The following is a 115,343-nucleotide window of genomic DNA, read 5'->3' as shown; positions in this document are numbered from 1 at the left end:
AAAGTGGTCGTCGTGGAAGACTTAATTTCAAAAGGCGGATCGGTGCTGCAAGCGGCAGTGGCGCTTCAAGAAGCCGGATTTGACGTACTGGGCATTGCGGCCATTTTTACCTACGATTTGCCGCAGTCGATTGATGCCATCACAGGCGCTGGCTTTACGTTCCACACGCTGACGGACTTCCCATCGCTTGTCGAAGAAGCGATTCAAACGAACGCGATCCGGCAAGAAGATTTGCCGATGCTCGCCGACTGGCATGAAAACTTGAAAGCTGGCACATTAAAAAGCTGACCTGCGGGTTGGCTTTTTCTTTTGATCGAAATATGAAAATTAACTACAGAAGCAGCAATAAAACCAGCAAGAGCACTCGTCACTAAAGACGGGTGCTCTCCTTGTTAGTCAACCATATTCACTTTCAACCAGCCTCTAACGCTGTTGATGAACCAAATGGCGTCTGCAGTTTTCAAATCAATTTTGCTCAAAACCTTTTCTTCGATTTTCTTTTCATCGAGAAGAACTTGCCGGTACGTTCCGGGCAATAAACCGCAAGTGATGGGCGGAGTGAAAAACTTGCCGTCCGTTTCCAATACCAAGTTGCCGAAGGTGAATTCGGTCAATTGTTCTTTTTCATTCCAGAGCAAAACCGAAAAAGCATCAGGGAAGTTTGATTGGTGTTCTTCGTACACGCGCCGATTGGTCGTTTTATGGAATAAAAACGGATCGCGGCTATTGACGAGTGAAGCGGCAAGAACACATGTTACGGGTTCTGCGATTTTTGAAACGGCTTGTGCGTCAATCGCCACAGCTCCAGTTTTACTGAGCAATACCCGCACTTTAAAGCTTCCTTCTGAATTCGTTATTGCAGTGTTCGAAAGCTGCTGTTCCAGCGCTTGCTGATCCAACGAAAAGTTGAAATAATGTGCGGAATCGGCAATGCGAGCCAAATGATAGCGAAGCAAGGGATAGGTTCCGTTCTCCAGCTTCAGAGATTCCAGTAGTTCAAACTCCGGCCGCCGTTCGGACAAGACACGGGCTTTCGTCAGCAGTTCCTGGTACTCGCCTTCAGAAGTGGAATCCCACGTAACCCCTCCGCCGACGCCGTATAAAGCCGTTTCTTTTTCCTTATCGATGATGACGGTCCGGATCGGCACGTTAAAGACGGCATTTTTTTGCGGTGTGATATAGCCGATGGCGCCGCAATATACTTCGCGGGGAGTTTGTTCCAAGTCAGCAATGTACTTCATGGTGCTGATTTTTGGGGCGCCGGTAATGGAGCCGCACGGAAACAGCGCTTGAAACCAATTAAAGACCGTTGCCAATTTTTCGATTCGGGCTTCGATGGTCGACGTCAATTGATGGACAGTCGGATAGGCTTCAGCTTCAAATAGGCGAGGCACGGTGACGGTTCCGGATTTGGCGAGCCGCCCGATGTCATTTCGCAGCAAGTCAACAATCATCAAGTTTTCCGCCCGTTCTTTTTCGGATGCCAGCAATCTCTCTAAATTGGCCTGGTCTTCATCTAAGAACCTGCCGCGGGGCGCTGTGCCTTTCATGGGTTTAGCGGTGATTTTCCCGCCATCGACCCGGAAAAACAATTCAGGGCTAGCGGAAAGAATTCGGGTATTTCCCAAGTTCATATAAGCGCTATAGCCGGCTTGCTGATTCCTCGTCAGCTGGCGATAGAACGCCCGGTCATCTCCTTGGAAGCGGGCATGGAGGCGCTCGGTGTAATTGATCTGGTATGTATCGCCTTCTTCGATGGCTTGCTTGATTTGTTTGATGCCTGATTTATAGTGGCTGGTAGACGAGGCCATTTGCCAATCGGACACCGCATACTCGCCGCTTGATTCAAATTCTTCAGCAAGAGGAGCAGGTTCTTTGAAGATGCCGAACCAAACAAGCGGCAGTTTGGGATTTTGTTGGACAGCCATATTTGAGTTGAAAGCAGGAGCCGCTTCGTAAGACACATAGCCCGCGGCGTAGAATCCGGCTTGAAGCGCTTTTTCCACATCCGCCATCAGCCTTGGAATCGCTTCTAGCCGGTCGGTTTGCAAGATGTTGACCGGATTGGCAAATACGAGCGGCTGGATCACTCCGTCTTCGTCCGGGAATTCAACTAGCAGGTAAGGGTTTTCCATTTGTTTTGCCTCCAAGAGAATTCTTTTTCCATTCAACTGCCTGAACATACGCATTTTGCAGCATGGCAAAACCGTCTGCCGTCAAAATCGATTCCGGATGGAATTGGATGCCGGCGACGGGCAGTGTTTTATGGCGCACGGCCATAATGGCACCGTCTTCAGAACGGGCAGTGACCGTTAAAACAGATGGTATGCTTTCTTCATCAGCGACAAGCGAATGATAGCGGACAACCGAAGTCGGATTTGGGATTCCGTTAAATAGGCCCGACTGGTCGTGGCTCACCAACGAAAGCTTGCCATGGACGGGCTGGAGGCCTTTGATGACGCTGCCGCCAAAATGTTCGATGATGGTCTGGTGGCCAAGACAAACGCCCAATACAGGAATGCGGTCGCTCAACTCCTGCAAGATTTCCGAAGGGCGGGGTTTGCCAGGGCCTGGGGACAAAACCACTAAGTCGGGTAATAAGTTTTCCAGTTCGGCTATAGAAATGTCGCCGTCTTGAAAAACCGAAACGGCAGGATCGATTTGCAGGAAATATTGAACCAAATTGTATGTAAACGAATCGTGGTTATCGATTAAGATAATCATGTGTAACTCCTCTTCAAAAGGCATATTTGCTAGCATCATTATACTATAGAAGCTGCATTTATTTTCGAAGAAATCATTTCCGCTTTAGTTTTCACGGGTTCTTCGTATTTGTTTTTATAACTCTTCAAATTTTGCGCTGGAAATCAAACAAGGAACTTTTCATTTTGCGGCGAATTTAGTTAATAAGAGCAGTTGGGTGTACGGCAAAAAGGAAAGGATGAGTGCAATGGCTTTCAGCCAACAGGAATTGGATAGCTGGGTGCAGGAATATCCGCTATTAAAAAAAGTGGTCGATTTAGAGCCGGTGGTCTGGCTGAATCTGAAGCTTAAAAAAAGCGGAGACTTCCCAGCTCTGCCGGTTTCCATAAAAGACATGGAACAAGCGGAACGGTTGTGGCAGCGGTTCGCCCCTTATTTGGCAAAGGAATTTCCGGATGCTGCCCTAACAAAAGGGGTTGTTGAATCGCCGCTGCGTCCCATACCAGCTATGAAATCAATGCTGAATGAACTGTATCAAAAAGAAATTTCAGGAGAGCTGTATTTGAAATGCGACAACGATTTGCCGATAGCTGGATCGGTCAAGGCGCGAGGCGGGGTATATGAAGTGTTGGCACACGCTGAGCAAATGGCAATAAAGGCGGGGTTAATCTCAAAAGAAGATAATTACGAAGTTTTCGCAAGCGATAAAATGAAGCGGTTTTTCAGCGATTATTCCATCGGCGTCGGTTCTACTGGAAACTTGGGTCTCAGCATCGGCATCATCGGGGCGAAGTTAGGGTTCAATGTATCGGTGTACATGTCAGCAGATGCTAAACCGTGGAAAAAAGAGTTGCTGCGGGCAAAAGGCGCCATCGTTCATGAATTTGCCGGTGATTTTGGCGAAGCGATTACTAATGGCCGTGAACAAACGAAGCAAAACCCCAACGCTTATTTTATTGACGACGAAAAGTCTCGGCATTTATTCCTTGGCTATAGCGTCGCTGCCTTCCGTCTGAAAAAGCAGCTCCAAGAACAAAACGTTGTGGTCGATCGAGACCATCCGCTTTTTGTTTATTTGCCTTGCGGGGTTGGGGGGGCGCCAGGCGGAATTGCGTTCGGCTTGAAACAACTGTATGGGGACTATGTCCATTGCTTTTTTGCAGAACCGACGCATTCACCGGCTGTATTGGTCGGCTTAATGACAGGCGAAAAAGATAAAGTTGCTGTCCAGGATTTTGGCATTGATAATTGCACAGAAGGCGACGGGCTGGCGGTCGGGCGTCCATCAAGCTTTGCATCGGGCATCAGCGAACAGCTTGTCAGCGGCATCTATACGCTAGAAGATGAGGAGCTGTTCCAGCTGCTCATGCTTTTAGCAGACAGCGAAGGCATATACGTGGAGCCATCCGCTACTGCAGGATTGGCTGGACCGCATAAAGTTGGATCTTCATCGTATGCCCCTGCATCAGTTCACGCGACGCACATCGTCTGGGCAACCGGCGGGGCATTGGTTCCGAAAGAAGATATGGAAGGCTTTTATCAAAAAGGAATGCGTCTTTTAGAAAAAGAAAGTCGTCAAACATAGGAGGCAACGAAATGGATGTATCGTGGGGATTGATCATCGGCGGGGGACTGCTGGTGATGGCTTCGCTTGTTTATTCCTCATTAAACGAGCGGCTGCGGGCAATGGAAGCGCGGATCCAAACCTTAAATGAAAAAATCAATCGGTTGTCGGTCCCGGACAATGAGCGAGACCGGGAAATCATTGAGGAATTGCGCCGGCTGAAAAACGGTGGCCAAGCGATCAAAGCGGTCAAAGAAGCCCGAAAAGCGTTCGGTTTTACGCTGCTGGAAGCCAAACAGTATGTCGATAATTTATAGGTGAAGACGTCCGAATTTCTTTTAATTCAAGCAGGACTCTGTGTGTGTTGAACGAATACCAATAGAGCAAGAAATAAAAGAATAGAAAGGAAGGATAAGATGGCTTTGCAAGCGAAAGAAATCTACGTCAATTTGCCCGTTAAAGACTTGAACAAATCAGTGGAGTTTTTTACGAAATTGGGGTTTGATTTTCATCCAGACATGACCGATGAAAATGCCACGTGCATGATTGTCGGGGAGAATATGTTCGTCATGCTTCTCACTGAAACCTTCTTTCAAACATTCACTAAAAAACAATTGACGGACGCAACAAAAAACACAGAAACGATTATTGCCCTTTCAGCAGACAGTCGCCAAGGCGTCAACGATATCGTCAACAAAGCTTTTGAAGCAGGAGGAAAAGCTTCTAATGATCCGATGGACGATGAATACATGTATGCGTGGAGTTTCCAAGACCTCGATGGGCACCTTTGGGAAGTCGTAGCCATGCCGGAACAAAGCGATTTGGATAAGAGCAGCGCGGAATAAGAAAACGCATCCGGAAAAACCGGATGCGTTTTCTTTTGGGAGTAAAAAGTAAGAAGAATTCAATTTTTGGGAACTTTTCACAGTTTGGTCCGTATACAATAAGGATACTTAATCTGGAGGTGCTCGATTTGGAAAAAGCGGCAATGCAGCTGATCGATTTGAAAAAGTCGATCGGCAATAAACAGCTGATCAAAGGGCTGAATTTTGAAATCAATAAAGGCGAAGTTTTCGGTTTTCTTGGCCCGAACGGAGCGGGGAAAACAACGACGATTCGCATGATGGTCGGTTTGATGGATATCACTGCGGGTGATGTGCTGATCGAAGGGAAAAGCATTAAAACCGATTTCAAAGAAGCGATTCGGCATGTCGGAGCCATCGTAGAAAACCCTGAAATGTATCCGTTCTTAAGCGGGTGGAAAAACTTGGAGCATTACGCCCGAATGAATCACGGCATCACCAAAGAACGCATCAACGAAGTGGTGGCGCTCGTCGGCTTGGAAAAAGCCATTCATGAAAAAGCCGGCAAGTATTCATTAGGAATGCGCCAGCGCCTTGGAATCGCCCAAGCATTATTGCACAAACCGTCCATCTTGATTTTGGATGAACCGACAAACGGCCTGGACCCATCCGGCATCCGGGAAATGCGTACATACATAAGAAGATTGGCAGAACAAGACAACGTGGCGGTTATTGTTTCAAGCCATTTATTAAGCGAAATTGAATTGATGTGCGACCGCATCGGCATTATCAAAAACGGTGAATTGATTGCCATCGAATCCGTCAAAGAAGTGAAAAAAGACAATGCGCTGAGCGAATTGTATATTGAAGCAGAACCGTTGGAAACGGCTCGCCTGATTTTGGAAACCCAGCAGGAACGGCCGGTCGCCATCGAGAAAAAAGAACTGTTTCTTGCGGCGACGCGGGAAGAAATTCCAAGAATCTTGAAAAGCTTGATGGAAAGCGACATTCAAATTTACGGTGTCCGTGTGCAGCAATCAACACTGGAAGACAAATTCTTTGATTTGATTGGAGAGAACACAATTGAATAATTTTCTGAACTTGCTTAAAAACGAGCAAATCAAATTATACGCCAAAAAATCAACGTGGATCATGATCGCTTTTCTTGCCGTAATCGCTTTAGGTGGAGGATTGATCAATAAATTCATGGACACCGGCATCAGCATGAACGACTATGGTGAAAACTGGAAGACCGAGCTGCAAGAAGAAAACGTCAGCTTGACCAAAGAAATGGAAAAAGACGAATTCGCCGAATTCACGAATTTGTCGCTGATTGAGAAAAACAATTATTACTTGGAAAATAACATCAAACCCAAGCCTTATGACGGCTGGCAATATGTGTTGGAAAATGCCGCTTTTACGTCCGTCATTTCATTGTTTACAATCATCGTAGCAGCGGGCATCGTATCGAATGAATTTAAATGGGGGACCATCAAACTGTTGTTGATCCGCCCGATTTCACGCTCGGTCATTTTATTGTCCAAGTTTGTGTCGGTGTTACTATTTGCTTTGACGCTTTTGGCATCGCTGCTGATCTTTTCGTGGATTGTCGGAGCGTTGTTCTTCGGCTTGAACGGCTTGTCGCCGACGTTTGTCATGGAACAGTTAAACGGCGGATTTGTGGAAACAGGCGTTATCGGAGAAATTGTCCAAGACTACGGCTTGAGCATGGTGACACTTTTGATGATGGCTTCATTTGCGTTTATGATATCAACGATTTTCAGAAGCAGCGGCATGGCCATCGGGCTAGCCATCTTCCTGATGATGGCCGGCAACACATTGGTCGCATTTGTTTCCCAGTACGAGTGGGCGAAATTCATCTTGTTTGCCAACACCAACCTTGTCCAATATGCTGAGGGCAACACGCCGGTCGTCGAAGGCATGACCTTGACGTTTTCGATTATCGTATTAATTGTCTATTTGGCGATTTTTGTCGCAGCTTCCTGGACCGCTTTCACCAAACGGGACGTTGCGGGGCATTAAGATAGCTTGAAGAGATTTTTAAGGGAAATAAAGCAGCCTAGCTCATTATGAGTTAGGCTGTTTCTTATTTTTGGAGGAACTCGAAAGTAAGGGAAACAAAACTGCAATTCGAAATAAATGAACGTAATATAGAATTGTTTTGATTTAACTGAATTGATGAAGAAAATATCCAAAAGCGTTAAAGAATCAATCGGAATTTAAGCAAATTCTTTTTAGGCAGAGATGTTTTTTATTATTTTCTATGGCTTTGAATTTTTTCTCTTTTAAGTTTCGTTTTTACAATAGTAAACGTAATTTCCTCACATTTATTTTGTTTGCACATGACTTATTTCAGTAGTTGTTTATTAATGGGATTTGACCATGGTTAGTGAAAGAAAGCGGTTCTAGATCATTCACCAAGCAGAAAAACTGTATGGAATTTTCTGAAAAAAGGAGTAAAATAAAGTAATCGGAACAGAGGCAGTTAAGATATATCTCGAAGGCAACTAGTAAGACAAGGATAGAGGAAGCCCAGGCGAGACAGCCAGAAGCCGGGCAGGTAACAGGTTTGGTGTCAATTTAATTATATTTTCAAACGTTCAGCGGATGTTCTTTCTTTTTCAGAAAGGAGATTATCTCATGAGAAATGGCCGATCAAGCCGGACCAAAATTGAGCAGCACATTTCGTCCATTCTTAGTGAACATTTCAATAATACCTCTGCTTTTGTAAAAGTTGCAGTTGAGCCGCCTTTCATCCTCGTCCACCTATCCAATTTTCTCTTGCCGACAGAAGAAATCCTCCTAAAGCGCAATGAAATGAAACGTCTGTTGGAGACGAGGGATTTGCTAATGGAAGGACTGAAAACCGACTTGAAAACCGATTTGGGGGAGATCACCGGTCACGCCATCCTTGAAATCTATGCCGATTGGAACCTAAAGAAGGAAACCGGGATGCTCATTGCCGTGATGGATGGACATGAGGCGAGTGCAACCTACAAATGGCCAGAGGATAAAAGCAAACAGGCACTGCGGAAGCAAGTCATCCAGCTCAGCAAAAAGACAGAAAAAGAACCGGATGAGATGGAAATTTACCGCGTGGATGACAATGCGATTTTAATTGAACGCACCGGCACCATGGTTGAGATTGAAACACAATTGATCAAAAATGGAGCCACCAAAGAATTGCGGCTGGCAAAGCGCCCGCTCGATCACCAATTGCTGGCCTCCCTCAATGCAGAAGCTGTTTTGGACCAGGAAATCAGTGAATTGTTCGTCGACTGGGATTTCAAGAGAGACAAATCCTATATCGTTTTAGTGTTGAAAGCCTGGATGGAATAGTCCATCTTCAGGCTTGCTTGTATATGAAAAAAGGGCTTAAACCAGGTTCTTTCTTCGAATGAAGGAGGTTTATGCATGACAAACGAACAAACTAAGCAAGCGGAAATCGGCGGCTATGTGTCCATGCTCCTGCGTAACCATTTTGGTAAAGGCCCGACTTCGGTATATGTAATAATCCGGCCGCCTTTCCTGGCTGTCCATCTTCGCGGATTCCTGGCTCCAATAGAAAAAATGCTGCTGAAGCGCAATGAACGAAACCGTATCTTAAAGACGAGGGATTTGTTGATGCTGGATCTGCGGGAGGAAATTATGGAGGAATTAAAAAAAATAGCGGGCTTAGATATAAAAGAGCTCTATGCCGATTGGGACCTGGAAAAAGAGACAGGTTTGCTTATCGGAGGCTTGAACGCTATAGGTCAAGAAGAGACGAATGAGTGGCCAGAAGGAGTGGATAAAGAAGAATTTACAGCACGTATAAAAACAGCAAGTGGGAATGTACAGAAAATTCCGGAGTGCATCGAAACTTATTGGCTAAACGACCGAACGGTTCTGGTCAGGCGCTCGGGAATTCTGGTGGCACTCGAAAAGGAATTGATCAAAAATGGCTTGGAAGAAGAACTGCGGCTGGCCAAGCGGCCGCTGGAAAATAAAAGCCTGCAGGCAGTCCAACTTGAAGCAGTATTAAAAAGAAGAACGGCAGAAACCTTCTTGGCCTGGAATTTTGAAACGGATTTAGGCTACACGGTTTTCATTCTTGAACCTCATAAATAAGCCGCCAGGAATTAGAAGAACCGACGAAGAATGCTGGGAATTCCCTCTATTTGCTGTTATGAAGAACTTGATCAATCGACGTGCAATATTCAACCTGCAGCTTTTCATTGGAGGTCGCTTCTAATATGTAGGTATCTTTTAGGCACTTCTCAGCCTTCGGAGAATTCCAGGACGAGCTCAAGGATTTTTACCCGGTTCTCAAGGATAAAATCCAAAAAAACTCCTGAGTAATCAGGAGTTAATGGATAAATTGTGGGAAGTTATAAACGCCACAATGTAGTGGGCTGTTTCCTCAATGGAATCGTTTTGAATAATTTCTTGTGTCTGTGAATTGGTTATTTCAAATGTCTGTGTACCGGGAAGACACCGAATAGATAAGCTGTAGCCTTCTTCAGTCGTGAAGACCTGATCGATCTTCGTTGTATTGTATTCGCACATCGTTTTAAGAAAAACCTTGACGTTATTAAAGTTCATAGGAAAATCCCCTTTCCAACTTTGTAAAGTAGCTATGAAACATCTGGAAGGATTGGAAGTTGGGGCATTCACGATTAAAATCCTTCTCTTCTAACTGAAGAATAGACGCAGGAGAATCCGTAAATTCTCTTTTCTTAATAAGTATAGATGAAAATCCGCCGGCATCCCCTGCAAACACTCGGCGATGAACCCGGTTTTTCAACTGGTCAACAAAATAAATCATTCATTTTCACTCCTTTTCTTAATTTAAGATAAAAACGAAAAAAAGCCGAAAAACATCCATAAGGATGCTTTTCGGCTTTGTTAGCAGCGCTACTGTCTGAAACAGATTACCAGGAATCAAATTTTATTGTAGTTCCTATAGTCTTCTTAGTAAAAGTGCTTTTTTGTAAGTTCTCATTCTAAAATGGAAACGCTACTGTTTTCCAACTAAACTTATTATAAATGATTTCCTGGTTAGAGAAAAGAAAAGAAGTTGGTTTTTTTGAAGGAAAATAGATAAAAAGGGAAAATATACTCATTTTTTAGGCAATATGCTCTTAGCTGATTTACACTAGAGCCCACCAGTAAATGGTAATCAAAAATTGAAAAAAGAGGAAATAGGCAAAGGAAGGCTAAAATAATACCTTGGCACTTCATCGGAATTTTGCTCCTTTAGAAACGCTAATTGAATGTCATTTTCATTTCCTTCGGCATTCACGTTTATATTCAATTTATGAACCAGAGCAATAATCGTTGTGGAAAATGCCTTGCCGTTTAAAGCTTATCTACTCTCCCTTTTAATCTATATTAAGTGGACTTATACGAACGCTTTGCATAGGAACAGTCAGAAAAATGAGCTTAGTGTTGTAGTCCCGCATTTAGCTGAAGGTACCGCCGCTGATGCTATTTATACTTTCATGAACTATGACAAGGTGTTTTTGGCAGGAAGTAATTTGCCGAGCTTCCATTGAATAATTCTGAAGCTGATCAGCTGATAAATTTTGCACTCAAGGAGGTAAGGCTATGGAAAAGAACAAATTACTAAGAATGGATAATGTGAGCATCGTGGTAGAATCCCTTGATGACGCAATTTCTTTCTTCGAGGAGATTGGCTTGAATCTTGAAGGGAGGGCGACTGTCGAAGGGGAATGGGCGGGCCGCGTAACCGGATTGGATTCTCAGTCCGTAGAGATTGCTATGATGGTTACCCCAGATGGCCACAGCCGAATAGAACTTTCTCGCTTCCTCACCCCGCCTGTTATATCAGATCACCGGGCTGCTCCAGTCAATGCCCTCGGTTATCTGCGCGTCATGTTCACCGTTGAAGACATTGATGAAGTGGTAGCCCGGCTCATAAAGCATGGTGCTCAGCTCGTTGGCGAAGTGGTTCAGTACGAGGACTCGTATCGTCTTTGCTACATCCGCGGAACCGAAGGGCTTCTCATCGGTTTGGCAGAACAACTCGACAGCCATTAAGCAAGCGGCATTTTATTTTGATCCTCCTATAAAGCAATCGCTTCCTTGATCTTTACCGCTACCAGTTTCCAAGCTTTTTCGGCCATATTATTTGGGCCGTTATGTGTAAAAGCATGAGAAACGCCTTCGAACAGCTCAACATGGACTTTGATGCCAGCAGCTTTTAGTTTTTCGGCATAGACTTCGCCTTCCGGTCTGAATGCGTCATGTTCGGCCAAGAGAATAAGGGCAGGGGCGAAGCCCTTTTTAATATCCGCACAGACAGGGGAAGCGAGCGGGTTGGAAGCTTGCGTTAGGTCGGGCAAATAACACATATTCAAAAAGTGCGCAGCTTGAGGAAATTTAGCACGCAGCCATTTCGGTTCGGGTTTATCCGCGTGCGGCGTGACAAAATCCAGCATCGGGCAAGACAATACTTGGAGCAGGGGCTGATCGTCCCGTTTTTCGTCAAGGTAAAGACAGAGCGCCGCTGCGAGATTCGCGCCTGAACTTTGACCGCCCACCATGATCCGGTTTGGGTCGATTTTCAACTCAAGGGCTCGGTTCTTCATCCATTGAAGAATTTCGTAACTTTGTTCAATCGGTTTCGGAAACGGAAATTCCGGAGCTTTTGCATAACCGACATTCAACACCACGCAGCCTGTCTCATTCGCCAGGAAACGGCAGTACGGATCATCCAGCTCTTTGTCATTCATAATGAATGCGCCTCCGTGGAAATTGACGTACACAGGAAGGCTTTCCTCTTCGGCACCTATTGGGTAGTAGAAAGACAGGTAAGTGGGCTGGACACTTGTGTCTACCAGAAAATCTTGTTTCATTTTTACAGGCTGAGGAGAAATTGTCGGCGATTTAATTGACGGATCAGGAAGGAGACGCAGCAGCTTTGCGCCGATAAGAGTTAGCATAAGGACCTCGCTTTTTTAAACCCATTTTATCCCCAGGGGAGTGCAATAGTCAATCGCAGCAGCTCTAAACTGGGCATGTGTGGAAACGGAATGATGAGGGTATTAGTGAAAAAGATGCGAATCGACACTGCTACTGAAAATTGCTCTTAAAAAACGGGAAGGTGCTGGTAAAATTGGCTGAAGCTAAAAAAGTGTTAATCATCGGGGGAGGGCTCGGCGGCATATCCGCTGCCATTTCCCTTGCGCAACGCGGCTATAAAGTTTCCTTATTCGAAAAAAACAAGCACATCGGCGGGAAATTGAACCGGCTTGATCAGGACGGATTTGGTTTTGACCTCGGCCCGTCCATTTTGACGATGCCGAAAATTTTCGAGAAATTGTTTGCGGACAGTGGAAAGCGGATGGCGGATTACGTTCCGATCATCCGGCTGGACCATCAATGGCGGTCCTTTTTTCCGGATGGCAACAGGATTGACTTGTATGAAAACTTGACTGAAATGGAAGCGAAGAATCCGACGTTGAGCAAGCGGGATATGCGCGAGTATGAAAACCTCCTGAAGTACTCCAAAAAGCTGTACAATATCACCGAGAAAGGCTACTTTAACGAGGGGCTGGACAGCGCAGAAGAAATCGCAAAATTCCACGGAGCGATTGAGTCATTCAAAAACTTCGATCTTTTTTCGACCGTACATAGTGCCATCGACAAACGGATCAGCAACAAGCAATTCAAGGATATGCTTTCCTACTTTATTAAATATGTCGGTTCGTCCCCTTACGACGCACCGGCCGTTTTGAATATGATGATCTACATGCAGCATGACCAAGGCGCATGGTATGTGCCGGGCGGCATGAACCGGCTCGCGGATGCGCTGGTGCAGCTAGCTCAAGAAGTCGGCGCCCATATTTATACGGGAGTGGGGGTAGAGCGCCTTTACAAAGAAAAAGGCAAGATCACCGGGGCGTTATTAGAAGACGGGGCAAAAGTGGCCGCGGATTATTACATTTCCAATATGGAAGTCATTCCGTTTTATGAGGAGCTGCTGGATGAAAAGCCGCATTACGTGAAAAAGTTGAAGAAGAAATTTGAACCCGCCAGTTCGGGGCTGGTGATGCATCTGGGCGTTAAAAAAACTTATCCGCAGCTCAGCCACCATAATTTTTTCTTTGCAGAAAATCCAAAAAAACAGATGAACGCAATTTTCCATGAGCACAAGCTGCCGGATGATCCGGTCATTTATTTGGTGAATGTCAATAAAACCGATCCAACGCAAGCGCCGCCGGGGCACGAAAACATCAAAGTACTTCCGCACATCCCGTACATCCAGGACAAGCCATTCACGGAGCAGGAATATGAGCGCTTTGCGGAGAAAGTGTTGATCAAATTGGAACGGATGGGCCTTGAAGGCTTGCGGGAAAACATCGTAACGCAGGATATTTGGACGCCTGAAGATATTCGGCGGGTCTACGGATCAGACCGCGGCGCGATTTATGGAACGCTGTCGGACCGCAGCGTAAATAAAGGATTCAAGCACCCGAAACAAAGCGACCGCTACGACAATTTGTATTTTGTCGGAGGAACGGTGAACCCGGGCGGCGGGATGCCGATGGTCACGTTGAGCGGCCAGCAGGTAGGAAAGAAAATCGTAGAACGGGATATGGGCAACTGATGGGAAAGTTCCGTCGAAAATGCCGTAATAGCTTCATGCAGAATTTTTAATGAAAGATGGATAAGGAATGAGAGTTTCCATACCCCTCGTATCACTCTGTTTGTTGGATCATCATCCTCGATGCGGGGGCATGGACTTTTTTTCATCTGTCTTTTTCCGCTGCCTGCCTTAAGATTCCTCTGGCGTTTTTCCTGGAAGACAGGGCTTGGTTCCGCTTGTTCTCATTGGGAAAGTCGGGGGAGATTTGACAGTGGGTGTTCCGCATAAAACAATGGAAAGGCTTGCTGCTCGACGGGACGATGATTTTAAAATATTCAACGTGCCGCTTATTATTGTCCAGCATTGTAATCGCGGGCGCATCAACGCCATTATTCAACTGAAAGGAGGAGACAGGCGTGAAAAAGAAAGTGGTTGTAATCGGTGCAGGGGTGGCGGGGCTGGCAAGCGCAATCAGGCTTCAAAACGCCGGATACCAAGTCGCACTATACGAAAAACTAGCAACTCCCGGCGGGAAAATGAACCGCATCGAAATCGGCGGCTTTAAATTTGATTTGGGGCCGAGCATTGTCATGATGCCGGACGTGTACCAGGAAATCTTCGAGCTGTGCGGCCGCAATCCCGATGACTATATCCCGATGGAAAAACTCGATCCGATGTACCGTGCTTATTTCAGCGACAAGCCCGAAGCGCCTATGGATATGTCTTCCGACCTTCTGAAGCTAACCAAAACGATTGAAGCGATCAGCCCTACGGATACCGGTGGATTTTTTCGTTATCTTCATGAGGCCCATAAAATCTATGCGTTCGCACGGCATGATATTTTGCAGAAGCCGTTCCGCAGGCACCGGGATTTCTACAGCAGTTCTATGATGAATAAAGGCAGGGGTTCGAAAATAAAAGTGCTGGACACCGCTGACCAGTTTATCGGCCGCTATATCAAAAACGAACGTTTAAAGCAGATTATCAGTTTTCAAACGCTGTACATAGGCATTTCCCCGTATAAGAGCCCCTCGTTTTATACGATGATCCCGATGCTCCAGTTTCTCTATGGCGTCTGGTTTATCAAAGGCGGGATGTATACGATGGCGTCCTCAATGGAAAAGCTCTTCAAGGAGCTTGGAGGCGAAGTCTACTATAATAAAGATGTAGAGGAAATTTGCATTGAAGAGGGGAAAGCCACCGGCATCCGTGTCGGCGGCGAGAAGATTTCGGCAGAGTTCGTGATGTGCAATGCGGATTTTCCGTATGCCATGAAAAATCTGGTAAAAGAACCGGCCGCCAAAGGCAAATTTACCGATAAAAAAATCGACAAAATGAAATATACCTGTTCTTGTTTTTTATTGTATTTGGGAATGGACCGAAAATATACAGAAGTCGAACATGTCCATAACTTCATTTTCAATGAAAAACTCGATAAAAACCTGGCTGATATTTTCTCGGGGAAAAAACTGACGGAGGCTTCGTTCTATGTTTACCTCGCTTCGAAAATGGATCCGACGCTGGCGCCCGAAGGAAAAGACGGCTTGTATATTTTGATGCCCGTTTCAAATGCTGCGGAAGCGGATTACGAATGGAACGACGAAACCATCGCGTATTACCGAAACTACATTTTGAACGCCTTGAAAAAGATTCCGGGGTTTGAGCGGGTGGAAAATGAAATCGTTGCCGAAACGTGCATAACGCCGCTGGATTTCGAGACGAAGTTCAATGCTTATAAAGGAGCTGCATTCGGTCTGCAGCCGACTTTGTTTCAAAGCAATCACCTGCGGCCGCAAAGCAAAGCCACGCATTGTGCGAATTTGTATTTTACCGGAAGCAGCACACATCCGGGAGCAGGGGTCCCAATCGTCTTATTATCCGCAAAAATTGCCGCGCAGGAACTGATCGATGACGATCAAGGAGCCATTGCGGCGCAGGATCATTAAATGGAAAGCTGCCAAATCCAGTTAAGGAGGTATGTTAATGCCCGCTTCAAACATTATTAATCTCGCAATCGGTGCGCTTGCTGTCGGGGTCGGCTTTCTCATGTTCACGTCGCTGCCAAGGCCAGAGCCGCGTGAACGGTCAAAGCCAAAGCCAGAGCCGCGAGAGGAGCCTGCTGAGGAGCTGCCGTTTCTGTCCGTCATCATTCCTGCCAGAAATGAAAGTGCCCGGATTGCGCCGTTACTGAAATCGTTAAACGAACAAAATTACCGGTCCTTTGAAGTGTTGGTTGTTGACGACGACTCGTCCGACAACACCGTTGCAATCGCGAAAGGTTTGGGCGCAACGGTTCTTCAGAAAAAAGAGGAACGGCAAGGCGCCGGAAAGTCGGCGGCCTGCTGGTACGGCGCCAATCAGGCAAAAGGGGAGTGGCTTTTGTTCTTGGATGCGGATACTTCTTTCACGGACGCGGATGGCCTCCAGAATCTGCTCCTGTCTTATAAAGACAAAGGCGCAAAGGGAATTCTCGCTTTGCAGCCGTTCCATACGGTCCGAAGGCTCTATGAAAACTTGTCGGCCATATTCAACGTCATCGTAGTTGTCGGAATGAACAACTTCACCGTTTGGGGCGACCGTTTCCAAACGGCCGGCTCGTTCGGCCCGTGCATCCTTAGCAATAAAGACGATTATTTTTTAACCGGCGGGCATAAAAAAATCGAAGGCGCCTTGATGGATGACCTTGCGTTAGGCGAGGCATTTCTCGACCAAAATCTTCCTGTCCACTGCCTCGGCGGAAAAGAAATCATTTCGTTCCGGATGTATCCGGAAGGCCTCCAAAGCTTGATTGAAGGCTGGTGCAAAAGCTTTGCTATCGGTTCAAAATCCACCCATCCGCTCGTCATGCTGATGACAATCGTATGGATTTCCGGCAGCCTCACCAGTGCGGTTGCCTTGATTTCCGCCATTGCCTCAGCAGACACGGCTGCGATTTTCATAAGCGGCCTCTTGTATGCGGTTTTTGCGGTTCAGACCGGATTGTTCGCTCGAAGAACGGGGGATTTCCCAAGGATCATTTTCTTGTTTTATCCTGTTCTGTTTTTATTCTTTACCGGAATCTTTTTATATTCCTTGTTCCGGGTGAATATCCTGCACACGGTAACTTGGAAAGGGCGGAAAATCGACGTCTAGACAATAGAAAATGAATGTTTTTTGCAGCCTGGAGGCGTTCTTCTGGGCTGTTTTTATGGTCTAATAAAAGGGCTGAACGGCAAGCACAGGTTCTGTTTTCTTCCCATGTATGCTTCCATTTAGATTTTTTTCGAAAAGTAACTTTCAAGAAAAGGTAGTTATAAAGATAAAAGACTTTCTTCTATAAGTTATACTAGTAGAAAATAGTGTTAATATATGAGAATATACGATACATGTCCTAATTGAAAAGCGATTGCGTATCGAAAATGCGAACGAGGAAATTAAAGCTGGCATGACCAATTTTTCACTTTAAGGGAGATTAAAAAATGACATTGAAACACTACAGCAAACGATATGACGTAATCATGAACGGGAATCTTCCTTCAAGGCGAAAAGAGTTAATGTTAGCCGGCCTGAAAGCTGATATGGAATCAAATCTTAATATCCCGATGTTCAGTAATCCTGAATGGGAACAGGAAAATAGCGAAGTTATGGCACTTTACCGGAAAGTTACAGCGAATAAAAACATTTAACATAGCGAAGAGACAGCGATGCTTTAAATCCATTTTCTTTTCCGTTAATTTCTGCTTAAAATGTAAGAAACCCAGCAGCCCGTGTTCTAAGGCTGCTGGGTTTCTTTAAATCCCATGAAAAATGGACTTGAAATTGTTCACTTATTCCTGGAAGCGGCAAACGATTACAAATAATCCGCGTACCGCTTTTCCAAATAATTTTGCAGTATGGTCATCACGGAACAAATGGCCCAGTAAATAAGCGCGACCAAAATGAGCAAGGTCAACAAATCATATTCACGCGCGCCGACAATGCGTGCTTTCTGGAACACTTCCGGCACCGTGATCATCGCGGCCAGCGAAGACGCTTTGATTAAATCAAGGAAAACGTTCGACAAAGGCGGCACAGCGATTCGGACAGACTGCGGCAAAATGATGCGCATCATTGTCTGCCAATACGTCATGCCGAGCGCGCGCGACGTTTCCCATTGCCCTTTATCGACAGAGGCAAGGGAAGAGCGGAAAACTTCCGCAATATAGGCGGCGCAATTGATCGTAAATCCGATAAGCGCCGCTTGCAGCGCTGTAAATTCGATGCCGATGACCGGCAGCGCAAAATACAGCAAAAACAAAATCACCAAGATCGGCACACCGCGCATAAACGAAATATACAAACGCGCCGGCCATTCGAGCAAAAGGAATGGCGATGTGCGGGCAAGCGAGATGAAAAAACCGATGACCAGCGCAAGCGCCATACTGACAATCGAAATGAGCAGCGTGTACCAAATGCCTTCAAGCACATAAGGAAGGGATTCTATAGCGAGTTCAGGGTCGAAAAGCAAACCCCATTCAATGTCATTCATCCAATACCCTCCAGTTTTTCTTAATCAATGTCCGACTTTTTGGAAACGTCCGCTCCGCCGAAAAATTCGGCGGAAATTTCCGTAATGGTTCCATCCTCAAGCATTTCTTCGATGACCCGGTTCACATTGTCAGCCAATTCTTTATTGTCTTTGTTCATCACCAAGCCGACTTCCGATGGACTGTATTTAATATCGGGGTGGATCGTGATGTTCATTTCAGGAAACGCAGCGACGCCGAACGTAGACAAATAATAATCGTTCAAAATTACATCGGTCCGGCCGATGGACACATCCCGCAAATATTCTTCGTTCGTTGCGTTGTCATACGTCACTTCTTCCGCACCGTACTCTCGAGCGATTTCCATGTAAATCGACGTGGAAGCCCCGGCAGCTTTTTTGCCTTTCAAGTCTTCCAGCGTTTTAATGCCGGACAAATCGTCTTTTCGGACAACCGCTGTCCCGTACGAATATTTAATCGGCGTGGAAAAAATGAAATTGTCCAAGCGGTCTTCAGTAATTTCAATGTCGTTGGCTGCAATATCAATTTGTCCCGTGTTGACGCTTGTCAGCATTTCGTCAAAACCCAGTTCCTTGAATTCGATGTCGAGGTCCAAACGTTTGCCAAGTTCGCGCACGACTTCCACTTCAAAACCGGTTAGTTCATCCGTTTTGGCATCATGGAACGAAGTGGCGAGCAGCGTGCCGGAGGTGGCTACTGTCATGGATCCTTGTTCTTGAATTTCATCCCATGCCGTTTTTTGTTCTTCAGCTGTTTCCGTTGAACCGCCATTTCCGCAAGCGCTCAACAGCAGCAGGGAGAAGGCGCCGGCAGCGATATGCGACTTTCGTGATGTGAAATAATTCTTCATTAAATAAACCTCCTATTAGTAAGTCCTCTAAAAAGATAGCATGTCCAGCACGCAAGGGCAATTGTACTATGCACAAAAATAAAATCTGCGAATGTGTTAAAATAAGACAATAGAAAATGAGCGGAGGGATTTCTGATGATAAAGGAAAACTCGGTCATTTATCAGTATCGCTACACAAACCGCCAATCGGCAAACGTCCAAATTTGGCTGGCCGTTCCGCCTTCTACAAAAGGGCAAAAAGTAAAGCAAATAAAGACATTGACGGCTCCTTTGAACAAGTCAAAACTCTACAGGCAAGAGCTGTGGTTTTATGACTTGGAGCCTGGCGAATCCGGGGGCTTCGAAGCATCGCTCGATTTAGCTGCTTCCAAATTGCCGGAACAGAAACCTGTCCATGAACTAGAAGAAAGTGAACGCCAATTTTACTTGCGCTCGGCCATCATGAGCCCGGCAACTGAAGAATTGGCAGCTGAAGCAAGAACGATTATCGGGGAAGCGCATGAGGATTTGGATATCGCAAAGCGCTTGTTTGAATATTTCCTTCAAACGTTTTCCTATAAATACCCGCCGAAAAAAAGAGGCGCTCTCTTTTTCCGCGAAGCTAAAAAAGGGGATTGCGGTGAATTTTCTTTTCTTTATACCTCCTATATGCGGTCTCTCGGCATTCCTTGCCGCACCGTTGTAGGGGCATTTGCGAAGAAGTTTCGGCCGCATGCCTGGAATGAAGTGTGGATCGAAGGGAGAGGGTGGATTCAAGTAGACACCAGCATGCCAGCGTCTTTGAAAAAACCGATATCCTACTTAACGTTGCCGCTGCAGCTCGGGGAAAGTACAAACAAAGGCGACTATTTTGGAAACTTTGACGGCAACCGGGTTATTTTTTGCTTGGATGCCGATTGGCCGCTTTTTCCTGACTATCACGATGTATTGCGGGAGCAGCCAAAAGAGCTGTTCGTCTTTGGCAAAGAAATCGAATACGGTTTTCAAAGCTTGGAGGGAACTGCACCTTATATGCAGCCGATCTACAGCCGGTTCACAAAAGACATCGAGCCGGGTGGAATGACGGATTTGCTCGGCAGGTGGAACATTAAAGAAACAGACAAAACCAGAAAATTCTTATCAGGGATTAAACAATATATGTATTATGTCTTCTTTGTTGCCATGTTTGCTTCCGCAATTGGCGCGCTGACAAATGCAGGATTTTTGGAACGATTGCCCTTAATAGAAATTGGCTACGGAGCAGCGATGCTCGGTTTGCTGGCGGCCATTTTGCGGAAAGAAGCGAACTGGGCCGTTTACTTGGTCACGGCCGCCACAGTCGCAATCGTCATCCAGCTGTTTTTGAATTGAAAACAGCATCTACAAAGAAAAGCCGGAAAGCATACCCGCTTCCCGGCTTTTTTGAGTTTATTTTTTTAATTTAATGACCAAATCTTCATCCGGTGTCACATAGACGGTTTTTTGCTCGAAATAAATGACAAATCCGGGCTTCGCGCCGTTTGGTTTTTTTACTTGGCGTGCTTCGGTGTAATCAACCGGCACGGAAGAAGATTCGCGCGCTTTGCTAAAGTATGCCGCAATGGTTGCTGCTTCAAGCAAAGTTGTTTCATCCGGATTGGTGTCATGGATGATGACGTGGGATCCCGGAATGTCTTTCGTGTGCAGCCATGTGTCCGATTTAGCGGCCACTTTGAAAGTGACGTAATCATTTTGCTTGTTGTTTTTGCCGACCGATATCGGCGTCCCCGTGGAAGAAACGTACGCTTCGACCGACGGTTTGGTCGGCTTTTTCTTTTTCTTCGATTTTTGCGCTTTCATGAAGCCTTGTTCGGCCAGCTCTTCGCGGATTTCTTCGATATCGGAAATTCCCGCTTGCTGGACTTGCTGCATGAGCGTTTCGAAATAATCGATGTCCTCGATTGTTTTTTCGATTTGCTCTTGCGTTTTCACAAGCGCTGTTTTCGCTTTCTGGTAACGGGAATAGTATTTTTGAGAGTTGTCAATCGGCGTTTTCCGCGGATCGAGCGTGATGGTGACTTTTTCATCGTTATAGTAATTGTCCACTTCGATTTCCTTCATGCCTTTGGTGATGCGGTGAAGGTTGGCCATGATCAATTCGCCGTTCAATTGCAGCTGGTCGCGTTTTTCGGCTTGGTCTTGCTCTTTTTGTAACTTTTTCTGCTTGGTTTTCAGTTTCGAAATTTCATTTTGTAGCCAGCGTTCCAAATCGCCTGCTTGCTGCTTGACGCGGTCGCGTTCCGCTTTGGCATAGTACATGCGGTCGAGCAGCTCGCCGAGTGACGGGAATTTCAAAGGCTCGCTGGCGATATGGTTCAAAGGCGTCGCAGAAAAATAGCTTTTCCCTTCGTGTTCCACGTAATAGCCAACAGGCTGTGGAGACAGGAAGTCATCTAAAAAGTCTTGCGCCGCTGTTTTGCCATCCGTCGCTGCATGAAGGCGGTACTGAATTTCACGCGCGTTGAGCGGCGAGAAGCCAGCAAATGTGCCGACGATTTCTTTTTCGTCTTTGCCAATCAGTTCGCCAGCCGCAGCGAAAGGATCTTTTTTCTCTTGAGAAGGCGGGAACACATAAGGCTGCCCGGGCAAGATCGTCCGGAACGAATTGACGCTTGGGGGCAAATGCTTCAAGCTGTCGAGAATCATGACGCGTTCAGCATCGACCAAGATGACGTTCGAGTGGCGGCCCATCATTTCCACGTGAAGCTCGCGTTCGATGTCGTCGCCGATTTCGTTTTTTGATTTTATTTTTAAAATGATCAAGCGGTCCATTTCGTGCTGGACAATCTCGGTGATGACGCCGCCTTCGATGTGTTTGCGGAGCAGCATGCAAAACATTGGAGGCTCGGACGGGTTGACATTGGCCATCCCGGTTATGTGGATGCGCGAGTAGGAAGGGTGGATCGAAATCAATAATTTATGGTTGTGCCCTTGTGCGCGGATATGCAGGAGCAGTTCAAGCTGATTAGGCTGATGAACTTTTGAAATTCTGCCTGACACGAGCGTTTGGAGCTCACGCGTCATCGCTTTTGTAAATAATCCATCAAATGCCATGAAAAATCCCTCTTTCAAATCGTTTTGTTCCATCTTATCATTTTCGCGGTGTATTATGATATAATAAGACAGTTAGTTAGAAAACGAAGAACAACGATCAGTTGTAAATGGCGGTGGTCTATGTGAAAAAAACGGTGAAATTCATTTCAATCGGCAATGGCAGCGCTGTTTCCGCAAATCGAATTATTTCGATCGTGACTCCAGATTCCGCGCCGGCCAAACGGCTGATCCAAGAAGCCCGCAACAAAGGATTGCTGGTCGATGCCACTGGCGGAAAAAAGACCAAGTCCATTTTTATCATGGACAGTGATCATGTGGTAATTTCTGCGGTGTCGGCTGAGACTGCGATTGCACGCGGCGAAGAAAATGACGACGAGATGAATGAGGGATAAAATGAGAAAGCAACGTGGACTGCTGATAGTTTTATCAGGGCCTTCGGGTGTTGGAAAAGGAACAGTAAGAAAAGAGCTGTTTTCGCAGCCGGATACAAATTATGAATATTCCATTTCGATGACGACGAGATCGCCGCGTGAAGGCGAAGTGGACGAAGTCGATTATTTCTTTAAGACGCGCAGCGAATTCGAGTCGTTGATTGAACAAGATCAATTGCTTGAGTGGGCAGAGTTTGTCGGAAATTATTACGGCACGCCGCTCGAATACGTCAACAAAATGCGCGATGCAGGGCGTGACGTATTTTTGGAAATCGAAGTGCAAGGGGCGGCGCAAGTCCGTTCGAAAGTTCCGGATGGCTTGTTTATCTTTTTAGCGCCTCCGAGTTTGTCCGAATTGGAAGAACGCCTGGTCGGCCGCGGTACGGAGACGGATGAAGTGATTGCTTCCCGCCTGCAAGCTGCTCGGCAAGAGCTGGAAATGATGAATTTGTATGATTATGTAGTGGAAAACGATTTGGTCGAACATGCGTGCGAACGCATCAACGCCATCATTATCGCGGAACATTGCAAACGAGAACGCGTTGAAAAACGATATTTTGATATGCTAAAGGAGAATGCCTAATGTTGTACCCATCCGTTGATAAATTAAAAAGCCAAATCGATTCAAAATATTCACTTGTAGCGCTTGCTTCAAAACGTGCTCGCCAATTGCACGAACATGGCGACGAAAAACTGGACAAATACGTGTCTGCCAAATCGGTAGGTAAAGCGCTTGAAGAAGTGGCTGCCGGCGTATTGCAAAAAGAAGACCAAGATGCATCCGCTATTTACGAAGACGAAATTTAACCATTAATCGCAACAAACGACTCCCAGAGCAAACTTGTTCTTTGGGAGTTTGTTGTTTAGAAAGGGTGTTTGAGTTGTTGGCGAATCGTAAAATTTTATTGTGTGTAAGCGGAGGCATTGCCGTTTACAAAGCGGTTGCGCTTGTTAGTAAACTGTCTCAGGCAGGGGCTTCCGTCAAAGTAATTATGACTCAATCAGCGACAAATTTTGTTCAGCCGCTGACGTTTCAAGTGATGTCGAGAAACGATGTTTTCTTTGATACGTTCGACGAAAAAGATTCAACCGTCATTGCCCATATCGACTTAGCGGACTGGGCTGATTTGGTCATCGTGGCGCCGGCTACTGCCAACGTCATCGGCAAGTTGGCGAACGGCATTGGCGACGACATGGTAACGACCACTCTGCTTGCTGCAACAGCGCCGATTTGGATAGCGCCGGCGATGAACGTTCATATGTACGACCATCCTGCAGTCAAACGGAATATCCAGCGGCTTCACGAAGACGGCGTGCGGTTTATCGAACCGTCCGAAGGCTTTTTGGCGTGTGGCTATGTTGGCAAAGGCCGGTTGGAAGAACCAGAAAAAATCGTTGAACTCGTTGAAGGGCATTTCATGCGCGCACAAAAACTGATTGGCAAAAAAGTCGTTGTGACTGCCGGTCCGACACGTGAACGGATTGATCCCGTGCGGTTTTTGACGAATTTTTCAAGCGGTAAAATGGGCTATGCCATGGCACAAGCGGCTGCCGAACTGGGAGCGGAAACGATTTTGATCAGCGGCCCGGTTTCGTTGCCGGCGCCAAGCGGCGTAACCCGCGTACTCGTAGAAAGCGCTGAAGAAATGCTGAATGCAGTAGCTGCCGAATATGATGATGCGAACATTGTCATTAAAACCGCGGCGGTTGCCGATTACCGGCCAAAACAGGTTTACGGCCAGAAAATGAAAAAACAGCAAGGCGATTCCACGATTGAATTGGAACGCACAACCGATATTTTACAAACCCTTGGCAGCAGCAAACAAGGCCAAATCTTGGTTGGTTTTGCAGCAGAAACGAATAACGTCAGCCAGTACGCCAAAGATAAATTAGAACGGAAAAACGCAGATTTTATTATTGCTAATGACGTGACAGAAGCGCAAGCCGGATTTGAGTCGGATACCAACCGGGTGACGGTTTACGGCAAAGGCGGTTTTGAACAATCGTTTGACATGCTGCCAAAACAAGAGTTGGCGCGGCAATTGCTTCAGTTGATCATCGAACAGGAAGATTCCCATGATCGCTGAAGTCATTGTCGATGTTGCCGCCCATCCGATTGACCGGCCCTTTGATTATGCGATTCCGAAACAATTTGAAGTATTGGTGGAGCCAGGCATGCGCGTTAAAGTACCGTTTGGCCCCCGCAAAGTGCTTGGCTTTGTAACAGGGATCAAAGATTCCTCGGAATTCGATCCGGCTCGCTTAAAGTCGATTCATGAGCTGATGGACGTTGTGCCCGTCTTGAACAAAGAAATGCTGGAGATGGCAAATTGGATGAAAAAGCAGACGGTCTGTTTTGAAATAGACGCGCTGAAAGTGATGATTCCTGCGGCTCTCCGCGCGAAATACGAAAAACGCTTTGTCTTGAATGGACCGCTGGAACAGCTGGCTGAACCGCTGCGCCCCTATTTCAAAGAAAAGCCGTTTTTGCGTTCTCAAGATGCAGTGGAAGTATACGGCTTATTGAAAAAAGAATTGGCAAATGGAACAATTGTGGCCGATACCGATATTTCGCAGCAAACCGCCGTCAAAAAAGTACGGATGATCCATATAACGGATTCGCCTGAGCAGTTAGATGAGATTGACATTCGCCCGAATGCCAAACAGCAAATCAAACTGATGGACTATTTGAAAAAGAATATCGGGCGGGCGGTTGAGTCATCGCAACTGCAAAAAGAAGCAGGCGTCTCGCTGCCGACGGTTTATGGCTTAGTGGAAAAAGGGGCAGCGACGATGTCCCTGATGGAGTCGTATCGCGATCCAAGCATGCTGACAGAAATCGAGAAAAAAGAGTCGCTGCAGTTGACCGCAGCGCAGCAACTTGCGTTTGATGCCATCGATTCTTCATTAAATCAATCGAAGACCTTTTTGCTCCATGGCATAACGGGAAGTGGGAAAACGGAAATCTATCTGCAAACGATCGATCAAGTACTAAAAGAAGGAAAAGAAGCGATTATGCTCGTTCCGGAAATTTCGTTGACACCGCAAATGACAATCCGTTTTAAAGAGCGTTTTGGCGATATGGTCGCAGTGCTTCACAGCGGCTTATCGGCCGGGGAAAAATACGACGAATGGCGAAAAATTCAGCGCAATGAAGTGAAAGTGGTCGTTGGCGCCCGTTCGGCTATTTTTGCGCCGTTTGAAAATCTCGGCTTGATTATTTTGGATGAAGAACACGAATCCAGTTACAAGCAAGATGATTCGCCTCGCTATCATGCGCGCGACATGGCCATCTGGCGCAGTGAATACCACAATTGCCCAGTCATTTTGGGCAGCGCAACGCCATCGCTTGAATCGTATGCCCGTGCACAAAAAGGGGTTTACGAGCTGCTAGTTCTGGAGCAGCGGGCAAAAAATCAGCCGCTGCCGAACGTGGAAATCGTCGATATGCGTGAAGAATTGCGAAAAGGAAACCGTTCCATGTTTTCGGTGCAATTGGCCGATGCCATCCGGGAACGCCTGGAGAAAAAAGAGCAAGTCGTCTTGTTCCTGAACAAACGCGGCTATTCGTCATTTGTGTTATGCCGCGATTGCGGGACGGTCATGCAATGCCCGAATTGTGATATTTCCCTGACTTACCATCGGTCTAGTGAATTGATGAAATGCCATTATTGCGGCTATGATGAACGGGTGCCGCACACGTGCCCGGAATGCCAAAGCGAACACATCCGCTTTTTTGGAACCGGCACGCAAAAAGTGGAAGAAGAGCTTGCGAAATTGGTTCCGGATGCCCGCGTCCTGCGAATGGACGTAGACACCACGCGGAATAAAGGGTCTCACGAAAAGATCCTCAACACGTTCGGCGAAGGAAAAGCCGATATTTTGCTGGGTACGCAAATGATTGCAAAAGGGCTGGATTTCCCAAATATTACGTTGGTCGGAGTACTTTCAGCAGATACAACGCTGCATTTGCCGGATTTCCGGGCCGCCGAAAAAACTTATCAATTGCTGACGCAAGTCAGCGGCCGTGCAGGGCGGGATATCCTTCCCGGAAGCGTCTTTGTGCAGTCGTATACGCCGGAACATTACGCGATTACGCTTGCAAAAGACCAATTGTACGAACCGTTTTACGATCAGGAGATGGCGATGCGGCGGGCAAGCGGCTATCCGCCGTATTATTACGTCGTCAATGTCCAATTTACCCACGAAGATTTGATGACGGCTGCAGGATATGCCGAACAAACGGTGCGCTACTTGACGAGTCACTTATCGCCGAACACGCTGATCATCGGGCCATCTGCTTCGCTAATTGCCCGCGTCAACAATAGATATCGCTACCAATGTTTGATAAAATACAAAAAAGAACCGAAACTGGCTGAAGTCATGCAGCAATTGATCAAAATTTACCGTACCGACTGGATCAAAAAAGGTGCGACGTTGTCGATCGATATGAATCCGACTTCAGTGATGTAAAAGAAATGGGGAAATGAAAAATGGCGATTTTAGATATAGTAAAACACCCGAACGCAGTATTAGAACAAAACTGCGAACCGGTTACAAAATTCGATAAAAAATTAGGCGTTCTATTGGATGATATGCACGAAACAATGGTGGAGAACGATGGCGTTGGAATTGCGGCTCCTCAAATCGGAAAAGCAATACGCGTCGCAATTGTTGATTTTGGCGAAGGCCAAGAGCCGATTGAAATGGTCAATCCTGAATTGGTGTTGTTCGAAGGAGCGGATACGGATGTGGAAGGCTGCTTGAGCTTCCCGGGAATTTTCGGTGAAGTGGAGCGCTACGACCATATCAAAATCAAAGCACAAGAACGCGACGGCACGTGGTATGAACTGGAAGCGGAAGGCTATGAAGCGCGCGCCATTTTGCATGAAATGGATCACTTAGACGGGGTTTTATTCACCAGCAAAATTTCGAAATACGTCACGCAAGAAGAATTAGACGCCATGATTGCAGAAAGTGAAGCTGAAGCGGCTGCTGAGGAGGAACAAGTTTGACGAGAATCGTTTTTATGGGAACGCCAGCTTTTTCTGCGCCGATCCTTCGCATGCTTGTTGAAGAAGGCTATGACGTCGTATCCGTTGTCACACAGCCGGACCGGCCAGTTGGACGCAAAAAAGTGCTGACGCCGACGCCGGTCAAAGAAGAAGCGCTGCGCCTAGGCTTGCCGGTTTACCAGCCGGAAAAACTGAAAAATCCGGAAGAGCTTCAGCACGTCTTAGATTTGCAGCCAGATCTTGTGGTCACGGCTGCATTCGGACAAATTCTGCCGACTGCTATTTTGGAGACGCCAAAGCTTGGGGCAATCAACGTCCATGCTTCGCTGCTTCCGGCATACCGCGGCGGCGCGCCAATCCACCAAGCCATTATCGACGGCCAAACGGAAACTGGCGTGACGATCATGTATATGGTGGACCGCTTGGATGCGGGGGATATCATTTCCCAAGTAAAAGTGGACATTACTAAACACGATCATACCGGCAGCATGTTCGAGAAATTGAGCGTTGCCGGTATGGAACTTTTAAAAGAAACGCTGCCTTCGATCATTGAAGGAACTAACGAACGGATTCCACAAAACGAAGAGCATGTAACGTATGCGCGCAACATTTCGCGCGAACAAGAACGCATCGATTGGACAAAACCTGCATCCGCCATCTTTAACCAAGTGCGCGGCTTGCATCCTTGGCCAGTCGCGTACACAACCTATAATGATGCCAATATGAAAATTTGGTGGGCAGAAGAGCGTAACTCGCAAAAAAACGGGAAGCCCGGGGAAGTGCTGGAACTGGCTGACGATGCCATTTTGGTTCAAACAGGGGATGGGGCATTGGCTATCAAAGAACTGCAGCCAGCCGGCAAGAAGCGCATGGCTGCAGAAGATTATTTAAAAGGACCGAAAATCCAGGCAGGAGATTTATTCGAATGAAAAACAAAAAACTTCAAGGCAATGTGCGCGATGCGGCTTTTTCCATTCTTTGGGCAGTCGAAAACAAACAAGCCTACAGCAATTTGCTGTTGCACCAAACGATTCAAAGTTACGGCATTGCGGACAAAAACAAAGGCTTGCTGACTGAGATTACGTACGGGACGCTTCAGCACCAAATGACGCTCGATTATTATTTGGAGCCTTATCTTAAAGGGAAAATCGAACCGTGGGTAAAAATCTTGCTCCGGATGTCGCTTTACCAAATTGTTTACTTGGACCGCATTCCGTCCCATGCAGTCGTCCATGAAGCTGTAGAAATCGCCAAACGGCGAGGGCACAGCGGAGTAGGTTCAGTCGTAAACGGTGTCCTTCGTTCCATCCAGCGAAGCGGCGTCCGTTCGTTCAATACGATTAGCGATCCGATTGAGAAAATCTCAATTGAAACGAGCCATCCGGTGTGGATGATCAAACGCTGGTCCGAGCAGTTCGGCCATGAAAAAACCCGTGAACTGGCGCTGGAGAACAATAAAACCCCTGAACAAACCGTCCGCGTCAATACGGTCCGCGCCACGGTAGAAGAAGTGATCGATATGCTCGAATCAGAAGGGCTGGAAGCAACGCCGAGTAAATGGGTGCCGGAAAGTCTGATCATCACAAACGGCCAGCCCGCACGGACAGCAACTTTTGAAAAAGGGTTTATTACCATTCAAGATGAAAGTTCGATGCTGCCAGCTTATGCTTTGCAAGCAAAACCGGGCATGAACGTTTTGGATATGTGCGCGGCTCCGGGAGGGAAAACGACGCATATAGCTGAAAAAATGAACAACGAAGGAACGCTCGTGGCAATCGATTTGCATGCACATAAAGTCAAATTGATCGAAGAAACCGCGGCTCGCCTTGGCCACACGATTATTGAAACAGCAGTCGGCGACAGCAAACTGAGCGTTGAGCGGTTCGGCGAAAAACGCTTTGACCGTATTTTGGTCGATGCACCGTGCAGCGGCCTTGGCGTCATCAAGCGCAAACCCGATATTAAATACACCAAAAAACAAGAAGATTTTGAACGTTTGCAGGACATCCAAGTAGATCTTCTTGCACAAGCTGCCCAAGTGATCGCAGACGATGGCATCATCGTTTACAGCACGTGCACGATCGATTCGGTGGAAAACCGCGGCACGGCCGAACGTTTTTTGAAAGAACATCCGGAAATGGAAAAAGTCCAGGTCGTATTGCCAGAAACGCTTGGAGTGAAGAATTCCGGGTTTGTCCAAATTTTCCCGCAAGATTTTGGCGGCGATGGCTTCTTCATCGCAGCATTCCGCAAGAAAAACTAAAAGAAACTCTACTTAGCTGGGCTTCGTCCTGCCTAATGGGAACCTGCAGGGAAAGGCAGAAATGCACGATTTCCCATAAATAAATAAAATTAATTAAACCTTCACAGCTAATGAGCAGAATTGGGGTGACATCTTTTGTTTCAATACGTAATGGAATCCGATACAGGAAAAAAACGCGAAATTAACGAAGACCGGGTCGCTGTTTTAAAACGGCCGGAAGGGTTGCTGCTGGTGTTGGTTGCTGATGGAATGGGCGGCCATAACGCGGGTGATGTCGCCAGTGAAATGACGGTCACTGCGCTGAGCAATATTTTTATTGAAGAACAGCAAGCGGCTTTTTTGACGATTGACAGCAAAAAAGAATGGCTCTCGCGCCATGTCCGCAACGTCAACAAAGAAGTTTTTGAGTACGCTGAAAATACTCCAGGATGCAAAGGGATGGGCACGACGCTTATTGCAGCGCTCATCGACAACAAAGATTGCGTGATGTGCCACATCGGCGACAGCCGTGCTTATGTGATTGACGGCTCGGTTGAACAGTTGACGCGCGACCATTCCTATGTAAACGCCTTAGTCGACAGCGGTGAAATCAGCGAAGAAGAAGCGGAAGACCACCCGAAAAAAAACTGGATTGTCAAAGCGTTGGGCACAGAGTCTGATATTGAAGGCGAATTTCTTCATTTTTCGTTAAAACCTTCGTTTTATTTGTTGATCTGTTCCGATGGCTTGAGCAATAAAGTCAGCAAAACGGATATTGCATCCATTGTCACTTCGTCCATCCCTTTGTCGCAAAAAGGGGAAGAACTGGTGAAACTTGCCAATCATCTCGGAGGTGAAGACAATATTTCGTTTGTTCTTTTAACCTCGCAGGTTGAGGAGGTCTAGCTATGCTGATCGGCAAAAACATTAACGGCCGCTACAAAGTACTTGAACTAATTGGCGGCGGCGGGATGTCCAATGTCTATTTGGCACATGACATGATTCTCGACCGCGACATCGCCATTAAAGTTTTACGCTATGATTTTTCAAATGAAGAAGAACTCCGCAGACGATTCCAACGCGAGGCACTTTCAACCACAAGCTTGGCGCATCCAAACATCGTCAATATTTTCGATGTCGGCGAAGACGGGAATTTGCATTACCTGGTCATGGAGTACGTTCCAGGAAAAACCTTGAAAGAATACATAATCGAACACTCACCGGTAGCGCCTGAACGGGCAGTTGAGATTATGAAACAATTGGCTTCAGCATTGGCGCATGCTCACCACAACCAAATCATCCACCGCGATATCAAGCCACAAAACATACTGATGGATGACAATGGAAATGTGAAAATCACGGATTTCGGAATTGCGATGGCGTTAAGCGCTACGTCTTACACGCAAACCAATTCCGTGCTCGGCACCGTCCATTACCTTTCTCCGGAACAGGCGCGCGGCGGAACTGCCAATAAAAAATCAGATATTTATTCACTTGGGATTGTCATGTTTGAATTGTTGACAGGAAAATTGCCTTTTTCAGGTGAATCCGCAGTTTCGATTGCTTTGAAACACTTGCAGACCGAAACGCCTTCCCTGCGGGCCACAGTACCCACGCTTCCGCAAAGTTTGGAAAACGTCGTGTTGAAAGCGACGACGAAAAACGCGCAGCACCGTTATCAAACGGCAGAGGAAATAGAAGAAGACTTGGCAACGGTTTTATTGCCCGAACGAATTAACGAACCAAAGTTTGCCGTTCCGGTTGATCAGGACGAAACGCGTGCTATGCCCATCATTAAAGATGTGACAGCATACGGCAATGTCGAAGAAACAAAAATTATTGAACCAGAAAAAACAGCAGTGCTTAAAAAAACGGAAGCGAAAACTCCGTCTGAAAAAAATAAGAATAAGAAAAAGAAAAAAGCGCCATGGATTATTGGTATTCTTGCAGTGCTAGCGGTAGCAGGCATCATTACCGCTTTGGTATTTACAGGCATACTTGGGCCACGGCAAGTCGCTGTGCCAAATGTTTCAAATATGGAACGTGTAGAAGCGATTGAAGAATTGACGGCTGCAGGGTTTGTTGTCGGTGAAGAAACCGAGCAATTTTCAGAAGACGTGGAAGAAAATAACGTCATTCGGACCATTCCAGAAGCTGGAAAAATGCGCGACCGAGAATCCAGAATTCAACTTTTTGTCAGCAAAGGCAAAGAAACAACTGAACTTGAAGATTTTGTCGGCACCGATATTGAAGATACGCTAGAGGTGTTGGAAGAACAAAATTATCCCCCAGCTGAGAAAACCGAAGAATTCTCAGATGAGCCGCCTGGAACAATTTTGGATCAACGCCCACGTGCTGGCTCGCAAATTGTCATCAGCGAAACCAAACTTGAGTTTACCGTCAGCAAAGGCAAAGACATGCGTACGGTGGAAGACCTTACCGGATTTACCGAAGAAGATTTAAACGGATTTGCCCGTTCTTCCGGCTTTGATATCCGAATTGTTGGCGAAGCGGCATCGGATACGGTCCAAGAAGGAAATGTCTTGTCTCAAAATCCAGCTCCGAAAGAAAAGCTCGAAGCAGGCAGCACGATTGAAGTGACGCTGTCATCCGGTCCGAATGCATTGCCTCAAAAAACATACATCAAAACGATTGAAATCCCTTATGAACCGGATGAACCGGCCGAAGAAGGGGAAGACCCAGTCGCGCAAAAAGTTCAAATATACATTCAAGACCAAACGCGCACGATGGCGGAACCGGCTGAAGAATTTGACATCACAGAAGCCGAAACCCGGCAAATCGAGATGGAAATTGCCGAAGGCGAAAGCGCCGTTTACCGAGTGGTCCGCGATGCTACGGTGATTTTAGAAGAAACAATAGATTACGATAGCGTGGAATAAAAACGACTGTTTTGCAACAAAATCATAACTATATAAGTTGAACTTAATTATTAATAGAGGTGGCTGATATTCCGCTCAACAGCTACGAAGATATTGGCCGAAGCAAGTTTCATTAGTTCACCTATATAGTACAAGAAGGAGTGAAAGCATGCCGAAAGGTCAAATTAGAAAAGCGTTAAGTGGATTTTATTACGTTATGGATCAAGATGGGGAACGTTATATTCAGTGCAGAGGCCGCGGTGTGTTCCGCAACCGTCAAATTTCACCGCTCGTTGGAGATTTTGTGGATTATGAAGCAGACAACGATTTAGAAGGCACCATCACGGTGGTCCATGAACGCAAAAACGAACTCGTGCGCCCGCCAATTTCGAATATTGACCAAGCCATTCTTGTTTTCTCGGCAAAGCAGCCAGATTTTCATCCGCTATTGCTTGATCGTTTTTTGACTGCCATCGAATCCCATTTTATCAAACCGGTTATTTGTTTGACAAAGACAGATTTGTTGAGTGAAGAGGAAAAAGAACACTTGCAAGTGTATATAGCGGATTATGAAAAAATCGGCTATGAAGTGATTCCGACCTATAAAGGCGATCCCGCTTTGGCGGAACGGCTCATGCCGGTTCTTGAAGGGAAGGTCAGTGTGCTTGCAGGGCAGTCGGGGGTTGGCAAATCGACGTTGCTGAACACGATTTTGCCGTCGTTGGAACTGAAAACCGATGACATATCGCGTGCGCTAAACCGGGGGAAACATACCACGCGCCACGTGGAATTGATTGAAGTGAACAAGGGACTTTTAGCAGATACGCCTGGATTCAGTTCGTTCGACTTTGAAACAATGGAAAAAGAAGAGTTGTCGGATTGCTTCCCTGAAATGGCGGAGCGGTCTGGCAGCTGCAAGTTCCGGGAATGCCTGCATTTGAATGAGCCAAAATGCGCCATCAAAGCAGCTGTGGATGCCACTGAAATCCCGGCATACCGCTATAAGCATTACTTGAAATTTTTAGAGGAAATCATGAGCCGAAAGCCGAGGTATTCGAATGATTAAAATTGCACCTTCTATTTTAGCAGCGAACTTTGCCAAGCTTGGTGAAGAAGTATTGGAAGTGGAACGAGCTGGAGCCGATTTGATCCACATTGATGTGATGGACGGCCATTTTGTTCCGAATATTACAATGGGGCCGATCGTGGTCGAAGCGCTTCGCCCCTTGACGTCACTGCCGCTGGATGTTCATTTAATGATTGAACATCCAGACCAGTACATTGAAGATTTTGTGAAGGCTGGAGCTGATTTGATTACGGTCCATGTGGAAGCAACACCGCATCTTCACAGAACGATCCAATTGATTCGTTCACTTGGTGCCAAGCCTGGGGTTGTGCTAAATCCGCATACGCCAATCGAAGCTATTCAACATGTTTTGGAAGATGTCGACATGGTGTTGTTTATGACCGTCAATCCAGGATTTGGCGGCCAAAAGTTCATTCATTCCGTCATTCCAAAAATTGAGCAATTAAGTCGCTTGATCAAAGAAAAAGGATTATCGGTCGATATTGAAATTGATGGCGGCATCAATGAAGAAACGATTGTCCAATGTGCGAAAGCTGGGGCGAATATTTTTGTAGCTGGTTCAGCGATTTACAATAAACCGGACCGGGCATATGCTTTGCAATCGATTAAAAGAGCCGGAGAAGAGGCACTTCTTTGATAATCGTTCTTGTTGCTGGAGGGCCGTCTATTGAATTGCCGGATTTGGCGCAATGGCCGAAAGCTGCTTTTATCGGAGTGGATGCCGGAACGGTTACGTTGTTAAACAAAGGCATTACGCCAATTGCAGCTGTTGGGGATTTCGATTCAGTTTCTGCCGAAGAACTTAAGGAAATTGAAAGGCTGTTTCCGGATTTGGACCGGGCAGCTGCTGAAAAAGATGAAACCGATACTGAGCTGGCGCTTGAAAAAGCGATGGAGTTTCAGCCTGATGCGGTCATAATCACAGGGGTAACAGGCGGGAGGCTCGATCATTACATGAGCGCGCTCCATGCCATTTACTCGTTTCAGAAGAAATTTCCGGATATTCATTTTTTGCTCGTCAACCGCCAAAACCGCATCCGCTTTCTAAATGCCGGCAGCCATACAGTCGAACCTAATGAACGCTACCGCTATATTTCGTTTTATCCGTTCGCCGAAAAAGTAGAAGGCCTTCTGCTTTCCGGCTTTAAATACGAAGTGGCCGACGAATCAATTGAATTCGGTTCTACACGCTTTATCAGCAACGAATTGAAAAAGATTGGCACCGTTACTTTCTCGCAAGGCAGCTGCATCATGGTCGAAAGTTCGGATTGAGGCGAACCTGCCATAAAACAAAAAAACGCACGTTCTGAAATGGAGGATTGAACTTCCACTGGACAGAATGTGCGTTTTTTACATTAAAGATAAACAACTATATAAGTTGAACTAAAGAAACTAGCTTTTACACACCGCTTCGGACGCTTTGGGCATGGTACTACTCCCTTTATGTAGCGAGTAGTACTCCTGTCTCTGCATTGCTTCGCTAGCTTCGAGACATGAAAGAGCGTTGCTCCTGCAGCGCCATGCGCTTCGTCGCAAAGATATGGACCAAATTCTATTTGGTCCATATCTTTGCAGCTGGTCTGCGGAATATCGACACGTGGGAATCATTAATTCAACTTATATAGGCACGAAAAAATGCCAGGCTGACAAAGTCAGACCTGGCATTATTCATGAGCGTTTATACGCGCTCAACTTTACCTGATTTCATTGCTCTTGCAGAAACCCATACGCGTTTCGGTTTACCGTTTACAAGGATACGAACTTTTTGAAGGTTTGCTCCCCATGTACGTTTAGTCGAGTTCATCGCGTGTGAACGGGCGTTGCCTGCGCGGGCTTTGCGTCCAGAAATTGCACATACTTTAGGCATGTAAGTCCCTCCTCACAAGTGAAGCTGAAAATTATATAGATATTTCAGTTCGTTTTTCGTTTCACATACTTTAATAATTTAACATACACATTCAGGGTTTGCAACTAATTTTGGCAGTCTTTAAAGAAAAAAACCTTTACACTATAAACGGCAGCTTTTCTTATATAATACTTTCATGTAGAATGAAACTAGTGAAATAGGACTCAAGGGGGAATTTACAATGTCGATTGAATTAAAAAACGACTATGGTCAAATCGATATTTCCAATGACGTAATTGCTCAAATAGCGGGCGGAGCGGCAATTGAATGCTACGGAATAGTTGGAATGGCTACTCAGCATCAAATTCGCGACGGCCTCACTGATATATTGCGCAAAGAGAATTTTGCTAAAGGCGTAATCGTTCGGCAAGAAGGAACGGATCTTGTAATCGATATGTACGTAATCATAAGTTATGGAACGAAAATTTCCGAAGTGGCTTATCAAGTTCAGTCTAAAGTAAAATACACATTAACAAAAACTATTGGCATGCCCGTTAAAGCTGTCAACATCTATGTTCAAGGAGTTCGTGTGACGAACCCGTAAGAGGAGGAAGAATTGGTTATGAAGTCATTAAACGGAATTCAGTTCGCAGAAATGGTGCAGATGGGTTCTCATCATTTATTTCAAAATGCGGATTATGTCGATGCATTAAACGTTTTTCCGGTGCCGGACGGCGATACGGGAACGAATATGAACTTATCAATGACCTCCGGTGCGAAAGAAACTGAAGCAAACGCGGTCGAACATATTGGGAAAACAGCTGGCGCATTGTCAAAAGGTCTATTGATGGGCGCACGCGGCAATTCGGGTGTTATTTTGTCTCAGCTTTTCCGAGGATTCGGCAAGCACATTGCCAATGAATCAGAACTGTCGGCAGCTCAATTGGCGGCTGCTTTGCAGCACGGCGTTGAAACGGCTTATAAAGCGGTGATGAAACCGGTTGAAGGAACGATTTTAACTGTGGCAAAAGATGCAGCAGCCAAAGGAATGGAATTGGCTAAAACTGAAACCGATGTCATTGTTTTGTTTGAAGCTGTTGTAAAAGAAGCACAGGCTTCACTTGAGCGGACGCCTGATTTGCTTCCGGTTTTGAAAGAAGTAGGAGTAGTCGACAGCGGCGGCCAAGGGCTCGTTTACGTCTATGAAGGCTTTTTGGCATGCTTGAAAGGCGAAAAGCTTCCTGAAAAACACGCCCATAACACAATGACGGATTTGGTCAGCGCTGAACACCATAAAAACATAGCTGGCTTTATGGATACAGCAGATATTGAATTCGGCTACTGCACAGAATTCATGGTGAAATTCGAAGAAGGCAAGCACGAATTCAACGAAGCTTCTTTCCGCACGGATTTAAGCGCATACGGAGATTCACTGCTTGTGATTGCGGACGATGAAGTGGCGAAAATCCACATCCATTCAGAAGAGCCGGGGAAAGTTCTTACATACGGCCAACAATACGGCAGCCTGATCAGCATGAAAATCGAAAACATGCGCCAGCAGCATATTGACATCGTCGGAGAAGACTTTAAAAAAGATGCACCCAAAGCAAAAACAGCGCACCCATATGCAGTAGTGACTGTAGCAATGGGCGAAGGCATCGCTGAGCTGCTTCGGTCGATTGGCGCTTCATACGTCATTGAGGGCGGCCAGACGATGAATCCTTCTACGGAAGATATCGTAAATGCCGTAAAAGAAATCAACGCCGAGCGCGTATTGATTTTGCCGAACAATAAAAACATCATCATGGCGGCTGAACAAGCAGCTACTCTTTTGGATATTGAAGCCGCGGTCGTCCCGACGAAAGATGTGCCTGAAGGAATGTCGGCCCTGCTGGCATTTAATCCTTCCGCGTCGGTTGAAGAAAACCAAAAAACGATGGCAAGCGCCTCGAAAAACGTGAAGTCCGGTTCTGTTACGTTCGCAGTCCGCGACACGTCCATTGATGGGATTTCCATTAAAAAAGATGATTTCATGGGCATTTCCCAAGGGAAAATTGTCGTTTCAGAAGCAAGTCTGAAAAACGTAGCGGAAGAATTGGCCAAAAAATTGGTTGATGAAGAAGCCGAAATCGTAACGATTCTTTACGGAGAAGACGTAAGCGAAGGAGACGCAGAAGAATTAGGCGCCTTTATTGAATCGTTGAATGAAGAAGTGGAAGTTGAAATCCACAGCGGCAAGCAACCATTATATCCGTATATTTTAGCTGTAGAATAAAACTGAGAACCGCTTTGGCGGACAAGGCGCAGCAACAGCGCGTAATAATAAAAGCACATGCAATCTGCATGTGCTTTTAATTTTTGTGAAATGTGACAAATTCGTGTAAACTGATAGTATACGTATATTTATAGGAAGGGGTTTGAGCCATGAAGTTCAAATCTGTTTTTGATATAATCGGCCCTGTTATGATTGGGCCCTCTTCTTCGCATACTGCGGGAGCAGCACGCATCGGCAGAGTAGCACGGGATTTATTTGGACGGCAGCCAAAATGGGCAAAAATCCATTTATATGGTTCGTTTGCAGAAACGTATAAAGGGCATAGCACCGACGTGGCAATTGTCGGTGGCTTGCTTGATTACGATACATTTGATGAACGCATCAAAACTTCTTTTGAAGAAGCAGAAAAACTAGGCATGGCATTTGAATTTATTCCGGAGGCGGGACACGTCGAGCATCCGAATACAGCACGGATTGTGATCGGCGATGAACTTTCTGAAATGTCCATGATGGGCATTTCCATCGGCGGCGGGAAGATTGAAATCACCGAATTGAACGGGTTCCCGCTGCGCTTGTCGGGCGAACATCCAGCCATTCTTGTGGTCCACGATGACCGGTCAGGATGCATTGCAAATGTTGCCAATTGCTTATATAAATATGATATCAACATCGGCCATATGGAAGTATCCCGCAAAGAAAAAGGGCGTATGGCACTTATGGTGATTGAAGTGGATCAAAATGTGGATAAAGAAGTGATGGATGAATTAAGAACGCTTCCAAATATCACACAAGTTACAAGAATCGCTGATTGAAATGGGAGGTTTATAAAGTGGAATTTTTATTTCGCAATGTACGAGAACTGGTAGAACGGGCAGAGCAGGAAAACAAACTGATTTCTGAAATCATGATCGAGCAGGAAATGCTCGTTACAGACCGGTCGCGTGAAGAAGTCATGAAACAAATGGACCGAAATTTGACGGTGATGGAAGAAGCTGTGGAAAAAGGATTGAAAGGCGTGCATTCGGTTTCCGGTTTAACGGGAGGCGATGCGGTTTTGCTTCAAGCATATATGGCCAAAGGCAACGCATTGTCCGGCGATCTTCTTTTGGACGCAGTCAGCAAAGCGGTCGCTACAAATGAAGTGAATGCAGCGATGGGAACGATTTGCGCGACACCGACAGCCGGTTCGGCGGGAGTTGTGCCAGGCACGTTGTTTGCGGTGAAAAATAAATTAAATCCGACGCGCGAGCAAATGATTCGCTTTTTGTTCACCTCCGGAGCTTTTGGCTTTGTCGTAGCTAACAATGCATCAATTTCAGGTGCAGCTGGCGGCTGCCAGGCGGAAGTGGGATCTGCTGCAGCAATGGCTGCAGCTGCGATCGTGGAAATGGCTGGGGGAACCCCTCAGCAAAGTTCAGAAGCTTTCGCGATTACGATGAAAAACATGCTCGGCCTTGTCTGTGATCCAGTGGCGGGATTAGTGGAAGTGCCTTGTGTGAAACGAAATGCAATGGGTGCTGCCAATTCGGTTGTTGCAGCCGATATGGCGTTGGCTGGCGTAACGAGCCGTATCCCGTGCGACGAAGTGATTGGTGCGATGTTCGAAATCGGACAATCGATGCCAAGTACGCTTCGGGAAACAGCAAAAGGAGGGCTAGCCGCTACTCCGACAGGCAAATGGCTGGAATCGAAAATTTTCGGCGGGGCAGTTGTTGGAAGTGGACGTTAACGAGCCTGTTACTCGGTTAAAAGGGGTAGGCAAAACAGCGGCTGAATCGTTGCAGGAAATGAAAATCGAAACCATTAATGATTTGATCATGACATTTCCTTACCGCCACGAAGATTTCCAATTGAAAGATCTGGCTGATACGCCACATAATGAACGAGTTACTGTGGAGGGAAGGGTCGAAAGTGAACCTTCCGTCCTTTTTTTAGGAAAAAACAAATCGCGGACACAAGTGCAAGTTTTGGTCGGACGGCATCTGGTCAAAGCGATTTTTTTTAATCAGCCGTACGTCAAAGCGAAGCTCCATATCGGAGAAGTACTGACGCTATCAGGGAAATGGGACAGAGGGCGCCAAGTTATTACCGTCCAAAGCCATTCGATCGGACCGAAAACGAATGGGGCGGATTTTGAACCGGTTTACAGCTTGCGGGGATCGATTTACCAAAAAACGTTCCGAAAACTGATGCGCCAAGCGTTGGATTTGGCAAAAGATGAATTGGAAGATTGCCTGCCGGAGCGGTATCTTTCCGCTTATCACCTTCCTTCTGTCCAAGATGCGTTGGAATGGGTGCACTTCCCTCCGGATGGCGAAATGCTAAAGCAAGCAAGGCGCCGGTTCGTTTACGAAGAACTGCTCATGTTCCAATTAAAAATGCAGGCGCTGCGTAAAAAGAACCGTGAAGAAGAAGGCGGCTCTTTTATCAATTACGACCTCGAGGCACTGAAGAAATTTATTCAGTCGATGCCGTTTGATTTGACCGATGCGCAAAAACGGGTGGTCAACGAAATTTGCAAAGACTTGAAAGAACCATTCCGCATGAACCGCTTGCTGCAAGGCGATGTGGGTTCAGGCAAAACGGTGGTGGCTGCGATTTCGCTTTATGCTGCAGTTACTGCCGGCTTGCAAGGCGCGTTAATGGCGCCGACGGAGATTTTGGCGGAGCAGCATGCCAATACGCTCGTGCAATGGTTCGAGCCGTTCGGCGTGAACATTGCGCTATTGACCGGTTCCGTAAAAGGCAAGCGGCGCCAATTGATTTTGGATCAATTGGCTGCTGGAGAAATCCATATCCTTATCGGTACTCATGCTTTGATTCAACCGGAAGTGTTATTTAAAAAGCTTGGGCTCGTCATTACGGATGAGCAGCACCGGTTCGGCGTAGATCAGCGGCGCGTATTGAAAGACAAAGGCTATAATCCGGATGTGTTATTTATGACCGCGACGCCGATTCCACGAACGCTTGCCATTTCCGCTTTTGGCGAAATGGATGTATCTGTCATTGATGAAATGCCGGTCGGACGCAAAGAAATCCAGACATTTTGGATGAAAAAAGAAATGTTTGGCAAAATATTGGGACGAATGGAAAAAGAACTGGCCGCCGGACGGCAAGCTTATGTGATTTGTCCATTAATCGAAGAGTCGGACAAACTCGATTTCCAAAACGCCGTGGAGCTGTTTCAGCAATTGTCAAGCCATTTTCATGGCAAATACACGGTCGGATTGATGCATGGCCGTTTGCATTCGGATGAAAAAGAAGAAACAATGCGGGAATTCACCGAAGGCAAGATTGCGGTTCTGGTTTCGACGACCGTGGTGGAAGTCGGCGTGAACGTGCCGAACGCATCGTTTATGCTCATTTACGACGCCGAGCGATTCGGCTTGTCACAGCTCCACCAATTGCGCGGACGCGTCGGGCGAGGCAGCGAACAATCTTATTGTGTGCTATTGGCGGATCCAAAAACGGAAACCGGCAAAGAGCGCATGAATTCGATGACCGAAACGAACGACGGTTTTGTCTTGGCTGAAAAAGATTTGCAGCTGCGCGGGCCAGGAGATTTCTTTGGCCGCAAGCAAAGCGGTGTGCCGGAGTTTAAAATGGCGGATTTGGTGCACGATTACCGGGCGCTTGAAACCGCCAGAAAAGATGCTGAGAAACTCGTCAATGGCGAAGAGTTTTGGGTGAGCGACGAGATGAAATGCTTGCGTGAGCAACTGGAAGAATCGGGTGCCTTATCAGCGAGCCGGTTAGACTGAGAATGCGGGATTAGGATTAATCCTTGCATTCTTTTTTTGTTATTTATATACTCGTATTAGTACCAAGTGCTAATAGCGGGCGGTGACATTGTGAAAAGAACGAAAAAAGAACGGCAACTCGCGTTAAAAGAATGGATAAAAAGCAATCCATTTGTCACGGACGAAGAATTGTCTGTAAAATTTAACGTCAGCGTCCAGACGATTCGGCTCGACCGGATGGAACTGGCGATTCCCGAATTGCGGGAACGCATCAAACACGTTGCTGTAAAAACCTATGAAGATGAAGTGAAATCGCTGCCGATCGATGAAGTGTTCGGCGAAATTATCGACATTGAATTGGATGAACGGGCGATATCGATTTTTGATGTGAAACCGGAACACGTTTTTCAGCGCAACCAAATTGCCAGAGGCCATCATTTATTTGCCCAAGCCAATTCACTTGCTGTAGCGGTGATGAACGATGAATTGGCATTGACGGTAAAATCAGAACTCCAGTTTTTGCGGCCTGTGACTGCCGGCCAGCGGATTGTGGCAAAAGCGCAAGTCATTGAGCGCAATCCGAAAAAAAACCGGGCTTATGTAAAAGTGGTGTCTTCTGTAGACCAAACAACAGTCTTTACCGGAACATTTGAAATGTACCGGACGACGGAACAAAGTGAAGGTGACGAAAAGTGAAAATAGCAGTAGATGCGATGGGCGGAGACAATGCGCCAAAAGAAATCATCGAAGGAGTCTACAAGGCGCTGGCGGAATTCAGCGATTTGGAGATCCAGCTTTACGGACACGAAGAAAAAATGCGTCCTTTTTTGCGTGAGCAGGACCGGATGACCGTTGTGCATTGCGAAGAAATCATTGAAGCGGAAGACGATCCCGTCCGAGCGGTGCGCCGCAAGAAAAACGCCTCAATGGTGCAAATGGCGCAAGCGGTCAAAGACGGCCGTGCAGATGCTTGTGTATCGGCTGGAAACACCGGCGCATTGATGGCGGCTGGGCTGTTTGTGGTCGGCCGCATTGAAGGCGTCGACCGGCCGGCATTAGCGCCAACTTTGCCGACGATCGACGGCAAAGGATTTGTCATGCTGGATATGGGAGCGAACGCGGAAGCGCGCCCTGAACACTTGGTGCAATACGCAGTCATGGGCAGCATTTACGCTGAAAAAGTTCGCGGCATCCAAAATCCAACGGTCGGCCTTTTGAATATTGGCACCGAAGAGAAAAAAGGCAATGATTTAACGAAAGCTGCTTTTCCGTTGTTAAAACAAGCGCCGATCAATTTTATTGGCAACGTCGAATCACGGGATTTGTTGAACGGGGCAGCAGATGTTGTGGTAACGGACGGCTTCACAGGCAACATGGTTTTGAAAACGATTGAAGGCACCGCGATGAATGTGTTTGCAATGATCAAAGATGTGTTCATGACATCGGCAAAGACAAAAGTGGCCGCTTTCCTCGTAAAAGACAATATTAAAGGCCTTAAAGGCATGCTCGATTACAGCGAATACGGTGGAGCCGGGCTGTTCGGCTTAAAAGCGCCGGTCATCAAGGCTCATGGTTCATCAAATGCCAATGCATTATTTAATGCAATCCGCCAAACGCGGACGATGGTTGAATTCGACGTGACAGGCACCATCCACTCTACGCTTGAGAAGGAGAAAACAGAATGACGAAAATTGCTTTTATTTATCCAGGGCAAGGCTCACAAACTGTCGGCATGGGAGAAAGTTTCTTGAATGACGAAACAAGCCGCCAGATTTTTACAGGCGGCGACGAAATTCTTGGCTTTAAATTGTCCGATTTGATGCTAAACGGCCCGCAAGAAGAGTTGACGATTACATATCATGCACAACCTGCTTTGTTAACCGTAAGTTCAATGATCACGGAACGGTTGAACCGAGCCGGAATCGTGCCAGATTTTACCGCTGGACACAGTTTGGGAGAATACAGTGCGCTTGTCGCGTCGAACGTTTTGCCATTTGAAAAAGCGGTGAGCATTGTCCATAAACGTGGGCTTTATATGAACAGTGCAGTGCCGGCAGGAGAAGGAACAATGGCGGCCATTCTCGGCATGGAAAGCGAAGAACTTGAAAAAGTAACAAATGAAGTGACGGATTCAACGGGTGTGGTTCAGTTAGCCAATTTGAACTGCCCAGGTCAAATCGTCATTTCGGGAACGAAAGCAGGCGTTGAACGAGCGTGCCTCGTAGCAAAAGAACGAGGCGCGAAACGCGCGATTCCGCTGGATGTCAGCGGGCCTTTCCATTCGGAGCTGATGCACCCCGCATCGCTAGACCTTTCAAAAGTATTGAGCGAATCGTTTCTAGAGGACGCAACGGTTCCGGTCATTTCCAATGTAACCGCAAAAGGTGAAACCAACGCTGTGCAAATTCAAGACTTGCTCATCCGCCAGCTCTATTCGCCTGTTCTGTGGGAGCAATCGGTGAGAGAAATGATCAGCTTGGGCGTCACCGTATTTGTTGAAATTGGACCGGGCAAAGTGTTGAGCGGATTGGTGAAAAAAATCGACCGTTCCGTCACTGCGCTGCCCGTCTACGATTTGGAATCATTTGAAAAAGCGGTAGAGGAGCTGGCAAAATGAGCAACTTAACAGGTAAAACGGCAATCGTTACAGGCGCATCACGAGGAATCGGTGCGGAAATTGCCCGGAAATTGGCAAGCGCCGGCGCAAAAGTGGTCGTCAATTACAGTGGGAGCCAAGAAAAAGCGGAAGCTGTAGTAGCTGAAATTCAACAAAATGGCGGCGAAGCGATTGCGGTGAAAGCAAACGTCTCGGATTCGGAAGCTGTAAAAGCTATGGCTGATGAAACAATGAAAGCGTTCGGCTCGATTGATATTTTGGTGAACAATGCCGGAATTACCCGCGACAATTTGATGATGCGTATGAAAGATGACGAATGGGACGATGTCATCAATACAAATCTGAAGGGCGTTTTTGTTTGCACGAAAGCAGTTACGCGCCAAATGATGAAACAACGTGCAGGCCGCATCATTAATATTGCCTCCATCGTCGGTGTCATGGGCAATGCAGGACAAGCCAATTACGTCGCAGCCAAAGCTGGCGTTATCGGGCTGACAAAAACGACAGCACGTGAGCTGGCAAGCCGCAACATTACAGCAAATGCCATCGCTCCAGGGTTTATTACAACGGATATGACAGACAAGTTGGGCGATGATATCCAGCAAGCAATGCTTGGCCAAATTCCGCTTGGCCGTTTCGGCAAACCGGAAGAAGTGGCGAAAGTAGCGTTGTTTTTGGCATCAGACGACTCTTCGTATATGACAGGCCAAACGCTGCATCTTGACGGCGGCATGGTCATGTGACGAATTTTTTTGTATACTGATTTGAGGGGAGGTGACGACATTGGCAACAGTATTAGAGCGAGTAACAAAAGTAATCGTAGATCGTCTTGGAGTAGAAGAAAGCGAAGTAAAGCTTGAAGCTTCTTTCACAGGCGACTTGGGCGCTGACTCTTTAGACGTAGTTGAATTGGTTATGGAACTTGAAGATGAATTCGATATGGAAATTTCCGACGAAGACGCTGAAAACATGTCTACAGTAGGCGACGCGGTTAAGTACATCGAAAGCAAACAGTAATTAAACATAATGAATCAACCCAATTGACGCACAAACGCTTTTTCTATAAGCGATTGTGCGTCAATTCTCTTTTTGCACTAAGCAGGAAAACAAGGTAAAATTGAAAGAAGATCAGCAAAGAAAGGCAGATTAAAATGGCGATGAAGAAAAAAACGAACCATCAAAAAGCAGGAGTATTGAAAGAAAGCGATCGAGCTGCTTTTATCGAACTTCAAAAAGAACTGAATATCACCTTTCAGCAACCTGCATTGCTTTATCAAGCATTTACCCATTCATCCTATGTGAATGAGCATCGAAGAAGACATTACACCGATAATGAACGCCTTGAGTTTTTAGGGGATGCAGTGTTGGAATTGTCCGTGTCCCACTACTTGTTCAAGAAATTTCCGGAAATGAGCGAAGGCGAACTGACCAAATTGCGGGCGGCAATCGTTTGCGAACCATCTCTCGTCTTGTTTGCACACGAGCTTCAGTTTGGAACGTACATCCTTCTTGGAAAAGGCGAAGAACTGACTGGCGGAAGAACGCGCCCAGCGCTATTGGCGGACGTGTTTGAATCGTTTATAGGCGCGTTGTATTTAGACCAAGGTTTGGAGGCGGTCGTCTCGTTCTTGGATATTGTCTTGTTTCCGAAAGTGGAAATCGGTGCTTTTTCGCATGTGATGGATTACAAAAGCCAGTTGCAGGAACTGGTGCAGCAAAAAAACAATGGCTCGTTAACGTATGAAATCATCGATGAAAAAGGGCCAGCCCATAGCCGGGTTTTTGTGACACGCGTTTCGCTTGCTGACAAAGAACTGGGCATCGGCAATGGCCGGTCGAAAAAAGAAGCGGAACAGCAAGCTGCCCAGCTCGCAATCCGCAAATTGCAGGAGATAGCGGAGGATTGAAAAAATGTTTTTGAAACGATTAGAAGTAATGGGGTTCAAGTCATTTGCCGATCGCATCGGCATTGATTTTGTTCCTGGCGTGACAGCAGTGGTCGGCCCAAACGGAAGCGGAAAAAGCAACGTCACCGATGCCATCCGTTGGGTGCTCGGCGAACAGTCGGCGAAATCGCTTCGAGGAGCCAAAATGGAAGACGTCATTTTTGCAGGAAGCGACTCCCGTAAACCGTTGAATTTTGCGGAAGTAACATTGATATTAGACAACACTGACGGCCGCGTCCCTCTTGATTACAGCGAAATTAGCGTAACTAGGAGGGTTTTTCGCAGTGGCGAAAGCGCTTATTTGCTGAACAAGCAAAATTGCCGGCTGAAAGACATTACAGATTTGTTTATGGATTCGGGCCTCGGAAAAGAAGCTTTTTCAATTATTTCTCAAGGCCGCGTTGATGAAATTTTAAACAGCAAAGCGGAAGACCGCCGATCGATTTTTGAAGAAGCAGCTGGTGTTTTAAAATACAAGCAGCGCAAGAAAAAGGCGGAACTGAAACTTAACGAAACGGACGACAATTTGAACCGGGTGCTGGATATTTTGCATGAATTGGACGGGCGGATGGAACCGCTTCAAATTCAAGCGTCAGCAGCCCGGGACTTTTTGGACATGAATGCCCAATTAAAAGATGCAGACATTGCGCTTTTGGCTTTTGACATTAACGAGTTAGAGGAGCAATTGAGTTATTTGGCGTCTGAATCAGCCTCGCATATTGCGAAAGAAAAAGAATTGGCGGAAGAAATTGAGTTAAAAGAAAAAGCTGTCAATGCGATTCGCAGGAACTTGAGGCAGTTGGACGGCCAAATTGATGAATCCCAAAATTTGCTGGTCGAAGCGAGCAGCGAAAGCGAAAAATGGGATGGCCGCAAGCTGTTGATGTCTGAGAAAAAGAACAACGCCCACCGGCAAGCGCAGCAGCTGCAGGAAATGGTTGCTGCCGAAAAACGGGAAAATGACTTTTTGCAGAAAAAGCATGAAGAACAAACTGCGATGCTTGCCGAACACAAAACCGAGCAGCAAACGATTCGTGCGTCGATCAAACAGCTGGAAGATCAGTTGAACCGGTCACCAGCGGATATTGACAATGAAATTGAATCATTCAAATCCGTTTACATTGATTTGATGAATGAACAAGCGACTGTCAAAAATGAATTAAAAAACATCGATCTGCAAGAACGCCAGATGTCCGAGACCAGCAGCCGGATTGCGGTTCAGCAAACGGATTTTGCAGCGGAACTTGAAAAGCTCGAAAAAGAAAAAGCTGCGGCAGAAGCGAAACTTGCGGATATCCGCAAATTGCTGGAAGACAAGCGGGACAAATACCGAGCTACTGAAACGGCCTACAATAAAGTGAAAACGGCCTTTGATGAAAAACAAGCCATGTTGTTCCAGGCATACCAATCCCAAAAGCAATTGGCAGCGCGCATTGAAACGCTGCAAGAGTTGGAAGCGGACTTTTCAGGCTTTTTCCAAGGCGTCCGGGAAGTATTGGTTGCACGTGAAAAAGGCGCACTTATGGGCATTGTCGGTGCCGTTGCTGAAATGGCGCAAGTGGATCAAACTTATGCGAAAGCCATTGAAACGGCGCTCGGTGCTTCCAGCCAGCACATCATCACCGAAACAGAACAGCATGCACGAGAAGCAATTGAATTTCTTCGGAAAAAGAAAGCAGGCCGCTCAACGTTTCTGCCGATGACAGTCATGAAGTCCCGGAAAATTTCTGAACAAACACTCGCTGCCGTTAACAGCCATCCGTCATTTGTCGATATGGCCGATCATTTGGTGGCGTATGAACCGGCTTACCGCATGATTTTTGAAAACTTGCTTGGCAACGTCATTATTGCCAAAGATTTAAAAGGCGCATCCGCCATCAGCAAAATGACGATGAACCGCTACCGGGTCGTCACATTAGAAGGCGATGTTGTCAATGCCGGCGGTTCCATGACAGGCGGCGCCAATAAAACACAGGCTTCGTTTTTCTCAAGGAAAGCTGAGCTTGACCATTTGATCGTGCAATCGAAAGAACTGGCAGCGACCATTGCCCAAGCCGAAAATACGGTGAAAAAAGAGCAATCGACGGTTCACGAGACCGAACAAGCCTTGAACAACTTGCGTTCAGAAGGCGAGAAATACCGCGATCTGGAATCGGAGCGTTCGATAATTTTGCGGGAAATCGAAGCCGTATTAAAAACGACAAAAGACCGCTACAACGTCTTTTTAGCCGAACAGAAAAACAAGGAAATCGATTTGACGACCATCACGGACCGCAAAGAAACCGCAGTAGACCGACTGGAAGAAATTGGTGGAGAATTGACGGCAATTTCTTCGCAAATTGACGAATTAACGAATTTCAAGCAGAAAAACGAAACCGCACGCGATGCGATTTTAACGAAGCTATCCGAGAAAAAATCCCAATATGCGGTTATGAAAGAACGCGTTGCCCAGCTAATGCAAAGCGAAGGAGAACTGGCGGAACGGAAATCGAGAAGCGACCTTAAATTGCAAAACAGTCAAAAAGAGCTGGCCTGGATCCAATCGGAAGAAGCGAACCGGGGCTATTCAGACGAAGAAATCAGTGCGGAAATTGCCAAGTGGACCGAGAAAAAATACCACGAGCAGCAAAAAATCCAAGATATTCGCCAAACTCGTTCTGATAAGCAAAATGAACTTAATGCATTAGAAGAACAGTTAAAAGAACTTCAGCGCCTGTACAAAGGGTTTGTGGAAGCCATTCGCATATGTGAAGTGAAATCCACGCGCCTCGACGTCCAAATGCAAGGGTTCATTGCCCAATTGGAAAACGACTATCAGTTAACCGTCAAAGAAGCGAAACTTGTGGAATTGGCGGATGAAGAGGCAGTTGTCCGCAAAAAGGTGAAGCTGCTGAAGCAATCCATCGAAGAGCTCGGGCCGGTCAATATCGGAGCCATTGAAGAGTTTGAACACGTTTCGGAACGCCATAGCTTTTTAACGGAACAACGCAATGATTTAAACGAAGCGAAAGAAACGCTGCGCACGGTAATCGAAGAAATGGACGAAGAAATGACGAGCCGCTTTGAGACGACGTTTTATGCCATCCGTACTCAGTTCCAGCGTGTATTCAAAGAGCTGTTTGGCGGAGGATCGGCCGATTTGATTTTGACCGATTCAAGCAATATGCTGTCGACAGGCATTGAAATCGTTGCCCAGCCGCCCGGCAAAAAGCTGCAAAACTTGAGTTTGCTGTCCGGCGGGGAACGCGCATTGACGGCCATTGCGCTGCTGTTTGCAATTTTGAACATCCGTCCGGTTCCTTTCTGTGTACTGGACGAAGTGGAAGCGGCGCTTGATGAATCGAACGTCGTCCGCTACAGCCAGTATTTGAAAAAATTCAGCGAAGAAACCCAGTTCATCGTCATTACGCACCGTAAAGGGACGATGGAAGGCGCAGATGTGCTTTACGGCATCACCATGCAGGAGTCTGGCATTTCCAAACTGGTATCTGTTAAGCTGCAGGAAGAAATTTAAAAGAGGAGTGTTCATATGAGTTTCTTTAAAAAGTTAAAAGATAAATTCTCAGGAAACCAAGAAGCTGAACAGTCAACTGAGAAATACAAAGAAGGGTTAACTAAAACCCGGACTGGTTTTACGTCAAAGATCAATGATTTGGTCGCCCGATACCGCAAAGTGGACGAAGACTTTTTCGAAGAATTGGAAGAAATTTTGCTGCAAGCGGATGTCGGTTTTGAAACCGTCATGGAATTGATGGACCAATTGCGTTTTGAAGTTCAGCGCAAAAACGTCAAAGATACATCCAATGTCCAATCCGTCATTTCAGAAAAATTAGTTGAAATTTACGAAGCGGGCGAAGACGAAATCAACGAATTGAACTTTGCCGATGACTTGACGGTCATCTTATTCGTCGGCGTTAACGGCGTCGGAAAAACTACGTCGATCGCTAAGCTTGCACACCGTCTGAAAAATGAAGGGAAATCCGTTTTGCTTGCTGCCGGAGATACATTCCGCGCGGGCGCAATCGAACAGCTCGACATTTGGGGCCAGCGCGTCGGCGTTGACGTAATCAAGCAAAGCGAAGGGTCTGACCCGGCAGCTGTGATGTATGACGCGGTCCGGGCTGCTAAATCGCGCAACGTTGATGTCTTGATTTGCGATACCGCAGGACGGTTGCAAAACAAAGTGAATTTGATGAACGAGCTGGAAAAAGTCCATCGCGTCATCACGCGTGAAATTCCAGGAGCACCGCATGAAGTCCTATTGGCACTTGATGCGACAACGGGCCAGAATGCATTGATTCAAGCTCAAACGTTCAAAGAAGTGACCAACGTTACCGGAATCGTCTTGACCAAACTGGACGGCACGGCAAAAGGCGGAATTGTGTTGGCAATCCGCAATAAATTAAGCATTCCAGTGAAATTTGTTGGCCTTGGTGAACAAATGGACGATCTCCAGCCGTTTGATCCTCAAAAGTATGTGTATGGCTTGTTTGCCGAAGGATTGGACAAAGAAGAAGAACTGGAAAATGCTGAATCAGACAAGTAAAATTACTTGACGCCTAATGCTATATTTTGTATGGTTGTCAGTAGAATAAACGAGGTGAGCAGCTATGATGGGACTGGAAAAAACGACGCGAATGAACTATTTATTCGATTTCTATCAGGAATTGCTGACGCCTAAACAGCGCAGTTATATGATGCTTTATTATTTAGATGACCATTCTTTGGGGGAAATTGCTGAAGAATATAATATCACTCGACAAGCAGTTTATGACAACATCCGACGTACTGAAGCGATGCTGGAAGAATACGAGGAAAAATTGCAGTTGTTTGATAAATTTCAAAAACGGCAGCAATTGGTGACTTCATTTGAAAGTCAGCCGTTTACAGAAGAGCGGATCCATAAATTTCTTGGTGAACTAAAAGAATGGGATTAGGAGGCGGCAATAGTGGCATTTGAAGGATTAGCCGAACGCTTGCAAGGCACCATCCAACGGATTAAAGGCAAAGGGAAAGTGTCTGAAGCAGACGTTAAAGAAATGATGCGCGAAGTCCGTTTTGCGTTAATCGAAGCGGACGTCAATTTAAAAGTCGTTAAAGAATTTGTGAAAAAAGTAAGTGAACGCGCGATTGGCCAAGATGTAATGGAAAGTTTGACTCCTGGCCAGCAAGTCGTGAAAATCGTTAAAGACGAACTGACCAACTTAATGGGCGGCGAGCAAAGCAAAATCGAATTCTCGACGCGTCAGCCAACGGTCATTATGATGGTTGGTTTGCAAGGGGCCGGTAAAACGACCACTTCAGGGAAGTTGGCTTCATTGCTCCGCAAAAAGTACAACCGCAAACCGCTGCTTGTAGCGGCTGACGTTTATCGCCCAGCAGCCATCCAGCAGTTAGAAACAATCGGCAAGCAATTATCGTTGCCGGTATTTTCAAAAGGCACAGAGATTTCGCCGGTCGAAATCTCTCGCCAAGCGATCGAACACGCACGGGCCGAACATATGGATACGGTTATCATCGATACAGCCGGACGTTTGCATGTGGACGAAAACTTGATGCAGGAATTGAAAGACATACGCGCCCTCAAAGAGCCGGATGAGATTTTCCTTGTAGTAGACGCCATGACCGGGCAAGACGCCGTCAACGTAGCTCAGAACTTTAATGAAGCGGTCGGCATCACGGGAGTCGTCTTGACAAAATTAGACGGCGATACCCGAGGCGGGGCTGCTTTGTCCATTCGTTCCGTTACCGAAAAGCCGATAAAATTTGTCGGGATGGGCGAAAAAATGGATGCACTTGAAGCGTTCCACCCAGACCGCATGGCTTCCCGAATTCTCGGCATGGGCGACATGCTGTCGTTGATTGAAAAAGCACAAACGAATGTCGATGAAGCAAAAGCGAAAGAACTGGAAGAAAAATTCCGGACTTCTTCGTTCACTTTTGACGATTTTTTGGATCAAATGAACCAAGTGAAACAAATGGGGCCGCTGGATGAAATTTTAAAAATGCTTCCAGGCGCCAATAAAATCAAAGGCATTGAAAACGCCAAAGTGGATGAAAGCCAAATGGGGCGCGTCGAAGCGATCATTTATTCGATGACCACTCAGGAAAAAACCACTCCGGAAATCATCAACGCCAATCGCCGTAAACGTATTGCGAAAGGATCTGGAACAACGATCCAAGACGTTAACCGTTTGCTCAAGCAATTTGAAGACATGAAGAAAATGATGAAGCAAATGTCTGGCATGAACAACAAAAAAGGCAAGAAAAAAATGTCGATGCCAGGCTTGGATTCTCTTTTTAAATAAACAATCTATGCTGTATAAGCTGAACTATTAATCTTTGGCTATCGATATTCCGCAAAACAGCTGCGAAGATATTGGGCAAAGGAAGTTTGACCAACATCTTTGCGACGAGCTTGCGCAGGAGCACTATTCTTTGCCTTACCCAAAGCGATCGAAGCGGTGTATAAAAGGATAATTCTTTAGTTCAACTTATACAGTAAAATAAATTTTAAGGTGTTAAGAAAAAATACTTTACAAACTATTTAAAGCTTGCTAATATAATATCTTGTGTGAAACTATTCGGAGGTGCTTTAAGAAATGGCAGTAAAAATTCGTTTGAAACGTATGGGAGCTAAAAAATCTCCTTTTTATCGTATCGTAGTAGCTGACTCACGTGCTCCACGTGACGGCCGTCAAATCCAAACAGTAGGTACTTACAACCCGCTAACAGTTCCAGCTGAAGTTAAAATCGACGAAGAATTAGCGTTGAAATGGCTTAACGATGGCGCAAAACCATCTGACACTGTTCGCAACTTGTTTTCTCAAAACGGCATTATGGAAAAATTCCATAACAGCAAATTAAGCAAGTAAGGGAGATTTTCTTATGAAGCAGCTGATCGAGACCATTGTCAAACCGTTAGTCGATTATCCGGAAGAAGTTCGTATAGAAACTGACGAAAATGCTAGCCGTATTGTCTACAAACTTTCCGTGCATTCAGAAGATACAGGGAAAATTATCGGGAAACAAGGACGTGTGGCGAAAGCCATCAGGTCCATCGTGTATTCGGCAGCAAGCAACTATCATAAGAAAAAAACTTACCTCGATATCGTGGATTAAGAAAAAGGAAGGAGCCCAGGTTCCTTCCTTTTTTGTCAATTAAAACAGAAATGAAAGGATGTTTGCTCGTGGAATGGTTTAATGTAGGGAAAATCGTCAACACCCATGGAATCCGTGGGGAAGTGCGGGTCATGTCCCGCACTGATTTTCCGGAAGAGCGTTTTGCAATTGGCACAAAATTGGGCTTGTTCAAGCCGGATGCCAAAAAACCGATCATGGTGAAAATCGCTAGCCACCGCCAACATAAAAACTTTGAATTGGTGACATTCGAAGGATATCCCAATATCAACGATGTGGTCGAATTCAAAGAAGCCTATTTAAAAATTGCAGAGCATGATTTGACGGACCTGGAAGACCATGCCTACTATCACCATGAAATTTTAGGCTGCACCGTTTATTCGACGGAAGGCCGTGAACTTGGGACGATTACGGAAATTCTGGAAACCGGCGCGAATGACGTATGGGAAGTCAAACCGAAACAAGGGAAAATGCATTACATTCCGTATATCGAAGATGTTGTCAAAGAAGTGGATGTCGATGAAAAGAAAGTGGTCATTGAAGTCTTGGAAGGTTTGTTGTCGGAATGAAAATAAACGTCCTTTCACTATTTCCTCCTATGTTTGATGGCGTCTTTCATCACTCAATCATGAAAAAAGCTCAAGAAAAACAAGCGGTCTCGCTTAACGTTGTGGATATTCGCGAATTCGCCGACAATAAGCGGCAAGTGGACGACTATCCATTTGGCGGGGGAGCAGGAATGGTGTTAAAGCCAGAACCGATTTTTAATGCCGTGGAATCCTTGTCGACCGAAAAAAATCCGCGCATCATTTTAATGTGCCCGCAAGGCGAACGCTTTACGCAAAAAAAGGCAGAAGAGCTGGCAGGGGAAGAAGAGTTAATTTTCATTTGCGGCCATTACGAAGGCTATGATGAACGAATCCGCGAGCATTTGGTGACGGATGAAATCTCTCTTGGCGATTTTGTGTTGACTGGCGGCGAACTCGCGGCCATGGCAGTAATCGACAGTGTGGTCAGACTGCTTCCAGGCGTGCTAGGCAATGCGGACTCGCCGGTTAAGGATTCCTTTTCAACCGGCCTCCTTGAACACCCCCAGTATACCCGCCCTGCCAATTTCCGTGGATGGAAAGTTCCGGACGTCTTGACGTCCGGCAATCATGCCCGTGTGGATCAATGGCGCGAAGAGCAAACCTTAAAACGGACGCTTGAACGGCGCCCGGATTTGTTTGAGAAAATAGAATTGACAGCAGTTCAACAGAAAAAAGTAGACGAATTAAAAAAACAAAAACGATAATTGGATTTCCTCTTGCACAAGATGGTTTTCGGTGGTACTATGGAGTCTGTACTTTTATGTGAAGTACAGGATCACGATGTTCCGCTGCAACAGCTATTTAGGTGTAAGAGCATCTGTAGAAGGAGAGAAAACCATGCAAAACATTATTGAAGCAATTACTAAAGAACAACTTCGTACGGATCTTCCAACGTTCCGTCCCGGAGATACTGTCCGCGTGCATGTGAAGGTTGTCGAGGGAACTCGCGAACGGATCCAAATGTACGAAGGAATCGTAATCAGTCGCCGTGGAGGCGGAGTTAGTGAATCATTCACTGTCCGCAAAATCTCTTATGGTGTTGGTGTTGAACGTACATTCCCTGTACACACACCAAAAATTGCACAACTTGACGTTCTGCGTCGTGGTAAAGTGCGTCGTGCGAAATTGTACTACTTGCGTGAACTACGCGGTAAAGCAGCTCGCATCAAAGAAATTCGCTAAGATAAGCAATGCAGGAAGAGGGCCTTCGCGCCCTCTTCCTTTTTTTTTGAGACTTTCAAGGCCAATGCCTCGGCATACGCTTTTCTTTGCTGGCTAGGCTCCAGCGCCTAGCTCTTCGGGACATAAGCCATCTTAGCTGTGCGGCAAAGAACGCCGCTTCGCCAATCCGTCTTATGCCTTTCAGAGCTGAACAGGCGCATACGCTTTTCTTTGCTAAAAGCGGTTAATCCTTGTACAATTAAACCAGAATGTTCGAGGAGGAAAGCGCATGGAAACAGAAGGAAAGAAAAAAAACGAAGTATGGGAATGGTCAAAAGCCCTATTGATTGCATTCGGACTCGCGGCAATAATCCGTTTTTTCTTTTTCACTCCAATCGTGGTGGACGGGGAATCGATGATGCCTACTTTAGAACATGGCGACCGGATGATCGTTAACAAAATCGGCTATAACGTAGGGGAACCGGATCGGTTTGACATTATCGTATTTCATGCGCCAGAAGAAAAAGATTATATCAAGCGGGTTATCGGTTTGCCAGGCGATCATATTGCCTATGAAGATGACCAGTTGTTTATAAACGGCGAACCTGTAGAAGAACCGTATTTAGATGAATACAAAAAAGGTGTTACTGGCACTTTGACTGAAGATTTTACGTTAGAAGAAAAAATAGGCCAAAGCACGATTCCCGAGGGATATATCTTTGTCATGGGGGACAACCGCAGAGCGAGCAAAGACAGCCGCATGATCGGTGCCGTGAAAATAGATGAAGTGATTGGCAGTACGAGTTTTGTGTTTTGGCCAATGGCTGAAGCAGGGATTGTTAACTAAGGAGTGTTTTTATGACGATACAATGGTTTCCTGGACACATGGCAAAGGCTCGAAGAGAAGTTACGGAAAAACTGAAATTAGTGGACATCATTTTCGAACTTGTGGATGCCAGGTTGCCTTTATCTTCGCGCAATCCGATGATTGATCAAGTGATTCAGCAAAAACCCCGTTTAATTATTTTAAATAAAATGGACATGGCAGATGAAGTTGAAACACAAAAATGGATTCGTTATTTTGAGGATGAAGGAACGCGTGCTGTCGCCATTAATTCCCTTGAAGGAAAAGGGCTTCAGCTTGTGACAAAAGCATCCAAAGAAATACTGGCGGACAAATGGGACCGCATGATTTCAAAAGGCATTAAGCCGCGGGCCATCCGGGCCATGATTGTCGGCATTCCGAACGTGGGAAAATCGACGCTCATCAACCGATTGTCTAAAAAAAGCTTAGCCAAAACTGGGAACATGCCAGGGGTTACGAAGGCTCAGCAGTGGATTAAAGTTGGAAAAGAAATCGAACTATTGGACACGCCTGGGATTTTGTGGCCAAAATTTGAAGACCCGGAAACGGGCTTGAAATTGGCGGTAACCGGAGCGATTAAAGATTCGGTTATCCAAATGCAGGAACTTGCAATTTACGCATTGAAGTTTTTGGAAGAGCGCTATCCGGAACGCTTAAAAGAACGCTACGGTTTGGAAGAAATTGACGAAGAAATCGTCAATGTTTTTGACCATATTGCCAAAAGGCGCCATATCAGCATGGTTAATGGGGAAGTCGATTACGAAATGGTTGCGGAAATTATCATCCGTGACATTCGGAATCAGCACTTGGGCCGCGTAACGTTCGATTACAAAGATGAAATGATCGTGGAAGAAGAAGTATACTGATTCCAGCAAAAGAGGTTGGCCCCGAGCTTGGGATCAACCTCTTTTTAATTTGGCAAGGAGGCGCATAGTTGATGGAGACGGTAACGGCAATAAAAGAAAAATTAAAGGCAGCCAATCAATGGGAGCCTTGGATGGATGAGTTGGCGCAGGATTCCCGGAAAAGCATCCAGACGTTGATCGCCCAATGGCATAAGAGACAAAACTCGAACGCAAAACTTTTACATAATCACGAGAAGAAAATTCAGTTTGACCAATCGTATAAAAAACATCCCACTTCACTTGTTGCAGGAATAGACGAAGCAGGTCGCGGGCCGCTAGCCGGGCCTGTCGTTACAGCGGCGGTCATTTTGCCGGAAGATTGCACCATGTTAATCGGCCTCGATGATTCAAAGAAATTATCAAAAGCCAAACGCAATTATTTTGCGGACATGATACGTGAAGTCGCGGTCAGCTACGCCGTCCACATTCAGCCGCCGGTTGAAATCGACCGCTGCAATATTTACCAGGCGACCAGATTGTCGATGACGAAAGCCGCATTGCAGTTAAACTCGCCGCCAGCTATAGTCTTAGCGGATGCGATGATGCTGGATCTTCCGATGCCATGCGAATCGATTATCAAAGGCGACGCTAAAAGTTTGGCGATCGCAGCAGCTTCGATACTGGCGAAAACAACAAGGGATAAGCTCATGGATTCGTACGCGGACGAATTTCCGGGTTACGGCTTTGACAAACATGCCGGATACGGGACACCGGAACATTTGGAAGCGCTGCGCAATCTTGGGCCATGCCCGATCCACCGAAAAACATTTGAACCGATTAAATCTCTCTTAATGAAAACGCTTTAAATAGAATCAGAATTTTGTAAGTATTTGCAGTACAACCGACAACTGTGGACATTTCATGTCAACTTTAATACAATGATAAAGGCAATAAAATTACGAGATAGATGTTTGATTGGAGGATGACAGATGAATATCCATGAATATCAAGGGAAACAGATCCTTAAGCAATATGGAGTAGCGGTTCCAGAAGGCCACGTTGCTTTTTCTCCGGAAGAAGCGGTTAAAGCGGCTAAAGAACTAGGTACTGATGTTGTTGTGGTGAAAGCCCAAATCCATGCAGGTGGACGCGGTAAAGCGGGCGGAGTTAAACTTGCCAAGAACTTGGACGAAGTGCGTGCTTATTCGAAAGAGCTTTTGGGCAAAGTGCTTGTCACTCACCAAACGGGCCCTGAAGGAAAAGAAGTAAAACGTTTGTACATCGAAGCAGGAAGCAACATCGAAAAAGAATACTACTTAGGATTGGTTCTTGACCGTGAAACTTCTCGTGTAACTCTTATGGGTTCTGAAGAAGGCGGAATGGACATTGAAGAAGTAGCAGCTAATAACCCGGAACGCCTTTTCTACGAAGAAATTGATCCGGTTATCGGCTTGACTGGCTTCCAGGCTCGCCGTATGGCATTCAACATGAACATCCCAGCTAAATTAGTAAACAAAGCATCAAAATTAATGCTTGGTTTGTATCAAGCGTATGTTGATACTGATGCAGCAATCGTAGAAATCAACCCTCTAGTTGTTACTGGAGACGGACAAGTAGTAGCATTGGATGCGAAATTCAACTTTGATGCCAACTCACTTTACCGCCATGCAGACATCATGGAAATGCGCGACTACGACGAAGAAGATGCAAAAGAAATCGAAGCTTCCAAGTATGACTTGAGCTACGTTTCTTTGGATGGGAATATCGGCTGTATGGTTAACGGCGCCGGACTTGCTATGGCAACGATGGATACGATCAACTACTACGGCGGAACACCCGCTAACTTCCTTGACGTTGGGGGCGGTGCGACTGCTGAGAAAGTAACGGAAGCATTCAAAATCATTCTTTCTGACAAGAATGTAAAAGGGATCTTCGTTAACATTTTCGGCGGTATCATGAAGTGTGACATCATTGCAGAAGGCGTTATCCAAGCGGCTAAAGAAGTCAGCTTGAGCGTACCTTTAGTAGTGCGTCTTGAAGGAACAAACGTTGACTTAGGCAAAAAACTGCTGAACGAATCAGGTCTTGATATTATCGCAGCCGGCACCATGGCAGAAGGCGCTAAAAAGATCGTAGAACTTGTAGGCTAAGAAGGGCAGGGACAAAGATGAGTGTATACATTAATAAAGACACGAAAGTGCTTGTACAGGGGATTACAGGGTCAACTGCCCTTTTCCACACAAAGCAAATGCTTGAATACGGAACGAAAATCGTTGCTGGCGTAACACCTGGCAAAGGCGGAACTGAAGTTGAAGGCGTACCGGTCTTCAATACGGTTGAAGATGCGGTTAAAGCTACAGGTGCTAACGTATCTGTAATTTATGTACCGGCACCTTTTGCTGCTGATGCAATTCTTGAAGCTGTTGAAGCTGATCTTGACATGGCAATCTGTATCACTGAGCACATTCCAGTTTTGGATATGGTCAAAGTGAAACGTTTCATGGAAGGCAAGAAAACGCGCCTAGTAGGACCGAACTGCCCAGGCGTTATTACTCCTGACGAATGCAAAATCGGCATCATGCCTGGATACATTCACAAAAAAGGACATGTAGGCGTTGTTTCGCGTTCTGGTACATTGACGTATGAAGCGACTCACCAATTGTCTGAAGAAGGAATCGGCCAATCTACAGCTGTAGGAATCGGCGGAGACCCAGTCAACGGCACGAACTTTATCGATGTGTTGAAAGAATTCAACGAAGATGAAGATACGTATGCTGTTGTTATGATCGGTGAAATCGGCGGAACAGCTGAAGAAGAAGCTGCTGCGTGGATCAAAGCGAACATGACAAAACCGGTTGTCGGCTTTATCGGCGGACAAACGGCTCCAGAAGGAAAACGCATGGGCCATGCCGGTGCGATCATTTCTGGCGGTAAAGGAACAGCTGCAGACAAGATCAAAGCGATGAACGAAGCTGGAATCGAAGTTGCAGACACTCCATCCGTTATCGGAGAAACCTTGATCAAAGTCATCAAAGAAAAAGGCTTATATGATGCGTGCAAAACGCATTAATCTTTAAAAAAGGTTCGAAACGCTGGTATATCAGCGTTTTGAGCCTTTTCATTTTGTTGTTTATTTGCTTCTCGTATAAAAATCACCTGGAAGAGTTTACAAGAAGTGGAAGCGGGATTATGATGGAAATAAGGAGATTTTGTGAAAATTCCCTTAACAGAATGGAGGAAATCGATGACACAAACATTTTTCCAGCGCCTCTTGGCTTTGCATTACGTCTATCCGAAGCCGCTTAATAAAATCCACTTGCTCATGAAAGACGATCCGGAATTAGAACGACTTCATCACTTGCCAATCCAAGAACTGGCTATTAGGTTAAACCTTTCGATGAACGCCGCTCGCCAACTCAAATCTGCGTATATTGAAAGCCTAAAACTCCCCTTGCAAGACGTATACGAAAAACATAAGATACTCCCCATATCTTATCAACATCCCTTATACCCAAACAGCTTGAAAGACTTGATTGACCCGCCGGCTATCTTATATGCCAAAGGCCAGCCAGAATTGCTCAGCAACCCGAATAAACTTGCAGTCATCGGCTCCAGAAAAGCGTCAAGCTATTCCCGGAAAGCCATGAATTTCATCATTCCTGAACTGGTGGAAAATGAGTTTATTGTGGTGAGCGGTTTAGCTAAAGGCGCAGATGCCATGGCGCATGAAACAGTTATTCGATTGGGAGGGAAAACAATCGCCGTGACAGGGAGCGGGTTTTTGCATCCGTATCCGAAAGAAAATCTGGAGCTGCACAATATAATAGAAGAAAGTCATTTGCTCGTCACAGAATATCCGCCTTATATGTTGCCGAAAAGATGGAATTTCCCGATGAGGAACCGGATTATCAGCGGTTTATCCAGAGGGATTGTGGTGACAGAAGCGCAAATGAAAAGCGGCACATTAAGCACAATTGAACATGCTTTGGAGCATGGAAAAGATGTATTTGCGGTTCCGGGCAGTATTTTCTCACCGCTTTCGGAAGGGCCGCATAAATTGATTTCTGAAGGTGCAAAACCGGTCTGGAATGGGCATCAAATCCTTGAAGAATATGAGCAATTATTCTCAGAAAACTAATTCTTAAAACTAAAAGCCTTGCATTAAGGGAAAAACTGTTATACATTTTGCACAGGTAATTCTTATTCAATAACTTGATAAAGTGTTAAGAAACCTCTATGAGGAGGAAAAGTGTCATGGCAGATTTTTTAGTAATTGTTGAATCGCCGGCAAAGGCGAAAACAATTGAACGGTATTTGGGGAAAAAGTATAAAGTCCGGGCTTCGCTTGGGCATCTTCGCGATCTTCCCCGGAGCCAGATGGGTGTAGACGTTGAAAATAATTATGAACCCCGCTATATCACCATTCGCGGCAAAGGTCCGATATTGTCGGATTTGAAAAAAGAAGCGAAAAAAGCAAAGAAAGTCTTTCTCGCGGCTGACCCCGACAGAGAAGGAGAAGCAATTGCATGGCATTTGGCTACTGCTCTTGGCGTTGACCAAGATTCCGAATGCCGCGTAGTCTTCAATGAAATTACAAAAGATGCGATAAAAGAATCATTCAAACATCCGCGGAAAATTGACATGGACTTGGTCGATGCACAGCAAGCACGCCGGATACTCGACCGTTTAGTGGGGTATAGCATCAGTCCAATTTTGTGGAAAAAAGTGAAAAAAGGCTTATCAGCTGGACGCGTTCAGTCTGTAGCTCTTCGTTTGATCATGGACCGGGAAAATGAAATCAAAAACTTCGAACCGGAAGAATATTGGTCGATTACTGGTGAATTTGAAAAAGCGAAAAAGAATTTTGAAGCTCAATTTTACGGAAGCGCAAACGAAAAAACAAAATTGTCCAATGAAGATGATGTAAAAAACGTCTTGTCATCGATGGATGGAAAAAATTTCGCAGTAAATCGCGTGGTGAAAAAAGAACGAAAGAGAAATCCTTCCCCTTCTTTTACAACCTCATCCCTTCAACAGGAAGCCGCCCGCAAACTAAACTTCCGTGCGAAAAAGACGATGATGCTCGCGCAGCAACTCTATGAGGGAATCTCTGTCGGCAAAGAAGGCATTACCGGTTTGATTACTTACATGCGCACCGATTCTACAAGAATTTCCGATACTGCGAAAAAAGATGCGTTGGATTTTATTGTAGATCAGTATGGCGAAGACTACAGAACGAAAGCGGCACCTGCCAAGCAATCGGCAAAATCACAAGATGCGCACGAAGCTGTGCGGCCGACTAGTGTGTTCCGGACGCCGGAATCACTTAAAGCCATTTTGTCCCGCGACTTATACCGGTTGTATAAACTGATATGGGATCGTTTTGTGGCAAGCCAAATGTCTCCAGCTGTCCTTGATACCGTAATGGCCGAACTGCAAAGCGGCGAAGCGGTATTCCGGGCCAATGGATCACAAGTAAAATTTCCGGGCTTCATGAAATTGTATGTCGAAGGAACAGATGACCAAACAGAAGACAAAGACAATATTTTGCCTGATATGGCTGAAGGTGATATTGTTAAAGCGGTAGAAATCACACCGAAACAGCATTTTACGCAGCCGCCGCCGCGTTTTACGGAGGCCCGCTTAGTCCGGACACTTGAAGAATTGGGAATAGGGCGTCCGTCAACATATGCGCCGACACTCGATACCATTCAAAAACGTGGCTATGTCACCCTTGATGCGAAACGATTTATTCCGACGGAACTCGGCGAGATTGTCCATCAGCTCGTTCTCGAGTTTTTCCCGGATATTTTAAATATCGAGTTTACAGCAAAAATGGAACATGATCTTGATAGCGTGGAAGATGGCGAAATCGACTGGAGAGCGATTATTGATGTCTTCTTCCAAGAGTTCGGGAAAGACGTCGAAGTGGCTGAAACCGAAATGGAAAAAGTGCAGATTAAAGATGAACCGGCTGGAGAAGACTGCGAACTTTGCGGTTCTCCAATGGTCTTTAAATTGGGGCGCTATGGCAAGTTTATGGCGTGCAGCAATTTCCCGGATTGCCGAAACACAAAAGCAATCGTCAAACACATCGGCGTTAAGTGCCCGACATGCAAAGAAGGCGAAATTGTCGAGCGCAAGAGCAAAAAAAGACGTGTTTTCTATGGCTGTGAACGTTATCCGGAATGCGATTTTGTTTCTTGGGACAAGCCGATTGAACGGCCGTGCCCGAAATGCAGCCAGCTATTGGTTGAGAAAAAGGTCAAAAAAGGCGTTCAAATCAATTGCGTCAATTGTGATTATGTAGAAGAAGTTCAATAATTTATAGAGGTGTAGAAAATGACGAAATTTGTAAATGTAATCGGAGCAGGACTTGCCGGCAGTGAAGCGGCTTGGCAAATTGCCAAACGCGGTGTTAATGTACGCCTTTATGAAATGCGTCCAGTCAAACAAACTCCCGCTCACCATACGGATAAATTTGCGGAATTGGTATGCAGCAACTCGCTTCGTGCGAATTCGCTGACAAATGCAGTTGGCGTTATCAAAGAAGAAATGCGCCATTTGGATTCGGTGATTATTGAAGCTGCTGACAAAGCGTCTGTTCCTGCAGGGGGAGCTTTAGCGGTTGATCGCCACGAGTTTTCACAAGCGGTAACGGATAAAGTAAGAAATCATCCGCTTGTTGAAGTGATCAATGAAGAAGTGACTGAAATTCCTGAAGGCATCACGATTATCGCAACAGGCCCGTTGACTTCTCCGGCACTTGCCGAAAAAGTGCGCGAGCTGACAGGCGAAGAATATTTGTATTTCTACGATGCGGCAGCACCTATTATTGAAAAAGACAGCATCGATATGGACAAAGTTTATTTAAAGTCCCGTTACGACAAAGGGGAAGCGGCCTACTTGAACTGCCCGATGACGGAAGAAGAATTCCGCCGGTTCCATACAGCGCTTGTTGAAGCGGATGTAGTGCCGTTAAAAGAATTCGAAAAAGAAATTTACTTTGAAGGCTGTATGCCGGTTGAAGTAATGGCAGCGCGAGGCGACAAAACCTTGACATTCGGGCCGATGAAACCGGTTGGTTTGGAAGATCCGAAAACCGGGAAACGTCCTTACGCGGTTGTTCAGCTGCGCCAAGATGATGCAGCTGGCACGCTTTACAACATTGTCGGCTTCCAAACGCACTTGAAATGGGGAGCGCAAAAAGAAGTGCTGCAATTAATACCGGGGCTTGAGAATGTGGAAATCGTCCGCTATGGCGTTATGCATAGAAACACATTCATCAACTCGCCGCGTGTATTAAAACCGACGTACCAACTGAAAGCTGATTCGAATATTTTCTTCGCCGGCCAAATGACAGGCGTTGAAGGCTATGTAGAATCTGCAGGAAGCGGATTGCTCGCAGGCATCAACGCTGCGAAACTGGCGCTTGGCGAAGAACAGGTGGTCTTGCCGGCTGAAACGGCTCTAGGCAGCATGGCTCGCTATATTACAGAAGCAGACAGCAAGAACTTCCAGCCGATGAACGTCAACTTCGGTTTGTTCCCAGATCTTGGCGAACGCATCAAATCGAAACAAGAACGCGCAGAGAAACACGCGAACCGCGCCTTGGAATCAATTCGTAATTATATGAATACAGTAACTGTTTAATTGATAAAAGCCTCTAAATTTTGTTATAATTTAGAGGCTTTTGTATTTGTGGAAAGGTGGACTTGTTATGGAGAAAGAAGAAATGCTTCGATCTTTTATGACGTATATACAACTTGAGAAAAATTATTCCGAACACACCGTCCACCATTATGAACAAGATCTGATGGGGTTTTTTCATTTTCTGGATAAAGAAGGCGTAGAAGACTTGAAGGAAGTCGAATATATCCACGCAAGAAATTACGTGACGGTCCTCTATGATGCTACATTGTCCCGAACGACCATTTCCCGAAAAATTTCGGCGATCCGTTCGTTTTTTCGCTACGGCAACCGAGAATTTGGGTTGAGCGAAGCGGCATTCCGGTCGCTGTACCATCCGAAAAAAGAAGAACGGCTGCCGCAGTTTTTCTATGAAGAAGAACTAGACGTGCTTTTCAAGTCGGTCCAAGGAGAAGACAAACTGTCGATCCGCAATATGGCTCTGTTGGAATTGCTGTATGCGACCGGCATGCGCGTCAGTGAATGCGTGTCCATTCGGATGCACGATCTGGACAGGCGCCTGCAAATCGTCAAAGTCATGGGGAAGGGCCGGAAAGAGCGCTATATTCCCTATGGCCAGTTTGCCCACGATGCGCTGGAACTATATATCGAAGAAGCCCGTCCTAAGTTAATGAAGAATCAAGACCACGACAGTTTGTTCGTCAATAGCAGGGGCGAAGTGCTGACCGACCGAGGAGTCCGCCACATTTTAAACGAATGCATGAAAAAAGCTTCGAGCAATTCGTCGATCTATCCCCATATGATTCGGCACACGTTCGCCACTCATTTACTGAATAACGGAGCGGATATGCGCACCGTCCAAGAACTGTTAGGGCATTCGCATTTAAGCTCGACTCAGGTTTATACACATGTTACAAAAGAACATTTAAGAAAAACGTATTTAAATTCACATCCACGAGCTTAGAAAGGGGATTTTACGATGCACGAGTTTCATGCTACTACGATATTTGCAGTACAACATAATGGCGAATGCGCCATGTCTGGAGACGGGCAAGTAACTTTTGGCAACGCTGTCGTTATGAAGCACACAGCGAGAAAAGTCCGGAAATTATTTAACGGCCAAGTATTGACGGGATTTGCCGGATCCGTGGCTGACGCATTTACCCTTTTTGAAATGTTTGAAGGCAAACTGACCGAATACAACGGCAATCTTCAGCGTGCCGCAGTTGAACTGGCCAAACAATGGCGAGGAGACAAAATGCTTCGCCAACTTGAAGCCATGCTGATTGTGATGAACAAAGATGAATTATTGCTCGTTTCAGGAACCGGCGAAGTGATCGAACCGGATGACGGTATTTTGGCTATTGGTTCAGGCGGCAACTATGCGCTCGCTGCTGGCCGTGCATTGAAAAAATATGCGGGCGACAATATGACCGCTGCCCAAATCGCCCAGTCTGCCCTTGAAACAGCCGCAGATATTTGCGTCTACACCAATCACCAAATCATTCTGGAGGAGCTGCCAAAATGAAAAACCAGTCAGATTTAACGCCAAGACAAATAACTGAACACTTGGACCGCTATATCGTTGGCCAAAAAGATGCAAAACGCTCAATCGCGATTGCGTTGCGCAACCGGTACCGCAGAAGCCAGCTTGAAGAAGAGCTGCGGGACGAAGTAATTCCGAAAAATATATTGATGATCGGGCCGACGGGTGTCGGCAAAACTGAAATTGCCCGCCGGATTGCCCGGCTGACCGGTGCACCTTTTGTCAAAGTCGAAGCGACGAAATTTACCGAAGTGGGTTATGTGGGCCGAGACGTAGAATCCATGATCCGTGATTTGGTGGAAGCGGCCGTAAGAATGGTACGGGAAGAAAAATTCGAAGCTGTGAAAATGCAAGCGGAAATGGCAGCAAATGATCGCATCGTTAAACTCCTTGCTCCATCACTGAAGAAAAAGCAAAATAGCCAAAATCCGTTGGAAATGCTTTTTGGCCAAAAAATGGAACAAGAAGAAGACGACGCGACAGCTGAAGTGGAAGTCCGCGTAAAGCGCAGAGAAATTGCTGCTGATTTGAAAGCGGGCAAGCTGGAGGACGAATGGGTAACGGCAGAAGTTATTGAAAACGCGCCTTCCATGTTTGACGCTTTGCAAGGATCGGGAATGGAACAAATGGGCGCCAATATGCAGGATGCTTTGTCTTCCTTGATGCCGAAGAAAAAGAAAAAGCGCAAGCTGCAAGTAAAAGAAGCCCGGCGCATTTTGACTGCCGAAGAAGCAGCGAAGCTTGTAGACGATGAAGAAGTGGCAACAGAAGCGATACATCGTTCTGAACAGCACGGCATTGTCTTTATTGACGAAATGGATAAAATTGCAAGCAGAAACAATGCCTCTTCTGTAGACGTTTCACGAGAAGGCGTCCAACGGGACATTTTGCCGATAGTTGAAGGATCTACTGTTTCTACGAAATACGGGGCAGTGAAAACTGACTATATGCTATTTGTTGCGGCTGGCGCATTCCACATGTCAAAACCATCGGATTTGATCCCGGAATTGCAAGGGCGTTTCCCAATCCGCGTGGAGTTGCAGAAGCTAGAAGTTGGCGATTTTGTGAAAATTTTGACAGAACCACGGCATTCTTTGTTAAATCAGTACAAAGCGCTTCTCGAAACAGAAGGCGTTGTGGTAAACTTTAATGATGCCGCAATAACTAGACTGGCTGAAATTGCATATGAAGTAAATCAGGATACTGATAACATTGGCGCACGCCGTCTTCATACGATATTGGAACGATTGTTGGAAGATTTGTCTTTCGAAGCATCAGAGATTTCGCCGGCACAAATTGACATAACCCCTCAATATGTGAACGAAAAGCTTGAAAATGTGGCGAAAAACAAGGATTTGTCACAATTTATTTTATAATGTGAGCCAGAATAGTATCATTAAAGAGTAAAAACCTTTAGAATATTGAATAAATACGGTGTAATCATGTAGGAGGTTCATTTAAATGAATTTATTGGAAAAAACAAGACGCATTAACTCAATGCTGCAAGCTGCAGCTGGTAAACCGGTTAACTTTAAAGATATGGCAGAAACGTTGAGCGAAGTTATCGAGTGCAACGCTTTCGTCGTAAGCCGCAAAGGGAAATTGCTTGGATTCGCAATTAACCAGCAAATTGAAAACGAACGCATGAAAGGTATGCTAGAAGAGCGCCAATTCCCGCTTGAGTATACACAGAACTTATCAAATATCAACGAAACATCTGCAAACTTGGATGTTAACAGCGAACACACAATTTTCCCTGTAGAAGAGCGTGAGCTGTTTAAAGAAGCGTTGACAACAATCGTTCCGATCATCGGTGGCGGAGAACGTTTAGGAACACTTCTACTTGGCCGCATTACTGGCGAATTTCACGATGACGATTTGATTCTAGGCGAATACGGTGCAACTGTAGTCGGCATGGAAATCTTGCGCGAAAAAGGCGACCGCATCGAAGAAGAAGCCCGCAGCAAAGCTGTTGTTCAAATGGCGATTTCTTCACTTTCATACAGTGAGTTAGAAGCGATCGAACACATTTTTGAAGAGCTTGACGGCAACGAAGGTTTGCTTGTCGCTTCAAAAATCGCTGACCGCGTCGGCATTACACGTTCTGTAATCGTCAACGCACTTCGCAAACTTGAAAGTGCTGGCGTAATTGAATCACGTTCACTAGGGATGAAAGGGACATACATCAAAGTATTGAACACAAAATTCCTTGCAGAACTAGAACAATTGAAAATGAACTAATCAAAGCCAAGAGGCGCTGGATAAAATCCGGCGTCTTTTTTTTATGGGCTGAGAAAGTAATTAATAGACTCAGACTGCGTTATAAGCGGAGAGGAATAAATTCAACCGGACCGGCCACTGCGCTTTCCATGGGCACAGGCTTAGTCGTTTCACTCGCACCGATCGCTACAGGGTCTGCGGCTCGTGTCGTTTCATTGCTTCCAAAGGAGTCTCCGTGGCCGGACTGATTGGAGTGTCGCTTTCAATTTAAGGCAACATGTTTAGTAAAAGCAATCTCTTTCAGCTAAAAAGGAAAAGCTTGTCCCTTTTTACCCTTTCGACACTAGGATCTGTAGCGAAACCCCGCGGCAAGAGTCCGGATGAAGCGCAGAATCCGGGATCTGCTCACTTACCAAGTACTATTAGTACACTATCGTGCTAAACAATATTTTGTTTTCAAGCTTAAACTCCCGCTGCGTTGCCGGTGGTTATTTTTTGCGGACTATCGTTTAACTGCTGTACGCATTCTAATATTTCTAAGAGAAACTTGTTGCGGCGACAACACATACCGTGTTATAATTTCAAATGGTGTTAAATACACACGCATTTGGATTTGTTCCGCAGGTGCCTTTTGGGGTAACGGTTCAAAGATGAAGGATGCGGAGGAATAAAAAACTAACCTATCAGGAGGAAACACACATGTCAGTAATTTCAATGAAACAATTGCTTGAAGCTGGTGTACACTTTGGACATCAGACTCGCCGTTGGAACCCGAAAATGAAAAAATACATTTTCGTAGAACGTAACGGTATCTACATTATCGATCTTCAAAAAACAGTCCGTAAACTTGAGGAAGCTTATAACTTCATGAAGCAAGTGGGCGAAGAAGGCGGTAAAGTACTTTTCGTTGGTACGAAAAAACAAGCTCAGGACGCGATCAAAGAAGAAGCAGAACGTTCTGGCAACTACTACATCAACCAACGCTGGTTGGGTGGAACACTTACTAACTTCGGCACAATCCAAAAACGTGTGAACCGTTTGAAACAAATTGAGCGCATGGAAGAAGATGGAACTTTTGAAGTTCTACCGAAAAAAGAAGTAGTTCAATTGAAAAAACAACACGAACGCCTTGTTAAATTCCTTGGCGGTATCCGTGATATGAGTTCACTTCCGGACGTAATGTTCGTAGTTGACCCACGCAAAGAACGCATTGCAGTAGCAGAAGCTATGAAATTGAACATTCCGATCGTTGGTATCGTTGATACTAACTGTGATCCAGATGAAATCGATTATGTAATTCCTGCAAACGATGATGCTATCCGCGCGGTTAAACTTTTGACTGGTAAAATGGCTGATGCTTTGCTTGAGTCAAAACCTGAAGAAGACGAAGAAGTAGCAGCAGAATCTGCTGAGTAATTCACAAGTATGACAGGTGATAAGCGGCCAAACCCACTTATCACCTTTTTTTGAGAAGTTTCATACATTTTAAGGAGGAATTTAATCATGGCAGTTACAGCTCAAATGGTAAAAGAATTGCGTGAAAAAACAGGCGCAGGTATGATGGATTGCAAAAAAGCATTAGTGGAAACGAATGGCGATATCGAAGCGGCATTTGATTTCTTGCGCGAAAAAGGCCTTTCAAGCGCTTCTAAAAAAGCTGACCGCATCGCAGCAGACGGAACAACTGCAGTTTTGGTTCAAGGAAATGACGCTGTCATTTACGAAGTAAACGCAGAAACAGATTTCGTAGCGAAAAACGAAGGCTTCCAAACACTTGTAAAAGAATTGGGCGAGCATTTGTTGGCTACTAAACCTGCTACAATTGAAGAAGCAACTGCTTCTACAATGTCAAACGGTTTGTCCGTTTCAGATCACATTTCAAACGCTATTGCTAAAATCGGCGAAAAAATTACATTGCGCCGTTTTGAAATCCGCACAAAATCAGATAACGACGCTTTCGGTCCTTACCTGCACATGGGTGGACGCATTGCAGTTCTAGTTGAACTTGAAAACTCTACAGATTCAGATGCTGCACGCGACATCGCAATGCACATTGCTGCTTTGAACCCTAAATACGTTTCACGCGACGAAGTTTCTGCTGAAGAAGTAGACCGTGAGCGCAAAGTATTGACTGAGCAAGCGTTGAACGAAGGCAAACCTGAAAACATCGTAGCGAAAATGGTTGAAGGCCGTCTAGGCAAATACTTCGAAGACATCTGCTTGTTGGATCAGTCGTTTGTTAAAAACTCTGACCAAAAAGTTCGTGACTTTGCAGCGTCAACTGGTGGAACTGTAAAAGGCTTCACTCGTTACGGAGTAGGCGAAGGTATCGAAAAACGCGTTGATAACTTTGCTGATGAAGTAATGAGCCAAGTTAACAAAGGCAACTAATTTTAATAAGTTTTTCTTAGGGAACACTGAAATGTGTTCCCTATTTTTCAATAAAAGTGTACTGGAGGAGACCGATGAGCGTTCAACAATACAAACGCATTGTACTTAAATTAAGTGGAGAAGCGATGGCAGGAGATAAAGGATTTGGTTTATCTCCCGAAATCATCAAATCAGTAGCAAACCAAGTAAAAGACGTAGTCGAACTCGGCGTAGAAGTGGCTGTAGTGGTCGGCGGCGGAAATATTTGGAGAGGCAAAATCGGTTCGGAAATGGGAATGGATCGTGCCACTGCTGATTACATGGGAATGCTGGCAACTGTCATGAATTCGCTTGCCCTTCAAGATTCATTAGAGAAACAAGGCGTCGAAAGCCGTGTTCTTTCTTCTATTGAAATGCGCCAAGTTGCTGAACCGTATATTCGGAGACGGGCGATACGCCATTTAGAGAAAAAGCGTGTTGTCATTTTTGCGGCAGGTACCGGGAACCCGTACTTCTCAACAGATACAACAGCAGCTTTGCGTGCAGCAGAAATTGAAGCAGACGTTATTTTGATGGCGAAAAACAATGTAGACGGCGTTTATTCGGCTGATCCAAAAACGGATTCAACAGCCGTCAAATACGACGAGCTTTCTTACTTTGATGTGATCCAGCAAGGTCTTCAAGTAATGGATTCTACTGCTTCCACATTATGTATGGACAATGACATTCCGCTCGTAGTATTCTCTATTATGGAAAATGGAAACATAAAACGGGCTGTTCTCGGAGAAAAAATCGGGACAGTAGTGAGGAGAACATTATAATGCCGAAAACTGTGATGAACGATACACAACAGAAAATGAACAATGCGATCCAAGCTTTTTCACGCGACCTTTCTTCAATTCGTGCAGGACGTGCAACTCCAGCAATTTTGGATAAATTGTCCATCGATTATTACGGAGCACCTACTCCAATCAACCAAGTGGCGGGGATTTCGATTCCAGAAGCGCGTTTGATCATGATTCAACCTTATGACAAATCAGTGCTCGGCGATATCGAAAAGGCGATTTTGAAATCCGATCTAGGCTTGAGCCCATCGAACGACGGATCGGTTATCCGCTTGGCAGTTCCTGCTTTGACAGAAGAACGCCGCAAAGATTTGGTGAAACAAGTGAAAAAAGAAGCTGAAGAAGCGAAAGTCGGCGTCCGCAACATTCGCCGCGATGCCAACGATGAATTTAAAAAGCTTCAGAAGAAAAGCGAAATCACTGAAGACGACTTGCGCAACTATTCGGAAGAGGTTCAAAAGCTGACCGACTCCAACATTGCCAAGATTGATGATTTGGCAAAAGTAAAAGAAAAAGAAATTATGGAAGTTTAAGGCGAACTTCATAGAAGGAAAAGCGTCCTGTAAAGCAGGACGCTTTTTCATGCCAAAAATAAAGCCGCTTATGAAAGAAAGAGCATAAAGCTATTTTTTTTGATATGATAAGCAATAGACATGCCGATTTGTAATAGGTGGAGGATAAAATATGTTCAATAAACTATTAAAACGAATGGCCGATACTGCTCCAGGAGACAATGGCCCAATCGTTTCTGCTTCAACTGAAGGAATACCAGCTCATATTGCAATAATCATGGACGGGAATGGGCGATGGGCAAAAAAACGTGCGCTTCCAAGAATCGCAGGCCATCATGAAGGAATGAAAACAGTCCGGAAAATTACGCGCCTTGCAAGTGATTTGGGCGTCAGCGTCTTGACCCTTTATGCGTTTTCAACTGAAAACTGGAAACGCCCGAAAATGGAAGTGGATTTTCTAATGCGCCTTCCCGAGGAGTTTCTATCCACGTTTTTGCCCGAATTGATCGAAGAAAATGTTCGAGTGGAAATGATGGGCTATCATGAAAACTTGCCTTCACATACGCTTGCAGCTGTTCGAAAAGCGAAAGAAGCGACTAAACACAATACCGGCCTTGTTTTAAATTTTGCCTTGAATTACGGCAGCCGCTCAGAAATAGTGGATGCTGTGAAACAAATTGCAGCACAAGTTGCAGATGGCACGTTGGATATTGCCGATATTACCGAAGACCACATAACAGGCGGTTTAATGACAAAAGGCTTGCCTGAACCTGATTTATTGATCCGTACGAGCGGCGAAGTGCGTTTAAGCAATTTCATGCTTTGGCAATTAGCTTATACGGAATTTTGGTTTACCGATACGTTATGGCCAGATTTCAACGAAGCTTCTTTGATTGAAGCGATTGAGGTTTACCAAAAACGCAATCGCAGATACGGCGGCTTGAAAGGAGACGAGGCAAATTGAAACAACGCATAATTACGGGAATCGTTGCTGCAGCTCTTTTTATTCCATTTATAATCATTGGCGGCGTGCCGTTTATTTTATTGATGTATGTTTTAGCTACGGTAGGCTTCCAGGAATTAATGAAAATGAAGGGGCGCAGCATTTGGAGTATTCCCGGATTGATCTCGCTTTTGGCCTTGTATGCATTTATGCTGCCTACGGCGTGGGCCGATCAAATTTTTGAATGGACAGGCTATATCAAAGTGGAATTCGCATTTTTAGCTGTGGTTCTGCTTTTAATACATACGGTAATCGTCAAAAACAATTTCACATTCGACGATGCAGCATTTGCTATCATGAGCACACTTTATGTAGGCATCGGGTTTTATTACCTGATTGAAACCGTTGAAACGGATGTTGCTTTTTTGATTTTTGCTTTCTTGCTTGTTTGGTGCACCGATTCTGGTGCATATTTTACGGGACGCAAGATTGGCAAACGTAAATTGTGGCCGGAAATTTCGCCGAATAAAACCGTAGAAGGCTTTATCGGAGGAATTGTTTGGGCAATTGCCCTAGCACTGATCTTTAATTATTTTGTCGATTTGGGACACCCGATTTGGATCATTATCATTGTAGCGGTTATCGCTTCGGTATTCGGTCAACTTGGGGATTTGGTGGAATCAGCATTAAAACGGCATTTTAATGTGAAAGATTCGGGAAATTTATTGCCTGGCCATGGCGGCATTTTGGATCGCTTTGACAGCATCTTGTTCGTTATGCCGCTACTTCACTTTTTGCATTTCTTATAAGAGAGGGAGCAACTCAATGACTAAACGAATCGTTTTGCTTGGCGCCACAGGTTCAATTGGCGTGCAAACAGCAGATATTATACGTGAGCACCACGAAGAATTTAAATTGGTAGGCTTTTCTGCCGGGAAGAACATGGATATTACGAGACAATTCATCAAGGAATTCGGTCCTGAAATTGTCTGTGTACAGCGGCAAGAAGACGCTGCAGCGCTTAAAGCCGAATATCCAAAAACTGCGTTTGTTTTTGGCGGCGATGGGCTGATCGAAACCGCCACATTTGATGCAGATGTTTTGGTCAATGCCGTCATTGGAAGCGTCGGTTTAGAGCCAACTCTAGAAGCAATCAAGCTTGGGCGCATCATTGCCATTGCCAACAAAGAAACCTTGGTGACGGCGGGGCACTTAGTCATGGACAGCGCGAAACAATACGGAGCGGCCGTTTTACCGGTCGACAGCGAGCACTCGGCGTTGTTCCAAGCATTGAACGGCGAGAAACGCGATCAGGCTAGCCGTTTGATATTGACGGCTTCGGGCGGCAGTTTCCGTGACCGGACACGTGCAGATTTGGAAAACGTCACCGTCCAAGATGCTTTGAATCATCCAAACTGGTCAATGGGATCAAAAATCACCATCGATTCCGCGACGATGATTAATAAAGGCTTAGAAGTGATCGAAGCGCATATTTTATTCGATTTTGCATACGAAGATATTGATGTGCTGCTGCACCGGGAAAGCATCATCCATTCGATGGTCGAATTCCAAGACACCAGCGTCATCGCCCAACTTGGAACGCCGGATATGCGCGTGCCGATCCAATATGCACTTTCTTATCCGGATCGTTTGCCGCGTCCGTCCGCTAAACGGTTGAATTTGGCGGAAATCGGCAAATTGCATTTCCAAGCAATGGACTATGAACGGTTCCGCGCGTTAAAGCTGGCATTTGAAGCCGGCAAAGCAGGCGGCACAATGACAACGGTGTTAAACGCTGCGAATGAACAAGCCGTCGCAATGTTTTTGAACGAACAAATCAAGTTTTTGCAAATTGAAGAAATGATTGAGCGTGCTATGGACGAACATCAAATTATCTTATCCCCCGACCTAGAAACAATTCTACATGTGGACTCGGAAACAAGAAAATCTGTTGAAAACATGGTAAAATAACTAAAGATTAAAACCGAAAAGGTTTATAAGGATGGGTTTAAATGGAAACAGTTATCGCGTTTATCATCATTTTCGGTGCTTTAGTATTTTTCCATGAACTGGGCCATTTTCTTTTTGCAAAGCGCGCAGGCATTCTCGTCCGAGAGTTTGCGATTGGGATGGGACCGAAAATTCTCGGCATTACAAAAGGTGAGACGATTTATACATTGCGATTATTGCCGGTAGGCGGCTATGTCCGCATGGCTGGTGAAGATTTGGATACGATTCATATTCAAGCAGGGCACCGCGTTGGCATTTTGCTGAACAAAGAGGGTCTTGCTGAAAAAGTGATTATGAACCAAAAAACGATGTATCCGGAAATTCTGTTTTTGGAAGTAGAAGAAGCGGACTTGGATAAAGAATTATTCATTAAAGGCTATGATGAAGATGAGAAACTTGTCCGAATCAATGTTGCCCGCGATGCCGTAATCGAAGAAAATGGCAAAGAAACGATTCTTGCGCCATTTGACCGCCAGTTTGATTCGAAACACGTCGGCCATCGGTTTATGACCATTTTGGCAGGCCCATTGTTCAATTTTATCTTAGCGTTTTTCATCTTTACGGCACTTGGATTGATGCAAGGAATTCCAACCAACGAACCGGTTGTCACTGAAGTAACGGAAGAAAGCCCAGCTGCGGAAGCGGGCATGCAAAACGGTGACTTGGTAACGGCGATTGATGGAAAATCGATCGGCTCGTGGGACGAACTGGTCAATACTGTACAAGTCAATGCTGGAACCCCGCTTGAATTTAATGTAGAACGCGGCGGCGAAGAGCTCGATTTGACAATCACTCCGGAAGTATCTGAAGAATCTCCTGAAAAAGTCGGTGTCATTGGCGTTCTTTATAAGAGCCCGGTGGAGAAAAACTTCTTTGGCTCGTTTGCATACGGTGCGGAACAAACCGTGTTCTGGTTTAAGGAAATCTTCCGGCTGCTCGGCATGCTCGTGACAGGCCAATTTACAATTGATGCTTTGTCCGGTCCGGTCGGCATTTACAAAACCACGGAAGAAGTTGCAAAATACGGCGTTTATACGCTCATGAGCTGGGCGGGCATGCTCAGCATCAACTTGGGGATCATGAATCTATTGCCGCTGCCAGCATTAGATGGCGGCAGATTGATGTTCTTTATCTTGGAAGCAGTCCGCGGCAAGCCGGTGGACCGCCAAAAAGAAGGGATGGTCCATTTTGTCGGGATCATGCTTTTGATGCTCCTCATGATCGTCGTCACCTGGAACGATATCCAGCGATTCTTTTTCTGATTTGATAGTGCAGCGATTTTCGTTTTAGGCGGACGCTTTCCACTTCAATCGATAATTTTTTAATAAAGCAATTTTTAGAGTTTTATTATGAGTACTATTAACTTGATATGAAGCAAAACAGCGGAGAAAACCATACTGTTTCTGCATCGCTTCGCTGCTTCGTCGAAAAGGCTTGGCCTTGCAAGCTACGGCCAATGTCTTTCCTGCGGGATTTCGGCGCAAGCCCGCGGAAAGCGTAGCTGTTTTGCTGAATATCATTACTACTATCTTACATAACTTTCCCCACAAAAATTAATAGTCAGTTGAGGTGTATTTTGGAATGAAACAAACAGCAACGTTTATCCCAACATTACGTGAAACGCCAGCGGATGCGGAAGTGAAATCGCACCAGTTATTATTGCGGGCAGGGTTTATCCGCCAAAACACGAGCGGCATTTATTCGTTCTTGCCGCTTGGAAAACGCGTTCTGCAGAAAGTGGAAACGATCATCCGTGAAGAAATGGAAGCGGCAAACAGCGTGGAAGTTTTCATGCCAGCCCTTCAGCAAGCAGAACTTTGGCAAGAATCGGGCCGTTGGTATTCGTACGGCGATGAATTAATGCGCCTAACAGACCGCAATGACCGTGAATTTGCATTGGGTGCTACGCATGAAGAAGTCATTACGAGCTTGCTTCGCGATGAAATCAAATCGTACAAAAAGCTGCCATTAAACTTGTTCCAAATCCAATCAAAATTTAGAGACGAAAAACGCCCGCGTTTTGGTTTATTGCGCGGCCGCGAGTTTTTGATGAAAGATGCGTATTCGTTCCATGCTACAGCTGAAAGCTTGGATGAAACATATGAAGTGATGAAACAAGCGTATACGAATATCTTTACTCGCCTTGGCCTTGATTTTCGTGCGGTTATAGCGGATTCTGGTGCAATCGGCGGCAAAGACAACCATGAGTTTATGGTGTTATCGGAAATTGGAGAAGATACGATCGCTTATTCCGATAGCTCGTCTTATGCGGCGAACATCGAAATGGCTGCGGTCAATGTGTCGTATCCTGTTTCTGATGAAACGCCTGGAACTTTGGAAAAAGTGGAGACACCCAACCAGAAGACAATCGCTGAAGTAGCAGAGTTTTTGAATACGGCTGCAGAAAAATGCATCAAAACCTTGGTGTTCAAAGCGGACGACGAATTGGTCGTGGTGTTGACGCGAGGCGACCATGAAATCAACGATGTAAAAGTTAAGCACGCAACTGGCGCAAAAGTGGTGGAAATGGCCGCTCCTGAAGAAGTGCAGCAATTGCTGAATTGTGAAATTGGTTCACTGGGCCCGGTCAGTTTGCCGGAAAGCGTCCGTGTTTTTGCCGACCATGCAGTTGAAAGCATCGTCAACGGCGTAACGGGAGCCAACGAAAACGGCATCCATTATGTGAACGTCAATCCTGGAAGAGATTTCGCAGTTACTGCTTACGCAGACCTTCGCTTTATCAAAGAAGGCGACCCGTCACCAGACGGCGAAGGGACGATTTTGTTTGCCAAAGGAATTGAAGTCGGCCACATTTTTAAATTGGGCACGACATACAGCGTTCCGTTAAAAGGCACGTTCCTGAATGATCAAGGCAAATCGATGCCGTATATTATGGGATGCTACGGAATCGGCGTTTCGCGCGTTTTGGCTGCCGTTGCCGAACAGTTCCAAGACGAAGATGGATTCACCTGGCCAACTGCTGTTGCGCCTTATGAAGTGCACGTGGTTCCGGTCAACATGAAAGATGTGGAACAGCGTGAACTGGGTGAGGAATTATACGCATTGCTAAAAGCCAACCGTTTTGAAGTTCTTTTGGACGACCGTAAAGAACGGGCAGGCGTTAAATTTGCCGATGCCGATTTGATTGGATTGCCGATTCGCATCACGGTCGGGAAAAAAGCGTCCGAAGGAATTTTTGAAGTGAAAAATCGCCAGACGGGCGAGACGTTTGAATGGAACCGGGACGATGTGCTTGAGAATTTGAAGCAAATCTTTCAAAACTAATCATCAAATCTGATATGATATAGAGAAACTTCCTCCGGAAGGAATTCATCCCTTCCGGAGGTTAGTTGATCCTATCGGGTTTTTAGGGTCAGTTGATTCCCACTTTTCAAAGTGGGAATTTTACTGGCCGTTAAAACGGGATAAAAAGGAAAGTACTCCTGTACTTTCCTTTCTTTTTCTTAAATCTGTAACGAAGGGGATTATTATGACAAACCAGCAAGATTCTAAGATGCGATTCAAACTCCTTCTTCAGCATCTCGACTTAACGGACGATGTTCATATGCCCTTTTTCGAAGAGGCTGAACTGACACGGATGACCGTCCACAAAAAAGAGCGGTCGTGGCGTTTTATCGTTAAACTCAAACAAGTGCTTCCACTGCAATTATATCTTTTGTTAAAAGAGCGGCTTCACGCCACTTTTTCTCCTATTGCTTCTGTCCGCTTGATTATCGAGTGCAAAGAAGAAGCGGCGAATAACCAGTTGATTCTCGATTATTGGAAATATGCAGTAGATGAATTAGCGGACGTGGCACCGCCGCTTAGGGAATGCTTATTGTCCCAAATGCCTGAATGGAGCGGCAGCAAGCTCATCATAAAATGCGGCCATGAACACGAAATGATGGCCCTTAAATCCAAATACAGCGACAAGCTGGCTGCAGTTTATCAGCAATTCGGCTTTCCAAGAATCGCGATTGACTTCTTGTTGTCTGCAGAAAACCAGGAAGAGGCGCATCAGGCCTTTATGGAAGAACGCCGCATCCAAGAAGAAGAAATGGCGAAAAGAGCGCTTGCCGATATGAAAAAGCGGGAAACCGACCGCAAAGAAAATGGCGCACCGGTTGGTCCGTTCCAAATGGGAATTGCCATCAAGCCGGATGAAAAGGTTCTCGAAATCAAATCGATTGTCGATGAAGAACGCCGGGTGACGATTGAAGGCTATGTCTTCGATGTGGATGTACGAGAACTTCGAAGCGGCCGGTCGCTGCTGACGGTCAAAATAACCGATTATACCGATTCCCTTCTCGTGAAAATGTTCTCACGCGACAAAGAAGACGCCGAGCTGATGGCAAACGTCAAAAAAGGCATGTGGCTAAAAGCCCGGGGCTCGATCCAAATGGATACATTCGTACGGGATCTTGTTATGATGGCGCAAGACATGGCCGAAATCAAACCGGAACTCCGCAGAGATACCGCCGAAGAAAAACGCGTCGAACTGCATTTGCATACTCCGATGAGTGCGATGGATGCCGTTTCTTCTGTGGATTCGCTTGTTGCCCAAGCGGCAAAATGGGGGCACCCGGCAATTGCCATCACGGATCACGCAGGTGTTCAAGCGTTTCCGGATGCTTATGCTGCAAGCAAAAAGCACGGCATCAAAGCGATTTTCGGCTTGGAAGCCAATTTAGTGGACGACGGTGTGCCGATTGCATTTGAAGAACGACATGCATTATTGGAAGATGAAACGTTCGTCGTCTTTGACTTGGAGACGACTGGCCTATCCGCCGTTTATGACACCATTATTGAACTTGCTGCCGTTAAAATCAAAGGCGGGCAAATTATCGATAAGTTTGAGAGCTTTGCCAATCCTCACCATCCGTTGTCTTCAACGACGATCGAATTGACAGGGATTACCGATGACATGGTGAAAAATGCGCCGGAAGTGGAAGAAGTGATCCGCAACTACCACGAATGGGCAGGCGACCACATCATGGTAGCCCACAACGCTTCATTTGATATGGGCTTTTTATACGTAAGCTATAAAAAATTCGGCATTGACAAGAAACATGCCACAATCGATACGCTCGAACTTGCACGGATGCTTCATCCGGAATTGAAAAACCACCGCCTCAATACATTGGCGAAAAAATTTGGCATCGAATTGACCCAGCATCACCGAGCAATCTATGATACCGAAGCGACATCTTATTTATTGGTGCATTTATTAAAAGAAGCGCACCAAAAAGGCATTTTGTACCACGATCAAATCAACGACCACGTCGGAAGCGGCGACTCGTATAAGCGGGCGCGTCCAACGCATTGTACATTGCTTGCGCAAAATGACGAAGGCTTGAAAAACTTATTCAAACTCGTGTCTGCTTCGCATATCGATTATTTTTACCGGGTTCCCCGCATTCCGCGCTCTTTGCTGATGCGCCATCGGGGCGGCTTACTGGTCGGATCGGGCTGCGACAAAGGCGAAGTGTTCGAAGCCGTTATGCAAAAATCAATGGAAGAAGTAGAGCGCGTAGCCGAGTTTTACGATTACTTGGAAGTGCACCCGAAAGAAGTGTATTCACATTTGATCGAGCGGGAACTAATACGGGATGAATGGAACTTGGAAGACGTCATCCGGAAACTGGTCAAAGTGAGCCGCAAATTGAACAAACCGCTTGTCGCTACCGGGAACGTCCATTACCTGGATGAAAACGACGCAATTTACCGCCAAGTGCTCATCGGTTCTCAAGGCGGCGCGAATCCGTTGAACCGCAACAAGCTGCCAAAAGTCCATTTCCGGACGACGAATGAAATGCTTGATGCGTTTGATTTTTTAGGAGCGGAAACGGCGCATGAAATCGTGGTGGAAAACTCCAATAAAGTATCCGAAATGATTGAAACCGTCAAACCGATCAAAGACGATTTGTACACGCCGAAAATCGAAGGCGCGGATGAAGAAGTTCGAGAACTCAGCTACACTATGGCGCATAAAATCTATGGCGAGCACCTGCCTGAAATTGTCGAAGCGCGGATTGAGAAAGAATTGAAATCCATTATTGGCCATGGGTTTGCCGTTATTTATTTGATTTCGCATAAACTGGTGAAAAAATCTTTGGATGATGGCTATTTGGTTGGTTCACGGGGGTCGGTCGGTTCGTCGCTTGTTGCGACACTCACGGAAATCACGGAAGTCAATCCATTGCCGCCGCATTACATTTGCCCGCAATGCCAGAAATCCGAATTTTTCGATGACGGTTCTGTCGGCTCCGGGTTCGATTTAAAAGATAAAAATTGCCCGGATTGCGACATTCCGTACCAAAAAGAAGGACAAGACATTCCGTTTGAAACGTTCCTAGGATTTAAAGGGGATAAAGTTCCCGATATCGATTTGAACTTTAGTGGAGAATACCAAGCGAAAGCCCATAACTACACGAAAGAACTGTTCGGCGAAGACAATGTATTCCGTGCAGGGACGATTGGAACGGTTGCTGAGAAAACCGCTTATGGCTACGTGCGCGGATACGCCAATGACCACAACATGACGTTCCGCGGAGCTGAAATTGACCGGTTGGTGCAAGGCTGTTCCGGCGTTAAACGAAGCACCGGACAGCACCCGGGCGGCATTATCGTTGTTCCGGACTATATGGACATCTACGATTTCTCACCGATTCAGTTTCCGGCCGATGCGCAGGATTCCGAGTGGAAGACGACACATTTTGACTTCCATTCGATCCATGATAATTTGCTGAAGCTTGATATTCTCGGGCACGATGATCCGACGGTGATTCGCATGCTTCAGGATTTATCGGGCATTGATCCAAAGACGATTCCAACAGATGACCCGGAAGTGATGAAAATCTTTTCTGGCACAGAATCACTTGGCGTGACGGAAAAGCAGATCGGCTGTAAAACTGGAACGCTTGGCATTCCAGAATTCGGTACGCGCTTTGTGCGGCAAATGCTTGAAGAAACCAAACCGACAACATTTTCAGAACTTGTCCAAATTTCTGGTTTGTCCCACGGCACAGACGTTTGGTTGAGCAACGCCCAAGAATTGATTCAAAACGGCACTTGCCAACTGTCCGATGTAATCGGCTGCCGGGATGACATCATGGTTTACTTGATTTACCAGGGGTTGGAATCTTCGCTGGCGTTTAAAATTATGGAATCGGTCCGAAAAGGAAAAGGGCTGACACCTGAAATGGAAGAAGCGATGAAAAAAGAAGGCGTTCCGAACTGGTACATTGAATCGTGCAAAAAGATCAAGTATATGTTCCCGAAAGCCCATGCTGCTGCCTACGTATTAATGGCGGTCCGCATCGCTTACTTTAAAGTGCATTTCCCGATTCTTTATTACGCAGCTTATTTTACAGTCCGTGCAGAAGATTTCGACGTTAACGCAATGGCCAAAGGTTCACATTCCATAAAGGCCAAAATTGATGAAATCAATGCCAAAGGACTGGAAGCTTCCACAAAAGAGAAAAACTTATTGACCGTTATGGAATTGGCTTTGGAAATGGTGGAGCGCGGCTACAGTTTCCAGAAAGTCGACTTGTACAAGTCGTCTGCTGATGAATTCATCATCGAAGGCAACACATTGATCCCGCCGTTCAATGCCATTCCGGGTCTCGGCACGAACGCGGCCAAATCGATCGTTGCTGCACGCGAACTCGGCACGTTCTTGTCGAAGGAAGACCTTCAGCAGCGCGGCCGCGTGTCCAAGACGATTATTGAATACATGGATGACCACGGCTGCCTAGAAGGCATGCCGGATGCCAACCAGTTGTCTTTGTTCTAGTAAGTTGCATGGCACTGCCGCTTATGGTATTATAGTAGTAACATTTATTGATAGCTCTGTCGCAGAAGAGTGGGATTTCCCGCTCTTTTCTGTTGTTATGGCATAAAGTGAAACTATCACTCAGTGGAAGTTTTTCTCATTTCCGACTAAGTGGCAGTAAAACCAATCGGGCTTATACGGCTAGTTGATCTCTCACCGATGAAAGTGAGAAGGACTGCCCGTTGAAGCGGGACAAAATTGGCAGGAGGCATGTATGAGTAAAATTACTGAAACCGTTGAGCAAATTGCCCAACCCATCGTTGATGAACTGAATTTGGAACTAGTGGATGTTGAATTTCTTAAAGAAGGCCGCAATTGGTTTTTGCGGGTTTACGTTGACAACCCGGAAGCGCCAATCGACATTGACCAGTGTGCACTCGTCAGTGAAAAACTGAGTGAAGTGCTAGACAAAGAAGATCCGATTGAACAAAATTATTTTTTAGAAGTTTCTTCTCCCGGTGCAGAACGGCCATTGAAGAAAGACAAGGATTTCAAGAAAGCCCTCGGCCGCTTTATCTACATTAAAACGTATGAAGCGATTGAAGGTTCAAAAGAATTCGAAGGCTATTTATTGGCTTACAACGACGATGAAGTGGAAATTGAAATCAAAATCAAAACAAGAAGAAAAACAATTGTGGTTGAAAGAAAGAAAATTGCAGTCATCCGGCTAGCCATTGATTTTTCTGCAAAACCTGATTTGAGAACCTGGGAGTGAATAAAAAGATGAGCAGCGAACTATTAGATGCTTTTGATGCATTGGAAAAACAAAAAGGGATTTCACGGGATGTGTTGATTGAAGCGATTGAAGCAGCATTGGTGACCGCCTACAAACGTAATTTCAACCAAGCACAAAACGTGCGAGTGGATTTGAATTTGGGCACCGGAACGATGTTGGTTTATTCCCGTAAAGATGTTGTGGAAGAAGTGGAAGATGATCGCTTGCAGATTTCCCTGGAAGATGCACATGCCATCAACCCAGCTTATGAACTTGGCGATGTTGTGGAAGAAGAAGTAACGCCTCGCAACTTTGGCCGGATTGCTGCTCAAACAGCTAAGCAAGTGGTCACTCAGCGCGTGAGAGAAGCAGAGCGCGGATTAATTTTTGAAGAATTCGTCGACCGTGCAGATGATATTGTCAACGGCATCGTAGAACGCATGGATGCGCGCAATTTGTATGTGGGCTTAGGAAAAGTAGAAGCAGTTCTTCCGCAAACGGAACAAATGCCAAACGAATCTTACCAGCCGCATGACCGCATCAAAGTGTATATCACCAAAGTCGAACGGACAACACGCGGACCGCAAGTATTTGTTTCCCGCACACATCCAGGTTTGCTTCGCCGTTTGTTTGAAACAGAAGTGCCGGAAATTTATGATGGCATTGTTGAAATCAAATCAATCGCACGCGAAGCTGGCGACCGTTCGAAAATCTCTGTTGTTGCCCATCGCGACGATATTGATCCAGTCGGTTCATGCGTAGGAGCAAAAGGCGCCCGCGTCCAAACGATCGTCAACGAATTGAGCGGCGAGAAAATCGATATTGTTGAATGGTCAGAAGAACCGGTTGTTTTTGTAGCCAATGCACTTAGCCCGTCTAAAGTATTGGACGTTCAAGTGAATGAAGCAGATAAATCGACAACGGTTGTTGTGCCGGATTATCAATTGTCATTAGCTATTGGCAAACGCGGCCAAAATGCCCGCCTAGCTGCTAAATTGACCGGTTGGAAAATCGACATTAAGAGCGAAACAGACGCTCGGGAAATGGGGATTTATCCAAACCCGAACGCGAGCATCGAATTGGTCGAATCTAGTGAAGATCTGGACGATTTTGATTTTTACGAGGAAAAAGAATAACGAAGAAAAGGTGATGTCCGTTGGCTCTACAAAAGAAAATTCCACTTCGGAAGTGTGTAGCTACAGGCGAGATGCATCCTAAAAAAGAAATGATTCGTGTAGTTCGTTCGAAAGAAGGCGAAGTTTCTGTCGATTTGACCGGAAAAAAATCCGGACGTGGGGCATATGTCTCTAAGACAGAAGAAGCTATTGCGGCTGCACGCAAAAAGAAAGTGCTGGAAAATCAACTAGAAGTGAAAATTCCAGAAGAAATTTACGAAGAATTGACGCGCGTCGTTCTTAGAGAGCAGCTGAAATAATGGCCAAACAACAAATTCTTCAATTTTTAGGATTGGCTACTCGTGCACGTATGATGATTACCGGTGAGGAATTAGTGGTAAATGAAGTACGTAAAGGCAATGCAAAGCTGGTCATATTGGCAGAAGATGCTTCTGCGAATACTAACAAAAAAATACATGATAAATGCAATACGTATGGCGTCGCGGTGCATGAGTTTGGCACACGCTATGAACTTGGCCATGCGATCGGCAAAGAAGAACGAGTAGTAATTGCAATTACAGATGATGGATTCGCTAAGAAATTAACTAGCTTATTCGACGAAACTAACCGGGGGTGAGCGGATGACCAATATTCGAGTACATGAATACGCTAAAAAAGTAGATAAGCCAAGCAAGGAAATCATTCAACAGTTATCTAAACTAAATATTGAAGTGGCTAACCATATGGCAACATTGGAACCAACTGCAATATCGAAATTAGATAATATTTACAAATCAGGGGCTGCACAAGGCACACAAACGCAAAACCGCCAGCAGCACCAGGGACAAAACCCGCCATCACGTCCATCAGGGCAAGGGGCAAACCGTCCGTCGTCTGGCCAAGGCCAAAACCGTCCATCTGGCCAAGGGCAATCGCGTCCGTCTGGACAAGGTTCAAACCGTCCGGCAAGCCAAGGGCAATCACGTCCAGCAGGATCAGGACAGGGGTCTAGCCGTCCGGCAGGCCAAGGCCAAAACCGTCCGTCTCAAGGACAGAACCGTCCATCCGGCCAAGGCCAAAGCCGTCCAGCTGCAACAGGATCCAATTTCACGCCTAAAGCGGCAAAACCGACTGCAGGACCGGGCCAACGCAACAATAACCGTCCTGGCGGAAACCGTGGCGGTGGAAATCGCAGAAAACAGCAGACACCTGTAAACCCGTTGCCGCCTATGCCGAAAAGAGAAAAAGAACTGCCGGCTAAAATTACGTTCTCTGAGTCATTGACGGTAGCAGAACTGGCAAAAAAATTAGGCCGCGAGCCATCAGAAATCATCAAAAAATTATTCATGCTTGGCGTGATGGCGACCATCAACCAAGAGTTGGATAAAGATGCAATCGAATTGGTTTGTGCGGAATATGAAGTTGAAGTAGAAGAAGAAATTTTGGTCGATAAAACAGACTTGGAAGTTTACTTCGAGCCTGAAGACGAAAAACTTCAGCAAGAACGTCCACCGGTCGTTACAATCATGGGGCACGTCGACCATGGTAAAACGACGTTGCTTGATTCAATCCGAAACACGAAAGTGACTGCTGGCGAAGCTGGCGGGATCACACAGCATATCGGCGCTTACCAAGTAACTGAAGGCGATAAAAAAATTACATTTTTAGATACTCCAGGACATGCTGCGTTTACAACAATGCGTGCACGCGGAGCAAAAGTTACGGATCTTGCGATTATCGTAGTTGCAGCTGATGACGGCGTTATGCCGCAAACAGTCGAAGCAATCAACCATGCTAAAGCGGCTGAAGTTCCGATTATTATTGCTGTCAACAAAATGGATAAGCCAAGTGCAAATCCGGACCGCGTTATGCAAGAATTGACTGAGCATGGATTGGTGCCTGAAGCATGGGGCGGCGACACGATTTTCGTTCCGATTTCAGCATTAAAAGGCGAAGGCATTGATTCGCTTCTAGAAATGATTTTACTAGTTTCAGAAGTAGGAGAACTAAAAGCAAATCCTGCGAGACGAGCAATCGGTACCGTTATTGAGGCGGAACTTGATAAAGGCCGTGGGTCTGTTGCGACTTTGCTTGTACAAGACGGAACGTTGAATGTTGGGGATCCGATCGTAGTCGGAAACACATTCGGCCGTGTCCGCGCAATGGTGAGCGACATTGGGCGCCGCGTGAAGGACGCTGGCCCATCAATGCCGGTTGAAATTACCGGATTGAACGATGTGCCGCAAGCAGGCGACCGCTTTGTGGTGTTCGAAGACGAGAAAACAGCCCGTCAAGTGGGTGAAACTCGTGCATCTTCTGCGCTTCAAGTTCAGCGTTCAGAAAAAACTCGTGTAACTCTTGATAATTTGTTTGATCAAATGAAACAAGGGGAAATGAAAGAATTGAACTTGATCGTGAAAGCAGACGTTCAAGGTTCGGTTGAAGCTATGGCTGCATCATTGATGAAAATCGATGTAGAAGGCGTTAACGTGAAAATCATTCATACTGGCGCTGGTGCCATTACTGAATCCGACATCGCGCTTGCTGCTGCTTCTAATGCCATCGTAATCGGATTTAACGTCCGTCCTGATGTCAACGCGAAACGCGCTGCTGAAGCAGAAGGCGTCGATATTCGTTTGCATCGCATCATTTACAAAGTCATCGAAGAAATCGAATTTGCAATGAAAGGCTTGCTGGATCCTGAGTTCGAAGAGAAAATCATCGGCCAAGCAGAAGTCCGCAGCACATTCAAAGTATCGAAAGTCGGAACGATTGCCGGAAGTTATGTAACAGACGGCAAAATTACTCGCGACAGCGGAGTGCGTGTTATTCGTGAAGGCATTGTTGTTTTCGAAGGCGAAATCGATACCCTGAAACGTTTTAAAGATGACGCAAAAGAAGTCGCGCAAGGCTATGAGTGCGGGATTACCATTAAAAACTTCAACGACGTTAAAGAACTGGATGTTATTGAAGCGTACATTATGGAAGAAATCGAACGAAAATGATTTTATACATGGAATGCGAGTTCATGATTCCGACTGCACATTCCTTGAAAGAAAAACGGGCAGTATTGAAAAGCATGCTGACCCGTTCCAAACAAAAATTTAACGTTTCCGCAGCGGAAGTTGATCACCAAAATGTATGGCAGCGTACGCGCATCGCCTTTGTTACTGTTTCTTCATCAAAAGAAGTGGCCGACAAAGAAATGGAGCAAGTGCTCAACTACTTGGAAAGCAACCCCGATTGGGAATGTTTAACGTTTGAAAAAGAATATTTGTAAGAACGAGGTGAAGAAACAATGACCATGCGTTCAAATCGCGTAGGCGAACAAATGAAAAAAGAGCTTAGCGAAATTATCAGCCGCAAATTAAAAGACCCGAGAATCGGTTTCGTTACAGTCACCGATGTTGAAGTAACTGGAGATTTGCAGCAGGCAACTGTTTACATCAGTGTCTTAGGCGACGATAAAACAAAAGAGCAGACATTGCTTGGGCTTTCAAAATCCAAAGGCTTCATCCGTTCGGAAATCGGCCAGCGGATTCGTTTGCGCAAAACGCCGGAATTGTCGTTTGAATTTGATACATCCGTAGCATATGGCAATCGCATTGATTCCTTGTTGCGTGAAATCAAAGAAGAGCCAAAAGAAGAAGAATAAAAACGAAAGCCTGCTGTCTATGCTATTAGATGAGCAGGCTTCTTTTTTACATATATAAGTTGAACTTAAGAATCATCCTTTTATACACCGCTTCGGCCGCTTAGGTAAAAGCAAAGAATATTGTCTCTGCATCGCTGCGCTAGCTTCGAGACAGAAAAGGGCGCTGCTCCTGCGCAAGCTCGTCGCAAAAGAGATCCCCAAATCCTTTGGGTCCCTCTTTGGCTTTCGCAATAAGCCGAGAAGAACACTCGTCTTATCGCTTCGTCGGCATTCGTCGGCTTATGCCTGCCGCCCGTGGACGCGCCGAAGCTAGGAGATTTCTAACTAGCAGAAGAGACGACCGGCAGGATCACTCTATTAGTATTAGCAGGATAGAAGATATGGAGCAAAACCGCGGAGAAACCCGTACTGTTTCTGCATCGCTACGCTAGCTTCGAAACATGAAAGAGCGTTGCTCCTGCATCGCTTCGCTGCTTCGTCGCAAAGACATCGACCGAACTACCTTCGGCGCGAGCCCGCGGCAAGCGAAGCGGTTTTGCGGAATATCGACAAGTGGGAATCATTAGTTCAACTTACATAGAACAAAAGGGGCTGACAACAAATGGCGATCAACGGCATCCTGCCATTATGGAAAGAACGCGGCATGACTTCCCATGATTGCGTATTTAAATTAAGAAAAATATTGAAAACGAAAAAAGTGGGGCATACGGGTACGCTCGATCCGGCCGTAGATGGCGTGTTGCCAATTTGCATCGGCAACACGACGAAAGTGGCCGAATACATCACCGACCAAGGGAAAACGTATGAAGCGGAAGTAACAATCGGTTTTTCAACTGAAACCGAAGACGCTACCGGAAATCGGGTAGATACGGATGACAGCGAGAAGCGGGTAACAAAACCCCAATTGCTCGAAGTCTTTAAGCAGTTGACAGGAGAAATCACTCAAATCCCGCCGATGTATTCAGCTGTAAAAGTAAACGGCAAGAAATTGTACGAATACGCGCGCCAAGGCATTCCAGTCGAACGGCCAAAGCGGACGGTCCGAATCGATTCAATTGAGCTGCTCGATACCGAGGATGAGTGGAACGGCAAAGAGCTGCGCTTCAATATCCGAATCCGCTGCGGCAAAGGAACCTATATCCGGACGCTTGCCGTTCAAATCGGTGAAGCGCTCGGGTATCCGGCACATATGTCCAAGCTGACGCGGACGCAATCAGGGAAATTTAGAAGAGAAGATTGCGTAACACTTGCCGAAGTGGCGGAACTTGAGCAAAATGGAAATATCGGCTCCATTTTAAAGCCTTTAAGCTACGGCTTGAGCGTTTTTCCGTTTCATGAAATTGACGAAAAGGCACGGTTTGCGATTCAAAATGGGCAAGTTCTAAATCGCCATCCTCTTTTCGATGTTCATGAATTTGTAGTCTTTACCGTAAATGGCCAGCCATTGGCCCTATACAAAAGACATCCAGAAAAAGCGGACAAGATGAAGCCTGAAAAAATGTTCGGACAACCGACAATGGATGAGGTGTAGCATGAAAATTATACATTTGAGTTATCCAAACCATCTTTCACTAGAAGAAAATCTTGGGCCATTATCATTGGCACTTGGGTTTTTTGATGGAGTACATAAAGGGCATCAGCGTGTCATCGGAGAAGCGATTGCGAAAGCGGATGAACAAGGAATCAAATCGGCTGTCATGACGTTTGATCCCCATCCTTCGCTCGTGCTTGGGGGAAGAAAAGAAGAAGTTTTCTATATCACCCCGCTCCAACAAAAAATGGAGATTTTAAATAAATTAGGCGTTGATGTCTGCTTTATCGTGCGCTTTACTTCAGAATTCGCCGGGTTGACGCCTGAACAGTTTATCCAGTATTTCATCGAAAATTTGAATGTTGTCCATGTGACCGCCGGGTTTGATTTTTCGTTTGGGAGCAGAGGCAAAGGCAATATGGAAACGATGGCAAAGTGCGGCCAGGGCATTTTTGGCGTGACCACCATTGATAAGCAGACAGATGCTGAAGAAAAAATCAGTTCCACGCGCATTCGCCAGCTGTTAAAAGACGGCGACGTGGGCCAAGTATGCCGCCTCTTAGGCCGGCCTTTCCAAGTGGTCGGCACCGTCGTCAATGGCGACAAGCGAGGGCGCACCATCGGTTTTCCAACGGCGAATATCGAGCCTGAGCTGGGCACGTTCATCCCAGGGCGCGGCGTCTATGCCGTCCGCATCTGGGTGCAAGGCGAGCTTTACGACGGCGTTTGCAACATTGGCTACAAGCCGACGTTCAACAATCCGGATGTGAAAAAATTGTCCATTGAAGTGTTTATTGTGGATTTCAATAAAACCATTTACGGAGAAGAAGTGGTTGTGGAATGGCACCAGCGCATTCGAGATGAGCAGAAGTTTTCGGGAATCGATGAATTGAAAACGCAAATTGAGAAAGACAAGCAAACGGCCATTGCGTTTTTCAAAAACTTAAACTAAGCCATGCGGTTGATTTTGAAAAAGCTGTATGCTATGATTTAAACGTACTAAAAGTACGAACCGTTGCTTGGCAATACGAATCACCAACGTTTGCTCGGTAATTGGGGATATTAGAAATTAGGAGGTGGAACAGTATGGCAATCACTCAAGAACGTAAAAATGAATTGATCAATGAATACAAAGTGCATGAAACAGATACTGGATCTGCAGATATTCAAATCGCCATTCTTACAGAAGACATCAACAACTTGAATGAGCACTTACGTACTCATAAAAAAGATCATCACTCACGTCGTGGTCTATTTAAAATGGTTGGTCGTCGCCGTAACTTGCTTAAATACTTGCGTGAAAACGAAGTACAACGTTACCGCGAATTAATCGCAAAACTTGGCTTGCGCCGATAATAGCAATTAGTAAAAGCGGGACTTGTCCCGCTTTTTCTTTATGCAAAAAAAATTCGCATTCAATCGCATGATGGATGCTTTTTTGATACACTACTAAAAGATACATAAAGAGAAACTTCATTCAGTGGGAGTTCATCTTTCATAGAATGTTAGTAGAGAAATATAGGCTAAAGGCGCCGCTTCCGGCGTCAGCGCCTATGTGACCGGCATCCTGTCGGCCTCAATCGGGTTTTTCTGGTCAGTAGATCTTTCGCTTTTAAAAGCGGGAGTCAGACTGTCCATTAAAACGGAATAAAAGCAGAATTTGATAGATCGTAAGAGAGAGGAGCTCGATTATGGAGCAAACGAAAAAAGTTTATACATTTGATTGGGCAGGCCGGGAACTACAGGTCGAAGTCGGTCAATTGGCAAAACAAGCAAACGGAGCAGCATTGATCCGTTACGGCGATACGGCAGTACTTTCTACTGCAACAGCTTCAAAAACCCCAAAACCGATCGATTTCTTCCCGCTAACTGTGAACTACGAAGAACGTCTTTATGCAGTCGGTAAAATTCCAGGCGGCTTTATTAAACGCGAAGGGCGTCCGTCAGAAAAAGCAACGCTGACAAGCCGTTTGATTGACCGTCCGATCCGTCCGTTGTTCCCAGACGGCTTCCGCAATGAAGTGCAAGTCATTTCAATGGTCATGTCAGTCGATCAGGACTGCCCGTCAGAAATGGCTGCAATGTTCGGTTCGTCACTCGCATTGATGATTTCCGATATTCCGTTTGGCGGCCCGATTGCTGGCGTTATCGTTGGGATGATTGATGGCGAATTCATCATCAATCCGACAAACGATCAACTGGAGAAAAGTTCAATGAACTTAACAGTTGCCGGAACAAAAGACGCAATCAATATGGTAGAAGCTGGAGCAAAAGAAGTTTCGGAAGAAGCCATTCTTGAAGCGATTATGTTCGGCCACGAAGAAATCAAACGCTTGATTGCATTCCAAGAACAAATTGCTGCTGAAGTCGGCAAAGAAAAATCGGAAATCCAGCTTTATGAATTGGATGCCGATTTGACTGCCAGCTTAAAAGAAGCAGTTGAAGCAGACTTGAATGCTGCGGTTCAAATCAATGAAAAACAAGCGCGCAATGAAGCAATTGATGAAGTGAAAAAACACGCAATGGCAGCATACGAAGAAGCAGAAGACGATGTGAAAAAACAGGCTGGCCAAATTCTTGATAAAATGGTCAAAGATGAAGTCCGCCGTTTGATTACCGATGAAAAAATTCGTCCGGATGGCCGCACACCTTCTGAAATTCGTCCGTTGTCATCAGAAATCGGCATTTTAAACCGTACACACGGTTCTGGTTTGTTCACGCGTGGACAAACGCAAGCAATGAGCATTTGTACATTGGGGGCACTCGGAGACGTTCAAATCATCGATGGCTTAGGCATCGAAGATACAAAACGCTTTATGCACCATTACAACTTCCCACTATTCTCTGTAGGTGAAACTGGCTTCTTAAGAGGCCCAGGCCGCCGCGAGATCGGACACGGAGCATTGGGTGAACGTGCGCTTGAAGCCGTGATTCCAAACGAAAAAGATTTCCCATACACAATCCGCTTAGTGGCTGAAGTGTTAGAATCCAATGGTTCCACTTCACAAGCAAGTATTTGTGCATCAACCCTTGCAATGATGGATGCTGGTGTACCGCTTAAAGCACCAGTTGCTGGTATTGCAATGGGACTTGTTAAAAAAGGCGAAAACTATACCGTGCTTTCAGATATTCAAGGAATGGAAGACCATTTAGGCGATATGGACTTTAAAGTAGCCGGTACCGCTAAAGGCATCACGGCACTTCAAATGGACATTAAAATTGATGGCCTTTCCCGTGAAATTTTGGAAGAAGCGTTAACGCAAGCCCAAATCGGCCGCATCCATATTTTGGAATCAATGATGGCTACGATTTCTGAGCCGCGTACGGAATTGTCGCAATACGCGCCGAAAATCATCATGGTTAAGATCAACCCAGACAAAATCCGTGATGTAATCGGACCTGGAGGTAAAGTCATCAATAAAATCATTGATGAAACTGGCGTTAAGATTGATACGGAACAAGACGGTACAATCTTCATTTCTTCCGTTGACCAATCAATGAATGCAAAAGCAAAAGCGATGATTGAAAACATTGTCCGCGAAGCGAAAGTCGGCGAATATTACGAAGGCAAAGTAAAACGAATTGAGAAATTCGGTGCATTTGTTGAGTTGTTCCCTGGCAAAGACGGCCTTCTGCACATCTCGGAAATCCAAGAAGCACGGACGAAAGAAGTGGAAGACGTACTGAAGCTGGACGACGTTGTGAAAGTGAAAGTTGTTGAAATCGACCGCCAAGGCCGAGTAAACCTTTCTCGCAAAATCGTTTTAAAAGAAGAAAAAGAAGCAACAGAACAAGCAACTCAAGAATAAATACGAAAATCGAAATTGCCAGCATTTGTTGGCAATTTTTTCGTATAGGAGGACGTTTAATTGGTAAATACTCATATTTGTGGAAATGGGCTGCGCATCGTGTCTGAACAGATTCCCCATTTCCGCTCTGTGGCTGTCGGCGTTTTTGTGAAAGCAGGATCGCGGGACGAATCACCGGAAGAAAACGGCATCACGCATTTTATCGAACACATGCTGTTCAAAGGAACCGAAACGCGCAGCGCCAAACAAATTGCGCGCGAGTTTGACCGCATTGGCGGTGATATTAATGCATATACGTCAAAAGAATATACCTGCTATTACGCGAAAGTGCTTGATCATCATGCCGAGCACGCGGTTCGAGTCATTGCGGATATGTTTTTCCATTCCAAAATGGATCCAACTGAAATTGACCGGGAACGCCAAGTGGTGCTGGAAGAAATCAGCATGACCGAAGATATGCCCGATGACGATGTTCATGAGCAGCTTTGGAAAGTGATGTATCCAAAGCATTCCATTGGTGCGCCAATTCTCGGGACAGCGGATACGCTTCCGAGCTTTACGAAAGAAAAAATCATCGAATTCATGGACCGCTTTTATACACCAAAAAACACGGTCGTTTCAGTTGCCGGCAATATTACGCCGCAACTCATAAAATTGATTGAAGCGCTATTTGGATCTTTTCAAAGAGACGGGCAGGACAAGCTGTATTTGCCGCCTGATTTTTCTTCGGGCTATTCCTATAAAAACAAAGACACCGAACAAGGCCATCTTTGCTTAGGCTATCCGGGTCTTTCAATGAACGATTCGGAAATCTTCAGTTTTTCGGTATTGAACAATATACTCGGCGGTTCGATGTCTTCACGGCTTTTCCAGGAAATCCGGGAAGAACGCGGATTGGCGTATTCCATCTACTCGTACCATTCCGCCTATTCCGATCACGGGACGCTCGCCATCTATGGCGGAACCGCGGATGAGCAAATGCCGGAGTTGCAGGAAGTCATCGTCCAATCGCTCGCGAAACTGCGCGGCCAAGGATTGACTGCAGAAGAAGTAAACGATTCGAAAGAACAGCTGAAAGGCAATTTGATGCTTGGTTTGGAAAGCACCAGCTCCCGCATGAGCCGCAATGGCAAGCAAGAACTGATGCTTGGCAAACATCAGGACTACGATGAAATTCTTTCACTGATTGACAATGTCACCAAAGAACGGACAGAAGCCTTAATGGACCTGTTTGCAGGCACACCAGCTATATCCATCATCCGTTCGAAAGAAGCTTCCTCTTCATGAGGAGGCTTTTTTTGTTCATCTCTCCATCCTTCACTACTGCAGCAAACTGAATTGTGGTACAATTACGCCAATCATCATTGAAGGAGCGAAACGTGTGAAATCATATCATATAGCAATTATGGGAGCCACTGGAGCTGTAGGGCAGCAAATGAAAGACCAACTGGAGAAACGAAATTTCCCGGTAAAGACGATTGTGTTTTTGGCATCAAGCCGTTCTGCTGGCCAAGAAATAACATTCAAAGGCGAAACCTATATCGTACAAGAAGCCAAGCCGGAGTCGTTTGAAGGAATCGATATCGCGCTGTTTAGTGCCGGCGGCAGCATTTCAGAGAAATTCGCACCAGAAGCTGTCAAACGCGGAGCAGTCGTCATCGACAATACAAGCGCTTTCCGGATGGATAAAGAAGTGCCGCTTGTCGTGCCAGAAGTCAATAAGGAAGATATCCGTTTGCATAAAGGCATCATTGCCAACCCAAATTGCTCGACGATTCAAATGGTTTGCGCACTGCAGCCGTTAAAAGAACAGTTTGGCTTATCAAAAATCATTGTTTCAACTTATCAAGCCGTTTCGGGTGCTGGGATCCATGCCATCAACGAGCTGAAAAACCAAAGCGCTGATTTTGATGGCATTAAAGAAGCGGAAGCAACTGTGTTGCCGGTGAAATCAGCCGAACGCCATTACCCGATCGCTTTTAATGCCATTCCGCAGATCGATTCGTTCACTGACAACGGCTATACGCTGGAAGAAATGAAGATGATAAACGAAACCAAAAAAATCATGCACGACGATTCGTTGTCAGTTGCCGCAACATGCGTCCGCTTGCCCGTCGTCACCGGACACTCGGAATCGGTTTACGTAGAGCTTGAAGGCGTGCCGACGGTAGAAGAAGTGAGAAAATCGCTTGCCGCAGCGCCAGGCGTCGAATTAGTGGATGACCCGGCAAACCAAGTTTACCCGATGCCGCTACTCGCAGCAGGGCTTGATGAAGTATTCGTGGGAAGAGTCCGGGCTGACTTAGACAACCCAAGAGGATTCCACATGTGGGTGGTTTCCGATAATCTGGTAAAAGGCGCCGCCCTCAATTCAGTCCAAATCGCAGAAGCCTTAGTGGAAGAACAAATCGTCTAACAGCCTTGAAAACAGCTGAATAAATTGATGAAAATAAACCAGGGCTTAGCTCTGGTTTGTTTTTTCTTTGGACTGTTTCCGGTGATTCCCGTATAATAAAGTTTATGGATATGTACGGGTGAATTTTAGGAGGAAATAAATTGAGCAAAATTAAAAATGAAGTAATAAGAGTAATTCCATTAGGCGGCGTCAGTGAAATTGGCAAAGCCATGTATGTTATTGAAATTGATGAAGATTTGTTTGTAGTGGACAGCGGATTGATGTTCCCGGAAGACGAAATGTTCGGAGTCGATATTGTCATTCCGGATATGAGTTTCTTGGAAGAAAACAAAGACCGCGTCAAAGGGATCTTTTTAACACACGGCCATGAAGATGCGATCGGATCCATCGCTTATTTATTGAAAAAAATCCAAGCTCCTGTCTACGGGTCAAAATTGACATTAGCATTGGCGAAAGAGCATATCAAAGAACAAGGCTCTTTAAAGCATGTGAAATTCTTTGAAGTGACAAACAAAAGCCGCATGAACTTTGACAAAACGCATGTGACGTTTTTCCATACGACGCACAGCATTCCTGATGCGCTTGGCATCGTATTCCATACATCTGAAGGCGCAATCGTGCATACAGGGGAATTCAAATTCGACCAATCGGCAAAAGGCAGCTACAAGCCGGATATTGCCAAAATGGCGAAGCTTGGCGAAGACGGCGTCTTAATGTTGTTGTCTGATTCCACAGAAGCAGAACGCCCGGGACATACTACTTCCGAAATCGTTGTTGCCGATCATTTATTGACGGCTTTCCATGCAGCTCAAGGAAGAATTCTAGTTTCGCTTTATTCGTCGAACTTTATCCGTATTCAACAAGTTTTCGATATTGCAAAAGCAACCGGCAAAAAAGTAGCGGTTGTAGGAAAAAGCTTGGAAAGCAGCTATGAAGTCGGCTTGAACCTTGGCTATTTAACCGTAGATGAAGAAACCGTCATTTCCATTAAAGACCTTAGCCAATACCGCGACGAAGAAGTGGTCATCATTGTAACAGGCAATCAAGGCGAGCCGCTTGAAGCGCTGGACAAAATGGTCCGCAAACAGCACAAAGATGTGAAAATCAAAGAAACGGATACGGTGTTAATTACCTTTACACCATCTCCAGGCATGGAAGTTCCGATGTTCCAAACGATGAACAAACTTGCGAAAGCCGGCGCTGCGGTGTTGACTTCAAGCAAAAAAGTCCACGTTTCCGGACACGGCAGCCAAGAAGATTTGAAAATGATGTTGAATATGATGAAACCGAAATATTTCATCCCGATTCAAGGCGAATACAAAATGCTGATCGCCCATTCGAAATTGGCTCAGCAAGTCGGCATGTACAAGTCGGATATATTTATCGCAGACAAAGGCGACATTGTTGAATATAAAAATGGCAAAGTGCGCATGAGCGGCCGTGTAACGGCTGGAAATGTATTAATTGATGGAATTGGAATCGGCGACGTTGGAAATATTGTTCTCCGCGACCGCAAACTTCTGTCTCAAGACGGCATTTTCATTGTGGTTGTCACGTTGAACCGCAAAGAAAAGAAAATTGCATCCGGCCCTGAAATGATTTCGCGCGGATTTGTTTATGTTCGCGAATCCGAAGAGTTGATGGAAGAATCTTCTCAGCTTGTCCGCAAAATTGTAGAGAAGTACGTGGCGAAAGAAACATTTGAATGGAATAACATTAAGCAGGAAATTCGCGATGCGTTGAATTCTTACTTGTTCCAGCAAACGAAACGCCGTCCAATGATCATCCCGATTATTATGGAATATTAAGAGAGAAAAAAGTGAAAGGATTTCCAAACCGACGCAATCGGGGGAAATCCTTTTTCGATTATGTGGGAAGTGAGGGATAAATATGTCTCGGGTTGCAACAAAGAAAACAACAAAAGCAAAACCGAAAACAAAACCAAAAGCGAAAGCCAAAAAGAAGCAGCCGATGCCAGCCATTGGCTTTGAAGTGATCGGGCTGGTATTAATCGGTTTGTCCGCAGTTATGGGATTTCAGCTTGGAATGATCGGAAAAATGCTTTACAACATGGCTGAGATGACAGCCGGTTATTTGGCGTTTCTCATTCCGCTTGGCCTTTTAGCAACAGCTGTATACACCATGGTGAAACGAAAATGGCCAAAACCTCGGCTTAAGTTGGCAGCGGGTTCGTTCTTTTTAGCAATTGGCGCTCTTTTGGCATGCCATTTAATTTGGGCAGCCGGTTCGATTTTGCCAATAAGCAGTTCAAATGTTTGGGCTGAAACAGTTCGCGATACCACGGTGTCGGGAACGATTCTTGGCAATTACACAGCGAGCGGCGGCGGGCTGCTGGGCGCTTTCTTGTATAAGATTTTCCACGTCTTGTTTGCGACAGCAGGAACATGGATTTTGGCATTGATTTTCTTGTCGATCGGCGCCATTATTTTAACGGGCAAATCAGCCGCTCCCTTTATTGCGGAAAAGATTCCTAGCCTTAAGCCGCTTTTGAACGGCGCTTTGGACCGCTTCAAAGAGAGCCGGCCGAAAAGAATTTCCGCCCCGCGGAAAAAGCCGTTGCTTGAACAGCCGCTGGAAATTGATGAAGAACTCGATGATTACGACGACGATCCTTTGGTCGTGCCCATGCCTGTGCATGAAGAACCGATCATATCTGCTTTTACAGAAAATGTAAAACAGAAAAAGAACGAAATGCCGATCGAAGAACCGCCAGAAGAAATAATAACCGGTGAAGTTCCGCCAGCAGAAGACGGGGAAGTCATGTTGATGACGACGGCTGAAGAATTGGAAAATGAAGAGTATCAGCTGCCGCCAATCGATTTGCTGACTTTGCCGCCTCATAGCGACCAAAGCGGAGAATACGCAGGCATTCAAAAAAACGCAAAAAAATTAGAAAAGACGTTCCAAAGTTTTGGAGTCCGTGCAAAAGTGACGCAAGTGCATTTAGGTCCCGCGGTAACAAAATACGAAGTGCTTCCGGATACCGGAGTAAAAGTCAGTAAAATTGTCAGTTTGTCTGATGACTTGGCTTTGGCTCTTGCTGCACGCGATATTCGAATCGAAGCGCCGATTCCCGGGAAATCAGCGATCGGCATTGAAGTGCCGAATAAAGAAGTGGCGATTGTGTCATTGCGCGAAGTTCTGGAGTCGGATGAAAACGACAAACCCGATAAAAAACTGCTGTTTGCATTGGGAAGAGACGTATCTGGCCAAGCAGTGATGGCGGAATTGAACAAGATGCCGCATTTATTGGTTGCCGGATCTACCGGAAGCGGGAAAAGCGTCTGTATCAACGGCATCATTACGAGCATCATCATGCGGGCGAAACCGCATGAAGTGAAAATGATGATGATTGACCCGAAAATGGTGGAATTGAACGTTTACAACGGCATTCCGCATTTATTGGCGCCGGTCGTTACGGATCCGCGTAAAGCGGCTCAGGCGTTAAAGAAAATTGTTTCAGAAATGGAACGGCGCTATGAATTGTTTTCCCATACAGGAACGCGGAATATTGAAGGATACAACGATTATGTTCAAATCTTCAATGAAGAAAACGAAGACAAGCATCCGAAGCTGCCGTACATTGTCGTGATTGTCGATGAGTTGGCCGATTTGATGATGGTTGCTTCTAATGAAGTCGAAGACGCCATTACACGGATCGCGCAAATGGCACGTGCTGCAGGGATCCACTTGATCATCGCAACGCAGCGGCCGAGCGTGAACGTCATCACCGGCGTTATCAAAGCGAATATCCCGTCCAGAATTTCGTTTGCCGTGTCTTCTTCAATCGATTCTCGCACGATTCTGGATATGGGCGGAGCGGAAAAACTATTGGGCCGGGGAGATATGCTGTTCTTAGGGGCAGGGCAATCCAAACCGGTTCGTGTGCAAGGTGCGTTCTTGTCCGATTCCGAAGTCGAAAAAATCGTGGATTTCTGCATCGAGCAGCAAAAAGCGCAGTACCAGGAAGATATGATTCCAACCGAAGTGGAAGAAACAAGCATTGACGACGAAACGGATGAAATTTACGATGAAGCCGTCCAGCTCGTTTCGGAAATGCAGACAGCTTCGGTTTCGATGCTGCAGCGCCGTTTCCGCGTCGGCTACTCGCGTGCTGCCCGCATCATTGACCAAATGGAACAGCGCGGCGTAGTCGGCCCTTACGAAGGCAGCAAGCCTAGAACCGTCTTGGTGCCGAAGCAAGAAGATTATTAAAAGGGAATTTTTATAGCTATTGAGGGTTAATTAAGAACTTTATATAAGTTGAACTAAGGATTCGATTTGTTGATATTCCGCAAAACAGCTGCGAAGATATTGCGCAGAAGAAGTTTGGCTAATATCTTTGCGACGAGCTTGCACGTGAGCATTATTCTTTGCCCTTCCCAAAGCGTCCGAAGCGCTTACTACAAGTAAAACTCTTCATTTCGTTTTATAGAGGGAACCTCAAATTTATAATAATAATTCAGTGAACTAGGCAAAAGATAGCACATTGCCTAGTTTTTTTGTGTCAAAATATCACATTAATTAAATAGTATGTAATATTTATTCGCAAATTTCGACAAAAGGCTATTTATTTCGCCTAAAAATAGTGTTATAGTATTTTTGGTTAGTAGGAAAGTTTTACATCAGATGTCTGATCTCTGTCATTGGTGGTGAATCGTATGACAATAAAATCGGATCATCGTGCTTTGTACCTCCAAGTGATCGATCGAATGAAGCAAGATATTGCTGCCGGTGTCTACAAAGAAAAAGAGAAATTGCCATCGGAATTCGAATTAGCCAAAACACTGGGAGTCAGCCGCGCCACACTGCGTGAGGCGTTACGGTTGTTGGAAGAAGATAATATCATCGTCAGGCGGCATGGGGTAGGCACGTTTGTTAATCCGAAACCTGTTTTTTCTTCAGGCATCGAACAGTTGACAAGTGTATCTGATATGATCCGCCAAGCAGGAATGGAGCCCGGTGCAATCTATTTAAGCACGAGCGAATCCCTTTCTTCTGAAGAAGATATAAAACGCTTTCATTGCAAGGACGATGAGACTGTAATTACAATTGAACGGGTCAGAACTGCAAACGGAGAACCTGTCGTTTATTGCATCGACAAAGTTCCGTCTGCATTTTTACCGGAAAATTTTCTGGGAAGAAAAGAAAGCTCTATTTTTTCCGCTATAGAAGAAACTGGTGAAACGCGCATTTCATATGCGGTCACTTTCATTGATCCGGTAGGATATCATGAAGCTGCCTCGCCTATTTTGGAATGCGACCCGGAAACAGCGTTATTGGAATTAAAACAGCTCCACTATGATGAAGACGATCGAGTGGTGCTTTATTCAAAGAATTACTTTAGAGCTGATAAATTCAGCTTTCATGTGGTTCGAAAACGTGTGTGAAACTACTATTCCTGCTAATTTGAAAAAATACCATGGGGGTTATTACATTGACAAAACGTAAATTTGGTCTAGGTTTATCATTAATGCTGGCTGCAGGAACTATGCTTGCTGCATGCGGCAGCGATGAAGGTTCTTCTTCATCTACTGGCGGTTCAGAAGGCGGCGGAGAAAAAGAAGCTTTTTCTGTAGCAATGGTTACTGATGTCGGCGGCGTGGATGATAAATCGTTCAACCAATCTGCTTGGGAAGGATTGCAGCAGTTTGGTGAAGAAAATGGCCTGAAAAAAGGAGACGGCGGTTTTGATTACCTTCAGTCTAAGTCGGATGCTGATTACAACACCAACTTAAACAACTTGATTCGCCGCGACTTTGATGTCGTTTTTGGAATCGGTTTCTTGATGCAAGGTTCTGTTACAGAAATTGCTGAACAGCAAAAAGACGCTCAACTAGCGATTATCGATGCTGTCGTAGATGCTCCTAACGTAGCAAGCGTATTGTTTAAAGAGCAAGAAGGCGCATTTCTTGCAGGCGTTGCTGCAGCTTTGATGACCGAAACTGGCAAAATTGGATTTGTTGGCGGACAGGAAATTCCTGTAATCGAGCGCTTCGAAGCTGGTTTCCTTGAAGGTGTAGCTGCTGTTGATGATACGGTTGAAGTCGATGTTCAATATACAGGTGCTTTTGATAAAGCGGAATTAGGTAAATCTACAGCTAACCGTATGTACGAAGGCGGAGCGGATATTGTATTCCACGCTGCCGGCGGTACGGGGAATGGTGTATTCACAGAAGCAAAAGAACGCAAAGAAGCAGATCCAGATGCTAACATCTGGGTAATCGGCGTTGATGCTGACCAATACGACGAAGGCCAAGTTGGCGATGCTAACGTAACATTGACTTCTGTATTAAAAGGCGTTGACCAAGCGGTAATTGATATCTCGAACAAAGCAAAAGCTGGAGAATTCCCGGGCGGCGAAACGATTACTTACGGTTTAGCTGAAGACGGTGTTGGCCTTGCGGATTCACGTGGAGCAATCCCAGAAGACAAAATGGCTAAAATCGAAGAGTTCAAGAAAAAAATCGCTGATGGCGAAATTGTTGTTCCTGAAACTTTACAATAAGCTTTGAAGGTTCTGTCTTAAAGAGTCCGAGAAAGAGAAACTTCATTCAGTGGGGGTTCTTTATCCCCACTGAATGTTAGTTGATCGAATCGGGTTTTTACGGTCAGTTGATCTCCCACTTGAAAAAGTGGGAGTCTTATTGACCATTAAAACGGGATAAATTTAAAAATCGATCACTGCGGAGCTAAGCTTCCATGATAGATGTTTTCCTTTATTCGGTCATCATAAAGACCGGTTCAGCCGGTCTTTATGATTTTTTTTCGTCTATTAATGGAAAATTAATAGATGAAAGGCTTCTAGAAATAGAGGCTTTTCCTGTATTAATTAAATACAAATCAGTTACCAGTTTTCGAGGGAGTGAAAACAGTGGAATACGTAATCGAAATGCTCAATATCCGAAAAGAGTTTGGAACGTTTGTAGCCAATGACAACATCACGTTGCAGTTGAAAAAAGGCGAAATCCATGCGTTATTGGGTGAAAACGGAGCAGGGAAATCAACATTGATGAACGTTCTTTTTGGTTTATACCAACCAGAAGGCGGGGAAATTCGGGTTCATGGCAAAAAAGTGAACATCACGAATCCCAACGTAGCTAACGATTTGGGCATTGGGATGGTCCACCAACATTTTATGTTGGTTGAAAATTTCTCGGTAACCGAAAACATCATTTTAGGCAGTGAACCGACAAAGTTCGGCGTCACCAACAAAAAAGATGCTGCAAAAAAAGTGCAAGCGCTTTCTGAACAATACGGGTTAAATGTTGATCCCAATGCAATCATCGAAGACATTTCTGTCGGCATGCAGCAGCGGGTTGAAATTTTAAAAACCTTGTACAGAGGGGCAGATATTCTGATTTTTGATGAACCGACAGCTTCTTTGACGCCTCAAGAAATTATTGAGTTGATTCAAATTATGAAGCGGTTGATCGCTGAAGGCAAATCAATCATTTTGATTACGCACAAGTTAAAAGAAATTATGGACGTATCCGATCGTGTAACAGTTATCCGCAAAGGCCAAGGAATTGGCACTGTGACGACTTCTGAAACTAATCCGGATGAATTGGCAGCGCTGATGGTCGGGCGCCAAGTCGAGTTCAAAACGAATAAAGGCAAGGCTTTCCCGAAAGAAAATATTTTACTGGTTGAAAATTTGACGGTTGAAGATTACCGGGGCGTAGAAAAAGTGAAAAACCTAAGTTTGAACGTACGCCAAGGCGAAATTGTCGGCATTGCCGGTATTGACGGCAACGGGCAAACCGAATTGATCGAAGCTATTACTGGCCTACGGAAAGTAAAAAGCGGAAATATATCCATTCATGGCAAAAACATCACCAATTTAAAACCGCGCCAAGTAACAGAAGCGGGAGTCGGCCATATTCCACAAGATCGGCATAAGCACGGATTGGTATTGGATTTCCCAATCGGCCATAACATTTCGTTGCAGACCTACTACAAAGGGCCAATTTCGAAATCAGGCATTATTGATTACGATAAAATCGATAAAAAAGCGTTGGAAATTATTGAAGCATACGACGTCCGAACACAAGGGCCCCACACGCCGGCTCGCGCATTGTCAGGTGGGAACCAGCAAAAAGCGATTATCGGACGAGAAGTGGACCGCAATCCGGAATTGTTAATTGCCGCACTACCGACTCGCGGACTAGATGTGGGGGCAATTGAATTTATTCATAGCCGCTTGATCGAGCAGCGCGACAACGGCAAAGCGGTTTTGCTGATTTCGTTTGAACTGGATGAAGTAATGAACGTATCCGACCGGATTGCCGTAATCCATGATGGAGAAATTGTGGATGTTGTGCTTCCGGAAGAAACGACTGAACAGCAGCTTGGGTTGTTGATGGCTGGCCATCACATTCGCGAAAACAGCGGTTCAGCAGGAAATGGCAAGTCGAAGAGAGGTGAGGATCAGCATGTCGAATAGAGCAATAAATCTTCTGGTCCCCGTTGTTTCCGTTATTTTAGGATTGATTGTTGGAGCAATTATCATGCTTATCAGCGGATTCGATCCACTCGCAGGATACGGAGCTCTTTGGAACGGGATCTTTGGAGATATGTATACAATCGGAGAAACGCTTCGCCAAATTACGCCTTATATTTTGGCTGGGCTTGCGGTAGCATTCGCTTTCCGCTCTGGTCTCTTTAACATTGGAGTTGAAGGCCAATTGATCGTCGGTTGGTTTGCAGCGGCTTATGTTGGGGTTGCTGTCGAATTGCCGAAAATTATTCACTTGCCGCTGGCTATTTTAGCCGCTGCAGCAGCCGGTGCATTATGGGGATTTGTGCCAGGGCTTTTAAAAGCCAAGTTCCATGTTCACGAAGTTATCGTAACGATTATGATGAACTATATCGCACTACATACGACAAATGCACTTATTAAAACCGTTTCTGGCGGAGGAGACCGGACTGAACAAATCTTTGCAAGTGCTTCATTGCGCTCAGAGTTTTTTGAAAACATGACGGAATTCTCACGTCTCCATTTCGGGATTTTTATCGCCTTGATCATGGTCGCTGTAATGTGGTTTATTCTAGAAAAAACCACTCTTGGTTTTGAATTGAAAGCGGTTGGTTTTAACCAAAACGCTTCTGAGTACGCAGGGATGAGCGTCAATAAAAACGTCATCTTAGCAATGGTGATTTCTGGTGCATTTGCCGGTCTTGCCGGAGCGATGGAAGCGCTTGGAACATTCGAGTATGTATCTTCAAAAGGCGGATTTACCGGAATCGGTTTTGACGGAATTGCCGTAGCTCTTCTCGGCATGAACACGCCGCTTGGTGTTATTTTTGGAGCAACCTTATTCGGTTCGTTGAAATACGGCGCATTGAATATGCCAAATGCTGCCGGCATTCCAATCGAGATTGTGGAAATCGTTATTGCGGTCATCATTTTCTTCGTAGCTTCCGGATACATCATTCGTTTATTGCTGCTGCGTGCAGCCACTAAGAAGGAGGCGAAGTAATATGAGTTTCATGGAAGTTTTGTATTTCATCGTTCCTTCGGCGATATTTTATGCAGCTCCGCTGATTTTTGTTGCCATCGGCGGTGTGTTCTCTGAACGGTCTGGCGTTGTCAACATTGGACTTGAAGGCTTAATGGTCATCGGAGCTTTTGTCGGCATTCTGTTCAACTTAATGTTTGCCGATACGTTCGGAAACGCAACGCCTTGGGTAGCATTGATTGCGGCAATGGTCGCAGCTTTGCTTCTATCACTGCTTCACGCGGTAGCTTCGATTACCTTCCGCGCAGATCAAGTCGTCTCAGGTGTTGCCATCAACTTACTGGCAATCGCTTTATCATTGTATTTGGTACAAAAAATCTTCGATAAAGGCCAGACTGACTTTATTACAGAACGTTTCGGCCGTTACAACGTGCCATTCTTGGCAGATATTCCGGTTATCGGCCCGCTGTTCTTTAAATCGGTATACAACACATCGTTTTTGGCAATTGGCTTAGCGATTGTTGCTTGGTTTGTCATTTACAAAACGCCATTCGGTTTGCGCCTTCGTTCAGTGGGTGAACACCCGATGGCAGCCGATACAATGGGGATCAAAGTTTCAAGAATGCGTTATATCGCGGTCATGATTTCCGGCGGTTTGGCTGGAATCGGCGGTGCGATTTACGCGCAGACGATCACGGGCGATTTTGGCCACTCAACAATCAACGGGCAAGGGTTTATGGCGCTTGCTGCGATGATTTTTGGGAAATGGCATCCGCTTGGTGCAATGGGAGCCGCGCTTTTCTTCGGACTTGCGCAATCACTCAGCATCGCCGGCCCGTCTATACCGATCATCAAAGAAGTGCCTAGCGTCTTCTTGCTGATTCTTCCATATGTATTGACGATTTTAGCATTAGCCGGCTTTATTGGCCGTGCCAATGCGCCAAAAGCAAGTGGAAAACCGTATATTAAAGGTGAACGTTAATAGACTGAAAAGAGCCATCAATGTGATGGCTCTTTTTTATATGGATTTGCGGAATAGCATTCAAGAGAAAGACTCAAGCTATCATTTTATTACAGAAAAAAGAGTGCCATAATCCGTCTTACTAAACCACGTGGCTTCTACATTATTTGCAATTAGCAGAAAAGGTTCGGTATAGTTAGAACATGAACTATGAGAGGGGATTCAACATGTTTCAGACAATGAATATTGCGAAAGGCGTTAACGTGCACGTCAACGAAACGACTCAATTTAAAACGATCAACTTTTCGATTCGATTTAAAGACAAACTCACTAAGGAAAAAGCTTCAGCGCGCTCGATTTTAGCCAATGTGCTTCAGCACAGCAATGAAGTCTATCCTTCTCATACTGCACTACGCATGGTGCTCGATGACTTATACGGAACTTCTTTATATATGGATGCATCTAAAAGAGGCAATGAACACATCATCACGTTGAATGTGGAAACTGTAAACGACCAATATTTATCGGATAGCGGCGTTTTGGAAAAAGTTATGAACTTGATGTATATCGTGTTATTCAAGCCGAACTTTGAAGATGGCAAGTTTAAAGAAACGATTTTCAACCGTGAAAAAGAAGCCATCAAACAGCGCATTGAATCCATTTTTGATGAAAAAACGCGCTATGCCCAGCAGCGGATGCTTGAGCACGCTTTGCCGAACCACCCAGCATCCATCAACCCGAACGGAACGATTGACCTGGTTGAAGCGGTGACCAATGCTCAACTCGTTGAAGAATACCGCGCGATGCTCAATGAAAATGAAATTGAAATTTATGCAGTAGGGGATATTCAGCCGGAAATGATTGCCTCATACATCCGCGACTTTTTCCATTTCAGCGACCGCGAAAAACTGGTGGAAGCTCCTCCTTTGGAATTAAAAAAACCTGCTGAATCCCGAGTGGTTGAATTCGAAGACATGAAGCAAGGCAAGCTACATATGGCGTTTTACACGCCGATTACATTCCTTGATGAAAAATTCCCGACGATGCAATTGATGAACGGGGTTTTCGGCGGCTATGCCCATTCGAAACTTTTCGTTAATATCCGTGAAAAAGAAAGCATGGCTTATTACGTATCGAGTTCCTACGCATCGCAATTCGGATTGATGTTCGTTCTTGCCGGCATTGATGCCAATCTCGAAGAAAAAGCGGTGAAGCTGATTCTGGAGCAATTAGAAGAAGTGAAACAAGGCAATATTTCGGATACAGAAATAGACCAAACGAAAGCGCTGTTAACCAATCAATTAAAAGAAGCGCTTGATTCGGCAAGAGGGCAAATTGATATTTACGACCAGTATATGGACCTTTATGAATCATTCGACCCTGAAGATTTGATTGCAAAATGGAAAACCGTTACCAAAGAAGAAATTGCAGCAATTGCGCAAACCGTTTCTTTGGAAATGACCTACTTCCTATCCGGAAAAGAGGAGGATTCTAATGAATAAAGTTCAATTCGAGCAACTCGACGAAACCTTGTATCACGAAAAATTGCCAAACGGCCTGCAAGTCTACATCTTGCCGAAAAAAGGATTTTCAAAAACGTATGCAACATTTACGACCAAATACGGTTCGATCGACAATCACTTTGTCCCGCTTGGCGAAAAAGAACCGATCCAAGTGCCAGACGGCATCGCTCATTTTTTAGAGCATAAAATGTTTGAAAAAGAAGATGGTGACGTGTTTCAGCAGTTCAGCAAGCAAGGCGCATCTGCCAATGCATTTACATCATTTACGCGGACGGCTTATTTGTTTTCAGCGACCGGACAAATTAACGAAAACGTTGAAACGCTAATGGATTTTGTCCAAGAGCCTTATTTCACAGAAAAAACGGTCGAGAAGGAAAAAGGCATTATTGCACAAGAAATCACGATGTATGATGACCAGCCGGACTGGCGCCTGTATTTTGGAATGATTGAAAATCTGTACGAAAACCATCCCGTGAAAATCGACATTGCTGGAACTGTGGAATCCATTCAGGACATCACAGCGGAACATTTGTATACGTGCTACCATACGTTCTACCATCCTTCCAATATGGTGTTGTTCATTGTTGGCGCAGTGGAACCTGAGAGCATGATGAAGCTGGTGAAAGACAACCAAGCTGGCAAAACATTTGAAGAGCCGCAAGATATTATACGCATGTACCCTGAAGAACCAACGGAAGCGCATATTAAAGAACGGACGCTTGAGATGAGCGTCCAAAAACCTAAAGTATTCGTCGGAATCAAACCGGAACTGTTGGATTTATCAGGAGAGCAGATGCTGAAACATGAATTGGCTGCCCAATTAGCATTTGAATTGCTGTTCGGACGGACGTCTGATTTTTATCACCATGCCTATGAAAGCGGTTGGATTGATGAATCCTACTCGTTTGATTATTCATTGGAGAATGGCTTTGGCTATGCATTGATCGGATCCGATACACAAGAACCTAAAATTTTGGCAGATGAAATTCAGCACACGATCCAAAAAGCGATCGAAATGTGGCCATTTGGACAAGCGGACCTTGACCGTGTGCGCCGCAAAAAAATCGGCTTTTTCTTGCGGGCGCTTAATTCTCCAGAATATATCGCGAATCAGTTTACCCGGTATGCCTTTAATGACATGAATTTGTTCGACGTTGTTCCTGCTCTTGAAAATTTGGAAGTGCATGATTTGCAAGAAGCCTTTTATACCGTAAGCCAAGAAAGCCAACGTTCAGTCTTTACCATTTTGCCGCCGAAAAAAGACAGCGAGTGAAACAATTTGCGGTGATTTTGGGCGCTTCCGGCGAAATTGGCGAAAGCATTGCGCATGAATTGGCGAAATCGGGTTGGTCGCTTTATCTGCATTGGCATTCGACTCCCGTTGAGACGCTTGCTAAAACGTTGGAACAAGATTTCCCAAACCAAGAATTTATCTCGGTACAGGCAGACTTTTCGCAGCCAGACGGGGCGGAACTGTTGGCTCGGCAAATTTACGACGCTTCGTGTATTGTCGTCGCAAGCGGCCATTCTTTGTACAAAATGTTGATAGATACGACGGAAACAGAACTCGAAAAATTGTGGCAAGTCCACGTGAAAAATCCAGTTCAGGCCATTCGGCTCCTCGCGCCATTTTTCCATCGCCATTCAAGTTCCTACGTCGTGTTTATTTCTTCCATTTGGGGAGAAATAGGCGCTTCGATGGAAACGGCGTATTCGGCCGTTAAAGGTGCACAATTGGCATTTGTAAAAGCGTTCGCTAAAGAAATGGCAGCTTCTGGAACGCGTGTAAATGCGGTGGCTCCCGGGTTTATTCTCACGAAAATGAACGCCTCTTTCTCTGAAGAAGAGCTTTTAGCCATGGAGGAGGACATTCCGCTTGGGCTAGGCAAGCCGCAAGATGTGGCCAATGCAGTTGAGTTTTTGGTCAGCGGGAAAGCCGACTATATGACAGGGCAAACGCTAAGGATTAATGGCGGGTGGCATATGTAGAAATGAGGAAGTGCTTTGCTTCTTTAGTCCCCCTTTTCTTGACGCTGTAAATCAGCTATTATAATAGGTGGGAACTTGAGAGGAACTTCGAAATGAAAGGTCGGATGAGGAATGAGAGAATGGTATTTTGAATACGAAATTCAAGTGAACCGTCCGGGCCTATTAGGCGACGTGGCATCGCTTCTCGGCATGCTGCGCGTCAATATTGTGACGATCAATGGCGTAGATCAAGGGCGTCGCGGCATGCTTTTGCGCGCTGAACACGATGTCCAATTGGAACGTTTTGAACAAATCATCTCGACAATCGATACGATTGCCGTGACTAAATTCAGAGAACCGAAATTGCGGGATATTTTGGCTGTCAGGCATGGCCGCTATATTCAACGGGATGTGGATGATCGGAAGACATTCCGCTTTGTACGGGATGAATTGGGGCTGCTTGTCGACTTTATGGCGGAAATTTTCAAACAAGAAGGCCATAAACTGGTCGGATTGCGGGGAATGCCGCGGGTCGGGAAAACCGAATCCATTGTCGCGGCAAGCGTCAGCGCCAATAAAAAATGGATTTTCTTGTCTTCCACGATGATCAAGCAGACAGTGAGGAATTCGCTGATGGGCGATGAGCGAAGCGGCAACAATATTTTCATATTGGACGGCATCGTGACGCGCCGCGCTTCTGATGAACGCCATATGCAGCTTGTCCGTGAAATGATGCGCATGCCGACAATCAAAGTGGTGGAGCATCCCGATATGTTTATTCAGCAATCGGAATACAGCATCGAAGATTTTGATTACATCATTGAATTGCGCCATCACCCAGACGAGAAGATTACATATGAAGTTATGGAAAAAAATAATTTCATGAACGATGGAAACCAAGCAGACATGTTTGGCGGATTTAATTTTTAATCGGGAAAACGAGTGCAATGAAAAGCAGCAGAGTTAATTCAGAAGTAGGCAGGTGATTGTGTTGAGTGAGTTGGGAACTCGTTTAAAAGAAGCGAGAATCTCTAAAGGGTATAGCTTAGAAGATTTGCAGGATGTGACAAAAATCCAAAAGCGCTATTTATCAGGCATTGAAGAAGGCAATTTCAGTATGATGCCTGGGCCGTTTTATGTCCGCGCTTTTATCAAGCAGTATGCCGAAGCAGTCGGTGTCGATGCGGATGAATTATTGGAGCAGCATAAATCGGAAGTGCCAGTGGCAACGAAAGAAGACGTGAGGCCGACAATCGCACCGTCAACGCCTTCCCGCCGGCGCACCGTTTCAAGAAATTCCTCCAGTGGTCTTGGGGAAGTCATGCCAAAGGTGATTGTTGCTTTATTTATAATCGTCATTATTGGGGTTGTCATTTTCTTTTACAATAATCTTGCAACGAACGATCCTTTGGAAGACTCTACAGATGAAGGCGGAGTTCAATACGAAACGCCGACTGAAGAAGAAGCTCCGCCAGTTGAAGAACCGGGGGAAGAAGAACCAGCAGAAGAGCCGGTTGAAGAAGAACCGGAAGCAAGCCTTGAAGTAATAGGGACAGAAGGGGAAACAACGACTTTCTCTTACAGCGGACCGGCTTCAAGAGAATTGAAAATCGAAACTTCTGGAGCTTCATGGGTATCAGCCACCGATGAGAACCAAAAAGAATTGATGCAGCCAGCACGTACAATGCAAGCAAACGACAGTGAAACAATTGATGTTTCTGAAGTTTCGCAAGTACGCATCCGTATCGGCGCGAGCCCGAACGTGAAACTAACCGTTAACGGGGAACCGATTGAATATACGCTCGACCGCACTACGCAAAACATTGTGATTCAATTTGAAGACGCACAATAGCCATCTCGTGATGGCTATTTTTCTTGATAGGTGAAAGGGGTCAAATTTTTATGAACATACCAAATCGCATTACGATATCCCGAATTTTGCTGATCCCGATTTTTATGGTGATTATGCTTGTAGATTTTAATTGGGGCGACATGACGCTTTTCGGAGCAGAAATGCCAGTCCGCCATTTTGTGGGCGGCATGATTTTCCTTTTCGCTTCTCTTACCGATTGGGTGGACGGCTATTATGCCCGCAAATACAATTTGGTCACGACGTTTGGCAAGTTTTTGGATCCGTTGGCAGATAAATTGCTCGTATCCGCCGCTTTGATTATTTTGGTCGAACTTGGTTTTGCACCTTCGTGGGTGGTCATTTTGATCATCAGCCGCGAGTTCGCGGTAACCGGTTTGCGCCTCGTCCTAGCCGGCGAAGGGGAAGTAGTAGCTGCTGGCGGCCTTGGAAAAATAAAGACGACGGCACAAATCATCGCCATTATGGCTTTGTTGCTGCACAACATTCTATTTGAAGCGATTAACTTCCCATTCGCAGACATCATGCTCTACATTGCGTTAATCTTTACGATTTGGTCCGGATGGGATTACTTCTACGCGAACCGCAAAGGTCTATTGGCATCGAAATAAAGAAGTGACGCCTTAAAGTAAATTGATTTCCCGCAACGAGCGGGGTGGAGGAGTGGGCAAAGATGAATGCAGAAATCATAGCCGTAGGATCTGAATTGTTATTAGGGCAGATTACGAATTCCAATGCCCGGTTCTTATCAAGCCATTTGGCTGAGCTTGGCATCAATGTGTATTACCATACCGTGGTCGGAGACAATGCTGACCGGTTGAAAGACGCGATTGAAATTGCAGAAAGCCGAGCCGATCTCATCATCTTTACAGGCGGACTCGGACCGACGAAAGACGATTTAACAAAAGAAACCATTTCCCGGCATTTGGGCACGACGCTTGAAATGGACCAAGAAGCCCTGGTTTCGATTGTTGCGTTTTTTGAACGCGCCGGCCGGTTTATGACAGAAAACAATAAAAAACAAGCGCTCGTGTTGAAAGATAGCGAAGTGCTTGTTAACCATCACGGAATGGCACCGGGCATGCTTTATAAAAAAGGCGACCACCTGTTCATGCTGCTTCCGGGCCCGCCAAAAGAAATGGAGCCAATGTTCCAGTTTGAGGCAAAGCCGAAGCTGGCAAAAATTTTAAATCATGCAGATGTCATTTTGTCGCATGTTTTGCGTTTTTACGGCATCGGGGAAGCGGAACTTGAAGATCGCCTCCAAGACATTTTGGACAAGCAAACCAATCCGACGATTGCCCCGCTTGCGTCTGACGGTGAAGTGACATTGCGGATTACCGCTAAAACAAACACCGAAGAAGAAGCATGGCAATTGATCAACGGCGCGAAAGCGGAAATCTTAGACCGTGTCGGCGAATACTTATATGGCTATGACGACGATTCGCTCGCATCCAAAACAGTGGAATTGCTGAAAGAACAAGGCAAAACGATTTCGGCTGCCGAAAGCTTGACCGCGGGGCTGTTCCAATCCGAACTTGCTTCTGTAGCAGGAGCAAGTGCAGTCCTTACAGGCGGCATGATCGTCTACAACGAAGAAATGAAAATTCAGCATCTGGGCTTGGCCGCTGAGCTTTTAACCGAATACGGAGTAGTCAGCGAACAAACAGCCCTTGCAATGGCAGAGGCAGTGCGAAGCAAGTTCAATACCGACATCAGCGTCAGCTTGACTGGAGCTGCTGGGCCCGATGCCCATGGCGACCAGCCGGCGGGAACGGTGTGGATCGGCATCGCAACAGAAAATGAAACAGCTGCGTATCGCCTGCAATTGTCGGGCATGCGCAATACAAATCGATTGCGGGCAGTGAAATTGGCGTTGTCTTACGTAATCCGAACTCTTACAGAAGGAAATGCACGCAAAATTTAATTTTGCGTGCATTTTTTCGCCCAAATTCGGATTTTGCCACGATAAAAGCGGGTAAATATAATATATGAAAATAAAAAACCGAATAAACGTTCGCTTTTTTCTTGTGTATTTCTCAAAGACCTAGTATACTAGAGACAGGTAGAAAAATTGGTTTTAATTAGAGGAGGATTTCTTTTGAGCGATCGTAAAGCAGCGTTAGAAATGGCGTTAAAGGGAATAGAAAAGCAATTCGGTAAAGGTTCTGTCATGAAACTGGGAGAAAAAAGCGACCGAAATGTATCATCAGTATCAAGTGGTTCATTGGCGCTTGACTCTGCACTTGGAATAGGCGGATATCCGCGCGGCCGAGTAATTGAAGTGTACGGACCTGAAAGTTCAGGTAAAACAACAGTTTCTCTTCACGCAATTGCAGAAGTTCAGGCGATTGGCGGAACAGCTGCATTTATCGATGCAGAGCACGCATTGGATCCGTTATATGCAAAAGCTCTTGGCGTCAACATCGATGAATTGCTGTTGTCTCAGCCAGACACTGGCGAGCAGGCACTTGAAATCGCAGAAGCCCTTGTACGAAGCGGCGCAGTCGATATCGTCGTAGTCGATTCGGTGGCAGCTCTTGTGCCAAAAGCAGAAATCGAAGGCGAAATGGGAGACTCACACATGGGCTTACAAGCTCGTTTGATGTCTCAAGCTCTTCGTAAATTGTCTGGTGTCATCAACAAGTCAAACACGATTGTTATTTTCATCAACCAAATTCGTGAAAAAATCGGCGTTATGTTTGGCAACCCGGAAACCACTCCAGGTGGACGCGCATTGAAATTCTATTCTTCTGTCCGTTTAGAAGTTCGCCGTGCAGAAGCGTTGAAATCCGGTTCAGACATCATCGGTAACAGAACAAAGATTAAAATCGTGAAAAACAAGGTTGCGCCGCCATTCCGCACAGCTGAAGTTGATATCATGTACGGTAAAGGGATTTCGCGTGAAGGTGAAATCGTGGATATCGGTTCGGAATTGGAAATTATTCAAAAGAGTGGTTCTTGGTATTCTTACAACGAAGAACGCATTGGCCAAGGACGGGAAAATGTTAAGCAATTCCTAATCGCCAATCCGGAAATCCGCAACGAAATCGGAAACAAAATCCGTGAATCTTACGGCATGGCAGCTGCCAATTACACAATCGCAGCGCATAAAGAAGAGCCGGAAGATTTCGGTTTGCTAATTGACGAAGAATAAGACCGACCAAGCCGTTCAGCTGATGCTGAACGGCTTTTTGCTGTGAATGAATGGCTTTATGCCTGTTTGCCTTTCCCAAACCCCTGGCCGCCTGCGCTTTTCGTATTGTCCAGACTCCGGCGCCCAGCCCCTCGAGGTCGCTTCGGTAATGGCAGCTATGGCAAAAAGCGCCATAACCGCCAATCCCTTCAGCGCTTGTCGGGGCTAGACAGGCGCCTCCGCTTTTCTGTGTCCAGACTCCGGCGCCCAGCCCCTCGAGGTCGCTTCGGTAATGGGGGCTATGGCAAAAAGCGCCATAACCGCCAATCCCTTCAGCGCTTGTCGGGGCTAGACAGGCGCCTCCGCTTTTCTGTGTCCAGACTCCGGCGCCCAGCCCCTCGAGGTCGCTTCGGTAATT

107 protein-coding genes (1 of these 107 running past the window's edge) are annotated in these 115,343 nt (G+C 45.7%); 98 read left to right on the top strand and 9 right to left on the bottom strand.

Annotated elements, in window-relative coordinates:
• Positions 1-288, top strand: the final stretch of a protein-coding gene (gene pyrE / locus ACRRQV_RS05220) for an orotate phosphoribosyltransferase (protein WP_432528391.1). The gene continues 342 nt to the left of window position 1, outside the view; only the last 288 of its 630 coding nucleotides appear in the window; its start codon lies off the left edge, out of view; it ends in the stop codon at positions 286-288.
• 104 nt (positions 289-392) lie between these two features.
• On the opposite strand, the gene pabB is transcribed toward pyrE, so the two are convergent.
• A complete protein-coding gene (gene pabB, locus ACRRQV_RS05215) occupies positions 393-2,135 on the bottom strand; it encodes an aminodeoxychorismate synthase component I (RefSeq protein WP_432528389.1) in 1,743 nt (580 codons plus the stop codon).
• Positions 2,110-2,724 (bottom strand): anthranilate synthase component II, encoded by a 615-nt coding sequence (locus tag ACRRQV_RS05210; protein ID WP_432528387.1) that lies wholly within the window; start codon positions 2,722-2,724, stop codon positions 2,110-2,112. The genes pabB and ACRRQV_RS05210 overlap by 26 nt, the downstream gene beginning before the upstream one ends.
• 226 nt (positions 2,725-2,950) lie before the next feature.
• Between ACRRQV_RS05210 and ACRRQV_RS05205 the strand changes: the two genes are divergently transcribed.
• The 7 genes from ACRRQV_RS05205 to ACRRQV_RS05175 all read left to right on the top strand — a co-directional run bounded on the left by ACRRQV_RS05205 (position 2,951) and on the right by ACRRQV_RS05175 (position 9,201).
• Positions 2,951-4,288 (top strand): D-serine ammonia-lyase, encoded by a 1,338-nt coding sequence (locus ACRRQV_RS05205; protein WP_432528385.1) that lies wholly within the window; start codon positions 2,951-2,953, stop codon positions 4,286-4,288.
• An 11-nt stretch (positions 4,289-4,299) separates the two neighbouring features.
• Positions 4,300-4,584, top strand: a complete 285-nt coding sequence (locus tag ACRRQV_RS05200; RefSeq protein ID WP_432528383.1) for a hypothetical protein — start codon at positions 4,300-4,302, stop codon at positions 4,582-4,584.
• 99 nt (positions 4,585-4,683) lie between these two features.
• Positions 4,684-5,112: a VOC family protein gene (locus tag ACRRQV_RS05195; RefSeq protein WP_432528381.1), complete on the top strand. Its 429-nt coding sequence runs from the start codon at positions 4,684-4,686 to the stop codon at positions 5,110-5,112.
• A gap of 128 nt (positions 5,113-5,240) precedes the next feature.
• A complete protein-coding gene (locus ACRRQV_RS05190; RefSeq protein WP_432528379.1) occupies positions 5,241-6,161 on the top strand; it encodes an ABC transporter ATP-binding protein in 921 nt (306 codons plus the stop codon).
• Entirely contained in the window at positions 6,154-7,113 is a 960-nt protein-coding gene (locus ACRRQV_RS05185) for an ABC transporter permease (protein WP_432528377.1), read from the top strand. The genes ACRRQV_RS05190 and ACRRQV_RS05185 overlap by 8 nt, the downstream gene beginning before the upstream one ends.
• Positions 7,114-7,731: 618 nt before the next feature.
• On the top strand, positions 7,732-8,430 hold the full coding sequence (locus ACRRQV_RS05180) for a Na-translocating system protein MpsC family protein (protein WP_432528375.1): 699 nt from the start codon (positions 7,732-7,734) through the stop codon (positions 8,428-8,430).
• A 75-nt stretch (positions 8,431-8,505) separates the two neighbouring features.
• A complete protein-coding gene (locus tag ACRRQV_RS05175; RefSeq protein WP_432528373.1) occupies positions 8,506-9,201 on the top strand; it encodes a Na-translocating system protein MpsC family protein in 696 nt (231 codons plus the stop codon).
• Between the two features lie 231 nt (positions 9,202-9,432).
• Here the strand turns inward: ACRRQV_RS05175 and ACRRQV_RS05170 are convergent, their stop codons facing one another.
• On the bottom strand, positions 9,433-9,675 hold the full coding sequence (locus ACRRQV_RS05170; protein ID WP_432528371.1) for a hypothetical protein: 243 nt from the start codon (positions 9,673-9,675) through the stop codon (positions 9,433-9,435).
• Entirely contained in the window at positions 9,665-9,898 is a 234-nt protein-coding gene (locus ACRRQV_RS05165; RefSeq protein WP_432528369.1) for a hypothetical protein, read from the bottom strand. Before ACRRQV_RS05165 ends, ACRRQV_RS05170 begins: the two co-directional genes overlap by 11 nt.
• 782 nt (positions 9,899-10,680) lie before the next feature.
• Here ACRRQV_RS05165 and ACRRQV_RS05160 point away from each other — a divergent pair.
• Entirely contained in the window at positions 10,681-11,133 is a 453-nt protein-coding gene (locus tag ACRRQV_RS05160; protein WP_432528367.1) for a VOC family protein, read from the top strand.
• Between the two features lie 26 nt (positions 11,134-11,159).
• On the opposite strand, the gene ACRRQV_RS05155 is transcribed toward ACRRQV_RS05160, so the two are convergent.
• Positions 11,160-11,951 carry an alpha/beta hydrolase gene (locus ACRRQV_RS05155; RefSeq protein ID WP_432528365.1) on the bottom strand — a complete coding sequence of 264 codons (792 nt, stop codon included), beginning with the start codon at positions 11,949-11,951 and terminating at the stop codon, positions 11,160-11,162.
• Positions 11,952-12,211: 260 nt separating this feature from the next.
• Here ACRRQV_RS05155 and ACRRQV_RS05150 point away from each other — a divergent pair, with 260 nt between their 5' ends.
• The 5 genes from ACRRQV_RS05150 to ACRRQV_RS05130 all read left to right on the top strand — a co-directional run bounded on the left by ACRRQV_RS05150 (position 12,212) and on the right by ACRRQV_RS05130 (position 17,349).
• Positions 12,212-13,705, top strand: coding sequence for a phytoene desaturase family protein (locus ACRRQV_RS05150; protein WP_432528363.1), 1,494 nt, complete (start codon positions 12,212-12,214; stop codon positions 13,703-13,705).
• A gap of 254 nt (positions 13,706-13,959) precedes the next feature.
• Positions 13,960-14,085, top strand: coding sequence for a hypothetical protein (locus ACRRQV_RS05145; protein ID WP_432528360.1), 126 nt, complete (start codon positions 13,960-13,962; stop codon positions 14,083-14,085).
• A 15-nt stretch (positions 14,086-14,100) separates the two neighbouring features.
• Complete coding sequence (locus ACRRQV_RS05140) at positions 14,101-15,630, top strand: phytoene desaturase family protein (RefSeq protein WP_432528358.1); 1,530 nt, start codon at positions 14,101-14,103, stop codon at positions 15,628-15,630.
• A 37-nt stretch (positions 15,631-15,667) separates the two neighbouring features.
• On the top strand, positions 15,668-16,816 hold the full coding sequence (locus ACRRQV_RS05135) for a glycosyltransferase family 2 protein (protein WP_432528356.1): 1,149 nt from the start codon (positions 15,668-15,670) through the stop codon (positions 16,814-16,816).
• 326 nt (positions 16,817-17,142) lie between these two features.
• Entirely contained in the window at positions 17,143-17,349 is a 207-nt protein-coding gene (locus ACRRQV_RS05130; protein WP_432528354.1) for a hypothetical protein, read from the top strand.
• A 164-nt stretch (positions 17,350-17,513) separates the two neighbouring features.
• Here ACRRQV_RS05130 and ACRRQV_RS05125 read toward each other — a convergent pair whose 3' ends face one another.
• Both ACRRQV_RS05125 and ACRRQV_RS05120 read right to left on the bottom strand, forming a co-directional pair.
• Positions 17,514-18,191: an amino acid ABC transporter permease gene (locus ACRRQV_RS05125; RefSeq protein WP_432528352.1), complete on the bottom strand. Its 678-nt coding sequence runs from the start codon at positions 18,189-18,191 to the stop codon at positions 17,514-17,516.
• A 20-nt stretch (positions 18,192-18,211) separates the two neighbouring features.
• Positions 18,212-19,060, bottom strand: coding sequence for a transporter substrate-binding domain-containing protein (locus tag ACRRQV_RS05120; protein WP_432528350.1), 849 nt, complete (start codon positions 19,058-19,060; stop codon positions 18,212-18,214).
• Between the two features lie 135 nt (positions 19,061-19,195).
• Between ACRRQV_RS05120 and ACRRQV_RS05115 the strand changes: the two genes are divergently transcribed.
• Positions 19,196-20,410, top strand: coding sequence for a transglutaminase-like domain-containing protein (locus ACRRQV_RS05115; RefSeq protein WP_432528348.1), 1,215 nt, complete (start codon positions 19,196-19,198; stop codon positions 20,408-20,410).
• Positions 20,411-20,467: 57 nt separating this feature from the next.
• On the opposite strand, the gene ACRRQV_RS05110 is transcribed toward ACRRQV_RS05115, so the two are convergent.
• On the bottom strand, positions 20,468-22,132 hold the full coding sequence (locus ACRRQV_RS05110) for an Rqc2 family fibronectin-binding protein (RefSeq protein ID WP_432528346.1): 1,665 nt from the start codon (positions 22,130-22,132) through the stop codon (positions 20,468-20,470).
• A gap of 107 nt (positions 22,133-22,239) precedes the next feature.
• On the opposite strand from ACRRQV_RS05110, the gene ACRRQV_RS05105 reads away from it, so the two are divergent.
• From ACRRQV_RS05105 to ACRRQV_RS05045, 13 genes are all read left to right on the top strand, one after another.
• Positions 22,240-22,524, top strand: a complete 285-nt coding sequence (locus tag ACRRQV_RS05105; protein ID WP_432528344.1) for an extracellular matrix/biofilm biosynthesis regulator RemA family protein — start codon at positions 22,240-22,242, stop codon at positions 22,522-22,524.
• 1 nt (position 22,525) lies between these two features.
• Positions 22,526-23,146 (top strand): guanylate kinase, encoded by a 621-nt coding sequence (gene gmk / locus ACRRQV_RS05100; RefSeq protein WP_432528342.1) that lies wholly within the window; start codon positions 22,526-22,528, stop codon positions 23,144-23,146.
• Positions 23,146-23,370 carry a DNA-directed RNA polymerase subunit omega gene (gene rpoZ / locus ACRRQV_RS05095; protein ID WP_432528340.1) on the top strand — a complete coding sequence of 75 codons (225 nt, stop codon included), beginning with the start codon at positions 23,146-23,148 and terminating at the stop codon, positions 23,368-23,370. The genes gmk and rpoZ overlap by 1 nt, the downstream gene beginning before the upstream one ends.
• A gap of 74 nt (positions 23,371-23,444) precedes the next feature.
• Positions 23,445-24,650 carry a bifunctional phosphopantothenoylcysteine decarboxylase/phosphopantothenate--cysteine ligase CoaBC gene (gene coaBC / locus ACRRQV_RS05090; RefSeq protein ID WP_432528338.1) on the top strand — a complete coding sequence of 402 codons (1,206 nt, stop codon included), beginning with the start codon at positions 23,445-23,447 and terminating at the stop codon, positions 24,648-24,650.
• The gene (gene priA / locus ACRRQV_RS05085; RefSeq protein WP_432528336.1) at positions 24,640-27,036 is read left to right on the top strand and encodes a primosomal protein N'; all 2,397 of its coding nucleotides are present in this window, start codon (positions 24,640-24,642) and stop codon (positions 27,034-27,036) included. The genes coaBC and priA overlap by 11 nt, the downstream gene beginning before the upstream one ends.
• Positions 27,037-27,056: 20 nt before the next feature.
• Positions 27,057-27,578: a peptide deformylase gene (def, locus tag ACRRQV_RS05080; RefSeq protein ID WP_432528335.1), complete on the top strand. Its 522-nt coding sequence runs from the start codon at positions 27,057-27,059 to the stop codon at positions 27,576-27,578.
• Positions 27,575-28,507, top strand: a complete 933-nt coding sequence (gene fmt / locus ACRRQV_RS05075; RefSeq protein ID WP_432528334.1) for a methionyl-tRNA formyltransferase — start codon at positions 27,575-27,577, stop codon at positions 28,505-28,507. The genes def and fmt overlap by 4 nt, the downstream gene beginning before the upstream one ends.
• Positions 28,504-29,841, top strand: a complete 1,338-nt coding sequence (rsmB, locus tag ACRRQV_RS05070; protein ID WP_432528332.1) for a 16S rRNA (cytosine(967)-C(5))-methyltransferase RsmB — start codon at positions 28,504-28,506, stop codon at positions 29,839-29,841. Before fmt ends, rsmB begins: the two co-directional genes overlap by 4 nt.
• 150 nt (positions 29,842-29,991) lie before the next feature.
• Positions 29,992-30,726 (top strand): Stp1/IreP family PP2C-type Ser/Thr phosphatase, encoded by a 735-nt coding sequence (locus ACRRQV_RS05065; protein WP_432528330.1) that lies wholly within the window; start codon positions 29,992-29,994, stop codon positions 30,724-30,726.
• A 2-nt stretch (positions 30,727-30,728) separates the two neighbouring features.
• Positions 30,729-32,720 carry a Stk1 family PASTA domain-containing Ser/Thr kinase gene (gene pknB / locus ACRRQV_RS05060; RefSeq protein ID WP_432528328.1) on the top strand — a complete coding sequence of 664 codons (1,992 nt, stop codon included), beginning with the start codon at positions 30,729-30,731 and terminating at the stop codon, positions 32,718-32,720.
• Positions 32,721-32,868: 148 nt separating this feature from the next.
• The gene (gene rsgA, locus ACRRQV_RS05055; RefSeq protein ID WP_432528327.1) at positions 32,869-33,765 is read left to right on the top strand and encodes a ribosome small subunit-dependent GTPase A; all 897 of its coding nucleotides are present in this window, start codon (positions 32,869-32,871) and stop codon (positions 33,763-33,765) included.
• Positions 33,758-34,423 (top strand): ribulose-phosphate 3-epimerase, encoded by a 666-nt coding sequence (gene rpe, locus ACRRQV_RS05050; RefSeq protein WP_432528325.1) that lies wholly within the window; start codon positions 33,758-33,760, stop codon positions 34,421-34,423. Before rsgA ends, rpe begins: the two co-directional genes overlap by 8 nt.
• Positions 34,420-35,058: a thiamine diphosphokinase gene (locus ACRRQV_RS05045; RefSeq protein WP_432528323.1), complete on the top strand. Its 639-nt coding sequence runs from the start codon at positions 34,420-34,422 to the stop codon at positions 35,056-35,058. The genes rpe and ACRRQV_RS05045 overlap by 4 nt, the downstream gene beginning before the upstream one ends.
• A gap of 406 nt (positions 35,059-35,464) precedes the next feature.
• Here ACRRQV_RS05045 and rpmB read toward each other — a convergent pair whose 3' ends face one another.
• Entirely contained in the window at positions 35,465-35,653 is a 189-nt protein-coding gene (gene rpmB, locus ACRRQV_RS05040) for a 50S ribosomal protein L28 (RefSeq protein WP_300985219.1), read from the bottom strand.
• Between the two features lie 220 nt (positions 35,654-35,873).
• Here rpmB and ACRRQV_RS05035 point away from each other — a divergent pair, with 220 nt between their 5' ends.
• The 70 genes from ACRRQV_RS05035 (at position 35,874) to recA (ending at position 114,946) form a co-directional block, all read left to right on the top strand.
• On the top strand, positions 35,874-36,236 hold the full coding sequence (locus ACRRQV_RS05035; protein ID WP_432528321.1) for an Asp23/Gls24 family envelope stress response protein: 363 nt from the start codon (positions 35,874-35,876) through the stop codon (positions 36,234-36,236).
• 18 nt (positions 36,237-36,254) lie between these two features.
• Positions 36,255-37,907 carry a DAK2 domain-containing protein gene (locus tag ACRRQV_RS05030; protein WP_432528320.1) on the top strand — a complete coding sequence of 551 codons (1,653 nt, stop codon included), beginning with the start codon at positions 36,255-36,257 and terminating at the stop codon, positions 37,905-37,907.
• A 149-nt stretch (positions 37,908-38,056) separates the two neighbouring features.
• Positions 38,057-38,719 carry an L-serine ammonia-lyase, iron-sulfur-dependent subunit beta gene (gene sdaAB, locus ACRRQV_RS05025; protein WP_432528319.1) on the top strand — a complete coding sequence of 221 codons (663 nt, stop codon included), beginning with the start codon at positions 38,057-38,059 and terminating at the stop codon, positions 38,717-38,719.
• A gap of 17 nt (positions 38,720-38,736) precedes the next feature.
• Positions 38,737-39,636, top strand: a complete 900-nt coding sequence (gene sdaAA / locus ACRRQV_RS05020; protein WP_432528317.1) for an L-serine ammonia-lyase, iron-sulfur-dependent, subunit alpha — start codon at positions 38,737-38,739, stop codon at positions 39,634-39,636.
• Positions 39,626-41,668, top strand: coding sequence for an ATP-dependent DNA helicase RecG (gene recG / locus ACRRQV_RS05015; RefSeq protein WP_432529468.1), 2,043 nt, complete (start codon positions 39,626-39,628; stop codon positions 41,666-41,668). The genes sdaAA and recG overlap by 11 nt, the downstream gene beginning before the upstream one ends.
• 90 nt (positions 41,669-41,758) lie before the next feature.
• Positions 41,759-42,343, top strand: coding sequence for a transcription factor FapR (gene fapR / locus ACRRQV_RS05010; RefSeq protein ID WP_432528315.1), 585 nt, complete (start codon positions 41,759-41,761; stop codon positions 42,341-42,343).
• On the top strand, positions 42,340-43,332 hold the full coding sequence (plsX, locus tag ACRRQV_RS05005) for a phosphate acyltransferase PlsX (RefSeq protein WP_432528313.1): 993 nt from the start codon (positions 42,340-42,342) through the stop codon (positions 43,330-43,332). Before fapR ends, plsX begins: the two co-directional genes overlap by 4 nt.
• Complete coding sequence (fabD, locus tag ACRRQV_RS05000) at positions 43,329-44,264, top strand: ACP S-malonyltransferase (protein WP_432528311.1); 936 nt, start codon at positions 43,329-43,331, stop codon at positions 44,262-44,264. The genes plsX and fabD overlap by 4 nt, the downstream gene beginning before the upstream one ends.
• The gene (gene fabG / locus ACRRQV_RS04995) at positions 44,261-45,007 is read left to right on the top strand and encodes a 3-oxoacyl-[acyl-carrier-protein] reductase (RefSeq protein WP_432528309.1); all 747 of its coding nucleotides are present in this window, start codon (positions 44,261-44,263) and stop codon (positions 45,005-45,007) included. Before fabD ends, fabG begins: the two co-directional genes overlap by 4 nt.
• A gap of 40 nt (positions 45,008-45,047) precedes the next feature.
• Positions 45,048-45,281: an acyl carrier protein gene (gene acpP / locus ACRRQV_RS04990; protein WP_106531964.1), complete on the top strand. Its 234-nt coding sequence runs from the start codon at positions 45,048-45,050 to the stop codon at positions 45,279-45,281.
• A gap of 134 nt (positions 45,282-45,415) precedes the next feature.
• Positions 45,416-46,171, top strand: coding sequence for a ribonuclease III (gene rnc, locus ACRRQV_RS04985; RefSeq protein WP_432528306.1), 756 nt, complete (start codon positions 45,416-45,418; stop codon positions 46,169-46,171).
• 4 nt (positions 46,172-46,175) lie between these two features.
• Entirely contained in the window at positions 46,176-49,724 is a 3,549-nt protein-coding gene (smc, locus tag ACRRQV_RS04980) for a chromosome segregation protein SMC (protein ID WP_432528304.1), read from the top strand.
• A 15-nt stretch (positions 49,725-49,739) separates the two neighbouring features.
• Positions 49,740-50,756: a signal recognition particle-docking protein FtsY gene (gene ftsY, locus ACRRQV_RS04975; protein ID WP_432528302.1), complete on the top strand. Its 1,017-nt coding sequence runs from the start codon at positions 49,740-49,742 to the stop codon at positions 50,754-50,756.
• A gap of 67 nt (positions 50,757-50,823) precedes the next feature.
• A complete protein-coding gene (locus ACRRQV_RS04970) occupies positions 50,824-51,147 on the top strand; it encodes a putative DNA-binding protein (RefSeq protein WP_432529466.1) in 324 nt (107 codons plus the stop codon).
• 12 nt (positions 51,148-51,159) lie between these two features.
• Complete coding sequence (gene ffh, locus ACRRQV_RS04965) at positions 51,160-52,518, top strand: signal recognition particle protein (RefSeq protein ID WP_432528300.1); 1,359 nt, start codon at positions 51,160-51,162, stop codon at positions 52,516-52,518.
• Positions 52,519-52,812: 294 nt separating this feature from the next.
• On the top strand, positions 52,813-53,085 hold the full coding sequence (gene rpsP / locus ACRRQV_RS04960) for a 30S ribosomal protein S16 (protein ID WP_432528298.1): 273 nt from the start codon (positions 52,813-52,815) through the stop codon (positions 53,083-53,085).
• Between the two features lie 13 nt (positions 53,086-53,098).
• Positions 53,099-53,332 (top strand): KH domain-containing protein, encoded by a 234-nt coding sequence (locus tag ACRRQV_RS04955; protein ID WP_432528296.1) that lies wholly within the window; start codon positions 53,099-53,101, stop codon positions 53,330-53,332.
• Positions 53,333-53,400: 68 nt separating this feature from the next.
• Positions 53,401-53,919, top strand: coding sequence for a ribosome maturation factor RimM (gene rimM, locus ACRRQV_RS04950; protein WP_432529464.1), 519 nt, complete (start codon positions 53,401-53,403; stop codon positions 53,917-53,919).
• A complete protein-coding gene (gene trmD, locus ACRRQV_RS04945; RefSeq protein ID WP_432528294.1) occupies positions 53,916-54,644 on the top strand; it encodes a tRNA (guanosine(37)-N1)-methyltransferase TrmD in 729 nt (242 codons plus the stop codon). Before rimM ends, trmD begins: the two co-directional genes overlap by 4 nt.
• Before the next feature lie 133 nt (positions 54,645-54,777).
• Complete coding sequence (gene rplS, locus ACRRQV_RS04940; RefSeq protein WP_432528292.1) at positions 54,778-55,122, top strand: 50S ribosomal protein L19; 345 nt, start codon at positions 54,778-54,780, stop codon at positions 55,120-55,122.
• A 268-nt stretch (positions 55,123-55,390) separates the two neighbouring features.
• Positions 55,391-55,948, top strand: coding sequence for a signal peptidase I (gene lepB / locus ACRRQV_RS04935; RefSeq protein ID WP_432528290.1), 558 nt, complete (start codon positions 55,391-55,393; stop codon positions 55,946-55,948).
• 11 nt (positions 55,949-55,959) lie between these two features.
• Positions 55,960-56,832, top strand: a complete 873-nt coding sequence (gene ylqF / locus ACRRQV_RS04930) for a ribosome biogenesis GTPase YlqF (RefSeq protein ID WP_432528288.1) — start codon at positions 55,960-55,962, stop codon at positions 56,830-56,832.
• A 71-nt stretch (positions 56,833-56,903) separates the two neighbouring features.
• A complete protein-coding gene (locus tag ACRRQV_RS04925; protein ID WP_432529462.1) occupies positions 56,904-57,677 on the top strand; it encodes a ribonuclease HII in 774 nt (257 codons plus the stop codon).
• A gap of 123 nt (positions 57,678-57,800) precedes the next feature.
• A complete protein-coding gene (gene sucC, locus ACRRQV_RS04920) occupies positions 57,801-58,961 on the top strand; it encodes an ADP-forming succinate--CoA ligase subunit beta (protein WP_432528286.1) in 1,161 nt (386 codons plus the stop codon).
• A 17-nt stretch (positions 58,962-58,978) separates the two neighbouring features.
• A complete protein-coding gene (gene sucD / locus ACRRQV_RS04915) occupies positions 58,979-59,881 on the top strand; it encodes a succinate--CoA ligase subunit alpha (RefSeq protein ID WP_432528284.1) in 903 nt (300 codons plus the stop codon).
• A gap of 174 nt (positions 59,882-60,055) precedes the next feature.
• Positions 60,056-60,949 carry a DNA-processing protein DprA gene (gene dprA, locus ACRRQV_RS04910; protein ID WP_432528282.1) on the top strand — a complete coding sequence of 298 codons (894 nt, stop codon included), beginning with the start codon at positions 60,056-60,058 and terminating at the stop codon, positions 60,947-60,949.
• A 116-nt stretch (positions 60,950-61,065) separates the two neighbouring features.
• A complete protein-coding gene (gene topA, locus ACRRQV_RS04905) occupies positions 61,066-63,135 on the top strand; it encodes a type I DNA topoisomerase (RefSeq protein ID WP_432528280.1) in 2,070 nt (689 codons plus the stop codon).
• 18 nt (positions 63,136-63,153) lie between these two features.
• Positions 63,154-64,464 carry an FADH(2)-oxidizing methylenetetrahydrofolate--tRNA-(uracil(54)-C(5))-methyltransferase TrmFO gene (trmFO, locus tag ACRRQV_RS04900; protein WP_432528278.1) on the top strand — a complete coding sequence of 437 codons (1,311 nt, stop codon included), beginning with the start codon at positions 63,154-63,156 and terminating at the stop codon, positions 64,462-64,464.
• Between the two features lie 67 nt (positions 64,465-64,531).
• Positions 64,532-65,425 carry a tyrosine recombinase XerC gene (gene xerC, locus ACRRQV_RS04895; RefSeq protein ID WP_432528276.1) on the top strand — a complete coding sequence of 298 codons (894 nt, stop codon included), beginning with the start codon at positions 64,532-64,534 and terminating at the stop codon, positions 65,423-65,425.
• A gap of 15 nt (positions 65,426-65,440) precedes the next feature.
• Positions 65,441-65,989 carry an ATP-dependent protease subunit HslV gene (hslV, locus tag ACRRQV_RS04890; RefSeq protein WP_432528274.1) on the top strand — a complete coding sequence of 183 codons (549 nt, stop codon included), beginning with the start codon at positions 65,441-65,443 and terminating at the stop codon, positions 65,987-65,989.
• Entirely contained in the window at positions 65,986-67,383 is a 1,398-nt protein-coding gene (gene hslU / locus ACRRQV_RS04885) for an HslU--HslV peptidase ATPase subunit (protein WP_432528272.1), read from the top strand. The genes hslV and hslU overlap by 4 nt, the downstream gene beginning before the upstream one ends.
• Before the next feature lie 85 nt (positions 67,384-67,468).
• Positions 67,469-68,248 carry a GTP-sensing pleiotropic transcriptional regulator CodY gene (gene codY, locus ACRRQV_RS04880; protein ID WP_432528270.1) on the top strand — a complete coding sequence of 260 codons (780 nt, stop codon included), beginning with the start codon at positions 67,469-67,471 and terminating at the stop codon, positions 68,246-68,248.
• 678 nt (positions 68,249-68,926) lie between these two features.
• Positions 68,927-69,643: a 30S ribosomal protein S2 gene (rpsB, locus tag ACRRQV_RS04875; protein WP_432528268.1), complete on the top strand. Its 717-nt coding sequence runs from the start codon at positions 68,927-68,929 to the stop codon at positions 69,641-69,643.
• 87 nt (positions 69,644-69,730) lie between these two features.
• The gene (gene tsf, locus ACRRQV_RS04870; protein WP_432528266.1) at positions 69,731-70,618 is read left to right on the top strand and encodes a translation elongation factor Ts; all 888 of its coding nucleotides are present in this window, start codon (positions 69,731-69,733) and stop codon (positions 70,616-70,618) included.
• A 74-nt stretch (positions 70,619-70,692) separates the two neighbouring features.
• Positions 70,693-71,418 (top strand): UMP kinase, encoded by a 726-nt coding sequence (gene pyrH / locus ACRRQV_RS04865; RefSeq protein ID WP_432528264.1) that lies wholly within the window; start codon positions 70,693-70,695, stop codon positions 71,416-71,418.
• Positions 71,418-71,975 (top strand): ribosome recycling factor, encoded by a 558-nt coding sequence (frr, locus tag ACRRQV_RS04860; RefSeq protein ID WP_432528262.1) that lies wholly within the window; start codon positions 71,418-71,420, stop codon positions 71,973-71,975. Before pyrH ends, frr begins: the two co-directional genes overlap by 1 nt.
• A gap of 151 nt (positions 71,976-72,126) precedes the next feature.
• On the top strand, positions 72,127-72,918 hold the full coding sequence (locus tag ACRRQV_RS04855) for an isoprenyl transferase (RefSeq protein ID WP_432528260.1): 792 nt from the start codon (positions 72,127-72,129) through the stop codon (positions 72,916-72,918).
• On the top strand, positions 72,915-73,706 hold the full coding sequence (locus ACRRQV_RS04850; RefSeq protein ID WP_432528258.1) for a phosphatidate cytidylyltransferase: 792 nt from the start codon (positions 72,915-72,917) through the stop codon (positions 73,704-73,706). The genes ACRRQV_RS04855 and ACRRQV_RS04850 overlap by 4 nt, the downstream gene beginning before the upstream one ends.
• 16 nt (positions 73,707-73,722) lie before the next feature.
• Positions 73,723-74,868: a 1-deoxy-D-xylulose-5-phosphate reductoisomerase gene (gene dxr, locus ACRRQV_RS04845; protein ID WP_432528256.1), complete on the top strand. Its 1,146-nt coding sequence runs from the start codon at positions 73,723-73,725 to the stop codon at positions 74,866-74,868.
• Between the two features lie 41 nt (positions 74,869-74,909).
• Complete coding sequence (gene rseP, locus ACRRQV_RS04840) at positions 74,910-76,169, top strand: RIP metalloprotease RseP (protein ID WP_432528254.1); 1,260 nt, start codon at positions 74,910-74,912, stop codon at positions 76,167-76,169.
• 319 nt (positions 76,170-76,488) lie between these two features.
• On the top strand, positions 76,489-78,192 hold the full coding sequence (locus ACRRQV_RS04835) for a proline--tRNA ligase (RefSeq protein WP_432528252.1): 1,704 nt from the start codon (positions 76,489-76,491) through the stop codon (positions 78,190-78,192).
• A gap of 205 nt (positions 78,193-78,397) precedes the next feature.
• Positions 78,398-82,705 carry a PolC-type DNA polymerase III gene (locus tag ACRRQV_RS04830; RefSeq protein WP_432528250.1) on the top strand — a complete coding sequence of 1,436 codons (4,308 nt, stop codon included), beginning with the start codon at positions 78,398-78,400 and terminating at the stop codon, positions 82,703-82,705.
• 253 nt (positions 82,706-82,958) lie between these two features.
• Positions 82,959-83,459 (top strand): ribosome maturation factor RimP, encoded by a 501-nt coding sequence (gene rimP, locus ACRRQV_RS04825; protein ID WP_432528248.1) that lies wholly within the window; start codon positions 82,959-82,961, stop codon positions 83,457-83,459.
• An 8-nt stretch (positions 83,460-83,467) separates the two neighbouring features.
• The gene (gene nusA, locus ACRRQV_RS04820) at positions 83,468-84,595 is read left to right on the top strand and encodes a transcription termination factor NusA (RefSeq protein ID WP_432528246.1); all 1,128 of its coding nucleotides are present in this window, start codon (positions 83,468-83,470) and stop codon (positions 84,593-84,595) included.
• Between the two features lie 20 nt (positions 84,596-84,615).
• Positions 84,616-84,894 (top strand): RNase P modulator RnpM, encoded by a 279-nt coding sequence (gene rnpM, locus ACRRQV_RS04815; RefSeq protein WP_432528244.1) that lies wholly within the window; start codon positions 84,616-84,618, stop codon positions 84,892-84,894.
• Positions 84,894-85,211: a YlxQ family RNA-binding protein gene (locus ACRRQV_RS04810; protein WP_432528242.1), complete on the top strand. Its 318-nt coding sequence runs from the start codon at positions 84,894-84,896 to the stop codon at positions 85,209-85,211. Before rnpM ends, ACRRQV_RS04810 begins: the two co-directional genes overlap by 1 nt.
• Positions 85,212-85,215: 4 nt before the next feature.
• Positions 85,216-87,579, top strand: a complete 2,364-nt coding sequence (gene infB / locus ACRRQV_RS04805) for a translation initiation factor IF-2 (protein WP_432528240.1) — start codon at positions 85,216-85,218, stop codon at positions 87,577-87,579.
• Complete coding sequence (locus ACRRQV_RS04800) at positions 87,576-87,854, top strand: DUF503 domain-containing protein (protein ID WP_432528238.1); 279 nt, start codon at positions 87,576-87,578, stop codon at positions 87,852-87,854. The genes infB and ACRRQV_RS04800 overlap by 4 nt, the downstream gene beginning before the upstream one ends.
• Positions 87,855-87,872: 18 nt before the next feature.
• Positions 87,873-88,229: a 30S ribosome-binding factor RbfA gene (rbfA, locus tag ACRRQV_RS04795; protein ID WP_432528236.1), complete on the top strand. Its 357-nt coding sequence runs from the start codon at positions 87,873-87,875 to the stop codon at positions 88,227-88,229.
• Positions 88,230-88,830: 601 nt separating this feature from the next.
• Positions 88,831-89,760: a tRNA pseudouridine(55) synthase TruB gene (truB, locus tag ACRRQV_RS04790; protein WP_432528234.1), complete on the top strand. Its 930-nt coding sequence runs from the start codon at positions 88,831-88,833 to the stop codon at positions 89,758-89,760.
• A gap of 1 nt (position 89,761) precedes the next feature.
• Positions 89,762-90,712, top strand: coding sequence for a bifunctional riboflavin kinase/FAD synthetase (locus ACRRQV_RS04785; protein ID WP_432528232.1), 951 nt, complete (start codon positions 89,762-89,764; stop codon positions 90,710-90,712).
• A gap of 134 nt (positions 90,713-90,846) precedes the next feature.
• Entirely contained in the window at positions 90,847-91,116 is a 270-nt protein-coding gene (rpsO, locus tag ACRRQV_RS04780) for a 30S ribosomal protein S15 (RefSeq protein ID WP_432528230.1), read from the top strand.
• A 335-nt stretch (positions 91,117-91,451) separates the two neighbouring features.
• Positions 91,452-93,569 carry a polyribonucleotide nucleotidyltransferase gene (pnp, locus tag ACRRQV_RS04775; protein ID WP_432528228.1) on the top strand — a complete coding sequence of 706 codons (2,118 nt, stop codon included), beginning with the start codon at positions 91,452-91,454 and terminating at the stop codon, positions 93,567-93,569.
• 60 nt (positions 93,570-93,629) lie between these two features.
• The gene (locus ACRRQV_RS04770; RefSeq protein ID WP_432528226.1) at positions 93,630-94,856 is read left to right on the top strand and encodes a M16 family metallopeptidase; all 1,227 of its coding nucleotides are present in this window, start codon (positions 93,630-93,632) and stop codon (positions 94,854-94,856) included.
• A gap of 94 nt (positions 94,857-94,950) precedes the next feature.
• Complete coding sequence (locus ACRRQV_RS04765; RefSeq protein WP_432528224.1) at positions 94,951-95,985, top strand: aspartate-semialdehyde dehydrogenase; 1,035 nt, start codon at positions 94,951-94,953, stop codon at positions 95,983-95,985.
• A gap of 140 nt (positions 95,986-96,125) precedes the next feature.
• The gene (locus ACRRQV_RS04760) at positions 96,126-97,793 is read left to right on the top strand and encodes a ribonuclease J (RefSeq protein WP_432528222.1); all 1,668 of its coding nucleotides are present in this window, start codon (positions 96,126-96,128) and stop codon (positions 97,791-97,793) included.
• An 82-nt stretch (positions 97,794-97,875) separates the two neighbouring features.
• Complete coding sequence (locus ACRRQV_RS04755; protein WP_432528220.1) at positions 97,876-100,221, top strand: DNA translocase FtsK; 2,346 nt, start codon at positions 97,876-97,878, stop codon at positions 100,219-100,221.
• A 446-nt stretch (positions 100,222-100,667) separates the two neighbouring features.
• Entirely contained in the window at positions 100,668-101,396 is a 729-nt protein-coding gene (locus ACRRQV_RS04750; protein WP_432528218.1) for a GntR family transcriptional regulator, read from the top strand.
• 47 nt (positions 101,397-101,443) lie between these two features.
• Entirely contained in the window at positions 101,444-102,514 is a 1,071-nt protein-coding gene (locus tag ACRRQV_RS04745; RefSeq protein ID WP_432528216.1) for a BMP family lipoprotein, read from the top strand.
• A gap of 366 nt (positions 102,515-102,880) precedes the next feature.
• Entirely contained in the window at positions 102,881-104,452 is a 1,572-nt protein-coding gene (locus ACRRQV_RS04740) for an ABC transporter ATP-binding protein (protein WP_432528214.1), read from the top strand.
• Positions 104,442-105,488 (top strand): ABC transporter permease, encoded by a 1,047-nt coding sequence (locus ACRRQV_RS04735; protein ID WP_432528212.1) that lies wholly within the window; start codon positions 104,442-104,444, stop codon positions 105,486-105,488. The genes ACRRQV_RS04740 and ACRRQV_RS04735 overlap by 11 nt, the downstream gene beginning before the upstream one ends.
• 1 nt (position 105,489) lies before the next feature.
• Positions 105,490-106,449, top strand: coding sequence for an ABC transporter permease (locus tag ACRRQV_RS04730; protein ID WP_432528210.1), 960 nt, complete (start codon positions 105,490-105,492; stop codon positions 106,447-106,449).
• A gap of 206 nt (positions 106,450-106,655) precedes the next feature.
• Positions 106,656-107,930, top strand: a complete 1,275-nt coding sequence (gene yfmF, locus ACRRQV_RS04725) for an EF-P 5-aminopentanol modification-associated protein YfmF (RefSeq protein WP_432528208.1) — start codon at positions 106,656-106,658, stop codon at positions 107,928-107,930.
• Complete coding sequence (gene yfmH / locus ACRRQV_RS04720) at positions 107,923-109,224, top strand: EF-P 5-aminopentanol modification-associated protein YfmH (protein WP_432528206.1); 1,302 nt, start codon at positions 107,923-107,925, stop codon at positions 109,222-109,224. Before yfmF ends, yfmH begins: the two co-directional genes overlap by 8 nt.
• Entirely contained in the window at positions 109,221-109,940 is a 720-nt protein-coding gene (gene ymfI, locus ACRRQV_RS04715) for an elongation factor P 5-aminopentanone reductase (protein ID WP_432528204.1), read from the top strand. The genes yfmH and ymfI overlap by 4 nt, the downstream gene beginning before the upstream one ends.
• 111 nt (positions 109,941-110,051) lie before the next feature.
• Positions 110,052-110,849, top strand: a complete 798-nt coding sequence (locus ACRRQV_RS04710) for a DUF3388 domain-containing protein (protein ID WP_432528202.1) — start codon at positions 110,052-110,054, stop codon at positions 110,847-110,849.
• 58 nt (positions 110,850-110,907) lie between these two features.
• Positions 110,908-111,771: a helix-turn-helix domain-containing protein gene (locus ACRRQV_RS04705; RefSeq protein ID WP_432528200.1), complete on the top strand. Its 864-nt coding sequence runs from the start codon at positions 110,908-110,910 to the stop codon at positions 111,769-111,771.
• 50 nt (positions 111,772-111,821) lie between these two features.
• On the top strand, positions 111,822-112,400 hold the full coding sequence (pgsA, locus tag ACRRQV_RS04700; protein WP_432528198.1) for a CDP-diacylglycerol--glycerol-3-phosphate 3-phosphatidyltransferase: 579 nt from the start codon (positions 111,822-111,824) through the stop codon (positions 112,398-112,400).
• 62 nt (positions 112,401-112,462) lie between these two features.
• Positions 112,463-113,716 carry a competence/damage-inducible protein A gene (locus ACRRQV_RS04695; RefSeq protein WP_432528196.1) on the top strand — a complete coding sequence of 418 codons (1,254 nt, stop codon included), beginning with the start codon at positions 112,463-112,465 and terminating at the stop codon, positions 113,714-113,716.
• Between the two features lie 174 nt (positions 113,717-113,890).
• Entirely contained in the window at positions 113,891-114,946 is a 1,056-nt protein-coding gene (gene recA / locus ACRRQV_RS04690; protein ID WP_432528194.1) for a recombinase RecA, read from the top strand.
• Positions 114,947-115,343 lie beyond the last annotated feature (397 nt).

Origin of the sequence: Planococcus sp. YIM B11945 (assembly GCF_050864155.1) — a bacterium.
Classification (GTDB): Bacteria; Bacillota; Bacilli; order Bacillales_A; family Planococcaceae; genus Planococcus.
Note: the sequence above shows the minus strand (reverse complement) of the source record. Positions and strands in the feature narration are given on the sequence as shown.

Bases quoted from the DNA above. Each gene is read 5' to 3' on its own strand.
- rsmB (WP_432528332.1), top strand. From the start codon at position 28,504: ATGAAAAACAAAAAACTTCAAGGCAATGTGCGCGATGCGGCTTTTTCC.
- codY (WP_432528270.1), top strand. From the start codon at position 67,469: ATGAATTTATTGGAAAAAACAAGACGCATTAACTCAATGCTGCAAGCT.
- ACRRQV_RS05155 (WP_432528365.1), bottom strand. From the start codon at position 11,951: ATGAAACAAGATTTTCTGGTAGACACAAGTGTCCAGCCCACTTACCTG.
- truB (WP_432528234.1), top strand. From the start codon at position 88,831: ATGGCGATCAACGGCATCCTGCCATTATGGAAAGAACGCGGCATGACT.
- pnp (WP_432528228.1), top strand. From the start codon at position 91,452: ATGGAGCAAACGAAAAAAGTTTATACATTTGATTGGGCAGGCCGGGAA.
- ACRRQV_RS04800 (WP_432528238.1), top strand. From the start codon at position 87,576: ATGATTTTATACATGGAATGCGAGTTCATGATTCCGACTGCACATTCC.
- rsgA (WP_432528327.1), top strand. From the start codon at position 32,869: ATGCCGAAAGGTCAAATTAGAAAAGCGTTAAGTGGATTTTATTACGTT.
- ACRRQV_RS04735 (WP_432528212.1), top strand. From the start codon at position 104,442: ATGTCGAATAGAGCAATAAATCTTCTGGTCCCCGTTGTTTCCGTTATT.
- ACRRQV_RS05200 (WP_432528383.1), top strand. From the start codon at position 4,300: ATGGATGTATCGTGGGGATTGATCATCGGCGGGGGACTGCTGGTGATG.
- ylqF (WP_432528288.1), top strand. From the start codon at position 55,960: ATGACGATACAATGGTTTCCTGGACACATGGCAAAGGCTCGAAGAGAA.
- tsf (WP_432528266.1), top strand. From the start codon at position 69,731: ATGGCAGTTACAGCTCAAATGGTAAAAGAATTGCGTGAAAAAACAGGC.
- rpsB (WP_432528268.1), top strand. From the start codon at position 68,927: ATGTCAGTAATTTCAATGAAACAATTGCTTGAAGCTGGTGTACACTTT.
- pknB (WP_432528328.1), top strand. From the start codon at position 30,729: ATGCTGATCGGCAAAAACATTAACGGCCGCTACAAAGTACTTGAACTA.
- ACRRQV_RS05160 (WP_432528367.1), top strand. From the start codon at position 10,681: ATGGAAAAGAACAAATTACTAAGAATGGATAATGTGAGCATCGTGGTA.
- hslV (WP_432528274.1), top strand. From the start codon at position 65,441: ATGCACGAGTTTCATGCTACTACGATATTTGCAGTACAACATAATGGC.
- sdaAB (WP_432528319.1), top strand. From the start codon at position 38,057: ATGAAGTTCAAATCTGTTTTTGATATAATCGGCCCTGTTATGATTGGG.
- ACRRQV_RS04755 (WP_432528220.1), top strand. From the start codon at position 97,876: ATGTCTCGGGTTGCAACAAAGAAAACAACAAAAGCAAAACCGAAAACA.
- ACRRQV_RS04695 (WP_432528196.1), top strand. From the start codon at position 112,463: ATGAATGCAGAAATCATAGCCGTAGGATCTGAATTGTTATTAGGGCAG.
- ACRRQV_RS05035 (WP_432528321.1), top strand. From the start codon at position 35,874: ATGTCGATTGAATTAAAAAACGACTATGGTCAAATCGATATTTCCAAT.
- dprA (WP_432528282.1), top strand. From the start codon at position 60,056: ATGACACAAACATTTTTCCAGCGCCTCTTGGCTTTGCATTACGTCTAT.
- ACRRQV_RS05165 (WP_432528369.1), bottom strand. From the start codon at position 9,898: ATGATTTATTTTGTTGACCAGTTGAAAAACCGGGTTCATCGCCGAGTG.
- gmk (WP_432528342.1), top strand. From the start codon at position 22,526: ATGAGAAAGCAACGTGGACTGCTGATAGTTTTATCAGGGCCTTCGGGT.
- topA (WP_432528280.1), top strand. From the start codon at position 61,066: ATGGCAGATTTTTTAGTAATTGTTGAATCGCCGGCAAAGGCGAAAACA.
- ACRRQV_RS05175 (WP_432528373.1), top strand. From the start codon at position 8,506: ATGACAAACGAACAAACTAAGCAAGCGGAAATCGGCGGCTATGTGTCC.
- ACRRQV_RS05180 (WP_432528375.1), top strand. From the start codon at position 7,732: ATGAGAAATGGCCGATCAAGCCGGACCAAAATTGAGCAGCACATTTCG.
- yfmF (WP_432528208.1), top strand. From the start codon at position 106,656: ATGTTTCAGACAATGAATATTGCGAAAGGCGTTAACGTGCACGTCAAC.
- ACRRQV_RS04835 (WP_432528252.1), top strand. From the start codon at position 76,489: ATGAAACAAACAGCAACGTTTATCCCAACATTACGTGAAACGCCAGCG.
- rseP (WP_432528254.1), top strand. From the start codon at position 74,910: ATGGAAACAGTTATCGCGTTTATCATCATTTTCGGTGCTTTAGTATTT.
- rpsO (WP_432528230.1), top strand. From the start codon at position 90,847: ATGGCAATCACTCAAGAACGTAAAAATGAATTGATCAATGAATACAAA.
- lepB (WP_432528290.1), top strand. From the start codon at position 55,391: ATGGAAACAGAAGGAAAGAAAAAAAACGAAGTATGGGAATGGTCAAAA.
- def (WP_432528335.1), top strand. From the start codon at position 27,057: ATGGCGATTTTAGATATAGTAAAACACCCGAACGCAGTATTAGAACAA.
- ACRRQV_RS05135 (WP_432528356.1), top strand. From the start codon at position 15,668: ATGCCCGCTTCAAACATTATTAATCTCGCAATCGGTGCGCTTGCTGTC.
- ACRRQV_RS05120 (WP_432528350.1), bottom strand. From the start codon at position 19,060: ATGAAGAATTATTTCACATCACGAAAGTCGCATATCGCTGCCGGCGCC.
- infB (WP_432528240.1), top strand. From the start codon at position 85,216: ATGACCAATATTCGAGTACATGAATACGCTAAAAAAGTAGATAAGCCA.
- sucC (WP_432528286.1), top strand. From the start codon at position 57,801: ATGAATATCCATGAATATCAAGGGAAACAGATCCTTAAGCAATATGGA.
- ACRRQV_RS04855 (WP_432528260.1), top strand. From the start codon at position 72,127: ATGTTCAATAAACTATTAAAACGAATGGCCGATACTGCTCCAGGAGAC.
- rbfA (WP_432528236.1), top strand. From the start codon at position 87,873: ATGACCATGCGTTCAAATCGCGTAGGCGAACAAATGAAAAAAGAGCTT.
- rimP (WP_432528248.1), top strand. From the start codon at position 82,959: ATGAGTAAAATTACTGAAACCGTTGAGCAAATTGCCCAACCCATCGTT.
- rnc (WP_432528306.1), top strand. From the start codon at position 45,416: ATGGCGATGAAGAAAAAAACGAACCATCAAAAAGCAGGAGTATTGAAA.
- ACRRQV_RS04710 (WP_432528202.1), top strand. From the start codon at position 110,052: ATGAGAGAATGGTATTTTGAATACGAAATTCAAGTGAACCGTCCGGGC.
- ACRRQV_RS05105 (WP_432528344.1), top strand. From the start codon at position 22,240: ATGGCGGTGGTCTATGTGAAAAAAACGGTGAAATTCATTTCAATCGGC.
- trmD (WP_432528294.1), top strand. From the start codon at position 53,916: ATGAAAATAAACGTCCTTTCACTATTTCCTCCTATGTTTGATGGCGTC.
- yfmH (WP_432528206.1), top strand. From the start codon at position 107,923: ATGAATAAAGTTCAATTCGAGCAACTCGACGAAACCTTGTATCACGAA.
- ACRRQV_RS04810 (WP_432528242.1), top strand. From the start codon at position 84,894: ATGGCCAAACAACAAATTCTTCAATTTTTAGGATTGGCTACTCGTGCA.
- rplS (WP_432528292.1), top strand. From the start codon at position 54,778: ATGCAAAACATTATTGAAGCAATTACTAAAGAACAACTTCGTACGGAT.
- rpmB (WP_300985219.1), bottom strand. From the start codon at position 35,653: ATGCCTAAAGTATGTGCAATTTCTGGACGCAAAGCCCGCGCAGGCAAC.
- ACRRQV_RS05130 (WP_432528354.1), top strand. From the start codon at position 17,143: ATGACATTGAAACACTACAGCAAACGATATGACGTAATCATGAACGGG.
- fabD (WP_432528311.1), top strand. From the start codon at position 43,329: ATGACGAAAATTGCTTTTATTTATCCAGGGCAAGGCTCACAAACTGTC.
- ACRRQV_RS04750 (WP_432528218.1), top strand. From the start codon at position 100,668: ATGACAATAAAATCGGATCATCGTGCTTTGTACCTCCAAGTGATCGAT.
- ACRRQV_RS04730 (WP_432528210.1), top strand. From the start codon at position 105,490: ATGAGTTTCATGGAAGTTTTGTATTTCATCGTTCCTTCGGCGATATTT.
- ACRRQV_RS05125 (WP_432528352.1), bottom strand. From the start codon at position 18,191: ATGAATGACATTGAATGGGGTTTGCTTTTCGACCCTGAACTCGCTATA.
- ACRRQV_RS05195 (WP_432528381.1), top strand. From the start codon at position 4,684: ATGGCTTTGCAAGCGAAAGAAATCTACGTCAATTTGCCCGTTAAAGAC.
- ftsY (WP_432528302.1), top strand. From the start codon at position 49,740: ATGAGTTTCTTTAAAAAGTTAAAAGATAAATTCTCAGGAAACCAAGAA.
- ACRRQV_RS05030 (WP_432528320.1), top strand. From the start codon at position 36,255: ATGAAGTCATTAAACGGAATTCAGTTCGCAGAAATGGTGCAGATGGGT.
- ACRRQV_RS05115 (WP_432528348.1), top strand. From the start codon at position 19,196: ATGATAAAGGAAAACTCGGTCATTTATCAGTATCGCTACACAAACCGC.
- pyrH (WP_432528264.1), top strand. From the start codon at position 70,693: ATGAGCGTTCAACAATACAAACGCATTGTACTTAAATTAAGTGGAGAA.
- pgsA (WP_432528198.1), top strand. From the start codon at position 111,822: ATGAACATACCAAATCGCATTACGATATCCCGAATTTTGCTGATCCCG.
- ACRRQV_RS05205 (WP_432528385.1), top strand. From the start codon at position 2,951: ATGGCTTTCAGCCAACAGGAATTGGATAGCTGGGTGCAGGAATATCCG.
- ACRRQV_RS04785 (WP_432528232.1), top strand. From the start codon at position 89,762: ATGAAAATTATACATTTGAGTTATCCAAACCATCTTTCACTAGAAGAA.
- smc (WP_432528304.1), top strand. From the start codon at position 46,176: ATGTTTTTGAAACGATTAGAAGTAATGGGGTTCAAGTCATTTGCCGAT.
- nusA (WP_432528246.1), top strand. From the start codon at position 83,468: ATGAGCAGCGAACTATTAGATGCTTTTGATGCATTGGAAAAACAAAAA.
- frr (WP_432528262.1), top strand. From the start codon at position 71,418: ATGCCGAAAACTGTGATGAACGATACACAACAGAAAATGAACAATGCG.
- ACRRQV_RS04970 (WP_432529466.1), top strand. From the start codon at position 50,824: ATGGGACTGGAAAAAACGACGCGAATGAACTATTTATTCGATTTCTAT.
- rpoZ (WP_432528340.1), top strand. From the start codon at position 23,146: ATGTTGTACCCATCCGTTGATAAATTAAAAAGCCAAATCGATTCAAAA.
- priA (WP_432528336.1), top strand. From the start codon at position 24,640: ATGATCGCTGAAGTCATTGTCGATGTTGCCGCCCATCCGATTGACCGG.
- trmFO (WP_432528278.1), top strand. From the start codon at position 63,154: ATGACGAAATTTGTAAATGTAATCGGAGCAGGACTTGCCGGCAGTGAA.
- rpsP (WP_432528298.1), top strand. From the start codon at position 52,813: ATGGCAGTAAAAATTCGTTTGAAACGTATGGGAGCTAAAAAATCTCCT.
- fabG (WP_432528309.1), top strand. From the start codon at position 44,261: ATGAGCAACTTAACAGGTAAAACGGCAATCGTTACAGGCGCATCACGA.
- ACRRQV_RS04925 (WP_432529462.1), top strand. From the start codon at position 56,904: ATGGAGACGGTAACGGCAATAAAAGAAAAATTAAAGGCAGCCAATCAA.
- rpe (WP_432528325.1), top strand. From the start codon at position 33,758: ATGATTAAAATTGCACCTTCTATTTTAGCAGCGAACTTTGCCAAGCTT.
- sucD (WP_432528284.1), top strand. From the start codon at position 58,979: ATGAGTGTATACATTAATAAAGACACGAAAGTGCTTGTACAGGGGATT.
- ACRRQV_RS04955 (WP_432528296.1), top strand. From the start codon at position 53,099: ATGAAGCAGCTGATCGAGACCATTGTCAAACCGTTAGTCGATTATCCG.
- dxr (WP_432528256.1), top strand. From the start codon at position 73,723: ATGACTAAACGAATCGTTTTGCTTGGCGCCACAGGTTCAATTGGCGTG.
- ACRRQV_RS05110 (WP_432528346.1), bottom strand. From the start codon at position 22,132: ATGGCATTTGATGGATTATTTACAAAAGCGATGACGCGTGAGCTCCAA.
- ACRRQV_RS05170 (WP_432528371.1), bottom strand. From the start codon at position 9,675: ATGAACTTTAATAACGTCAAGGTTTTTCTTAAAACGATGTGCGAATAC.
- xerC (WP_432528276.1), top strand. From the start codon at position 64,532: ATGGAGAAAGAAGAAATGCTTCGATCTTTTATGACGTATATACAACTT.
- ACRRQV_RS04830 (WP_432528250.1), top strand. From the start codon at position 78,398: ATGACAAACCAGCAAGATTCTAAGATGCGATTCAAACTCCTTCTTCAG.
- ACRRQV_RS05065 (WP_432528330.1), top strand. From the start codon at position 29,992: ATGGAATCCGATACAGGAAAAAAACGCGAAATTAACGAAGACCGGGTC.
- hslU (WP_432528272.1), top strand. From the start codon at position 65,986: ATGAAAAACCAGTCAGATTTAACGCCAAGACAAATAACTGAACACTTG.
- pabB (WP_432528389.1), bottom strand. From the start codon at position 2,135: ATGGAAAACCCTTACCTGCTAGTTGAATTCCCGGACGAAGACGGAGTG.
- ACRRQV_RS05210 (WP_432528387.1), bottom strand. From the start codon at position 2,724: ATGATTATCTTAATCGATAACCACGATTCGTTTACATACAATTTGGTT.